We start from the raw sequence: 115,343 nt of genomic DNA on the forward strand, positions 1-115,343 counted from the left end.
CGGCTGCCACCCGCTACCGCACCGCCCCCGATCTCCTCGCCGCCACGGACGAGCAAACCAACACACCGACAAGTTGATTCTTTACGGCTTCTGTGGACCCAGCAGCGCTGGTGGCGGGCGGCGGGGAACACCTCGGCCACTGCGCTCCACAGTCCCATCGCGCCGTCGCCGACGACCAGTTCGGGGTCGCGCATGCCGCGTCGGCGGCAGTCGCGCAGCAGGTCTGCCCACGACTCGGTGGACTCGCGCAGGCCCTCGGCCAGGGCGATCAGCTCCTTGGTGCCGTCCAGGCGGACGCCGAGCAAGACCAGGACACAGGAGTGAGCCTGTCCGAGCCGGACCTTGGGGTGCACGCCGTCGGCCCACACGTAGACGTAGTCGGTCTGGGACAGGTCGCGGTCCTGGAAGGCGGCGTGGTCGTCCTGCCACTGCCTGGTCAGCCGGGTCACCGTGGCCGGTGACAGGCCGGCCGCGGAACCGAGGAACTGCTCCAGCGCGGGCACGAAGTCCCCGGAGGACAATCCGTGCAGGTAGAGAAGGGGAAGCACCTCGGAGACCTTCGGGGACTTGCGGCACCACGGCGGCAGAATCTTCGAAGAGAACCGCTTGCGCTCGCCGGTGGCCTCGTCGACACAGCGGTCGTCCACGCGCGGGGCCCGGACCTCGACCGGCCCGGCCGCGGTGACCACGGTCCGGGGCAGACGGTGGCCGTTGCGGACCACCAGCCGCCGCCCGTGATCGTCGGTCTCCGCCGCCAACTCGGCTATGTACTGGTTGACTTCCGCCTCCAAAGCGGCGGCCAGCATGCGACGGGCGCCCTCACGCACGATTTCGTCGATCAAGGAGCCGGACTGGGTGGAACCGTCGTCGGTGACTACGCTGAGCACGGGGCGTGCCTTCCCGACCCGCGCTGCGAACGCGGGCCCACTCGGTGACCATCACAGGATCATTCGGGAAGGTACGCCTTCCACGTGCCCTCCTGGAACCGATCCTCAGGTCCTGAGCATTGCTCCTCTTCCACGCCGGCCGTGCGGCCGCGCCGTTTCAGGAGCTGGTCGTAGTGGGCAACCGATGGCAGCGGCCCGGTGTCGGGCGGGAGGTGGGAGAGGTTCCAGTCGGACAGGAGGGTGACCGTGGCGCCAGCCTGTGGCTGGACGGGACGGGGTGGCCTGACGGGCTCCGTGAAGGTCTCAATCCTGCAGCAGACCACACCACCCACCACACAGCACTCCGAGCACCCGCAGGTTCGGCGGTGAAACCCCCTACCCTCAAGACCCCAACCTCCAGCCACCCAGCCCAGCAGAACCGACACCGCCAAGAACCCACCCCCACCGCCGAACACGCGCCCACCCCACAGCACCTCCCCGGCCGGACAGCACCTCTCACGACCAACACTGCCGAAGGACTCCGTGGACCGAGTGGACACCTCACCGCGCTACTACGTCTTCAGCGACGTCGACGAGACACTCATCAGCCTCAAGAGCATGCTCGACTTCCTCTCCTTCTACTTCACCCGCCACCACGGCCCCGAAGGAGCCCGCAAAGCCGCCGCGGTCCAGGAAGACCTCGCCGCCCAGGCCGCCGCAGGCATCCCCCGCGAAACGGCCAGCCTCACCTACTACCGCGCATGGACCGGGCAACCCGCCCCCGAGGTCACCCGCGCCGGCCGGCAGTGGCACCGCGAACGCTCAGCAGACAACGGCTTCTACCTGCCCCACACCCGAGCAGCGCTCGCACACCACCACGCACAAGGCGCCGCCATCGTCCTCGTCTCCGGAGCCTTCCCCGCCGTCCTCACGCCCATCGCACAGGACATCAACGCCACCCACATCCTCTGCACCCGACCCGAACAGCACAACAACACACTCACCGGAAACATCACCGGCACACCCATGATCGGAACACACAAGCGCACCGCCATACGCACCCTCCTGCACAACAACCCCCGCATCGACCCCGCCCACTGCTACGCCTACGCAGACCACATCACCGACCTCCCCATGCTCACCGAAGTCGGCCACCCCGTCGTCATCGGCACCGACACACAACTCACCACCGCACTCCCCGCCGCCCCACAGCTACCAACCCACTGACAGTGCATTGCGTAGCCGTTGGGGAAGGTGGCGATGACCGTGTTCTCGGTGCGGCCCTTGACCCTCGCCCAGCGGCTGCGGCCCTTCTCGGTGCTGTCGGTGCCGCCGCCGGAGACGTAGACGAACGTCAGGGCCGGGTTGACTTCGGCGAGCGTGCGCGCCGCGGCCACGGTGAACTCGTAGGTGATGCGTTCGTAGTCCTGCGGGCTCAGACCGGCGGAGGAGACTCCGAGGCCCCAGAAGCAGGCGTCGGCTCCGCGCAGCTCGTCGGTGATCGCGGTGAAGTCGAGGAAGTCTGCGTGCTCGACCTGGCGCAGTTTAGGGTGCGTCAGGTTCGACGGCGTCCGCCCGACGGTGACGACCTCGGTGACGTCGGGGGCCCGCAGGCTCTCGTGGAGGAAGCCGTCGCCGATGAGGCCGCTCCCGCCGAAGACCACGGCCTTCATGCGGTACTGCTCCCTTCCGCGAGTCGGCTGCCGGCTCTGCGGTGGGCCCGGTGGCGGCTCGCGGTGAACACGGCGATGCCGATGAGGAGTTCGGCGGCCATGATCGTGTAGACCGAGGTGCGTTCGGCGACCGCGACACCCGTGATGATGCCCGAGGAGACGACGATTGCCGCCCAGGCGAACATGACCACCACGCTGACCGTCCCGGCGGTGCCCAGGGCGACGAGCGCGGTGCCCAGGCGCCGGTGTGCCCGGCGGCGCAGGCCGGCGCCCGCGGTGATCGCGGTGAGGTTGCCTCCGAAGATCGCGAGTGCGGCACCGGCGGTGTGCAGGGCGATGGTGCCGTCGGCGACCGCCTCGGGAGAGCCGGGGAAGGTGCCGACCAGCAGGAGGCCGAGGCCGGTGACGATGCCGAGGACGAGCACCCGGCGGCCCGGCCGCTGCGGCAGCAGTGGGGCCAGGAGGAACACGGCGAGGGCGAACAGGGCCCCGTGGGTGATGAAGGCGGTGTTCATGACGGCGTGCAGCGGCGAGCAGACCCGGTGTCCGGCGAGGTCGCCGCAGCTGGGCACGCCGAGGTCACTGATCGCGTTGAAGCCGTAGCGGTAGGCGGGCCGGTGCCAGGCTGCCGCGCTCACCCCTTCGGCAGTGACGTACAGGAGCGGGTTGAGTATGAGCAGGAGGCTCCCGGTGAGAGCTCTCGCGCGATCCGCGCCGATCCGAACGGGCATGACTGCGTCCTGTCGAGGGGGGCCGTGGGCTGACGGGTACGGGTGCGGTGGGCCGAGGCGGGTGAGGTTCAGAGGCCGGCGGGCACGCAGACCCCGGTGAGCTTCTCGGCCTCCGTCCACAGCCGGGCCGCGACCTGCTTGTCGGCCGCCGTACGCGGCAGTTTCGCCACGACGGGCTCGCCCACCATGGACCAGCGGGGCCCGTAGTAGGCGGCCTGCTGCGCGTCCGGGTCGGTGGCGGCGCGCAGCAGCGGCTGGGCTCCGCCGGTGGCGTCCTGGGAGGGCACGATGCGGCCGAGGATCTGCAGGAGCAGCGGCGGGCGGCCGCCCATGGTCGGGCCGCTCGCGGCGATGTTGGTGCGGGCGCTGCCCGGGTGCGCGCCGACGGACAGCAGCGGCCACGCGTTCCGCACCGCCAGGTCGGCCAGGTGCTGGCTCATCAGCAGGTCGGCGAGCTTGGACTGCGCGTAGGCCGGGATCGGCCGGTAGTCGCTGGTCGCGTTCGGGTCGTCGAAGTCGATGGTGCCGCGGGCGGCCTGGCCGCTGCTCATCGTCGCCACGCGCGGCGCGGGGGCCTTGAGCAGCAGCGGGAGCAGGCGCACGGTCAGGGCGAAGGGGCCCAGGAAGTTGCTGCCGAACTGCAGCTCGAAGCCGTCCTTGGTCTGGTGGCGCACCGGGGGCATCATCACGCCGGCGTTGTTCAGCAGCAGGTCCAGCGGCCTGCCGTCGGCGAGCAGTCCGTCGGCGAAGGCGCGCACGGAGTCCAGGTCGGCCAGGTCGAGGTGCCGTACCTCGGTCCGGGCGCCGGGGTGGGCGGCGAGGATGTCGCGCTGGGCCTGCTCACCCTTGGCCGGGGTGCGTACGGCGAGGATCACCGTGGCGCCTGCGGCGGCGAGGGCGGTGGCGGCGGCCTTGCCGGTGCCGCTGTTCGCGCCGGTGACGACGGCGAGCTTTCCGTGCTGGTCGGGGACCTGGTACATGCCTGACTCCATTACGTACTGCCGGTATCTTGTCTCCGTTCCACGGTAACGTACCACCGGTCACTTAGCAAAGTACCGACGGTCTGTAACATGTGCCCATGGCCTTCCAGCGAGCACGTACCGACGAGCAGCGCGCCCAGCGGCGCCGGCAGATCCTCGAGGCCGCCGCCGGGATGCTCACCGAGATGCCGGTCGCCCAGCTGAGCCTGAACGAGCTGAGCCGCCGCGTCGGACTGGCCAAGGCGAATGTGCTGCGCTACTTCGAGTCGCGGGAGGCCGTCCTGCTCGTCCTGCTGGACGCCGAAGTGAAGGACTGGATCCGCGCACTGGAGCACACCGAGCCGCCCGGCGAAGGCACGCCGCGTGAGCGCGGGGACCGCCTCGCCGAGCTGCTGGCCGTCTCGATGGCTGAGCGGCCGGTGCTGTGTGACCTGCTCAGCGCGCAGGCCACGGTGCTGGAGCACAACATCTCCGCGGAGGTCGCCATCGGCCACAAGCTCGCCGCACGCCAGTCGGTCCAGACGCTGGTCCTGCTGGTGGCGCGGCACCTTCCCGAACTCGGTGTGGACGGCTCGGTGGCCCTGGTGGAGACCACCTTGCTGATGGCGATGACGGCCTGGCCCTGCAGCCGCCCCTCGGAGGCGGTGCAGAGCGCCTACGCCTCCGACCCGGCGCTGGCCGGCATGCGCATCGACTTCATCGACCTGGTGCGCCGCACCGCAGCGGTAACCGCCTCCGGCCTCCTCGCCCGCCAGGAGACGGCAAAGATCGCCCCGATCACCTGAGCGCCACCCACGGACGACATCCCGGAACGAGTTGCCGAGCGGCTGTCAGCACGGTCACGGCCCGGCTCCCGTTGCGGGGAGTCAGGACCTCCGACTCCACGGCGGTGTCGGACACTTGCGGCCGGTTCCGGTGGTCGCGATCGAGGCTGAGCGCATGGCATGGTGTGCACCCGCGCCCCCCGCCCCCCGGCCGGCGTCACACCGAGAACTCGCGTACCACCGTGTTGCGGAACACCGCGCTGCCACCGATGGTGAACAGGGCGAGCCGGGTGTCCAGCAGGTACGGGAACACCTGGCTGGTGTGCACGTAGCGGCCGTCGTCGACGAACATCTCCACCGAGGTGCGGTCCACCAGGATGCGCAGCTTCACCGTGCCGGCGGACGGGTCGAACGGGGTGTGGCTCTCCTGCCACCTGCCGGACGTGTCGGCGTTCACCGTGTTGCGCCGGTTGAGGAAGGCGTAGTCGGCGTAGATCCCGGCGTCGACGTGTCGGCCGCCGTCCGGTGAGCGCCTCAACTGAAGTCCGGCGCCGGTCAGTTCGGACCAGGTGATCTCGGTCGTCACCTCGTAGGAGATGCCGGTGTAGTCGAGCACCGTCGTGCCGTCCACGGTCACGTCGCCCAGGTTCACGGTACGGGAGACGTGCGCGTCGAGGCCGGCGACGGGCTGGGAGGCGAGGTGGTAGGTGCCGTCGGACGCCCGCTTCAGGGTGACCTCGCGGACGATGGAGTCGGTGCCGTTGAAGCCGTCGCAGTCGATGGTCGGGGTGGTGTTGGCGTAGTCCCAGTCGTTGACCCAGCCGATCGCGTACCGGGCGGCCGCGTCGACCGCGCCGCTCGTGTCGCGCTTCTCGAAGGTGACGGCCGCGTACCAGTCCCAGCCGTGGTCGAGCCACTGCGGGTCGCTCGCGTCAGCGGTGAACGCGCTGCCGTCGAAGGAACCCGTCCAGTAGGCGTACGTGTTGGGCAGCCCCGCGCTCTTCCCGTTGGCGCTCACGCCGAGCACCCACTTGACGGTGCCGTCATCGGCCGTGATGTGGAACAGGTCGGGGCACTCCAGGACGCCGATGCCGTCGTGGACGAAACCGTCGGCGTACGTCCAGGACTTGAGGTCGCCGGAGTGGTAGAAGCCGATCTTGTCGTTCTCGGCGAGGGCCATCACCCAGCGGCCCCGGTCCTCGTCACGGATCACCTTGGGGTCGCGGAAGTCGGCGACGCCCGGGTTGGGCAGGACGGGGTCGGTCCCGTAGTTGCTGAAGGTGAGACCGCCGTCGGTCGAGTAGTACAGGAACTGCTCCTGGTGGTCGGTGCCGCCGCCGGGGGACATGGTGACGATGACGACGACCGCGCCCGCGCCGAACCCGGCCGTGTTGCCGGTGTCGACCACCGCCGAGCCCGACCAGAGGTCACCGTTCACCGTGGTGTCCTTGGGTACGGCGACTCCGCGGTCGGTGAAGGAGACCAGGTCCTCGGTGGTGGCCAGGCGCCACGCGGTGCCGACGACGCCGTCGAAGTAGTCGGCGTTGTAGAGGTAGTAGTAGCGGTACTCGCCGTCGATCCAGACGGGCCGCTGCGGGTCGTTCTTCCACTGGTCGGGGACCGTGAAGTGGTAGGCGGCGCGGTAACTCGCGCAGCCTGTAGTGGCCTTGGCTTTGGCCTTCGGTGCGGCCGCGGCCGTTCCCGTCGGCAGCAGCGCGGCGGCTCCACCCGCGGCCGACCCCGCGAACAACGCCCTCCGGGAGATCCCCGAGGTTCCGGGCATGACGCATCGCCCCTTTCATGAAGCACCACGCACATGGCGTGAAACTGCGGCTCGTGTGAACGAGGACTGTAGACCTAACTCGTTAAAGGTCAAGCGTTCCCGACCCTTGACAGGCCCCCGGCCCGGTTCCCATCATCTGGGACATCACCCCTGAACTAACACGAGTTAGGCCCGTTTGATGACTGACTCGCACATCCCCCGCCGCACGCTGCTGCGGTACGGCGCGTACGGGGCGGGGGCAGCCGCCCTGGCCGGTACCGCCGCGAGCTGGGACCGGCTCACCGGCGCCGACATCCCCGGCCGCGACGACGGCTCCCTCGTCGTCGCCACCCTGGGCTCCGCCTTCGACCCGGCCACCGTCGACGCCCTCGCCAAGGGCTTCCGCCGGCTCCACCCCGACATCCCGCTGCGGGTGAACGCGGTGCAGGCCGTCGACTGGTCGGACTTCTTCGCGAAGATCCTCACCCAGATCGCCGCGGGCACCGCGCCCGACCTGGTCTATGTGGCCACCGAGGGCGTCCAGTTGTTCGCCCGGCAGCTCGGCGTGCCGTTGGACCACTGGGTACGCCGGGACGCGGCCGAGCTGCGCGAGTACTTCGCCGACGTCCACCCCTCGCTGGTCGAGTCGATGATGTACGAGGGGAACCTCTACCAACTCCCCATGGAGTTCAACGCCGCCGACATGTACCTCAACAACCAGGTGCTGAAGCGGGCGGGCGCGGGTTTCCCGGCGGCCGACTGGAGCCGCGACGACTTCACCGCGCTGCTGCGGGAGATGAAGCGGGCGAGCGACACGCACTTCACGCCGTACTTCTGGACCAACCGGCTGTGGGGCGGCGTGGTGCCCTGGCTCTTCGCGAACGGCACGAACCTGCTGAAGGAGTCCAAGGCGCCCGGCGGCTCCTGGCTGTGGGACGCCTTCTACCCGGCCGCCGACCGGCAGGGGCGCGGCGGGGGCTTCCGCTGGACGACCCCGCAGGCCACCGACGGCCGGGTCGAGGAGGCGTACGACTATCTCGCCACCCTCGTCCAGGAGAACCTGTGCACCCGCCCCGAGGGTGGCAACGGCAGCAACCTGGTCGGCGTGTTCTCCACCGGCCGCGTCGGCGTCACCCCGGCGGGCGGCTTCTGGGCGGGCGGCCTGCAGCTGGCCGGCATGCGGGCCGCCGACTACGACGTGCAGTACTTCCCGCGTTGGCGTACCCAGCGCCACCAGTTTGGCGCGGCCGGCTACGCGCTGCTGCGCACCTCGAAGAAGCAGGAAGCCGCCTGGGAGTTCATCAAGTACACCGCCCGCAAGGACACCATGACCCGGCTGTTCCAGGGCAACCAGACCACCCCGGCCCGCCGTTCGATGCTGACCGCCGCCCGCTACGCCGAGAGCGGCCCGGCGCACTGGCAGGTCTTCTACGACACCCTCGACCGGTTCCCCGACACCGGCCCGATCCCCGCGCCGCCGCAGGTCGCCGAGGTGACCGACGTCCTCCTCAAGTACACCGGCACCGCACTGGCCGCACCGCGCTCGGTGGGTCCCGCGCTGCGCCGGATGCAGGGCGACCTGGAGCAGGCCATGGAGCGTGAGATATGACGAACACCCAGGCGCGGGAAGTGAGTTCACGGCCCGCCCCGCCACCCGCCGCCCCCGCCCGGCCATCCGTCCGCGACCGCGGCGCCCGGCTGCTGGCCGCGCTGTTCCTGGCGCCCACGGTCGTCGGCATCGTCGTCTTCACGGTCGTCCCGATCATCGGGTCGATCGTGCTGAGCCTGTTCCACTGGAACGTGATCGACCCGCCCCGCTTCGCCGGCGGCGCCAACTACCGCACGATGTTCGCGGATTCGACCGTCCTGGTCTCCTTCCGCAACACGCTCCTCTTCATGGTCGTCGCGGTCGCGCTGCAACTGGTGATCGCGCTGGCGCTGGCGATCACACTGAACGGGCGGATGCCGGGGTGGCTGCGGTCGGTGTTCCGTTCGGCGTTCTTCTTTCCGCTGGTGCTGTCCGCCGCGTCGATCTCGGTGGTGATGAAGTACCTGTTCAACCAGGACTTCGGGGTGGTGAACTGCCTGATCGGCCTGGTCGGCATCGCGCCCGTGCCCTGGCTGACCTCGGAGCACGCGGCCATGGCCACGGTGATCCTGGTCTACGTCTGGCAGCAGTTCGGCTTCTCGTTCCTGCTGTTCGTCGGCGGTCTGAACAACATCCCCAAGGAGATCCACGAGGCCGCCGCCCTGGACGGCGCGACCGGTCTGCGCAAGCACCTCGGCATCACGCTGCCGCTGCTGTCGCCGACGTTGCTCGTCGCGTCGGTGGTCGGCATCATCAACGCCCTGCAGGTCTTCGAGCAGCCGTACGTCCTCACCGACGGCGGCCCCGGCGACTCCACCCGCACCGTGGTCATGGTGATCTACGAGCGGGCCTTCGAGCAGCTCGACTTCGGTGAGGCATCCGCGGTGGGCGTGCTGCTCTTCGCGCTGATCATGGCGGTCACCGCCGTCCAGTTCCGGCTCAGCCGGCGTTTCGTCCACTACCAGTGAGCCGGTGAGCCTCATGAGCGCCACGAGCCCCGCAATCCCCACCAGCCCCACCAGCCCTACGAGCCGAGCAACCCCGCCGGTGAGCCGCGTACGCCTACGTCACTCACTCGCCCCCTGGGCCCGGATCGCCGGACTGACCTTGTGCGCCCTGGTGACGCTGGGCCCGGTCATCTGGACCGTCTCCACCTCCCTGCGCACCCCGGCCCAGTCCTTCGACCTGCCCCCGCGGATCATCCCGACGCACCCGACGACCGCGGCCTACCACGGGGTCTTCCAGCAGATCGACGTGTGGCTGCAAGCCCTGAACTCCACGCTGGTGACGGCGCTGATCGCCATCGGCCAGATGATCACGGCGGGGCTGGCCGGATACGCCTTCGCGCGCCTGGAGTTCCGCTTCAAGAAACCCCTGTTCGGCCTGGTCCTGGCGACCATGATGGTGCCGTTGCAGGTCACCATCGTGCCCGTGTTCCTGGTGCTGAAGTCGATGGGCCTCACCGACACGCTCCTCGGCCTGATCATCCCGGCCTTCCCGACCGCCTTCGGCACCTTCCTGATGCGCCAGTACTTCCTCGGCATGCCGAAGGACCTGGGCGAGGCGGCCATGCTGGACGGCGCTGGGCCCTGGCGGATCTTCCGCTCGGTGTACGCGCCGCTGGCCGCACCCGGCCTGGCGATCGTCGGCGTGCTGGCCTTCAACTACCACTGGAACGAGTTCTTCCGCCCGCTGATCCTGGAGACCTCCAGCCAGAACTACACGCTTCCGCTGGGCCTGGTCTCGCTCCAGGGCAACCTCGGCACCGGGTCGATCTCGGTGGTCCTGGCCGGGGTCGTGCTGTCGATGCTCCCCGCCCTCGCCGTGTTCGTCGTGGGCCAGCGCCCGCTGCGCGAGGGCATCACCTCGGCAGGAGTCAACCGTTGAGCCACACCCCCCGTTTCCGGGTCCGTCCGCCCGCCGGCTGGATCAACGACCCCAACGGCCCGTTCCGTTGGCGCGGTCGCCACCACCTCTTCTTCCAGTACAACCCGAACGCCCCGGTCCACGCCGACATCCACTGGGGTCACGCCTCCAGCCGTGACCTCGTCCACTGGGACCACCACCCGGTCGCCCTCACGCCGGCGCCCGGCGGCCCGGACGCGGCCGGCTGCTGGTCGGGCTGCGTGGTCGACGACGCCGGCACACCGACCGCCGTGTACACGGGAATCGACCGCGACCACACCGGTCTCGGCACCATCTGCCTGGCACGGGCGGCGGACCCGGACGACGAACGGCTGACCGGGTGGACACCGCTGCCGACGCCGGTGGTGGCAGGGCCGCCGCCGGGGCTGGACGTCGTGATGTTCCGCGACCCCTTCGTCTTCCGCCACGCGGACCGGCGCTGGGCCCTCGTCGGGGCCGGGCACGCCGACGGCACGCCGTCGGTCCTGCTGTACGACTGCGACGACCTGACCGACTGGCGGTTCGCCGGTGTGCTGCTGGACGGCAGGGACCCGGTGGCCGCGGACGTGTTCGGCGACAAGGCGGTGGGCTGGGAGTGCCCGCAGCTGTACGGGACACCGGGCGGCGACCACGTACTCCTCTTGTCTCTGTGGGACGGAGACCCTTGCTCGACCGGATACCTGACCGGCCGTCTGGAAGCGTCTGCCGAGGGCGGGTTGAGGCTCCTGACGCGGGTCGGCGGTCGGCTCGACCAGGGGCGGGACTTCTACGCCCCCGCCGTGCTCCAGGAGCCGCACCGCGCACTGCTGTGGGGCTGGTCGTGGGAGGCCCGCCCGCAGGAGGAGGTGCACCGGGCCGGGTGGGCGGGCGTGCTCACCGCGCCACGGGTCGTCGGTGTGCATCCCGACGGTTCGCTGCGCGTCCGCCCGGCTCCGGAGCTCGACCTGCTGCGCCCGGCCGAGCCGTTCGTCACCGCGCCGGACCGGGTTCCGCTCCCGGAGACGTACGACCTGACGATCACCGCATACGGACCGACCACGGTGAGCCTGCTCCGGGACGCGTCGGGCCGGGAGCTGACCCTCCGGGCGGACCCTGCCGGCGGAACCGTCCTCCTCGACCGCGGTGCCTGGCCCCGCACCGGCAGGGAGGGCTCCGCCCCGATCACCGTGCACGTGCCGAAGGCGCCGGAACTCGCGCTCCGGCTGCTCGTCGACGGCTCGCTCCTCGAACTCTTCGTCGCGGAACGGGCGACGGCCACCGAGCGCGTCTACCGGCGCCCCGGCGACATCGCGGAGCTGGTGGTCGACGGGCCGGGTGCCCGGGTCACCGGGTGGGCGCCGGACCCACAGAGGCTCGGCCGACCACGGGGCAGGTGAGGCGCCGGACGGTCGCGGGCGGCGTCCGGCCGGTGTCAATGGCGTCCAGGAGCAGCCGGGCCGCCGCCTCGCCCATCGCCCGGTGCGGCAGCGCGACCGAGGTGAGGGGCGGGGTGAGGAACGCGGCCATGTGTTCCTGGTCGTCGTAACCGACCACCGACAGCTCGACTGGGACGTCGATCCCGAGCCGGCTCGCGGCATGCAGGACACCCGCCGCGACCCGGTCGTTGTAGCACAGGACGCCGGTCGGGCGCCGGTCCGGCTCGGCCCCGTCGAGCAGGTGCAGCGCCCCTGCGTATCCCGCGGAGATCTCCCCGCCGCCGCGCACGATCCACTTCTCGGGCACGGTGACGCCCTCGGCGCGCAGCGCGTCCCGGAAACCGCGGGTACGTTCGGCCGAGGCGATGTCGTCCAGGCCGCCGATCACGGCGAGCCGGCGGTGGCCCGCGTCGAGCAGCAGGCGGGCAGCGGTACGGCCACCGGCACGCTCGGCAGGCACCACGGCGGGCAGGGAGCCGTCCTCGGGCAGGCAGTTGGCCAGCACGGAGTGGGTGCGGTGCAGTCCCTCGGGGACCCGGACCCGGCGCAGCGACATGGCCGCGTAGATGATGCCGTCCACGCGCCGGTCGAGGAGTTCGGCGACGGCCGCGTCCTCCTTCGCCGGGTCGCCGCCGGAGTCGACGGTGAGGACGAGATGGTCGCTGCTCCAGGCCGTCTCCATGGCGCCGCGCAGCAGCCGGCCGGCGAACGGTGAGGACGCGATCTCGTCGGTGACCAGCCCGATCACGGCCGTACGGCGACGGCGCAGACCGCGGGCCACCGGGTCGGGGCGGTAGCCCAGCCGGGCCGCGGCCTGCCGGATGCGCTCCTGGGTGGCGGGCGAGAGATTGCCCTCGGCCCGGCCGTTGAACACGAAGGACACCGCGGTGTGCGACACACCGGCGAGCCGGGCGACGTCCCGGGACGTGGGGCGCCCGGTGCCCCTGCTGCTGCTCTCCTCGGCACCGCCCACGCCGTCCGCCACCCTCGCCCAGCCCGTCCCTGTCGATCACCGTCCAGCCTATCCGCGGGGAGCGCCACGGCACACGGGAGATCCTCAGGCGCCGCGGCGTGGGCGTCCGATGCGATCACCGGATTGCCGGGGGCGGGGACCGTTTCGGACCGGGCGCAAGCATGTCGTCCACCGGCGAGGCTGCCGCCCCGGCCCGGTGGACGGCGGCGCGGGCCGGACCGCGCAAGCCGCTCACGACGACCGGCTGTGGCGGCGGACCGGACTGGCGCCCTCGCCGAAGGTGGCGTCCTCGGTCCGGCGGGCGGTGTTCTCGATGCCCCGGTGCGCGCGGGCCCTGACCGCGATCTTCTTCGCGGCTGCCTGCTCGGCGCGCGGACCGGTGACAGCGTGGGCGGCCTCGGCCTGCCGCCCCTTCTCGCCGATGCGGCGGCGCTGGCGGCGGATGCGCACCGCCTGGCGGACATGCAAGAAGCACGGTCTGCCGACGGTGACGATCTTGACTTCGTGGATCTCTTCCCGGTCGGCGATGAACTCCCCGTCATCGACGTGGGCAGGACCACCAGACAACCCGAAAGCATCACCGACCGCGATCAGCTCAGAGGCGGAACACGACCTCAGAGCGGTACGGCCAGCCCAGCCTCGCGCAATCGAAGCAGCGCGCCGCCCATGCACTCGGCGACCGAGGCCCCGTCGGCCCTCATCCCACCGTCCAGCGGCCCACCGGAAGCGGCGAACGTCCACGCCGGCCGGCCGTCACGCATACGCTCCGCGTCGACCCGGATCATGGCACCGCCCCCTGCTCGCCAAGCCACTCCAGGATGAACAGCGTCACGTCCTCGACGCCTCTGTCCAGGTCCGCCTCGGGCCGCCGCCCCATCCCCTTGGCCATGGCAACAACCCTACCCAGCCGCTGATCGAGTCGCGTCACGCGCTCTCAGGGCGACTCGGACCATGAAGAGCAGGCTCAGTACCTGTTTCTGAGCCGGTCATGACGTCGGATGGCCGGTCATTTCCCGCTTTGGCCTCTGAGCGCGCCGGGCCGCCGCCGTAGAGTTCTCGCTGTGACAGTTCACCGGATGCCTGCCGCGGAGGTGTCAGTCTCTGTCGACTTGGTGCGCCGTCTACTCGGCGAACAGCACCCCGACCTGACGGGCCTGCCGGTCGAGGTGCTGGCCAACGGCTGGGACAACCTTGTGTGTCGGCTTGGCGAGGAGTTCCTCGTCCGGTTGCCGCGGCGTGCCGTGGCCGCCAGTCTCGTCGCGCACGAGCAGCGGTGGTTGCCGGAGTTGGCCGGCCGTCTGCCGTTGCCTGTGCCGGCGCCGGTGCGTGTCGGGCAGCCGACGGCTCAGTATCCGTGGTCGTGGAGCGTCGTACCGTTTTTCCCCGGCCGGATCGCGGCGCGATCGGAGCCCGACGACCTCTGGTCGGCCGCGGCGACGCTCGGCGGTTTTCTGGATGCGCTGCACGCCCCGGCTCCTTCGGCCGCGCCCGTCAACCCAGCTCGTGGTATTCCGCTGGCCGGACGTGCCAAGGGTGTCCTGACCGGGTTGGCACATGTTGACCTGAACGATCGCAACACAGCACTGCAGATCTGGGAGACGGCCGCTGCTGCACCGGTTTGGGACGGACCACCGATGTGGCTGCATGGCGACCTGCACCCGGCCAACGTCCTGGTCCACCGCGGCCGAATCAGCGCCGTGATCGACTTCGGTGACATTACCTCCGGTGATCCCGCCACCGACCTGTCCGTGGCCTGGATGCTGTTCACCGCGGAGCAGCGTGCTGCCCTTCGACAGGCGTATGGCCGCGCGGACGACGCAACCTGGGAGCGGGCCCGCGGGTGGGCGCTTGCCCTGTCCCTGGTCTTCCTGTCGCACTCGGCGGACAACCCACTGATGCGCGGCATCGGCGAACGCACCTTCCGTGCGGTGCTGGAGTAGCGGACGGTCTCCGGGGTCTGTCTAGTGCTGTGACCGGATGGGTTTACCGGGTTGGCCGTGCTGATGGCTTCTGCCGTTTCAGATGGGATCCGGGGAACACCGGGTGATATGTCGACTGCCGGATGCGCACTTGGGTAGCACGCCAGTACAGTCAGCGAACTGAAAGTAGAGGAGCTGCGGTGCGTGCAAGAGACGACGATGTTGATGGCCATGGCCAGAGGAAGGCCGTGGCCATCAGGTGGGTACAGGTGGCGATACTTGGGGTCGTTTTCCTGTTGGCCGGATTCCGTGTCTGGGAGCGAGAGCCCGCCGGGCCGATTTATCTTGGTCTGATGGCTACTTCAGTAGTGGCCATCGGGACGCTGGAACGCTATCGGGCAAACGCTGTCAGGCGATCTCGATGACTCACCGTTCAGCCGGGTCAGGCCGCCGCCGACAGAGGCCGACCGCCCCAGCGGATGCCTTTCTCGCTGCGGATGCGGGCGCGTTCACATCGTTCGGCGGCCAGGACATCGCGGTGACGGGCATTGTCTTTGCGCCAGCGCAGGTAGGCGTGCAGGGTCCAGGTCTGCACAGGGTGGTTGCAGTTGGCGAGGGTTAACTGCCGCAGCGGTCCGAAGTGCGCCTCGACCGGGTTCGCCCACGAGGCGCAGGTCGGGGTGAAACACAGTTCGACGTTGTTCTTCTTCGCCCACCGGCGGATGCCGGGGCCTTTGCGGGCGGACAGGTTGTCCAGGATCACGTAGATCGGTGCACCGTCCGGGCGGGCGCCACGGATCGACTTCAGCGCGGCCAACGTGTTGGCGGCACCCTTTCTGCGGCGATTGACGCCGCGCGGAGTGTCATCGCCGACCGAGTAGCAGCCGTGGAGTAGCGCACTCCGCGGGTGCGGTGACAGGTGGCGGGCAGCCTGTCGGGACGCCCCTCTTCGGCCCAGCCGGAGCCCGCGGTGGGACGGATACCGAGCGGGCCGAACACGTCGAAGGCGAAGACTCGGTCCGGGAAGCGGTCCAGCACGTGCTCGATCCGGTCGAGTTTGGTCTCGCGTTCTGGGTCCGGGGATTCCTTCCAGGTCTTCGTGCGCTGGAAGGTGATGCCGTGGCGGGCGAGCAGGCAGCGCAATGCCTCGCGGCCGATGCGGATGATCCGGCCGTGGACTTCGCACAGGTAGGCGACCAGCTTGCGCAGTGACCAGCCAGTGAAGGGCTGGCCGAGGTTGACCGGTCGGGTGGCGGCCGTCGCCACGACGAAGTCCTCCCGTGCAGCGGGCTCCCTGCTGAAGGGGACCCGGTCGGCGCGCAGCATCTCGACGAACGGGCCGAAGTCCGCGGGTGAAAGGCGTACCGCCAGATGGGGCACACCCGGCACCGCAGGCGGGGGTGTGCGGACCTCCACGAGATGCAACTGCAGCCAGGCACCGGCGGCGGGAAAGTCCGGGCGCGGGAGTTCCTTCAGCGCGAAATGCCGGCCGTACGTGTGCCGGATGCCGGGTTCATTGACATCTGCTTCCCTCGGAGTGCCGTTGCGTCACCATGAAGGAGACGGACAGGCCGCACAAAACGCACACCGATGTTCGTGAGCGGAGGGTGGATCGACAGGGCGGCACGAGACGGCCGGGGCACACGGACCGGAACCCGAACACGTGTGAAGGCGGTACCCGGGCCGTGCGCGCACGGGGGCGACGAGGACGCCGATTTCATCCGGGAGGTTCTGGATCTCGTCGGCGACAAATGGAGCGTGCTGGTCATGGGCACGCTTTCGGAGGGCCCGAAGCGCTATTCCGATCTCGCGGACGCCGTCCCCGCCGTCTCGCAGCGCATGCTCACCCTCACGCTCAAGCAGCTGTGCCGCAACGGGCTGGTCGTCAGGGTCTCGCACCCCGAGGTGCCGCCCCGGGTGGAGTACGGCCTGACCGCGCTCGGCCGTTCCCTGCTGTCGTCGGTGCTGGCGTTGGCCGGCTGGTCGGCGGACCATCGCGAGGAGGTCCGCCGGCACCGGGTTCTGTTCGATGCCGCACGGCGAACCGACGGCCGCCCCTGACGGGTCTTCGCACACCCGTGTGCCTTTTGTGGGCGTCTCCGTTCCCCTGCACGATGTGAACTCCGAAGAACCGTCGAGGGGAAGAAGGCGCCGAATGAGTTCCGAGAAGAACAAGCGACTGGTCCTTGATTTCCTGGCGTATCACCTGGCTGACCCGCAGTGGGTGGAGGAGTACGTCCACGACGAATTCGCGATGGCCTACGAAGCCGATCCGCAGACGTTTCCGCGGGCCGCCATGCCTCCGCTGTCCAAGGAGAACCTGCTGGCTTTCGGAGAGACGGCACGCCGGATCTGGGGCACGGGAGAGGGAGCTGTACGGCAGACGCCCTACAACGGCCTCGTCGCCGAGGGAGACCGGGTCGCCGTCCAGGTCCTGGTCACCGGAACGGACTCCGACGGGAAGGAACTGCGCAACAGGACGTCCTACTTCCTGCAGATCAAGGACGGCAGGATCTACCGGATCTGGCTGCACGAGGACACGGCCTACATCATGGCGACCTGGAGCAGCGAGGTCGAGGACCTCGACTGCAACCGCGTCGAGTGAACGAGGCCTGGGAACGTGCACGCCGGCGGTTCGGGGAGGGCGGCAGGACGCGCCGTACAGGCCGCGTCCCGGTCGCGATGCGCCGTAGAGGCGGCGGTCACTTCTTGGTCAGGATGTCCTTCGTCTTGGCCTGCATGTCGGCGAAGACGCTGTCGTCCTTCTGGCCGCCGAAGTAGGCCTCGATCATGGGCTCTATCGCGTCCTGCAGCTCCGCGCCGTTGTTGAAGTCCGGAGAGGGGTAGAGCTCCTTGTTCTTGAGCATGTCGGTGAAGACCGACAGGTCGACGCCCTGCGCCTTGAGCGCCTTGGCCGAGGCGTCCATCGAGGCGGGAATGGACGGGAAGAAGGTGCCGGTCGCCGACGCCTTGGTCTGGCAGGCCTCGGAACCCATGTAGGAGACCCACTTCCAGGCCAGGTCGGGGTTCTTCGTGCCGGCCCAGATGGTGTTCCCGTTGGAGTTGCTGAAGACGGCACGGGTCTTGCCGTCGGGGCCGAGGACCGTGGGACCGATGCCGACCTTGATGTTGGGGATCTTCGCGAAGGTGGACGCCGACCACGATCCGCCCGTCTCCATGGCGACCTTGCCCGAGGAGAGCAGATCGACGTCGGAGACCGTGTTGGTGAACGTACCGATCTTGGGTGCGTAGCCCTTCGCGACCAGGGTGCGGATCCAGTCCATGGTCTTCACCAGGCGCGGGTCGTTGTAGTTCAGCTCGGTCGGCCAGTTGGCCTTGTTGCCGAGCCGCCAGCCCGTGGTGGAGACGAAGGAGCTCCAGGTGGACTGGCCCAGGAAGTCCTTGGCGGCCAGCTGGCCGAAGCCGTAGGTCTTGATGTGTGCCTTGTCGAAGCCCGGCTGGTCACCGCGCCGGCCCTTGGTGTCGAGGGTCAGATGGGCGATCATCTTGCCGATCGTGCCGCCGTCGTCGGGGTTCCAGTTCAGGTTCTGGACGTCCTTGGCGCTGTATCCGGCCTTGGTGAGCATGTCGCTGTTGTAGTAGAGGCCGGTGGCCGCCCAGTCCAGGGGCAGGCCGTACTGCTTGCCGTCGGTGTACTTCCAGGAGTCGACGCCGACGGAGAAGCGGGACAGGTCGAAGCCGTCCTTCTTGATGTAGTCGTCCAGCGGGAGCAGTTGGTGCTGGTCGGCGTACTGCGGGAAGAACTGGACGCTGTTCTGGAACGCGTCGGGAGCCTTGCCGGCGACGAAGCCGGCGGTGAGCTTGGTGAAGTAGTCCGTGACGTTGTACTGGGTGATCTTCACCGTGACGCCCGGGTTGGCCTTCTCGAAGTCCTTGGCACAGACCTGGTAGGCGGCCGCCTGCTTGTCGTCCCACGTCCACCAGTTCAGGGTTCCGGAGCCGGAGCCGCTGCCGGAGTCGGAGGAGCAGGCGGAGAGGAGGGCCGCCAGGGAGAGCGAGGCTCCCAGGGCCACAGCCTTGCGTACTCTCATGGTTCCTTCTTTCACTGGTTACTTGAGGCCGGAGAAGCCGATGGAGTTGACGATGCGTTTACCGAAGGCGACGAAGAGCAGCAGCATCGGGAGTGCCGCGATGAGGGCGGCGGCCATCAGGCCCGCCCAGTCGGGGGCGGCCTGCGGCGAGGACTGCTTGAAGACGCCGAGCGCGAGGGTGAGCGGTTGGACGTTCTGGTCGTTGGCGATCAGCAGCGGCCAGAAGTAGTCGTTCCAGGCGTTGACGAACATCAGGAGCGACACGGTCGCGATGGGGGCGGAGGACATCGGCAGGATGATCCGGAGGAAGATCCGCAGCGGGCCTGCGCCGTCGATGATGGCGGCCTCCTCGACCTCGGTGCTCAGGCCGAGCATGAACTGCCGCAGGAAGAACAGGGTGAAGGCCTGGAAGAGGCCGCCGGGCAGGATGAGTCCGGCGAAGGTGTCGGTGAGTCCCAGGTCCTTCACCAGGACGAAGTTGGGCAGCAGCGTGAACACACTGGGCACCATCAGGGCACTGATCAGGATGTTGAACACCAGGTCGCGGCCACGCCAGTGCAGCCGGGAGAACGCGTAGGCGGCGGCCGCGGAGACCAGCACGACCAGCGCCGTCTGCACCGATGCGTAGATCACCGAGTTGCGCAGATAGAGCGCGATGTCGAGGGTGGCGCCGGAGCCGCCCTGGGCCTGGGCCTCCGCGGTGGAGGCGAGACCCAGGACCCGCTCGAAGGCGCCCCAGGTGAAGCCCACCGGCAGCGGCGAGGACGGGTTGGTCGCCAGCTTGTAGTTGTTCGAGAGCGCGGTGCGCAGGATCCAGTAGAACGGGAAGAGCGTGACGAGGACGATGAGGCCGAGGTAGATCCAGGCCACGGCCCGGCCGGGTGAGAGCCTGCGGGTGCTGGTGCGGGGCGAGCGCTTGGGGAGGGCCGCCCGGCCGGGTGCGATGGTGACAGCCATGGCGGTCTCCTTCAGTTCAGGTCGGATTCGTTGGCGCGGGCGAGCCGCAGCTGGGTGAAGGTGACCGCGATGAGCAGGGCGAACAGGGCCAGCGACATGGTGGCGGCGTAACCGAAGTCGAACTGCCGGAATGCCTTGTCGAAGATGTACATCTGCAGCACGTTCGAGGCGTTGGCCGGGCCACCCCTGGTGGTGACCTGCACGATGTCGAACACCTGGAAGGAGTTGATCACCGTCAGGACGACCACCATGACGAGGATCGGCCGCAGCAGGGGCACGGTGAGCCGGCGGAACATCTGGATCTCGCTCGCGCCGTCGACGCGGCCGGCCTCGTAGATGGTCGGCGGGATGGTCTGTAGGCCGGCGAAGATCAGCAGGGCGTAGTAGCCCATCCACTTCCAGACGCTGATCGCGGCGAGCGAGGGGATCGCCCATCCCCCGCTGCCGAAGAACAGGATGGAGTGGCCGGTCACGTGCTTGAGGGCGATGTTGACGATGCCGAGGGTCGGATCGAGCATCCACTGCCACACCAGGGCGGCGATGACGTTGGAGATCAGGAACGGCAGCAGGATCACTCCGCGCAGCACCGAGGACTTGGTCACCCGGTCCAGCACCACCGCGGTCACCAGGGAGATCAAGGTGCCGAAGACCACGGACAGCAGGACGAAGTAGACGGTGACGAGCAGCGCGTGCCAGAAGACGTCGTCCCCGATCAGCTCCCGGAAATTGGCCAGTCCCACCCAGCTCGGCGGGGACAGGACGTGGAAGTCGGTGAAGCTGAGGTAGATGCCGCGCAGGGTCGGATAGGCGTAGAAGGTCGCGAAGCCGACCACGACGGGCAGGATGAGCAGCAGGGCGACCGGCAGGTCCCGGCGGCGGGCCGCCGCCGACCTGGTGGCGCGGGGCCGCCGCCCCTTCCCGGGTGTGGTCCTCTTCCGGACCGGCGAGCCGGCCGTGGTGGCCACCGCGCCCGGTTCACCGGAGCGCGATTGCACCGGCGTTGCGTGGTTGCCCTGTGATGTGACCACCACAGCACCCTCCTTCGTGCGATACGTGCGATACGTGCGATACGTGCGACACCTGCGATACGGACGAGACGGTCAATACCGGTGACTCGACGGCGATGTGCTCGGCGCCGGCGAGGTGGCGCCGGCCGTCGTCGTGGTGGTCGGTACGGCGAGGGACACCGCCGGGGCGCGGGCGGCCGCCGGGACGGGCAGGCGGCAACCGCGCGCACCGCCCGTACGGAGTCCGTGGCGCACGGATGCCCCCGGTCCTGCTGGACGAGCCATGTGACTGCTCCATCTCGGCGCGAAAGGCACGGCGAGGCCCCCGGAAGGCCCGGAAGTGCCCAAGCACGGTCAGCCGCACGGGAATTGGTCGAGTGGGCGTCAGGCGTCGCCCAAGTGGCCGTAAGGCGACGCCCGTTCGGGAGCGCAGCCCGCGATGAATCACGCGGCCGGTCGAGGAGGAGACCGGCCGCCACCTGCGTCGGTGGACGTCCCATCCACTTGTCGCGAGGTGCCGCGAATGTAGCCACGCTTTTCTTCCAGCGTCAACATATTGCGCGGCCCGAATCATCGACATTCGCGGAAAGAATGGAGCGGGATTCGCGCGATGAGCGGGGAAAACGGGGCGCAGTCCAGCGGCTCGCTTCTTCTTTCTTATTTTCCAATGGAAATGTATGGTCGCCGCATGACGCTCGCCGATCAGCCACCCGCGGCCGCTCTGCTGTTCCAGACCCTGCTCGCGCACGGCCCGCTCACCCGCGCCGAGATCGGGCGCCGCACCGGCCTGTCACCCGGCGCGATCACCAAGGTCGCCACTCCGCTGCTGACCGACGGGTGGATCACCGAGCTGGGCCGCCCTGCCGAGCGCACCGCCGGCCGGCCGGCCACGCTGATCGCGGTGCGGGCCGACCGCGCCCGCTTCGTGGGCGTGAAGGTCACCGGTGACGAACTCATCGGTGTGCTGGCCGACCTGACCGCACGCACCCTGGCCACCGCGCGCGCCGCTCTCACCTCCCGCGACGTGGGTACGGTCGTGCTGGCCGTCGCCCGGCTCGTCGACCGGCTGGGGGTGCAGGCACCGCCCCGTGCGAACGGTGCCCCGCACGGCATCGGCGTCACGATCTCCGGGGACGTCGACGGCCACACGGGCACCGTCCAGTACTCCCCGTTCCTGAACTGGCGCCGCGTTCCCCTCGCCCGGCTCGTGCAGACGGCCACGGGCATACCGGCCGTGATCGAGAACGACGTACGGGCCCTGACCGTCGCGGAACAGTGGTTCGGCGTCGGGGTCGGGCTGTCGTCCTTCGCCCTGGTCACCGTCGGCACGGGCATCGGCTGCGGGATCTCCATCGGCGGCCGGGTCGTCTCCGGGGCCCACGGCGTCTCGGGGGAAGTGGGCCACCTTCCCGTGGGCGGTACCGACCGGGTGTGCACCTGCGGCAACACCGGTTGCGTCGAGGCCGTCGCCTCCACCCAGGCCATCACCGAGCAGGCCCGCCGGGCGACGGGCGATCCGGTGCTGACGATGGGCCAGGCGGTCCGCCTGGCCCATGCCGGCAACGCCGACGTCCGCGCCGTCTTCGCGCGCGCCGGCCATGCCCTGGGCCTGGCGCTGGCTTCCGTGGCCAATCTCATCGGGCCCGAACGCATCATCATCTCGGGCGAGGGCGTGGCCACCTACGACCTGTACGAGGAGCAGATCCGCACCACCTTCGCGGCCCGTGCCTTCGGTGCCGCGGCCGACTGCGACCTCGTCGTCAGACCCCTGCCGTTCGAGGAATGGGCCCGCGGGGGCGCCGCCGTCGCCGCGCAGCGCATCTTCGCCCCGGCCAAGTGACCCGCGAGCACCGCGAGACCCCGTGACCACCTCCCCGGCCTCCGTACCAGCGCGGTCTTCGTACCAGCACGGCCTCCGTCCTACCGCGGCCTCCGTACCGCGCGACCGCGGCCGCCGCGAGCCGTCCTCCGTCCGTCACTCCGCCCGTCACGCCGCCCTCCACTCCTCCCTTCACTCCTCCCTTCACTCCTCCCTTCACTCCTCCCTTCACTCCGTCCCGAAAGCGCACCCCATGCTCAAAGCCGTCTCCGCCCAGGACTTCCACGATGTCCGCCGCCCGCCCGGAACGCTCTGGTACGACCGTCCCGCCACCCGCTGGCTCGAAGCGCTGCCCCTCGGCAACGGCCGCCTGGGCGGCATGGTCCACGGAGGCACCGACCGCGAACGGATCCAGCTCTCCGAGTCCACCGCGTGGTCGGGCGGTCCGTCGGCGAAGGACCTGAGTCCGACCGCCCGGGCGCAGCTGCCCCGCATCCGCGAGCTCCTCTTCGCCGGGGAACACGCCGAGGCGCAGCGGCTCGCGGCTGAGCATCTTCCGGGCAGGCCGGAGTCGTTCGGGACGAACCTGCCGCTGCCCGAGGTCCATCTCGCGTTCCCAGACGGGCCTTCGGCCCGGGGCTACCGGCGGGCCCTGGACCTGGACACGGGCCTCGCCACGGTCGCCTACGAGCAGGACGGCGTCCGCGTCACCCGCGAGGCGTTCGCCACGAACCCGCACGGCCTGATCGTGGTCCGCCTCAGTACGGACCGTCCCGGCTCGCTCTCCTTCACCCTGTCCGTCCACGACGGCGTGCTTCCCGGGACCACGACCACCAGGGGCTCGTCCGTCGTCTTCAGCGGCCACGCCTACGAGAGCCTGCACAGCGACGGGCACCACGGAGTCGCCCTGGAGATCCACGCCCGCCTCGACGCCGACGGCGGCACCGTGCACCGGGCGGGCGACGCGCTCCGCCTGGAGGGCGCCGACAGCGCGGTCGTCCACATCGCCGTCGGCACCGACTGGGCGGGCGCGGACCCGCGTGCGCGGGCCGAATCGCTGCTGGCCGCCGCGCTGGAGGCCGGATACGAAGCCGTCCGGGCGGCGCACATCGCGGACCACCGGGCGCTGATGCGGCGGGTCTCCCTGGATCTGGGATCGGCACCGCCCGACGTCGCGGCCCTGCCCACCGGGGCCCGCCGTGACCGGCTCGCCTCCGGGAAGGCCGACGACGCCCTGGTGGCGCTGTACTTCCAGTACGGCCGCTACCTGACCGTGGCCGGCTCCCGCCGCGACTCCCCGCTGCCCCTGGCGTTGCAGGGGCTGTGGAACGACGGCCTCGCCAGCAGCGCGTCCTGGACCAACGACTTCCACCTCGACATGAACACCCAGCAGAACTACTGGGCCGCCGAGCCGACCAACCTCGCCGAGTGCCAGGAACCGCTGTTCGGTCTCCTGGAGTTGCTGGCGGACCATGGCCGGGCGACCGCCGAGCAGATGTACGGCGCGCCGGGCTGGGTCGCGCACACGGTGACCAACGCGTGGGGGTACACGGCGCCGGGTTCCGGCATCGGCTGGGGCATGAACGTGACCGGCGGGGCCTGGCTCGCCCTCCAGTTGTGGGAGCACTTCGAGTACGGCCGTGACGAGACGTTCCTCCGGGAGCGCGCGTACCCGGTCCTGCGCGGGGCCGCCGAGTTCCTGCTGGGCTACGCGGTCGAGGAGCCGGAGCACCGGCTGCTCGTCACCGGGCCGTCGGAGTCGCCGGAGAACTGGTACCTCGCGCCCGACGGCACCCGGTGTTCGGTGTCCATGGGCGCCACCGCGGACCGGGTGTTCATGGAGGCCGTGCTGCGCATCTGTGCGGAGAGTGCCGAGTTGCTGGGTGTCGACGACGGCCTGCGGACCAGGATCGCCGCCGCGCGCCGCCGGCTGCCGCCGTTCCGGATCGGGCGGCACGGGCAGCTGCAGGAGTGGCTGCACGACCACGAGGAGGCCGAGCCGAGCCACCGGCACACGTCCCACCTCAGCGCCCTCTTCCCGGAGCGCCAGATCACCCCGCGCGGCACGCCGGAGCTGGCCCGCGCCGCCGAGGTCACCATCGAGCGCAGGCAGCTGGCGCCGGGCTGGGAGCAGACCGAGTGGGTGGAGGCCAACTTCACGGTCTACTTCGCCCGCCTCCTCGACGGCGACTCGGCCCTCAAGCACCTCACCAGCCTCATCACGGACGCCAGCGAGGCGAACCTGATGACGTTCTCCGCGGGCGGGGTGGCGGGCGCGGCGCAGAACATCTACTCCTTCGACGGCAACGCCGGCGGTACCGCGGGAGTCGCCGAGATGCTCCTGCAGTCCGACGGCCGCGAGGTCGAACTGCTGCCCGCGCTGCCGTCCGGCTGGCCCGGGGGAAGCGTGTGCGGACTGCGCGCCCGGGGCGGCCTCACCGTGGACGTCCGGTGGCGGGAGGGCCGGCTGGAGGCCGCCCGCATCCGGGCGTCCCGGGCCGCGGACGTCCGGGTACGGTACGGCGCCGATCTCCTCGGCATACGGCTCGTCGAGGGAGAGACGCTCGCCCTCGGCCTCGGCTGAGGGCGGGCGCCGGTGACGTCGTCACTGGGCGATCTGGCCGCCGTCGACGAGGAGGGTCTGCCCGGTCATCGCGGTGCCGTCGAGCGCGACGAACGCGACGGCCGTCGCGATCTCCTCGGCCTCCAGCAGCCGGCCCATCGGGATCTGCCCGATCCACTGCGTCATCCGCAGCGGATCGTCCATCCCGACGGTGTCGAGGATGGGGGTGCGGGTCCGGCCCGGCGCGACCGCGTTGACCCGCACCCCGTACGGCGCCCACTCGACCGCCAGGGACCGCGCCAGCTGGGCCACGCCTGCCTTCGCGACGTCGTAGGCGACGTGGTACTCGGGATTGGAGCCGATGAAGGCGGCGATGGAGGAGATGTTCACGATCGACCCGGAGCGGCGGCTCACGAAGTGCCGGCCGAACTCGCGGCAGGCCACGAAGGTGCCGGTCAGGTCGACGGCGAGGATGCCGTTCCAGACGTCGTCCGACACGTCGAGGGCCGCGTCCTCGTGGGCGATGCCGGCGTTGTTGACGAGGACGTCCACGCGGCCGAAGCGCCGTACGACCTCGTCCGCCGTCCCGGCGACGGCCCGTGGGTCGGAGACGTCCAGGGGCAGGAAGTCGCCGCCCACCTCCTTGGCGACGGCGGTGCCGGTCTCCGTGTTGCGGTCGGTCACGACGACGCGCACGCCGCGGGCGGCGAGCGCCACGGCGGTGGCGCGGCCGATTCCCTGGCCCGCGCCGGTGACGACGGCAACTCGCTCGTCGGTGTGCCCGAAGGGCGACTCGGTCATCTCGTTCCTTCCGTCGGTGGATGCGCGGGGCGGCTTCACAGGGCCTTGGCCGACCCCGCTCCGGGTATCTGCCAGCGGACGCGCGCGGCCGGATCGATCGCGGTCGAGGCGCCCGGCTCCTGCGGGCGTTCCATGAGGCCTTCGCGTACGACGCTGCGCTCGACGAAGGCCTCCTGCGTCCAGGGGATGAACTCCACGAGCGCCGGCACCTCGGACAGGACCGTCCCCACGAGGTGCTGGTGGACCTGCATCATGTCGCCGGCGTGCGGCGCGAACCGCAGTCCCCGCGCCGCCGCGTGGGAGGCGATCTGCAGGAACTCGGTCACCCCGCCGACGCGGGTGACGTCGGCCTGGACGACCCGGATGGCGTCGGCGGCCATGAAGGAGGCGAACTGGTGGTAGGAGTAGATGCTTTCGCCGGCCGCCACGTCCAGTCGCGTCGAGGCCTGGAGGCGGGCGTGGGACCGGAGGTCGTCGGCGTGGAAGGGTTCCTCGACCCAGTCCATCGCCGCCTCCTCCAGGGCGGGCATGATCTGGTTCGCCGTCGACAGGTCCCAGCGCTGGTTGGCGTCGCACATCAGGGTCACGTCGTCGCCGAGGGCCCGGCGGACCGCGCGCACCCGGCGGGCGTCCTCCCGCCAGTCGGGGCGGCCCACCTTGATCTTCACCCGGGACCAGCCGTGGTCGACGAGCGCGGTGAGGTCCCGGACGAGTTCGCTGTCGGAGAGGTTGAGCCAGCCTCCGTCCGTGTTGTAGGCCTCGACGCTCTCCTGCGTGCCGCCGAGCAGGCGCCACAGGGGCATGCCGGCCCGCTGCGCGGCGAGGTCCCACAGGGCGATGTCGACCATGGCGAGTGCCATGTGGACGACGCCCGCCCGGCCCATCCAGTGCGTGGGCAGCCAGTACAGGCGCTTCCAGGTGCCCAGGATGTCTTCCGACGAGGTGTCCAGAAGGGCATCGGCATAATACGAAAGGATCACGTCGGAGAGGAGTTCGGGAGCGCAGTGCACGCCGGAGACACCCGTGCCGATACGGCCGTCGGCGGTGCGGATCTCGACCACGGGTACCGTCCAGTGCGCCATGGCGGCGGTGGAGTCGGCGATGGGTCGCTTCAGGGGCACGGCGAGGGCGTAGGTCTCCACAGAAGTGATCACCGCACCGTCGTCGCCGCGCAGGAGGTCCGCTCCGTGCGCGGACAGCAGGCCGCGGGCGGTGCCGAAGGAAGTCTGATCGGTCATTGTCCCAGTCGGCCATGGCCGCGGGAACTCGTCAACGGCGAATTGCGAATACACATGATCTGCCGCGCAGATGCCCTGCCGCCGGAAGTAATTCCGCACCGGCGGTGGTACGGCCGCGCGGTGAGGAGGTTCGGTCAATGAGTCTCGAACTGGCCTGGTTGCGCACGTGGGTCGAGGTCGTGGATACGGGTGGCTTTACCAGAGCGGCGGAAAAGCTGCATTTGTCGCAGCCGCGAGTGTCGGCGCACATCGCGAATCTGGAACGTGAACTCGGCTGTCTGCTCGTCGAGCGCCGTATCCGGCCGCTCACCCTCACCGACGACGGGCGGGCTCTGCTGGCCCGGGCGCGGGCGGTGCTCGCGGCGGCGGACGAACTGGTCACCGCCCGCCAGACCGACCGGGGAGACATCACGGGAACCGTCACCGTCGCGAGTTTCGCCAGCGGGAGTTCGGAGTTCCTCCCGGGGGTCATCACGGCGTTGCAGGAGGAGCATCCGGGGATCCGGGTGGCGGTCCTGGACGGAGACGTGGACTTCATCGAGGCGGCGCTGTCCGAGCGCCGGGTCTCGGTGGCGCTGCGCACGGTCCGGCCCGAACCGCACGACCACGCGTTCACCATGCGTCCGCTGTGGCGGGAGCCGTTCGTCATGCTCGCCCCGACCGGGCATCCCCTGCTGGAGAAGAGCGAGGTCGATCTCGTGGACTTCACGGACCAGCGGGTCATCACGATCGGCGACCCGCTCGCGAACACGGTGGTCGGTTACGAGGCCGAGGTCGAGTTGAGCATCAAGGACCTGGTGTCGCCGACCGGAATCGTCTCGCATCAGCCGACCACGCTCGGTGCCATGGTGCGGGCCGGGCACGGAATCGGCATCATCAACTACCTGGGTGGGGTGATGATCCTGCGCGAGGGAATGGAAATGCGGCCCATTCGCCATCTCAACCGGTATCGGGACGTGGGAATCTGGTGGCATTCGCAGCGGCCGCTCGGTGCGGCCGCACGGGCTTTCATCCACGCGGCGACAAAGGCGCCGCGGCCCGACGGCACGACCGCCATTCCACCACTGTGACAGGACGGGGAGTCATTTGCGGTCCGAATGCCCGTCATTCGTGGATCGCGGTTGACGATCACGGGGTGGCCGGGGTGAGGTTGCATCGAAAGCCGCAAGGATCGGAGTCGCGATGACCGGTGTCCGTACGTACTCGAATCTCGATGTGGCGGTACGCAGCGATACGTCGGACGTGGGTGAGGGGCCGGTGTTCGACCCGCGGACCGGGCATCTCCTCTGGGTCGACATCTACGGCTGCAGGGTGTACGAGGACGATCTGTCCACCGGGCGGCAGACCGTCACGGAGGTCGGCACGATGGTCGGCGCGGTCGCGCCCCGCGCCGAGCAGGAGGGCTTCGCCGCCGCCGTGGCGGACGGGTTCGGTTTCGTCACCGGCAGCGGGCTGACGCTGGTGGACCCGGTGCTGCCCGAGCCGAACCTGCGCATGAACGACGGCAAGGTGGACTCCCACGGCCGGTTCTGGGCCGGCAGCAACGACATGGAGTTCGCTCCGGGCCGGGGCCGGCTGCACCGGTGGGACGGCGACGGGCCGAGCGTCGTCGTCGCGGACGGACTCGTCCTGCCCAACGGCCTGGGCTGGAACGCCGAGGACACCGTCCTGTACCTCGCCGACAGCTACGCCAACCTCCTCTACCGGGCCGACTTCCGCGCCGGGCCGGGACTGCTCGGGCGCCTGGAGGTGCTGGCCGAGACGGACGGGGCCGGTGTCCCCGACGGCCTCGCCGTCGACGTGGAGGGGTGCTTCTGGGTGGCCATGCACGGGGGCCGCGAGGTGCGGCGGTACGACCCGGCCGGGCGGGTGGTCGGGGTCGTCCCGGTGCCTGTCCTCCAGCCGACCAGTTGCGCCTTCGGCCCGGACGGCCGCCTGTACATCACTTCCGCCCGCAACGGCCTGTCCGCCGAGGAGTTGGCGAGGTCCCCGCTGTCCGGTTCCGTCTTCGTTCTCGACACCGGCACGCAGGGGGTCTCCGTCCGGCCGTTCGGCGCCTGACGGAACCGTCCCGGAGGACCGGGCAGCCGCCGTCCGGACGCGTCACATGCACCTTGGGTCACACCCGTCCGGTGCGGGGCGCTACGGCACCGGCACCGGCAGCCGGGGCCCGCTGCGGGAAGGCCGCGAAGCCCTGCCGCCGGGCGGCTCAGGGCGTCCAGCGTTCCGTGCAGGCCAGGCAGATCCTCGTGTTCTCCCACTTGCTCCGTGCCCGCTCCACCTCCTGATTGAGGCGGTGAGCCACGAGTCCCCACACCGCGCCCGCCCCGAGGAAGAGGACGCCGGCCAGGATCTCACCGCTCACCAGCAGCAGCACGCCCAGGACGACCAGGCCGAGGGCGGGCAGCAGGTTCCTGGCCGAAGGCGCAGGCCGGGCGAAGCGCTCCCGGTTCGGCGCACCCACGGGCAGGCCGTCCACGTACAGCGACAGCAGTTGCACGTTCGACGAACCGCAGTTGGAGCTCGGGCAGTTCACGGTCAACCTCCATGCGGGTGAGGGAGTTGACCCGAGATTGCTCAGGGTGGGGATCCGCGGCAAGACGGACGGCGGCCGGTGTGGCGCAGGGCACAGCACGGAGGCAACAGGGGGCGCGGCAGTCCCACAGATCCGCTGCACCGCCCCCGCCCAGCCGCCGGAACCCGCTGACCGCCAAGGGCCGGGCGAGCGCCCGCCCGGCGATCCGTGAGGGGGTTCTCGCGAAGGACCCGCACGGGAGAGGCATCGAAGGGCCCTGCGCACGGGGTCCGGTCGCGGTCGGGGAGGGTCCGTCTGCCTCACGGCCGTCGGGTCCCGGACCCTCCCGAAAACCCCGCGCCTGCGCCATCCGGGCGGTGTACCGTGGCCCGCGGCCCGAGGGAAAGCGGTTGCTGCAGGTCGGGGACAGGGACAGGGGAGGATCACCGCCGATGGCGTCGACGTCGGAACGGCCGCTCGATCACCGCTACCGGGGCGAACACCCCGTCCGGACACTCGCCTATCTGCTGCGCGTGGACCGCCGCAAGCTGGCGGCGGCGGTCGTCGTGTTCACCGTCAAGCACAGCCCCATCTGGCTCCTGCCCCTGATCACCGCGTCCGTCGTGGACACGGTCGTCCAGCACGGGCCGGTCTCCCGGCTGTGGACGTCCGTCGCGGTCATCATGGCGATCCTGCTGGTCAACTACCCGCTGCACGTGCTGTACGTACGGCTCCTCTACGGCAGCGTCCGCCGGATGGGCACCACGCTGCGCTCCGCGCTGTGCACGCGGATGCAGCAGCTGTCCATCGGCTACCACTCCCGGGTCAGCGCGGGCGTGCTCCAGGCCAAGGTCGTACGGGACGTCGAGACCGTCGAGCAGATGGTCCAGCAGACCGCCGAGCAGGGGCTGGGCGCGCTGACCGTGCTGACCGGCGGGCTGGTCATCATCGGGGTCCGCACGCCGGAGTTCCTGCCGGTCTTCCTGGTCGTGGTGCCGGCGGCGACCCTGCTCGTGGCGCGGTTGCGGGCGCGGCTGCGGACCCACAACGAACACTTCCGCCACGAGGTGGAGACGCTGTCCTCGCGGGTGACGGAGATGACGCGGCTCATCCCGGTCACCCGGGCGCACGGTTTGGAGGGCAAGGCGCTGCGCCGGATGGACGGCACCCTGAGCCGGCTGCTCACCTCGGGGATGCGCCTGGACCTGGTCAACGGCCGCTTCGGCTCGCTGGCCTGGGTGGTCCTGAACGTGATCGGCGTCGCCGTCCTGGCCGCCGCCGCGCTGGTGTCGTACTACGGAGCGTGGGGTGTCACGCCCGGCGACGTCGTCATGCTCAGCGCCTTCCTCACCACGCTCACCAACTCCACGACGACGCTGACGAGTCTGGCGCCGGTCATCACCAAGGGCCTGGAGTCGGTGCGTTCGGTGGGCGAGGTGCTCCAGGCGCCCGAACTGGAGGACAACGAGGGCCGGGAGGAGGTCGCCGCCGTGCGCGGGGCGGTCACGTTCGAGCGGGTCGGCTTCGCCTACGAGGACGCCGGGCGTCCGGCCGTCGCGGAGTTCAGCCTCGATGTCGTACCGGGCGAGACGGTCGCCCTGGTGGGCGCCTCAGGTGCCGGCAAGTCCACCGTGCTCAACCTCGTCATCGGGTTCATCCGGCCCACCTCCGGCCGGCTGCTCCTGGACGGCGCCGACATGAGCGGCCTCGACCTGCGCACCTACCGGCGGTTCGTCTCGGTCGTGCCGCAGGAGTCGATCCTCTTCGACGGCACGGTCCGGGAGAACGTCGCCTACGGCATGGAGGACGAGGCCGACGAGGGGGCGGTGCGCGCCGCGCTGCGGGACGCCAACGCCCTGGAGTTCGTGGACCGGTTGCCGCACGGCCTGGACACCATGGTCGGCGAGCGCGGCGCCCGGCTCTCCGGCGGCCAGCGGCAACGCCTCGCGATCGCGCGGGCGTTGATCCGGGACCCACGGGTCCTGGTACTGGACGAGGCCACCTCGGCGCTGGACACCCGCTCCGAGGCGCTGGTCCAGGAGGCACTGGCCCGACTGCTGCGCGGCCGGACGACGTTCGTGGTGGCCCACCGGCTGTCCACCGTCCGCGGCGCCGACCGCATCGTGGTGATGGACGACGGCCGTATCCGCGAGATCGGCACCCACGAGGAACTGCTGCACCGGGGCGGCGCCTACACCGCGCTGCACGGCAGCCAGGTGGCCTGACGCGCGTCGGCGCCGGGCCGCAGCACGGAGCGGGTCGGCAACTCCCGGCGGGCGGCCGCCGGTTCCTCCCCCGCCGTGGCCGGCGCCGCGCGGCGGACGTCGGCGTGGCTCAGGTGGCGTCCGTGGACAGGCGTGGATCGGCGGCGACGATCGCGCGGACCGTTTCGGTGACCAGCCTGCGGTCCAGGGGTGCGTCGGCGAAGGCCCGGTGCATCGGCCAGCCCTCGATCAGCGCGTCGAGGGCGCGGGACACTCCGGGCGCGAAGTGCAGGGCGAGGCTGTCCCTGCTGCGTTCGAGCCAGGTGCGGGTCGTGGCGGAGACCGCCTCGTTGTGGTTGGCGTAGGCGTACATCTCGAAGATGAGGGTCATGTCGCGTTCCGTGGCGTAGGCCGGGCCGCAGATCAGCTCGACTACGGCCGCCTCGGCCTCGGCCGTGGAGGAGGCGGACTGCAGCGTCCGCCGGTACAGACCGGACATCGTGTCCGACAGCCGGGCGAAGGCCTGGGCGAGCAGGTCCGCCATGCCGTCGAAGTAGTAGGTGAGCGAGCCCAGCGGGACGTCGGCGCGCGCCGCGATCTTCCGGTGGGTGGTGCTGTGCACGCCGCTCTCGGAGATCACGTCCAGGGCTGCATCGAGGATCCGCTCCTTGCGTCCGGGATCGTTCGGGATCTCGCGTCGTGTACCGCTCACGCCCTCAATGTGTCATGGGTCGCCCCCTCCGGAGTGTGTACAGACGTACAGATAGTGTGTACGGTCGTACAGACTCGTGTACGGATCCAGCTGGAGCCACCGCCCATGACCTCTGACCTCGCCCGGCGTCGCACCGCCGTCTTCGTCCTGTTCTTCGCACCCGGGCTGACCATCTCCTCCTGGGTCACCCGCACCCCGGACGTGCGCGACCTGCTCGGCGCCTCCACGGCGCAGATGGGCCTGATCCTGTTCGGGCTCTCGGTCGGCTCGATGCTCGGCATCCTGTGCTCGGGCACGGTGGTGGCGCGCTGGGGTGCCCGGCTCGTGATCATGGCCGGCACGTCGGCCGTCGCCGCCGGTGCCGTGGTGGTCGGGGTGGGGGCCGCCGTCGGTTCGGGGGCCTGCGTCGCGGTGGGCCTCGGGCTGTTCGGACTCGGCATGGGCGGCGGCGAGGTGGCCCTCAACGTCGAGGGCGCCGAGGTGGAGCGGCTGCTCGGCCGCTCCACGCTGCCCGCCATGCACGGCTTCTTCAGTCTGGGCACCGTGCTCGGGGCGGTCGCGGGCATGTGCCTGACGGCGGTCGGCTTCCCGGTCCTGGTCCATCTGCTCGTCGTGGCCGCGGTGGTGCTGGGCGCGCTCACCCTGGTCATCCGGCGGGTCCCGGCCGAGGTCGGCCGGCAGACCGCCACCGCACGCCGTGCGACGGGCGCGCCGCGCGCCGCGGTGTGGAAGGATCCCGCGCTGCTGCTCATCGGCTGTGTCATCCTCGCGCTCGCCATGGCCGAAGGCACCGCGAACGACTGGCTGCCGCTGGTCATGGTGGACGGTCACGGCTTCGACGCCGCGCTGGGCTCGGCCGTGTACACGGTCTTCGCCGCAGCGATGACCGTGGGGCGCTTCGTCGGCGGACGGTTCGTGGACCGGTTCGGGCGGGCGGCCGCGCTGTGCGGGAGCGCGCTCGTCGGGGCCGCCGGACTGGCCCTCGTGATCTTCGTCGACAACCAGGCGGTGGCTGCTGCCGCCGCCGTCCTGTGGGGCCTCGGGGCGTCACTCGGGTTTCCCGTGGCGCTCTCCGCGGCGGGCGATTCCGGTGCCGACTCCGCCGCCCGCGTCGCGCTCGCCGCGACCGTCGGCTACGTCGCCTTCCTGGTGGGCCCGCCCTCCCTCGGCTACCTCGGCGAGCACTTCGGGCTGCGGCACGCCCTGATCCCGGTGCTCGTCCTGGTGATCGCGGCCGTCTTCGCCACACCGGCCGCCCGCTCGCCCAGGGAGGCGGACGAGCCGGCAGCGGCGGGTACCCGCGTGGGCGGTTCGTGAATCCGTGAGTCGTTTCCGTGGCCGCCTGCCGGGGCGGGGTGGGACGGGACGGGGGCGGCATCCGCAGGTTCGCGGTGCGGGGCCTGCGGGGGACGACGGGCGAGTGAACGCAGGCCGCATCACAGCGGTTTGCCGGCCGATCAGTGGTCGTCGATCGCGCCGGCGTTCACCGCGTGAGGCAACGGCACCCGCACCGCTCGGCCGGCGGTGACCGGGGCGCCGGCGACATGCGCGAGACCGTGAACGCGATCCTCTCCCAGGGGCCCTCCCTGCCTGCCCGGGTCGGTCGCATTCTTGCGCTGCCTGGCCGCCGGTCGCTCAGGCGTGGATAGTGGCGTGGCGGCTGTCGGCTCTCCGGCCGGACGCCTGCGCACCGAGCCGGTCCCGCCCGCCAGGCGGGCGGCCGCAGCACCCCACGAGGACAGAGCCACGCCCGCGTCGGCAACGCCCTGCGTCCAGCACCCGCCAGCACGACAGGGCACCACCTGCCCCAGGCCCACCGGAGACCGGCGCCTCCAAGCCCGGATCTCGCTCCCTTCGGCCCTGGAGTCCTGGCTCAGACACCAGCCGCAAACCAAAGGTTGTCCCGTAAGCGCGAGCTGGGCCTAGCCTGGGCCCAGCTACCTGGGTACCGATCTTCTGGAGAGTAGGACTGCGCCTATGGGCATATCCCTGCGTGAGCTTGAGGACAGCGACCTGCCGATCTTCTGGCAGCAGCTGACGGATTCCGAGTTGCAGCAGATGGCGGCTGTGACCAGGAAGTATCACTACGATCGTGGCCACTTCGACCAGCACTGGATCAAGGTGCGTTCGGACCCGTCCGTGATCGTGCGAACCGTTCTCGCTGACGGCGTTGTAGCAGGGCACGCCGCTGTCTTCGGTCCGCCGACGGAGCGCGAGGTCACGTACGTCATCGGGCGAGCCCATTGGGGCCAGGGCATTGCCACCGAGGCCCTTGCCGAACTGATCAAGCTGGAGCCCGCGCGGCCGCTGCACGCCGATGCCGCCGCTGATAATGCCGGCTCCATCCGCGTGCTGGAGAAGTGCGGGTTCATCGTCACCGGGAAGAGCCGGTGCTTCGCCCGGGCCCGTGATCAGGAGATCGACCTGGTGCACTTGACGCTGCGTTGAGTACGCCGCCGCCGTCAGAGCTACTCAGCCGGCCCATGCGAGGTTGTGCAGGCGGGCGATGCCGAGCATGGCCTGGTGAACGCCGTTGCTCTTGAGTCGGCAGTCCCGCAGGATTTTCCAGTTCTTCAAACGGGACAGGGCATGTTCCACCCGGGCTCGCGCGCGGCGATGGACGGCGTTCTCCGCCTCCTGTTGCGGGCTGAGCTGTGCCTGACCTCGTCGTTTGCGATGTGGGATGAGCAGACCGGTGCCCTGGTATCCGCCATCGGCAATGGTTGGTGTGCCGCGGCAGCCCCGGTCGACGCCTGACTGAGTGAACGCCCGGCAGTCGTTGCGGCTGCCGGGCAGCGGCAGGCCGATCGTGACCACCAGGCGGCTGTTGGCGTCGATCACGACCTGCAGGTTCGTCGAGTACCGGTAGTTCTTGCTGGACGCGGCCACGTTGCGATCACGTGTGGGCACCAGGGTGCCGTCGACGATGTAGACGGTGTCCTTGCGGGGCGGCGGGCCGGCGAGATGGCCAGCAGGGGCGCGAGGTGATCGAGGATGCGGTCGGCCGCAGACTTGGAGACCCCGAACAGCGGCGCCGCCTGCCGCAACGTCAGGTTCGTGCGCCAGTACGTCGCCACCGGCAACACCCGGTCCTCCAGCGACAGCCGCCAGGGACGACCGCGCTGAACGTCACCACCACGACGCCGTACCGTGGGTCGTTTGCGCAGGATTGTCGCCCAGGACAGACCCGCCTGGAAGCCTTCGAGGCTGACGCGTTCGTAGACGCCGTGTTCGTCGGTGGCCGGCATACCCCATTCGGAGTCGTAGGAGTCGCGCAGCAGGGGGTCGACGGCCGCCCACGCGGGGCGGGCGAGTCCGTCGTCTCCGACGACGACGCCGGGGTCGGCGGTGGTGCTGACTTGCTGTGTCATGCGCTCACCCGTCGAGCCCTGTCACGCGCATCGTGATGTTGATCCGGCCGCCGCTGATGCCGCATCCCGCGGGGGCGGTGTCCTGGTGCACTTTGGTGACACCGTGGTAGGCGAGGCGGGCGGGTCCTCCGAAGACGAAGAGGTCGCCGGAGGCCAGCAGCAGGTCCGTGTACTGTTTTCCGCGGCCTTCGGTGTTGCCGAAGCGGAAGGTACAGGCGTCGCCGATGGACAGCGACACGACCGGGGCGCGGGATTCCTCGTCCTTGTCCTGGTGCATTCCCAGGCGGGCCTGCGCGTCGTAGTGGTTCACCAGCGCGGTGTCGGGCGTGTAGGAGGCGGTCGTGGCCGTGTCGTACCCGGTGGCCCGAAGGGCGCTGCGTCCCAGACGGACCATCCAGTCGGGGAACGCAAGGACACGGGCGCCGTTCACGTCGGTGGCCTGCCGCCTGTACTGGTACGGCTGCCAGTGCCAGCCCAGACATACGGTGCGCACGGACATCTGGTGGCCGCGGACCGTCGCGGCGCGCAGGGGGACGGGGCCTCGCACCCACTCGTGGAACCGGTCCGTGATCCACTTCTGCTGTCCCAGGGACAGCCAGTTGGGGATGTGGGTGGCGCCCTGGGCGATGTCTCCCGCGTCGCGGTCGGGCAGTTGTGGCGTGAACAGCGCGGTCATGGCCCGTCCTGTGTGTGGGTGGGGTGCTGGAGGGAGTCGTCCTCGACGAGCCAGGTGGTGCCGTGGGCAGTCGCGCCGGCCAGGCCGTTGAGGTTGATCAGGCCGACGAGTCCGAGGGTGCGCGGATCACCGACCGCAGCGGTCGCCAGGGTGCGTTCGGGGCGCCACGGGGTCGACCACAGCAGGCGCCGGGTCATCTGCGCCCAGCCGTTCGCCGGGCCGGTCATCACCCACAGGTCAGGATCGGCGGCGGCGAACCGTGACGCGTGGCGCAGCCAGGAGGCGCCGGTCTCGGGCCAGGTGATCGTGCCGAGGGCCACGCCTCCCGCGCGGTCCCAGGCCGATTCGACCAGGCGTGCGGTCTCACGTGCGTGGGGGGTGCGGCCGGAGCCGAGCATGATGGTGTGGGCCCGGCGGTCGCGTGCCAGCCGCACGAGGGCCGTGACCTCGGCGTCCGTCGCCGTCAGGTCCGCGTCGTACCTCGCCGGCCTCTTCAGCAGGGGGCTGGTCAGGGGGTCCATGGTCGGCCGTTCTCCCGGGCGGTCTTCCACCGCTGGTAGCGGTCCTTGCAGCAGGCTCCGCAGGGGCGGAACCCGGCGGCGGCTGCCGTGGTCTCGTCGGCGAAGAAGACCCGGTGCTTCGCATAGCTGCCGCGGGCGATGGCGCGCAGCGCGCTCGGGCAGTCGAGGCGTCCGTAGATCTTCGAGCCACGGTGGCCGCCCCACAGCCCCCTGACCGGCGACCGGTAGGGGCGGCCGTCGGTCCCGAGAAGGGTGCAGGTGTTCAACGCGTCGTTCATGCGGCGTCGTGGAAGACGAGGGCGAGGGTGTGGCGTTCGCCGGACCGGATGGCGGACACGCCGTGCCGGACCGGCGCGGCGGACCATCCGCGGGCGGACCTGACCGGCCGGTCACGGGTGGTGAACACGTACCCGTGGCCGTGCGGCAGCAGCGTGGCGGTGCCCCGGGACTGGGCGCGCGGGCGCTGTTCCAGCAGCAGGAACTCGCCGCCCGTGTGATCCACTCCCGGCTCGTTGAGGTTGATCACGACCTGCAGCGGGAACACGAGGTCGCCGTACAGGTCGCGGTGCAGGGCGTTCCAGTCCTTCTCGCCGTAGCGGAGCAGGATCGCCGTGGACTTCGTCTGGCCGGCGTCGTGACACATCCGCAGCCACTCGTCGAGCGAGTCCGGCCACGGCGCGGGCCGGCCGAGCCTGGCCCACCAGTTGCGGGCGATGGGCAGCAGCCGCGGGTACAGCGCCTGCTTGAGCCGCTCGACCGGTTCCGGGTAGGGCGTGTCGAGATACCGGTACTGGCCCTGGCCGAAGCGGTGCCGGCCCATGTCGACGGTGCTGCGGAACAGCTCGTCCTGCCCGTACAGCTGCCTGATCCGGACGGTCTCCTCGGGGGTCAGCAGCCGCGGCAGCAGCGCCCCGCCGTACTCGTCGACCTCCGCGGTGATCGCCTGCCAGTCGCCGGACTCGACACGGCCGGACCACGCGTCCGTCCTCGCCCCGGGCCCCTTCACGGTGCTCATGCCGCGGCCTCCAGGTCCAGCAGCGCGGTCTTGGCCTCGACTCCGCCGACGTAGCCGCCGAGCGAGCCGTCGGCACGCAGCACGCGATGGCACGGGACGACGATCGGCAGCGGGTTGGTCGCACAGGCCGTGCCCACCGCCCGGACGGCCCTGGGGTTGCCGACGAGCTCGGCCATCTCCCGGTAACTGCGGGTCTGCCCGTAGCCGATCTCGGGCAGATGCGTCTGCACCAGCCGCCGGAACCCGCGCGACAGGGACAGGTCCAGCGGCACGTCGAAGACCCGGCGGCTGCGGGCGAAGTACTCGTCGAGCTCACGGGCCGCCGCGTCCAGCCGCTGCGGGGCGCGCAGGATCCGCGGGCTGAGCCTCTGGCCGAGGACTTCCAGCACCCGGTCGTGGTCCTCGCCGTCGAACGCCACGCGGACCAGCCCGGCGGGGGTGGCGGCGAGCAGCAGCCTGCCCACGGGCGAGTCGACGGTCGTGTAGGCGACATCGATCAGGTCGGCTCGCTCGGCCGCCTGCTCCAGCCTGCGGTGGAGCAGGCCGAGGGTGCCGGCGTCCACGGGCGTCGACAGCAGGGCGGTCATGTCGTCGTCGTTGCGAATGTCGCTCATGATGATGCTCCTTTCGTGATCGCGCCCGGATACTTCTTCCGGAGATTCTTCAGCCCGTCCGCGGCGGCCCTGCGGGCCGCCTCGACGGTGCCGCCGAGGACCTCCGCGATCTCGGCGTACGCCAGCCCCGCCACATACCGGTAGGCGACGGCCTGACGCTGCTTGTGCGGGAGATCCGTCACCGCGGCCCACAGGTCGACGTCCCCGGCGTCCGGGACGCCCTGACCTGCCGGAATCTCCGGCATCTCGTCGACCGGCAGCGGGTTCCGTTTCGCGGCACGCAGCACGTCGACCGCCTTGCGGTGCGCGATCGTCACGAGCCACGCCTCCACGTTCGCCGTCTCCGGCAGATCGGGATAGGCACGCATGGCGGCCAGGAAGGTCTCCGACCACGCGTCCTCCGCATCGTGCGGGCCAAGGACGACCCGGCAGACGCGCAGCACGGTCGTACCGTGCCGCACGACCACGCTCTCGAACGGTTGTTTCATGTCCATCCCATAGAAGACGTACGTGCGGTGATCAACGTGAGATTCCGCATCAGAACAATCCTCCGGCGTCGCCCGCGGGCGGCTCTTCGAGTTCCAGCAGCGCCTGCTTGCGCTTCAGCCCGCCGGCGTACCCGGTCAGAGCCCCGGCGGAGCCGACGACGCGGTGGCACGGGACGAAGATGCACAGCGGGTTCGCGCCCACGGCCTGTCCGACCTGTTGCGCGAGACCACGGCCTCCGACCTGCTCGGCGATACGGCCGTAGGTGGTCGTGTCGCCGCACTGGATGCTCTTCACGATGTCCCAGACGGCGTGCTGGAACGAGTCGCCCTCGGCCGCGAACGGGAGATCGAACTGCCTGCGGCGCCCCGCCAGGTAGTCGCACAGCTGACGGACCGCTTCGTTCAGCAACGGGTCCGTCGCGTCGCCGGCCTCGGGGCCGAACGTCTCCTGCCGGGGCCGGCGGACATGCTGTCCGAAGTACAGGCCGGTGATCGCCTCGTCCCTGGCGACGATCGTGATCGGCCCAAGGTGCGTCTCGATCACGACGTGTCGAGTGTTCATCTGCCTCTCCCCTTCTCCTGACCGGTAGACGCACGGCACCCGCAGAACGTGAGATCGCATCCGGATCCGTCATCGGCCACCGCGCCGGGGCGGGCGGCATGGCGCTGCGGGAGGCGAGCGCGGGGCGGAGCAGCCGACGCGTGATCGACCAGTCGGGCGGGAAGCCGCAGTCCGGCCGCACTGCGCCGGGCCACGGCTCGGCTCAGCGACCGAGTCCCGCGAGCAAACACGCAGAACGGCCATCCGTGAGACATCCGCCCCTTCGCCCGGCCCCGGCCACCGCCCGCCCGTATACGCGAGGGAAAATTCAGTTCATCGGTCCGCAAACCGGTCGCTGGATCGGTGTAATCGGCACAGATGCCGCACCGCTCGGCGATCTAGCGTCGGAAGTGCACGGGGGCCACACGGACCAGAAAGCACCGAGGCACACATGCCCATCCCGGATACCGACGTCATCTCCGCGACCGACTTCCACACCGACATCCGCACTCACAGCCACACCCTCGTCCCGCCCGCCGCCACCCAGCTCCCCGGGCCCGCCGACGAACTCCCGCCGTCGGCGTCCCCGCCCGACCTCGTGCTGCAGCAGGTGCGCGACGAACTCGCGCTCGACGGCGACGCGCAGCGCAACCTCGCCACCTTCGTGACCACGTGGATGGAACCGCAGGCACGGCAACTGATGGCCGACACCGCGGAGAAGAACCTCGCGGACCGCGCCGAGTACCCGCAGATCACCGCGATGGAAGAACGCTGCGTGCGGATGCTGGCCCGGCTGTGGCACGCACCGCACCCGGAGCAGGTCCGGGGCTGCTCCACCACCGGCTCCAGCGAGGCGGCGATGCTGGGCGGCCTCGCGCTCAAGCGCCGTTGGCAGCAGCGCCGACGCGGGCAGGGGAAGGACACCGCCCGGCCCAACCTGGTGATGGGTGCGAACGTCCAGGTGTGCTGGAAGAAGTTCGCCAACTACTTCGAGGTCGAGCCGCGTTACGTCCCGATGGAGCCCGGCCGCTACCACCTCACACCGGACACCCTCACCGCCTACTGCGACGACAACACCATCGGCGTCGCCACCGTCCTCGGCTCCACCTACGACGGCTCCTACGAGCCCGTCGCCGACATCTGTATGGCCCTGGACGGTTACCAGGCCGCGACCGGCACCGACATCCCCGTACACGTCGACGGTGCCTCCGGCGCGATGGTGGCCCCGTTCCTCGACCCGGGTCTGATGTGGGACTTCCAGCTCGAACGCGTCGCGTCCATCAACACCTCGGGGCACAAGTACGGGCACGTCTTCCCCGGTCTCGGCTGGGCCCTGTGGCGCGACGCCGAGGCCCTTCCGGAGGACCTGGTCTTCGAGATCGACTACCTCGGCGGCCGCTCCCCCAGCTTCACCCTCAACTTCTCCCGTCCGGGCGCCCACGTCGTCGCGCAGTACTACAGCTTCCTGCGGTACGGCTTCGAGGGGCTGCGCCACCTCGCGGTCCAGAGCCGTACGACGGCCCGGGCCCTCGCCACCCGCATCCGGGCCGTCGGGCCCTACGAGCTGGTCACCGACGGATCCGAACTCCCGGCGCTCGCCTTCCGTCTCACGCACGGCACCCACGGCTTCACCGTCTTCGACGTCTCCCGCGCCATGCACGCACGCGGCTGGCAGCTGCCCGCCTACGCCTTCCCCGCTCCCTGCCAGGACGTCTCCGTCCTGCGCCTCGTCGTCCGCACCGGGTTCACCGCCGAGCTCGCGGGCAGGTTCATCGCGGACCTGACGGAGGTCACGCGGCAGCTCCGGCTCCGCCGGTCGATGCCCGCGCCGGCCGTCCAGCCCCTGGTCGTCGCGGCCGAGCCGGCGCACGCCAACACCTCGGCGTAGGCCCGGGACTTCCGCATCCGCGGATCTGCACGGCGTTCTCAGGCAGTCCCGGGCTTCTGCGGCACGGCCGGTACGCACAGCCATGCCAGGCCCGCGGCGGTCAGGTAGGCGAGCGCGCCGACGGCCATGCTGATGCGCAGGCCGGTGGTGTAGTCGGTGGCGGTGGCCAGCAGGCTGCCGCCCAGCGCGACGCCGGTGGCGCTGCCGATCTGCCGGGTGGTGTTGAACAGGGCGGAGGCGGCGCCCGCGTAGGCGGCGGGCGCGGCCCCCATCACGGTGGCCGTGGAGCCGGTGAGGGCGAAGGAGGTGCCGAATCCCGCGGCCATCATCGGGGCGACGAGCAGCGGGTAGGCGGGGTCGGCGCCCGCCGCGGCCCAGCCGGTCAGTCCGAGCGCGGCCAGGAGCATGCCGGAGATCACCAGTGGACGATCGCCGGTGCGGCGGGTCAGCCGCCCGGACAGGACGGAGGCGAACATGGTCATCGCCACCGCCGGGAACAGCGCCACCCCGGTGCCCAGGGCGCTGAAGTGGCGCTGGTGCTGGAATTCGAGGCTGGCGGTGAACACCATGCCGTAGAAGCCGAAGTTGAACAGCAGGCCGATGACGGCTCCCCCGCTCATCGCCCGGGAGCGCAGCAGGCTGGGCGGCAGGACCGGGGCGCGGGCGAGCCGCTCACGTACCGCGAACGCCGCGGCGGCCAGGACGGCCAGGCCGAGCCCGGCGAGTACGGCCGGGTCGGACCAGCCCCGGCGTCCGGCCTCGTTGAGCGCTGCGGTCAGCAGGGCGGCCGTCGCCATCACCGCGCACTGCGCAGGCCAGTCCAGGGCGCGGTCGGCGCGCCGGGGCGAGCGTGCCACGTGCCGCAGCGTCAGTACCAGGCAGGCCGCTCCGACGGGCACGTTGATGAGGAACACCCAGCGCCAGCCGAGGGTGGAGACGAGCAGGCCGCCCAGCAGCGGACCGGCGGCGGCCGCGATGCCCGCCATCGAACCCCACAGGCCGAAGGCCCGGGAGCGTGCGGCCGTCCCCGGGTAGGCCTGCTGGAGCAGGGCCAGGGAGCCGGGCACGATCAGGGCCGCGCCGAGCCCCTCCACCAGCCGGGCCGCGACCAGGAAGGGGGCGCTCTGCGCGAGCGCGCACGCTGCCGACGCGAGCGTGAACACCGCCACGCCCGCGCAGAAGACCCGCCGGTTGCCCAGCCGGTCGCCCAACGCGCCGCCGGTGAGCAGGAGTCCGGCGAAGACCAGGGTGTATCCGTCGGTGATCCACTGGATGCCGGTGAGGGAGGCCGACAGTTCCCGGCCGATCACCGGCACGGCGACGTTGATGGCCGTCACGTCCAGGATCACCATGAAGTACCCGGCGCACACGGCCAGCAGCGGTGCCCGGGACCGCTGTCCGGGCTCCGGGACCGTACCGGGACGGGGCTTCGCCCCATCGTCACCGGCCGACGACTCCGCGAACGCCACGGCCCCAACTCCATCCCATCGACCGAGACACGACACAGAAAGCCACAATAATGGACATATTGCGGGTCGTGAGATCGCCCGGCCGCAGGTGCGCGCAGCGTCTCGCAGTCTCTGCACCTCGTCGCGGGGCGTCAACGGGGGTTGGCGGACGGTCTGCTTCCTCGCGGGCATCGTGCGGACCGGGGTGTGCCGGGTGGCCGGCAAGCGGGTCCGCCGTGCGATCTACCGCGGGACGAGGACGGTGAGCCACTCCGCTTCGCGCGGCCGGTAGCCGTAACGGTTCCACAGCCCGGACACGATCGCCGGGACGTGGCCGGCTCCGTAGACGACGGCCACCCGGATCGGCTCGGCGGCGCGTTGCGTGTGGATCTCGCCGAGTGCGTCGAGCAACCGCTGGTCGCGCCGGTCGCTCATCGCGTGCTCGACCGGGTTGTCGGCCATCATCTCCGCTCGCAGTGTCGACGGCAGGTCCTCGACCTCCTGGTCCTCGTCGAGGAAGGCGCGCGGACCGCGCAGCGCGAACACCAGGCCCATCACCGGGGCCGCGAGCATGAGCAGTACGTACATCCACCGCGGCAGTGTCTTCAGGTCCGCGATCGCCTCGGCCGCGGTGACGTCCGGATTGACCACCGGCACACCTTCCGGAAGCACCAGATCGTCGCGCTGCTCCTGAAGGCCGTTGCGCCGCCGGCGCGGGGCGAACCGGTAGGCGAGCGTGAGGGCGCTCACCCCGGCCGATCTCCCCCGGATTCCCTCGACGACTATGAGATCGCATTCCCTGAGTCTGAGGCGGACCTGGGAGTAGAACGTCGGCGATGCCACATGCAGCATCGGGAAGATCACGAATTCGAGCGGCGTCTGCCTCCGTCTCATGGTGATCACAGCAGACCGGACGGCATACCCGGTCACCTCGATGATCTGCATGATCCCCTCCTTCGTGCGGCCCGGGTTCGCCGCACGCCCGCAACAGGACACGAACCCGCCCCGGTCCGCGGTTCCCCGTCGGCGGTGGTCGAGCTGCTGTTACGGATGACGCCCCCTCCGGGTCGGCTCGGTCGGTGGCAGCCCCCGAGCCGAGGAGGAGACGGCCACCTGAACTGCTGCCGACGTACGGGGTATTGACGCACAGCTGGTCTAGTCCATACCGTCTTCAACCATCGACGGTTCAGTATTGAAGTCATTGTTCAGCCATGTGAACGTCGACCCTCAGCTCCCGCCCGTTCCGCCCCGACACCCCCCACCTCGCGCTTGTCGCGCCCATGACAGGAGTCGTTCTGTGATCAGATCCGCTGTCAGAGCCCTCACCGCCGTGCCCGCGCTCCTCGCGACGGCTGCCACCGTCGTCGTCGCCACCGGCGGTTCCGCGAGCGCCGCGGCCAATCCCGGCCCCGGCTTCCCCGCCCGCTACGCGGCGCCGTACGTCGAGACGTGGAACTCGCCGTCGGCCATGACCAACGCCCGCAACGCCACCGGCCTGAAGTACTTCACGCTCGCCTTCGTCATCGACGGCGGCGGCTGCAACGCCATGTTCAACGGCGACACGCCCGTGACCGACGCCGGCTGGACCTCGGCGATCAACTCCCTGCGCGCCGCGGGCGGCGACGTCATCGCCTCCTTCGGCGGCGCCTCCGGCACCGAGGAGGCCCAGGCCTGTACCACCGTGGCCTCGCTCAAGGCCCAGTACAAGAAGGTCATCGACACCCTCAACCTCACCCGGGTCGACTTCGACGTCGAGGGCAGCGCGATCGCCGACACCGCCGCCAACGACCGCCGGAACAAGGCCCTCGCCCAGCTCCAGCAGGAGTACGCCGCCGCCGGGCGCAAGCTGGACGTCCAGTACACCCTGCCGTCCATGCCGAACGGCCTGGACGGCAACGGCACGAAGCTGCTGTCCAACGCCAAGAGCAACGGACTCACCGTCAATCTCGTCAACATCATGACGATGGACTACTACGACGGAACCCGGGACATGGGCAAGGCGGCCACCGACGCCGCCACCGCGCTGCGCACCCAGCTCGGCAGCATCTGGCCGGAGAAGTCCGACGCTCAGCTGTGGGCGATGGAGGGCAACACCCCGATGATCGGGGTCAACGACGACACCAGCGAGATCTTCACCACCGGCAACGCCACCACGCTCGCCGGCTTCGCCAAGTCCAAGGGCATCCAGGAGCTCGCCTTCTGGGCACTCGGCCGCGACAAGGCGTGCGCCACCAACGGCCAGCTCTCCGACTCCTGCAGCGGGACGCCGCAGAGCGCCTGGCAGTTCTCCAGTACCTTCAACACCGTGACCGGCGGTACGACCACCCCGCCGCCCACCGGTTCCACCGGCCAGATCACCGGCCTCGGCGGCAAGTGCGTGGACGTCGCGGCGGCGAGCAGCGCCAACGGCACCGCCGTTCAGATGTATGACTGCAACGGCACCACGGCTCAGCAGTGGACCGTGGGTTCGGACAGCACCGTCCGCAGTCTCGGCAAGTGCATGGATCTCACCGCCGCCGGCACCGCCAACGGCACGAAGGTGCAGTTGTACGACTGCAACGGCACCGGTGCCCAGGTCTGGCAGCCGGGCAGCGGCAACACCCTGGTGAACCCCACGTCCGGCAAGTGCCTCGATGTCACGGACAAGTCGACGGCCAACGGAGCCCGGCTGCAGATCTGGACCTGCGCCGGCGGCACCAACCAGCAGTTCCGCCTGCCGGCCTGACAGGAAAGTCCGGTCCCCTGCGGCCCGGCGCAACGAGGACGCGCCGGGCCGCAGGGGTGGTGTCGTGCCTCACCAGGATGCCGGGGCCGGTGGCTGGACCACCGGGGGCCGGTCGTCGCAGGTGATGGTGTTCGGCAGTTCCCAGGACGCCAGCCAGGGGCCGGTCGTGCCGCCTCCGTCGTTGCCGCCGAGGTCGCCGACCGCGAACTCGGAGCCGGAGGCGGGAAAGTTGAAGGATCCGCAGTTGTTGATGCCGACCGCGCCGACGTTGCGGGCGTCCACGTTCTCGAAGGACGCCGATCCGGCGGAACGGGCGCTGAGCACGGAGGTGCCGGTGCCGTCCACGCGGATGTCCTTGAAACGGACGCCTCGGATCGCGTACTTGTCCTTCACCGGGAAGTCCGAGACCAGCATGATCGCGTTGTAGGTGTTGTCGAGGAAGTGGTCGCCGGTGACCTCGATGTCGGCGTCGATGTCCCGTTCCAGGGCGTAGAACCAGATCGCGCCCAGGCCGATCTTCCAGTTGAGCTCGAACGGCCCCGAGCGGACGGTGGTGTTGTCCGAGATCGCCAGACGGCCGGTGAACGGCTCCGCGCCGAACCGGGAGCCCACCTGGATGGCACTGCCCTCCCTGATGGGGTCGGCTATGAGGTTGCCGGTGACCGTGTTGTCGGTGCCGCCGTACAGGGCGATGCCGTTGGCGAGGACCGGGGTCTGCACGGTGTTGTGGGCAAAGACGTTGCGCGCGTCGCCCGTCTTCTCCGACCACATGGCCAGCCCGTCGTCGCCGGTGTTGCGGACGAAGGTGTCGGACACAGTCGAATCAGTGACGCCGGTGTGGAAGTTGAGCCCGTCGGCGATCTGGTCGGCGATCTGGGTGCGGGTGACGCGCAGACGGGTCATCGGGCCGTCGAACCACATGCCGACCTTGGTGTGGTGGAGGTAGAGACCGTCGATCGTCGAGTCGCTGAGCGCCCCGCCGATGGCGTTGACCTGGTCGGTGTCGATGCGTTCGCGTACGTCCCCCTCGACGGCGAAGCCCGACAGGTGGACGTCGTGGCTGCCGCCGTCCGCGGCGTCCCTGCCGTAGAAGCCCACCCCGGTGTGGACCGAACCGTCGGGGGCGGGGCTGTCGAGGGTGACCTGGTGGCCCTTGACGATCGTGTACCAGCTGCCGGCCCCGACGATCGTCACGTCGTCCACGACGATGTGCCGGTTCACCTGGTACGTGCCCGGCGGCAGGTACACCTTGAGGTGCCGCTTCTTCGCGTAGGCGACGGCCCGGTCGAAGGCGTCGCCCGCGTCCCGCCGGCCGGTGGGGTCGGCTCCGAAGGCGATCACGTTCACGGCATGCGTCTCGACGTGCGGCGCGCCGACGAGTTGCGTGTCGAGCAGGTCGATGACCGTCCAGGCGGCCGTGCTGTTCCTGGGTGCGGTGAGGCGGACGGTGTCGCCGGCCGCGTACCGCTTGCCGAGCAGCAGTCTCTGCTCGTCGTAGAAGTGGCTCGGCCGGAACGGCTTGTCGATGGTGGGCGCCGGGGTGGTGGCGGCGGGAACACAGCCGCATTCGGTGATCCACCAGTCGGGGTGGAGCAGGTCGCCCTGGGGGTCGTTGCTGAACGGGTACTGGTTGTACAGCCAGGAGTACTGCGAGGTCAGGGTCATCGTGGTGCGGTGCCGGCCGCCCACGGAGACGTCGAGGGGTGCGGTGATGCCGCCGCCTCCGGGAGCGTCGGGGATGCTGTACCGCACGGTAAGAGCGTTCGCCGCGTGCGGCAGGGTGAACTCGACGTACTGGCCTGGCTTCAGGCGTACCGCCGTACGGCCGGACGCCTCCGAGGGCAGCGTGTAGGCGGTGCGGTCGGGGCCGATGACGGTGCCGTCCGTCGCCGCGTTCTCCGCCTCCTGTTCGTCGAAGTCCACCGCGGCGCCCCGCCCCGCGACAAGGGCGGGGTCGAGTCCGGCCCGGGTCACCGCCGGGGAGCCCGCACGGCCGCTGTGCCACGGCGCCGCCGGGGCCGGAGCGCCGAGGCCGAGCACGAGTCCGGCGGTGACCGCGGTCAGCGCCACCAGGGTCCGAGCCGGTCTTCGCGCACGGCCTCTCAGCCGCTCCGGGGCCACGTGGTTGGTGTACCGCGCCATCGGATTCTCGTTTCTCTGGGAGCGGAGGTCACCGAGGGCAGCTCGGTGCGCGGCAGCACGGCGGGAACGGGCCGTGCCGCTGCGTACCGGGACATTAGGGCGGGACAGGACGGCCGGACAAGACAGCGGACACTTCTTTCCATGACCTAGTAGGATTTCTGCAAGAGATTGTCGATTACTTGCGAGCTGCAGGCGTGGGCGAGCGGACCGGGATCAGGGCGTTCCGCTCTCGGTCCCGGGGTCGCGGCGCTGAGCGGGGATCAGGCAGCGGCCGCCTGCGGGGCGTTGAGTGTGTAGGTGGTTCCGACGCTGGTCTGGACCCATGCGTCCGGGAGGGCTGCGGCGAGGGTGTGCTGGGCGCGCCATCCGGTGCAGTGACCGGGGACGATCAGTTCGGGTGCGAGCCGGGTGAGCGCGGCCACCGTCGGGCCGATGACCGGCTCGAAGGCGGGCCCGCTCAGGTGGAAGCCGCCGATGAGGGCCAGCAGTCTGCCGACGCCGGTGAGTCTCATGGCGTGCCGGACGATGTTGACCACTCCGGCGTGGCCGCACCCGGTGACGACGACGAGGCCCCGGCCGCGCACGTTGATGACGAGTGCCTGGTCGTCGATGACCGCGGGGTCGTGCCGCCAGCCGTGCCCGTCCCAGGCCTGGTGGGCCCGCGGCATGCCGTGCTCGAACTCGGTGACACGGTCCACCTCGCCGCTGATCAGGACGCCGCCGGCCAGCAGCGACGGCTGCCGCCGCTCGATCACCTCGAACCCTTCGCGTTCCAGGGCACGCCGTGACAGCGTGGGCATCTCCAGAGTCCCGCCCGCGGGCAGTTGCAGGCGACGGCGGGTCCAGACCGCGGGATGGACGGTCAACGGCAGGCCGGAGCGCCCGCGCAGCCGGGCCAGGCCGTCGAAGCCGCCCGCGTGGTCGAAGTGACCGTGGCTGAGCACGACGCCCTGCAGATCGCCGACAACGATGCCAAGACGCTCGGCGTTCACCGCCAGCGCGTCCGGGGACGCGCCGGTGTCGAACAGCAGCGTGCTGCTCGCGTTCCCGCTGCGGACGGTGACCAGGGCGGAGAAGCCGTGCTCGGCACGCAGCCCCGCGACGGCCTCGCCACCGGCGAACTGCCGCGCGGCGGTCCGCCCGGTACCGGCCGGTGCCCGGGTGACGCCCTCGGCGGAGGGCAGCAGGGCGTCGAAGGTGTTGTCGACCATCGTCGTGACCGTGACCTCGTCGACCTCCGGGAGCAGCACCGGGTCGACGGCCGGTCCCGCCGCGACGCGTGGCGCCGACCAGGCCGCCTCGGCCGCCGACTGCCCGTGATCGTCACACATGCCGGAAAGCGCCTCCCCGCCGGTACGACCGGCCGGGAACGCAGGTCCCGGCACCGGCCACAGGCCCTCGGCGATCGCGCCGGCCGGACCGGCCGCGGGAGCCGCACGCTGTCATACTCCCACTCGCGTGGGCGGCACGACGACTTCGATGAGCCCGGTGGCCACGTCGTACACGAGCCCCGAGACGAAGACTCCGGCCGGAAGCTTCTGCCTGAGGATGCCGACGTCGACGCGGACGGCGGCGACCGGGTCGGTGACCGCCTTGGTGTCGAGGTCTCCGGCCGGAACTTCGAAGTAGTCGGCCAGCAGTTCGGGGAACGCGGCCAGATCTGTGATCCCGCAGTCGGTGTGGTGCAGGACCGCGTAGTGGACACCGCCCGGCCGAGGGCCGCCCGTGCGGGCCTGGACGACCTTCGAGAGCATCCCCAGCGTCCGGAGGGTCGCGGGCGTGACCCGCCCTCCGACGTTGCGGATCGCCGCCGCCTCGCCGAGCTCCAGCCCGAGCACGTCGGACGGGTCGACACGAGGATCGACGCATCCGATGACCGTCAGACTGCCGCGGGGCATGAGCCCCAGGCCGGCGAATGATCCGCCGTCGGCGAACCCGGCGTTCCGCCGGACCAGCTCATCCGTGTCGATCACTGTGACGACAGCCCCTCTGCACTGCGGCCTCGGCCCCCGGCGACGCCGACGGCGCCATCGGACACCACCCACCCTGGACCGCCACCGCCCCTCGTGCCACCCGACCGTCCACTGCCGGCACCGCGGTCGGCGCAGGCGCCGCGGTGGTGCGTTCCTGGAGTGCGGGCGACGGTGACCGGTGGGATTCTGTACTTCCCGGAAGCCAGGGGGACGACAGCGCGACCCTAGGCACCGGCAGGTGCCCGAGGTGGTTGAAGTGATGGGCATCATGACAACAGGCCGTCCACGCCGACGGCCCCTCACGCCGCTGGCCGCGGTCGTCGACGGCGTCCTCGCCGGCGTCGCGGGGACGGTCTGCATGGACGCCACGCGCTATCTGCGCTATCGCCGCACAGGAGGCACCGAAAGTCCCAGGGAGTGGGAGTTCGCGCCGGTCGAGGACTGGGAACAGGCCCCGGATCCGGGCAAGGTGGCGAAGCGGCTGCTGGAGGGGTTCACCCAGCGCGAGGTCCCCGACCGGTGGGCGTGGCTCCTGAGCACCGCAATGCACTGGTCCTACGGCTCCGCCTGGGGTGCGCTGTACGGGATCGCCGCCGGATCGGTCCGGCGCCCGAACCCGATGCTCGGCGTCCCCTTCGGCGCGGCTGTGTGTGCCGGCTCGTATCTGGTCCTGCCGCAGTCCGGGCTCTACCAGCCGATCTGGAAGTACAGCCCGAAGACACTGGCTGACGACCTCGGCGCACACCTCGCGTTCGGGCTGGGCGCCAGCAGCTGCTTCTGGCTCATCAGCAGACGGTGGTGAGGTGGCGCTCTGCGCGCGTCCCGGCGCACCGAGCCGACCCGCCGGGGAGGCTGCACACGTCCAACCGGCGTGCCGCGCGCCCCTTCCGGCCGGAAGCCTCCGCAGCGGACCGCCTTCACGGTTCGGTCCACCGTTTTCAGCGCAGTTGCTCGGCCAGCCCGACGATGACGCCCTCCGGGCCACGGAGGTAGCAGAGCAGGAAGCTGTCCTCGAACCGGGCGATCTCGCCGACCAGTTCGGCGCCGTGCGGGCGCAGACGGGCGACGGTGTCCTCGATGTCGTCCACGGCGAACATGACGCGGTGCGTGCCCAGAGTGTTGTGCGGCCGGTTGCGCGGTCCGGCGCTGATCGCCGCGGGGCTGCGGTACTTCGCCAGCTCGAGCCGGCTGTGACCGTCCGGGGTCCGGACCATCGCGATGTCACAGCGGACGCCGTCGAGTCCGGTGCACTGGTCGGCGAAGCGGCCCTCGACCTCCGCCCTGCCCTCCAGCTCCATGCCGAGTTCCACGAAGAACGCGATGGCGGCGTCCAGGTCCTCGACCACGATGCCGACGTTGTCCATCCGCTGAATCGCCATGCCGGTTCTCTCCCTCTCCACGTGCGGCCGGTGGCGGCCGCTGTCGTCCCTGGGACGGAGCCGGTGCCACGTTCTCGACATCCGCGGACCGCCGGACTCCGAAGAATCCGGATCGCGCCTCGGGTGACGCACCGTACGAGGTTCGGATCCGTGTCTCCGTGACGGGCCCCGTCCCGAGGGCCGCCGCAGGTCAGGGCGGGTGCGGTGACCCGTGCCGGATTCACTCGTTTGACGGAGCGGCATACCGCCGTGTCACCTCGTCCCGTCCGAAAGCGTTCCGCGCCATGCACCTTCGCCCGCTCAGACGTCCCGTACCCGGTGCCAGGCCGCCGGTCCAGGAGGTCGAGTCCGTCCTCGTCGAACAGTACGGGGGTCTGGTCCGCCTGGCGCATCTCGTCCTGCCCGCCGCTCTCGGCCGCCGTCGCCGGGTGGTCGTCGCCCACTCCCTGGTGCAGCGCGCGCTGACGGGAGCACGGCCGGGGGCCGGCGCGGCGGTCCCGCCCCCGCGCGGGGAACGGCCGGGCGGCGCGCCCGTGGGGCAGGCGTTGCTCGTGGCGGTGGTGCGCGGTGCGCTCTCGTACGACCGCGGTCCGCGCCGGCGCCTGGCACCGCTGCTGCCCAGGCTGCCGCTGGTGGTGGGCCTGAGGCTGTTCCCCCGGTCCGGTGGCGCCGACGAACTCGCCCTCGCCCTGCGGTTGTCGGGGGTGACCGCGGCCGACCGTGCGGCGTTCCTGCTGCGCACGGTGCACGGCCTGTCCGACGGTTCCGTGTGCGAGGTCCTGACGGCGGCCGGGGCGCGGCATCCCGACGCCGCCCTGTGCACGGCGGACGCGCTCGGCGCGAGCGTCGGACCGTCGGCCGCCGGGCTGCTGGCATCGCCGGAGTTCAACGCCTGCGCGCTCCAGGCGAGCCCCACCGATCTGCTGCGGCGCAGGCGCCGGGTACGGCTGGGCCTGGCCGCCGCGGCCATCTGCTCGGTGACGGGCACGGTGCTGGCCGCGACCCTGTCCGGTGGCCCGGCCCCCTCCGACGGGACGCCGACGGCCGCTGCGCGGGCCGCCTACGGCGCGGCGGACCTGCTGCGCACCGCGGACACGGTGTGGGACAACACCTCGCGCGTCGACTTCACGGCCTGGCCGGCCCGCGGCTCCCGGCTGCAGGACGAGGCGCTGCTCGGCCGGGCCCTGTCCGCGTGGACCCGCCCGGCCGGCGCCGGCATCCGGCCGGTCCTCGCCCCCGGCACGAGCGCCGACGCCCCGAACACCGCGCCCCGGTTGCTGTACGCGGGCGATGTCGGCGGCACCGCCGTGGTGGTGCTGTACGACGGTGAGCGCCTCGCCCGCTACGCCGAGTCCGCTCCTGGCCGGGCCGAACTGAGCGTGGCCCGGGTCGACGAGGCGGATGTGACGACCGCGGCGGCCGTGACCCTGACCGCCGCACAGGGGTCGGCGCGGTACCTGCTGGCGCCGTGGGTCGCCGAGGCGCAGACCCGCGACCTGCTGCGCCCCGACGTCCTCGCCCGGCCGCTGCGGGTGGCGAAGGACGGGGTCACCGCCCCGGTCCCGGCGGTACCGGCCGGCGACGGCTGCGCGAGCCGTCCGGTGCTCCAACTGCGGTCCGCGGAGCGCATCGCCGAGCACCACGCCTTCCTGCTCGCCCCGCTCGGCGGCCTCTCCCCCGTGCACCTGACCTACACGCCGCTGCCCGGGCACGGGAATCCGCCCCGGCAGCCCCGGGAGGCCACCGGCGGCGCCGCCCTGGTGGCCTGGGCTCACCAGGCCTGCGTGCTGACGTCGCTGCGCGGGGCGGGCGTACGGGCGGTGAACGCCTGGGACTTCGCCGGGCAGTACCTGCCCGACGGCGGCGGGCGGGCCGTGTGGACCTGCGCCCGCGCCGACTCCTGGAGCGGCCCCGGCGATGTCACGGTGGGCCTGCGCACGAGCCGGGACGCCCCGGCCGACCCGGTGCGCACGGTGGCTCGCGCCCGCTCCACCGCCGCGTGCAGCCGGTTCGGCCGGCAGGTGGTGGCCGCCACCGGCCGGCGGTCGCCGCGGGGCCACTGGTTCGTGCTGGCGGCGGGGAGCCGGGCGGTGACGGCCCTGCTCGTGACCGGGGACGTCGCCGCCGCCCGGGACGGCCGTACGCTGGCGCTGCCCGCGCCCGAGCGCCCCCACGTCGCGGTACGGGCCCGGCTCGCCACCGGAGAGAACCTGGACGGCCTGGACCAGCCCGGCTGACGGCCGTCGAAGGCCCCGCTGCACGAGAGCGGTGCCTTCGCCCGCTGACGCTGTCCCGATACCGCGGCGGTCCGGGGTGCCTGCTCCGGCAGGATTCCGGGCCGGAGCCGGCTGTGGGGCGCCGCCGACTCCGTACCCTGGCGGCATGCGCATGCGCCCCACCCTGAGCTGGACCCCCGCCGCGGATCTGCCGCCGGGCACCACCGACCTGGAACCGGTCGTCCACGCGCTGAGCACCGGCGGTGTGCTGGTGCTCAGCGGCGCGGGAATCTCCACGGAATCCGGCATCCCGGACTACCGGGGCAAGGGCGGCAGCCTGACTCGGCACACCCCGATGACCTACCAGGACTTCACCGGCAGCGCGCAGGCACGGCGCCGCTACTGGGCGCGCAGCCACCTGGGCTGGCGTACCTTCGGCCGCGCCGTCCCCAATGCCGGGCACCGGGCCGTGGCCGCCTACGCCCGGCACGCCCGTGTCTCGGGTGTGATCACCCAGAACGTCGACGGCCTGCACCAGGCCGCCGGCAGCGAGGGTGTCGTGGAGCTCCACGGCAGCCTGGACCGGGTCGTCTGCCTCTCCTGCGGCGTCTTCAGCCCGCGCGGCGAACTCGCCCGGCGGCTGGAGGCCGAGAACCCGGGCTTCGACCCGGTGGCCGCCGGAATCAACCCGGACGGTGACGCCGACCTGACCGACGCGCAGGTCGGGGATTTCCGCATCGTGCCCTGTACCGGCTGCGGCGGCGTACTCAAACCGGACGTGGTGTTCTTCGGCGAGGCCGTTCCGCCGCAGCGCGTCGAGCACTGCCGGCGGCTGGTCCGCGAGGCGTCCGCGCTGCTGGTCCTGGGCTCCTCGCTGACGGTGATGTCGGGGCTCCGGTTCGTCCGCCAGGCGCACCAGGAGGGAAAGCCGGTGCTGATCGTGAACCAGGACCCGACCCGGGGCGACCCGCTCGCCCTCACCCGGGTCGCACTCCCCCTCGGTCCGGCCCTGACCACCGTGGCCGACCGGTTGGGCATCCCGGTCGGCGAAGGGTCCGCAGGCTGAGGCGGCGCCCAGCCGGTGGGCGGTCACAGCCGGTGCCGGTGTCCGGACGGACGCACCGCCCGCAGGTCCGGGCCGCCCCGGTCTCCGGCGGTGGTGGAAAGCGGCGCATGCGAACACAATTGTGACCCGTGGGACCGTCCTCTCACAGCCGCACGCCGCAAGGCCGGTGTCCCGCCGACGAAAGGTGGCAGACATGCGGCACTACGATCTCGTCGTCGTGGGGGCGGGCAGCGGCAACATGCTGCTGTCCGAGGAGTTCGATCATCTGCGGGTCGCCATCGTCGAGCCGGACCGTTTCGGCGGCACGTGTCTGAACCGGGGGTGCATACCGAGCAAGATGTTCGTCGTGGCCGCGGACGCCGCCGAGGGAGCGCGGGAGGCGCGGCGCCTCGGTGTCCACGCCACTGTCTCGCACGTCGACTGGAAGTCCGTCAGGGACCGCGTGTTCGACCGCATCGATCCGCTGCCCGAGAGTGCGGTGGCGTACCGCAGAAGCCAGGGTGTCGACGTGTTCACCGAGGCGGCCCGCTTCGTGGCCCCGAAGGTGCTGGAGGTCGGGGCGGAGCGGATCACCGCCGAGACGTTCGTCGTCGCGGTCGGGTCGCGGCCGGTCGTGCCGGACATCCCTGGGCTCGGCACCGTGCCCTTCCACACCTCGGACACGATCATGCGGATCGACGACCTGCCCGCCTCCATGCTGGTGCTCGGTGGCGGCTTCATCGCGGCCGAGTTCGGCCACGTGTTCACTTCGTTCGGCGTGGCCGTCACCATCGTGCAGCGCGGGCCGCGCCTGCTCATGGCGGAGGACGAGCAGGTGTCGCGGCGCTTCACCGAACTCGCCGCACAGCGCCACCGTGTGCTGCTCGGTTCCGAGGCCGTCTCCGTCGCACCGAAGGGGGACCGTGTGGCGGCGCGGGTGGCGGGCCCGGACGGTGAGCACGCCGTCGAGGCCGACATGCTGCTGGTGGCCGTCGGCCGCAGGCCCAACACCGACCGGCTGCGGGCCGTCGACGGCGGGCTGAAGCTGGACGAGCACGGCCACGTCGTCACCGACGGCGCCTACCGCACGTCCGTGCCCGGGGTGTGGGCACTCGGCGACGCGGTGAACCACTTCCAGCTCAAGCACGTGGCGAACGCCGAGTCCCGGGTGGTGCGGCACAACATCCTCCATCCGCAGGACGTGCGGACGCTGCCGAACAAGGTGGCGCCGCACGCGGTGTTCACCCATCCGCAGATCGCCGGTGTCGGCCTCACGGAACAGGAGGCACGGCGGCACGGCATCGACTGCCTGGTGAGCGTCCGCGACTACGCCCAGACCGCGTACGGCTGGGCCCTGGAGGACACCACCAGTTTCGTCAAACTCCTCGCGAGCCCCGCCGACCGCCTGCTCCTGGGCGCGCACGTCATCGGGCCCCAGGCCGCCACGCTCATCCAGCCCCTGATCCAGGCCATGTCCTTGGGACTGACGGTGGACCGGATCGCGCACGACGTCATGTACATCCACCCGGCTCTGACGGAGGCCGTCGAGCAGGCGCTGCTGGAGCTGTAGCCGGGCGCGGCGGGCGGTGACGGACCGGACGCCCGGGAGGTGACGATCAGGCGCTGACGTCGAGGACGACGCGGAACCGCGCCTTGCCGGAGAGCATCCGCTCGTAGGCGTCCATGGCCCGCTCGAAGGGCATCGTCTCGATGGCGGGGTGGATGCCGTGGGCCACGCTGAAGCCGAGGTTGTCCTCGTTCTCGATCGACGAGCCGGTCAGGCTGCCGACGATGCTCCGGGTGCCGAAGATCAGGTCGGCGGTGGACACCGACAGCGGGTCGGGCGCGGCACCCACGACGACGAGCTTGCCGCCCGGCGCCAGGCCGCGCAGCAGCGGGTTCATGGACGCGCCGCTCGACGCCGTGGCGACGACGAGTGAGGCGCCGCCCAGGCCGGCCAGCGCCTCGCCGGGGTCGGTCTCCGAGCTGTCGATGTACTCGTGGGCGCCCAGCTCACGGGCGAGCGGCTCCTTGTCCTTGCCGCGGGCGACGGCGGCGACCCGGAATCCGAGGCTGCGGGCGTACTGGAGGGCGAGGTGCCCCAGCCCGCCGATGCCCTGCACGGCCACCAGGCTGCCCGCCCTGACGGAGTCCTGCTGGAGGGCGGAGAAGGTGGTCAGTCCGGCACACAGCAGCGGGGCCGCCTCGGCCGCGGACATGCCGTCGGGGATGCGGACCAGTCCGCTGGCCCGCGCGTGGGTCACCTCGGCGTAGCCGCCGTCGACGTTCGTGCCGGTCTGCGCCTGGTCGAGGCAGTTGACGAAGTCGCCCCGGCGGCACGGCTCGCACTCCCCGCAGTGCCCGTTGAGGAAGCCGACGCCGACGCGGTCGCCGGGGTGCCAGGCGGTGACGCCCGGCCCCACCGCGTCGATGACGCCGACGATCTCGTGGCCGGGCACGATCGGACTCGACGGGTCGGCGCGCAGCCCCTCCACGGCGAGGACGTCGGAGTGGCAGACGCCGCAGGTCTCCACCCGGAGACGGACGTGTCCGGGTGCCGGATCGGTCAGCTCGCGCTCGACCAGCCGCAGGTTGTGGACTCCGGTGGCCTCGAAGGCTCGGTAGGTGGTGGACATGGAGGCTCCTTCGTACCGCCCGCCGGGTGTGGTCCGGCGGAGCTCGGTGTGCGATGCCCTTCCAATATGACCGGTCGTCTTAGACGGCGTCAAGCCGCACCGCCGAGGAGCCTGCGGGCCCGCAGGCCGGGCTTGACAGCAGTCAAGACGACCGGCCATATTGATGGTGAGGTGATCCGAATGGCACGTCCATCGAAGCGCGAGGAGATCGCGCAGGCGGCACTGGAGCAGTTCCGCACCCGGGGCTTCAACGCCACCGGTATCAGCGACATCACCTCGGCCGCGGGCGCCCCGAAGGGTTCTTTCTACAACCACTTCGCCAGCAAGGAGGAGAGCGCCCTGGAGGCGCTCGACCGCTATGCCGCGGGTCTGCGCTTCGACATGCTCGACACGGCCGGGCGCCCCCCGCTGGAACGCCTCCGGGCGCACTTCGAGTTCATGGGCTCGGACACGGTGGACAGCGGCTTCGTCCGCGGCTGCCTGGTCGGCAATTTCGGCGCCGAGGTGGCCGACCACTCCGAGGAGATACGCTCGGCGGTCCAGCGCGGCTTCCGGCAGTGGGCCTCGCACATCGAGCGCGTACTCGCCGAGGCCCAGGAATCGGGCGAGGTGAGCGCCTCGCTCGACGTGCCGGCGACGGCGCTGTTCGTCCTCAGCGCCTGGGAGGGCGCCCTGATCGCGGCCCGCGCCGACAAGTCCGCCGCCCCCGTCGACGCGTTCTTCCACATGGTGTTCGACGTCGTCCTGCGCTGAGCCGCACGCAGCGCCGAGGGCGGCGTTGAAACATGCCGTCACGCTTACGAGTTGCACGGTCACGCGCCGATGGACAGTACCCCTGGCAGTGTCGCGGCTGTCCCCCGGCGAGATCTGCCGGGCCCCGCGCAGCTGGGCGTCCCGCGCTCACCACGGCATCTTCTGCCACCACCGTGCCCGCAGCGGGGGCCACTTCGCGGCCCGGGAAGTCCCGGGCATCTTCACGGACGAACTCCGGGCCGCGTTCTCACCGCTGCACAGCGCCCGGCAGTGCGCGGGCAAGCAGGTACTCCCCCGGCAGGTGCCGGGGCTTTGATGCTCGCGGCCGGCGGAAAGTTCGGCCGGAGCCGAGAGTTGGCGGGAGGTTCGCGCAACGGGCGGAGAGCCCACCGGGATGGTCATCTGACACACCCGGAACGGATACCTGCGGTCTGCCGGGCAGGTGTGCGGTGGTCGTTGCGCGCCGGGAGCACCGGCGCGTACGACTGCAAGGACAGAATCCACATGACACTTCGCGAGAAGAGACCCTCGCCCGCCGGCCACCGCCGCGCGGCGGTGGCCGCGGTGACTCTGGCGCTCATCGGCTCCGTGACCGGAGCGGGTATCGCCTTCGGTTCCGACGCCGTCACGGCCGGCGGCGGCCACGGGCACGGGCACACGGCACCGGGCGACTGGCTTCCGGACACCCCGGAGAACTGGCCGCTGGTGGTGGACCGCACCCGTACCCCGGCCGAGACCGTCACCCGCGGCCTGAAGCACTACAGCGAGACCTACGACACGGTCGGCGGCCGGCAGCACATCCAGGTGCTCCAGGCCGACCTGACCGACCCGAACCTGCGGGTGGGCATGGTCGAGGCCGGCGACACCCTCACCGACCCGGCGGACGAGACGCCGTCGTCGATGGCCCACCGGACCCACGCGGTGGCCGGTGTCAACGGCGACTACTTCGAGATCCACGCCAGCGGACGCCCCGTCGGCGGCATCATGACCGACGGCCGGCTGCTGAAGAGCCCCAAGGCGGGCTTCGCCTCCCAGCTCGCCGTCAAGGCCGACGGCACCCTGGTCATGGGCCCCGAGACCTTCTCGGGCACCGTCACCGCCGGGACCGAGACCCGCGCGCTCACCTCGGTGAACACCGTCAACGACGTGGCCGGCGGCGGGATCACGGAGGTCACCTCCGACCTCGGCGAGACCCCCGGCCTGACGAAGGCGTCCACCCTGGTCTCCGGTCACGGCACCGACGGCGGCTTCGTCGTCGACCGGGTGCAGACCGGCCTCACGACGGTGCCCCGCCTGGACACGGACGAGACCGGCCTGCTCGGCGCGGGTGACGGCGGGCAGTGGCTCACCGACACGCTGCACACCGGCGACACCGTCCAGCTCGCCACCCGGCTGTCCCCCGATAACGATGTCACCCAGCTGATCAGCGGTGTCGACACGCTCGTCAAGGACGGCAAGGTCTACCAGGACCCGACCGGCACCCCGCCGAGCGGCGCCAACCCGGAGACCGCCGTCGGCATCACCCGGGACGGCAAGCACGCCGTCGTCGTCGCCATCGACGGCCACGGCGGCGCCGACACCGCCTTCGGCGTGACCCCGGAGCAGGCCGCGGGCTACCTGGTCGCGCACGGCGCGTACACCGGCATGCTCTTCGACGGCGGCGGCTCCACCGGCATGGTCAGCCGCGCCCCCGGCGCCGACCGGGCCGAGGTCGTCAACACGCCCTCCGACCTGCCCGGCAACACCGAACGCCCGGTCGCGAACGGCATCTTCTTCTACTCGACGGCCCAGCAGGCGCAGGCCGCCCGCAAGGTGGTCGTGAACGACGGGAAGACGGTCACCACCGTCACCGGCGGTTCCATCCCGCTGCCGGTGCACGCCGTCGACCGGTTCGCCAACCCGGCGGCCGGCGAGACCCACGTCCGCGTGGAGCCCGCGAGTCTCGCCACCTACGAGGACGGCAGGCTGACCCCGCACCGCTCGGGCACCGGCCGGATCATCGCCTGGAACGGCGGCGCGTCCACGTCCGAGAAGCTGGAGGTCGTCAGCGGGCTGAAGACCCTCACCGTCTCCCCGGACCAGGCCGACCTCGACAACGGCGCCACCCAGCAGCTGACCCTGTCCGGCACCGACCAGGACGGCGACAAGGTACAGATCCCCGCCGAGGCGGCCACCTGGAAGACGGACCCGGCGAACCTCGGCAGCGTGGACGCCCACGGCCTGTTCACCGCGGGCGCCGACGACGGCGGCCTCGCCGACGTGACCGCGAGCGTCGCGGGCGCCACCGGCACCGCGTCGATCGCGGTCGGCAGCGTCAGCAAGGTCATCGACCCGATGAACAGCCTCGACCACTGGCGCCTCAGCAACAACACGACCGGCAAGCCGGCCACGCTGTCCGCCGACGCCGGGGTCGTACCGCCCGGCTCCACCGAGTCCGGATCGCTGAAGCTCGCCTACTCGATGCCGGCCGGCTCCGGCGTCAAGCAGCTCGTCCTCACCCCGAACGTCACCCTCAAGACAGACACCGCGGGCGGCCGCGTCCCCACCGCGATCGGCATGTGGATCAAGGGCGACGGCAACGGCATCGAGCTGGCCGAGCGGTATATCGGCGTCAACGGTTCGGCGACCACGCTGTATCCGACGTACGTCACCTGGAAGGACTGGCACCTCGCCGTCGCGCAGCTGCCGGCGGGCATGCAGTTCCCGCTGACCATCAGCTTCGTCGACTTCCTGGCCATCAGCCCGAGCACCGCCTACAGCGGCTCGCTCGACGTGGCGGGCCTGCAGGCGCTGTACTCGCCCCGGCCGGTGACCGAGCCCGAGTACCACGCCGTACCGGACAACCCGAAGTGGCTGTCCTACGAGGAGGACTCGGCGGACTTCGCGCGGCACGGCAGCACGCTGCTCGCCGGTGACGACGCCCACCTGCTCGCCTCCGACCCCGGGTCGGTGAGCAGCAACGTGATGGACTCCGTCGCCGGGCGGCTGCCCACGCTGAGCCCGCAGGGCCGGCCGGACGCCGCGCAGTTCCTCGGCGACATGGCCGACGACGGCAAGCTCGCCGACCTGCAGTTCGCCAAGTCGAAGATGGAGGCGCTCGGTGTCCCCGAGCGGGACATCGTCGGCAACCACGAGATCACCCAGGGCGCGGACGCCGAGAACGGCAACTACAGCGACACCTTCGGCGACACCCACTACGCCTACGGCCAGGGTGCGGCGCGGCTGATCGTCACCGACAACTCGCACGGCAGCCTGCAGTCCTCGGACCCCTTCCAGGACCCCGCGGGCGCCCAGTACCCGTGGCTGGTCCAGCAGCTGACGGAGACCACCGCCAAGGACGTCCTGGTCATCACGCACATGCCCGCCTACGACCCGCACCCGGCCGCGAACAGCCAGTTCACGGACCGCTGGGAGGCGCGCATGTACCTGCGGCTGGTGCAGCGCTTCCAGCAGACGCACCCGAAGCAGCACGTGATCATGATGTACGGCCACGCCCGCGGCTTCGCCGAGCAGATCCTCGACCCCGAGGGCCACGCCACCACGGTGGCGAAGGGCGGCATCCCGCAGTTCACCTTCGCCGACCTGGGCATGCCCGCGTACGCGCCCGCGGACCAGGGCGGCTTCTACCACTTCGGGCTGATCCGCATCGGTGACGACGGCGACCTCCAGTACACCGTCGAGCCCGCGCTCGCCTCGATCACGGTGCAGGGCCCGAAGGACCCGATCACCAAGGGCGACCACGTCACCCTGACCGCGAACGGCGACCAGGTCGCCGGCGACAACATCGCACCGCTCACCGTCCCGATCGCGGACCCCGCGTCGCACGTGTGGTCCTCGGCCGACCCGAGGACCGCCTCGGTGGACCCGTCCACCGGAACCCTCACCGCCCACCGCCCCGGCACCGTCACCGTCTCGGTGACCTCGGGCGGCGTCACGGGCAGCACGCAGGTCGTCGTACAGTGACCCGCTGACCGGTGAAGGGGTGCCCGGCACGACCGGGCACCCCTTCACCCGGCGGGACCGCCCCGGCCTACGATGACGCGGTGAAGTTCCTCATGGTGCCGGGTGGTTGGCAAGGCGGGTGGGTGTTCGACTCGGTGGCCGCCGAGTTGCACCGGGGCGGTCACGAGGCCGAGGCGGTGACCCTGTCGGGTCTGGAGCCGGACGCCCCGGCCGACGTGGACCGTCCGCCGAATCTCGACGTCCACATCGCCCAGGTGGCCGAGCTGGTCGAGCGGAACGACGGACCGCCCCTCGCCCTGTGCGGGCACAGTTACGCCGGGATGGTGATCGCCGGTGTCGCGGACCGGCTCGGGGACCGGCTCGCCCAGCTCGTCTTCATCGACGCCTACGTTCCCGACGACGGGGATTCGTGCTGGTCGCTGACCAGCGACGGTTTCCGGGAGCTGTTCATCGCCGGCGCGCGGGGCGACGGTCGCTGGGTCGCCGTCCCGGGCGGCCTCGACCCCCGCGCGCGCCCGCACCCGATGGCGAGCTTCGTCCAGTCGATCAGGCTGGAAGGCGGCCGCGGCGGCACGTTCGGCCGGACGTACATCAGCGGTGGCGCGTGGGCGGGCAGCCCGTTCGTCGCCCTGGCCGAACGGCTGCGCGCCGACCCGGGATGGCGGGTCCACGAGATTCCGGTCGGCCACAACATCGCCCGCCGCGACCCGCACGGCCTCGCGGCCGTTCTCGGCGCACTGCCTCCGGGTCCCGCCTGAACAGCGGGCGTTCAGTCCAGGGTCCGCATGCGCAGACGCGTCGCCGTCGTGTCCTCCGGGATCACCGGCCGACGGTGAAACGCCCGCCGATGTGCCGGGGCCGTTCGACCTCGGCGAGCGGGGCGACCGCGCAGCCCTCGGCGGGGATGCGGCTGCTGCCGTCCTCGGCCACGATCGGTTCCGGCCGTGCCCGGCTACGGGCGAGTGCTCCAGACGACGGTGCGGTCCCCGGGTCCGGCGCCGGATCCGAAGAGGTCTTCGCCGCCGCGCTCGGCGGTCACGCGCAGGCACACCACGAACCCGGATCCGCTTGCGGACCGAAGGACCACGGGCAGGTGGCGCTCCCTGCGGGACGGACTGATCCCTGCGAAATCGAGGATCTCCCCGGCCTCGGTCCCGGTCGCGGAGCAGAGTTCGATCGCCTTGTAGTGCTGGACCAGCTGGACGGCACTCACGCCCTCGAAGCGCAGGTCCAGGCATACGGTGTGCACGCTGTCCGGAACGGCCCGGAGGAGCAGCTGGGAGTGTCCGATGCCATAACGCCAGACCCGGAAGGACCGATCGGATGCGAACAGGACAGCAGAACCTGCGTCATTACGTGAACGGATCAGCACGGATTCTGTCCCCCTTGCGTCAGCTGATGCTATCCGCCTCTCCGCCCCGGACTTGCGGGCAGCAGATGACCGCCGTCGGTGCCGGTGCACGGACGGGACTTGTGTACGCGACGGCCGTGGCAGCGTGGATGCTCCGCGGGGGCATGGTGATCGTCAGCGCGCGGGTGCCGGCGTCCCAGTGCCAGGCCGAGGTCGCCAACCGGGCGCCGTCCGCGGTCACTCGGCTCGGTGGCGTGTCGACACCGAGGAAGGACACGGTCCAGGTGCGGCGGCTGACCTGTCCGGGGAAGGCGCCCCTGGCGGGCGCGATCTGCAGCAGGTGGGTGCCCCTGTGTTCGGTGTAGCGGAGCCGGGTGGTTGCCGTACGGGCCGGTTGCGCGGTGGTGCCGTCGTCCTCGTAGAGGGAGGAGGCGCCCGATGATCCCGGGGCCACCGTGACGCTGACCTTGTCGAGCGGGCTCCGGCTGTCGTTCGGCACGTTGTCGGAGCGGGTGGTGACGATGCCGCCGGCCCGGACGAAGACCGGCATCGTGTCCAGGGTGGTCGTGATGTCGTGGGTGGCTCCGCCGGTGGGTGCGGTGTAGGTGCGGCCGGTGAAGTAGTCCGTCCACCGGCCCGGCGGGAACCAGACCGGAGTGGTCGTGTCGGTGCCGGGGGTGGTCACGGGGGCGACCAGCAGGTCGGGGCCGTAGAGGTACTCGCTCGCCGCCTCGGTGTAGGCGTTCTCCTCCTCCGGGTACTGGAGGTAGAGCGGGCGGACGATCGGGGTGCCGGTGGTGGCGGCCTCGTGCGCCTGGGTGTACGTGTACGGCACGAGGGCCTCGCGCAGCCGGAGGAACTTCTCGGCGGACTTCTGCGCTTCGGGGCCGTACTGCCACGGCAGGCGGTCGCTGTGGTTGCTGTGCAGCCGGTCGACGGGCTGGAAGGTGCCGAACTGCACCCAGCGCGCGTACAGGTCGTCGGGCAGTCTGGTGGTGCGGTGGGTCTGGCCGTCCGTGGTGTACGTCTCGGCTCCGGGGATGCCGTACCCGTCGTTGTGGCCGCCGATGTCGTGGCTGACGGCGGCGAGGCCGGTGGCGGCCGACTCCCCCGGCGTGTAGCCGACCTCGGCGCGCAGGGTGCCCCAGTTCGAGGTGGTGTCACCGGTGAAGTGGAGGGTGCTGCGCTTGTCGGCCCAGGGCCCGGTGGGCAGGCCGACGCCGCCGCTGTAGCCGCCGGCCTGGAGGGAGCCGTAGGCACGGGACAGGACGAAGCCCCGGTCGCCGGTCTCCGCGGCGGTGAGGCCGGCGTACTGCTGGTTGATCCATGCGTCGGGGGTGGTGCCGGACCGGGAGGAGCGGGAGGCGTCGCAGCACCAGTCGAGCCACCAGAAGTCGTTGCCTGCCTGGTCCATCGGCCGGTGCAGGTCGAGGTAGGCCGTGAGCTGGTCGGGGTCGCCGAAGTCGAAGGTGTAGCAGTCCGGGCCCGCGCCGCCCGCGCAACCGCCCTTGCGGAGCTTGCCCTTGGCCGTGCTCTGGGTCTGCGCGAACTGCGGGTCGGTGCCGAGGATGCTCGGGTGCACGTTCAGGGTGTTGTGCAGTCCTTGGCCGGTGGACCAGTCGAAGAAGGCCTTGGGGTCGGGGAACTTGGCCGGGTCGAAGTTCCAGCCGCTCCAGGTGTTGGGCGACTTGAAGTCGGTGTCCGTGACCAGCACGTCCAGGGGGACGTCCGCGGCGCGGAACGCGGGCAGGATCGTGTTCTCGTAGTCGCTCGCGGTGCGGTCGATGTATTCGGAGTACCAGACGCCGTAGGCCCAGCGGGGCAGCAGTTGTGACGGGCCGGTCAGGGTGGCGAGGTCGGACAGGCCCTGCCGGTAGTCGTGGCCGAAGGCGAACAGGTAGCCGTCCTGGTAGGGCCGGCCGCCGTGGGCGGGGCGTGCGGTGGCCTCCTCGGTGCCGGTGTCGTAGACGGCGGAGGGGGTGTCGTCGAGGAGGTACCAGCCGTCGCGGTGCAGGAGTCCGGGCGTGGTCCAGGGGGTGGGGTCGGTGTCGCCGTTGAGTCCGTCGAGGCTGCGGCGGTAGCCGCCCAGGGCGAGGTGGGGTGCGGGGGCGGGCTCGCCCGGCCGGCTCAGGGCCAGGGTGTCCAGGTTGACATGGCAGCTGGCGGACTTCGGGCAGCTCAGGGTGACCTGGTCGGTGCCCGCCTTCAACTCGACGGGAACGGATGCCGTCTGCCAGGTGTCCCAGTTGTCGGTGGCCGGGAGCGTGAGGGTGGTGGGGGAGGTCCCGTCGCCGGTGCCGACGTCGATCGTGCGGGGCTGGTGCAGGCCGTCGCCGCCGGTGCCGTTGGCGTAGCGCAGGTCGAGCAGGTAGGTGCCGTCGGCGGGCACGCCGGTGATCCGGTCCGAGACGCCGGACCCCTGGTCGAGTTCGGCGGTGAAGCCGTAGCCGGCATGGCCCCGGTGATCCATGGCGATGACGGCGGAGCCCGACAGCACGGTGTCCTCGGCCTCGCAACTGGTCCCGAAACGGCAGCCGTTGACCATGGTCCCGGCCCGGTCGGGATATGTGGCACCGGAGTCGAGGAGGGCGAGGCTGTCGATGTTGACGCTGCCGGAGTCGGCGGCGGCACGGTGCAGCCGGACGGTGTGGGGGCCGGCGCCGAATGTCAGTGGCAGGCGGGCCACGCCCCAGGTGTTCCAGTCCGGGGTCGTGGGAAGCGTGAACGTCCTGTCGGCGCCGCCGTCCACGCCGAGGCTGAGGGTGCGTGCCTCGTGGCGGCCGTCGCTGCCCACCGCGTTGGAGTAGCGCACGGCGAGGTCGTAGGTGCCGGCGGACGGGGCCCGTACGTCCGCGGTGAGGGAGTTGCCGTCCACCTCGAAACCGGCGAGGAAGCCCTTGCCGGTGAAGCCGCCGTGGTCCGTGGCCAGACCGGGGCCGTCGTACTGCTGGTCCTCCGCCTCGCACAGGGCACCGACGGTGCACACGTCGTGGCGCCAGGGTGCCGCGAGCACCGGTGTGGGCCCGGCTTTGAAGGAGGTCGTCAGGTTGTCGGCGTCGAAGGGGCCGGAGCCGACGCGGTAGCGCAGGGTCATGGCGCTGGTGGTGATGGTCAGTTCGCCGCCGCTGACGGACGAGGTGTAGGGGGGTGGGGTGAAGGAGTCCCGGCCCACGGCGTTGAAGGTGGGGCTGTCCTCGAAGTGGCCGTCTCCCGCGTATTCCGTCCGGATCAACGTCGGTGACAGGACTTCGAAGCGGGCGTCCCGCACGGTCACGGCCAAGGGGTGGGGCGACCGGCCACCCGTGTCCGCCGCCCCGGCTCCGGGGGTGCCCAGGCAGAGTCCCAGTACCGCCATGTGGGCCACGGCGAGGATGCCCAGTCCACGGCGGGCTCTCGGCAGGGAAGGTCTCACAGCACACTCCGTCTCCGGCCCAGCCAGGTCTGGGCGACCACCACCACGGCCAGGAACGCCCCGCTGACGACCTGCTGGTAGGCGGAGTCGAGCGAGCCGATCTGGTTGATCACGTTCTGGATGACCTTGAGCAGCAGCACTCCGACGAGGGAGCCGCTGACGAAGCCGGAACCGCCGCTGAGCAGGGTGCCCCCGATGACCACGGCCGAGATGGCGTCCAGTTCCATGCCGTTGCCGAGGATGGTCACGCCGGACAGCAGCCAGGCCGCGTTGAGCGCGCCGGCCAGCCCGGCGCACAGGCCGGAAAGCGTGTAGACGGAGATCTTCGTACGGGCCACCGGCACGCCCATCAGGGCTCCCGCGTCCTCGTTGCCGCCGACCGCGTACACGTACTGCCCGAATCTGGTCCGGCGCATCACGACGGCGCCGAGCACGAACAGCGCCACGGTGATCCACACGGGCACTCCGACGCCGGCCGGGGAACCCTGTCCGAGGGTGGCGAGGAAGGAGTCCTTGTCGACGAGATACGTCGTCGAGCCCTCGTCGGTGACGGCCAGCAGGATGCCCCGGGCGCCCAGCATCGCGGCCAGGGTGACGATGAACGGTGCGAGCCGGACCCGTGCGATCAGCACGCCGTTGACCAGGCCGATCAGTCCGCAGACGGCGAGCGGCAGCAGCAGGGCCACCGCCGTGCCGTACCGCGAGCCCCAGGCGGCGAGGACACCGCCGAGGGCGAACAGCGAGCCCACCGACAGGTCGATGCCGCCGGTGACGATCACGAACGTCATGCCGAGGGCGACCACGGCGAGGAACGCCGAGGACAGCGCCATGTTCGCGAGGTTGTCGCCCGTCAGGAAGGTGTCGAAACCCAGCGACGCCACGGCCATGGCGATCACGAGGGTGACCAGGGCGCCGTGCTGCTGCGCGAGCCCGCTCAGCCGCTCGGCGCGGTTGGTGCGCCCGGCACCGGCACCCCTGCGGCTCGTGGTGTCGGCCGGCATTCCGGCCTCCTCGGTCTGCGCGGTCATCGCCTGCCTCGTTCCCGGGCCGCGTAGACGGCGAGGACGATCACCACGGCCTGGGCGATCTGGGTCCACGACGGCGGCAGATCGTGCTTGATGAGGGTGGTGGTGAGCAGCTGGATGAGCACGGCACCGGCGACGGTGCCGCCGATGCGCACCCGGCCGCCGCTGAGCGGGGTGCCGCCGACGACCACGGCGGTGATGGCGGACAGCTCCATCAGGGTGCCGAGGGAGGTGGGGTCGCTCGCGGCGAGCCGGGCGGTGGCGAGCACGCCCGCGACCGCGGCGAGAGCGCCGGAGCAGACGTAGACCACGACCAGGACCCGGCGCACCGGGAGTCCGGCGAGCCGGGCCGCGGCCCGGCTGTCGCCGGTGGCCAGGACCTGGCGTCCGAAGGTGGTGCGGCGCATCACGAACGCGACCAGCAGGGCGAGCACCGCGGCGATGAGGACCAGGTAGGGCACGCCCAGCACGTCGCCGGAGCCGAGTGCCGCCAGGCCGGGGTCGTGTACGTCCTTCAGCTGGGGCAGCAGGACCAGCGCCAGGCCGCGGCCGGCGACCATCAGGGCGAGGGTGGCGACGATGGGCTGGACGCCGACGAACGCGATGAGGGCGCCGTTCGCGGCGCCGACCACGGCACCCGCGATCACCGCGATCAGGGTGGCGATCCACGGCCCGTAGCCGAGGTAGAGCGAGAGCAGGGAGGTGGCCAGGGCCATCACCGAACCCACCGACAGGTCGACGCCCTCGGTGCCGATGGCCAGCGCCATGCCCAGGGCGACGATCAAAACGGGGGCGACCTGGACGGCCTGGGTGCGGAAGTTCTCCGCGGACGCGAAGTGCGGGGTGAAGGCGAAGTTGAACAGCAGCAGCACCAGGACGCCGGTGTACACGCCGTAGTCCTGGAGCAGGCGCAGCAGCCGGGCGCGGTCCGGCGTGCCGCGGGCCAGGGTGAGTTCAGTCATCGCTCCCTCCAGCGGGTACGGCGGCGATGGCGCGCATCAGCTCGCCCTCGGTGACGGCGTCGCCGGTCAGTTCGCGGACCACGGCGCCGTCCTTGAGGACGACCACCCGGTCGCTGCCCTCGATCAGTTCCTCGGTGTCGGAGGAGATCAGCAGTACGGCCAGGCCGTCGTCGGCGAGTTCGTCGATGAGTGCCTGCACCTCGGCCTTGGCGCCGACGTCGATGCCGCGGGTCGGCTCGTCCAGGAGCAGCACCTTGGGGTGCAGGGCGAGCCAGCGGGCCAGCAGGACCTTCTGCTGGTTGCCGCCGGACAGTTCGCCGACCTTCTGGTGCGGGCCCGCGGCCTTGATGCGGAGCCGTTTCATGAACGCCGCCACGATCCGGTCGACGCGGGCGTCGTCGACCAGGCCGAAGCGGGACAGGCCCGGCAGGGCGGCGAGCGCGATGTTCTCGCGGACCGACAGACCCGGCAGGATGCCCTCGCTCTTGCGGTCCTCCGGCAGCAGGCTGATGCCGGCGCGGATCGCGGCGGTGGTCGAGCCCGGCCGTACCGGGACGCCGGCGACTGCGACCCGGCCGGTGTCGGTGGGCAGGGCGCCGGCGATGGCCTTCGCGGTCTCGCTGCGGCCGGAGCCGAGCAGTCCGCCCAGGCCGACGACCTCACCCGGGCGGAGAGACAGCGACACCTCGCGCAGTCGATGACGAACTGTCAGATCGGTGGCGGTCAGCACCGGTTCGGCGTCGGTCTCGTGCGAGCCGGAGAACTTGGTCAGGCCCTCGGCGCGTATCTCGCCGGTCTCCCGGCCGAGCATCATGGCCACCAGCCGCAGCCGGCCGAGCTCGGCGAGCGGGCCGGTGTGCACGACACGGCCGTCGCGCAGGACGGTGATGGTGTCGCAGAGTTCGTACAGCTCGTCCAGGCGGTGGCTGACGTAGACGACCGCGACGCCGCGTTCGCGGAGCATGCGGATCACCTCGAACAGGGTCTGCACCTCGCGTGGTTCGAGAGAGGAGGTCGGTTCGTCCATGATGACGACGCGGGCGTCGACGGCGACGGCGCGGGCGAGTGCGACCATCTGCTGGGCGCCGACGCCGAGTTCGCGCAACGGCCGGTGGACGTCGACCCGGATGCCGAGTCCGCGCAGCGCCTGGTCGGCCTCGCGGTGCATGCGCCGGAAGTCGATCAGGCCCAGTCGGCTCAGCGGTTCGCGGCCGAGGAACAGGTTGCGGGCCACGCTCATCAGCGGGACGAGGTTGACCTCCTGGTAGATGGTGGAGATACCGGCCCGCTGGGCCTGCAGCGGTGTGGTGAAGCGGACCGGCTCGCCGTCGTAGGCCACCTCGCCGTGGTCGGGCCGGTACACGCCGGTGAGCACCTTGATGAGCGTCGACTTGCCCGCGCCGTTCTCGCCGACGAGCGCGTGCACGTGTCCGGCGCGCGCGGTGAAGTCCACGTCGGACAGCGCACGCACACCGGGGAAGGTCTTGGACAGCCGGGTGACCGAGAGCACGTCAGTAGGCCTTGCCGAGGTCCGACCGGGCGTTGCTGCTGTCGTAGGCGCTGTCCTTGATAACGATGTCCTGGCCGACCTTCCCGCCCTTGGTGAAGGTGTCGAGGGTCTGGAAGGCGAGCGGCCCGAAGCGCGGGTTGGACTCGATGACCGCGTAGATCCAGCCGTCCACGATGCCCTGTACGGCGTTGCGGGTGCCGTCGATGGTGACGATCTTGACGTCGCCGGGCTTCTTGCCCGCACCCTTGAGTGCGTTGACGGCGCCGAGGCCCATCTCGTCGTTCTCGGCGTAGATCCCGGTGATGCCGGGCTTGGACTGGATGAGGTTCTCGGTGACCGACTGGCCCTTCTCGCGGGCGAATTCGCCGGTCTGGCGGAACACGATCTTCAGGCCGGGTGCCTTCTCCTTGATGCGGTCCTCGAACCCCTTGGTGCGCTCGGTGGTCACGTTGTTGCCGGCCGAGCCGAGGAGGACGGCGATCTCGCCCTTGCCGCCGGTCGCCGCGATCATCTGGTCCGCGGCCCGTCTGCCCTGCTCGGTGAAGTCGGAGCCGATGAAGCTCACGTAGTCCTTGCAGGCCGTCGCGTTGATCTTGCGGTCGATGGTCACGATCGGGATGTGCCGGGCGGCCGCGGCGCGCAGCACCGGCTCCCAGCCGTCGGAGTTGAGCGGGGCGATGACCAGCAGGTTCGCGCCCTTGGCGATGAGGTCCTGGACGTCGCTGATCTGCTTGGAGAACTGTGACTGGGCGTTGGCGGTGAGCAGTTCGACGCCCTGTGCTGCGGCTTCGGCCTTGATGGAGGCGGTCTCCGCGATCCGGAAGGGGTTGGCCTCCTTCTCGGACTGGGAGAAGCCGACGGTGGCGCTCTTCAGATCGAGTTTCTGTCCGCCGTAGGCGTCGATGGTGCAGGTCGGGCCGGAGGCGGTGCCGGGCGAGGCGACCACCTGGCCGGCGTCGTCCTGCTTCGAGGTGGCGGGCTTCGTGTCCGAGTCGTCCTCGGACTTGGTGCATCCGGTCGCGAGCGCGAGGCTCGTCACGAGGCCGGCGGCGAGAAGTGTGCGAGCGGAGGTGCGACGGGCAAGTGCGGTGGGCTTCATGAGTGTCCCCAAACGGCACGGCCCCGGAGCTGAGAGCGCTCTCGGGGAGGCTTGCTCTTGCGTCAACTCGGCGTGCTCGTCGTTCAGGGGAGGTTTTTACATCGTTGGAAGGGTCGTGTAAAGCCTTCCGTCCGAAATCTCGTCAGCGTCGGCCCACGGTGCTCTCGCGCTCCACCAGCTCGAATTTCGCGGTCAGTTCGCGGCCGCCCGGCTCCGCGCGGCCCGACAGGCTGCGCAGCAGCGAGGCCACGGCCATCTTCGCGATGGCCTGCTTGTCCGGTGACACCGTCGTCAGGGTGACGGCGCCGAAGCGCCCCTCCGCGATGTCGTCGAAGCCCACCACCGCCACGTCCCAGGGCACCCGCAGTCCCCGCTCGTGCAGCACCCGCATCGCGCCGATCGCGATCAGGTCGTTGAAGGCGAAGACGGCGTCCGGGCGCACGCCGGAGTCCAGCAGCTCGGCCATGGCCCCCGCGCCGTCGTCCCGGTCCCAGCCGCCGACCGGCACCACCAGGCTGTCCGGCGCGGGCACCCCGGCGGCCGCCAGCTCCGCGCGCCAGCCGTCCAGACGCAGGTGGGCGGGCCGGTTCACGGAGTCGGTGCGCACGCCGAGGTAGGCGATCCGGGTCCGGCCGCGGCCCAGCAGATGGCGTACCGCGCACCGGGCCGCCGCCACGTTGTCGATCGCGATGTGGTCGAAGGGCAGGCCGTACTCGCGCTCCCCGAGCAGCACCAGCGGCACGTCGCCCGGCCGCCCCCGCAGGTCCTCGGCCTCCAGGGTCAGCGGGCTGAGGATCAGCCCGTCGATCACCCCGCCCCGGAAGCCCTGGCTGACCAGGATCTCCTGTTCGCGCTCGCCCCGCGTGTGGTCGAGCAGGACGGTGAACTCGTGCTCCGCGGCCGCGTCGATCACCGCGCCGGCCAGCTCCGCGAAGTACGGGTTGCCGAGCTCGGGAACGGCGAGCGCGATGATCCCCGTCCGGCCCTTGCGCAGATGACGCGCGGTCAGATTGGGCCGGTAGCCGAGCTCGTCGATCGCCGCCTGCACCCGGGCGCGCATGGCAGGGGTGACGTGCGGATAGTTGTTCACCACGTTGGACACGGTCTTGATCGAAACGCCCGCGCGTTCCGCCACGTCCCTCAGGCTGACCCGCAAGGGATCTCCTCAGCGTCGATGAGTGCCCCGCGCCCCCGGGATTGTCATGTCCCTGGACACAGGCCGAGAGCCGTGCTCTCATGCCAACTGCCGTTCCTTCCAACGTTGTACAGACAGAAGCAACGAGCCGCCACCCTTCCTCACCCAAGGAGGATTCGTGCGCATCAGACCTCTCGGGCAACGCCTCGCCCTGCTGCTCGCCGCGGCACTGGGCCTGGCCGGCCTCACCGCGCCACCCGCCGCCACCGCCGCCTCCGCGGCCGGCGACCCCGTCGAAGTCCACGGACTCAGGGGCGACTACTACACCCAGTCCGCCCCCGGCGCCTTCGACTTCCACGAGCTCAAGGCCACCGGGTTCGACCCGAACCTCGACTTCGACACCCTGGAGCCGCGCCTGAACTTCGCCACCGGCCAGTCGGACGACGTCAGCGTCCGCTGGACCGGGAAGATCGTCCCGGAGCGGACCGGCCCCACCACCTTCTCGATCATCGGCGACAACGGCTTCCGCCTGTGGGTGGACGGCCGACTGGTCATCGACCACTGGGTGGACGACTGGGACATCGAACAGACCGGCCAGCCGATCGAGTTGACGGCGAACCAGGCCTACGACATCAAGGTCGAGTACTTCGAGCACTACGGCGGCTCCAACCTCCACCTGCGCTGGACCCCGCCCGGCGGGACCAAGACAGCCGTACCGCAGTCCGCGTTCCGGCTGCCCGACGGCTTCGACTACGATGGCGCCGTCTCGACCGCCGTCCTGGCGAGCGGCCGTACCCTCGCCCTCGACTTCGCCCAGCCGCTCGGCGCGCCGCCGGCCGGTCTCGGCGAGCACCTCGACGCGGTGATCGGCGGCGCCGCCTGGCCCCTGGGCGATGCCCGGCTGGACTCCGCCGACCCCCGGAAGCTGCTGATCACGCTGAAGGAGCCCGTGGTCGGCAACAAGACCGGTACCGCGTCCGGTCTCGCCGACGTGCGCTACGACGGTCAAGGCGGCCTGACCGGCACGGATGGCAACGTTGTCAGCTCCTTCTGGAGCAGCGGTGCCAACAGGTCGACGTACGAGTTGCGCACCAGGTGGGCCGACCAGGTCGGGCCGGGCAACGCCCATCCGGAGTACCCGAGGCCCCAACTCACGCGCGATGCCTGGCAGAACCTGAACGGCACCTGGCAGTTCGCGGCGGCCACGGCGGGAGAACAACCGCCGGTGGGCAAGCGGCTCGGCGAGAAGATCCTCGTCCCGTACCCCGTCGAGTCGCAGCTGTCCGGGCTCGAACGGCACGAGGACCGCATGTGGTATCGGCGCACCTTCACCGTCCCGGCCGGCTGGAAGATCGGCTCCGGCAAGCGGCTGCAACTGAACTTCGGCGCGGTCGACTGGCGCGCCGAGGTGTACGTGAACGGCACCAAGGTCGCCGAACACCAGGGCGGATACGACAAGTTCGGCGCTGACATCACCGACGCGCTGAAGCCCGGCCGCACGCAGGAGCTGATCGTCGGCGTCTACGACCCCACCGACGCCGCCGACGGCGAGAACCCACCGGTCGGCAAGCAGCGCCTGGACCCCAGCGGCATCTGGTACACGCCGACCTCCGGCATCTGGCAGACGGTGTGGATGGAACCGGTGGCCGCCGACCACGTCGACCAGCTCAAGCTCACCCCGGACGTCGACGCCGGCACGCTCACCGTCGAGCCGCAGGGCGTCCGCGACGGCCTGCCGGTCACGGCGACCGCCTACGCGGGCAAACGCAAGGTGGCCACGGTCACCGGGCGCAGCGGCGAGCCTCTGACCCTGCGCATCCGCAACCCGCGCCTGTGGTCGCCCGACGACCCGTACCTCTACGACCTGAGGGTGAGCGTCGGAGCCGACCGCGTCGGCAGCTACTTCGGGATGCGGTCGGTGAAGGTGGAGAAGGTGAACGGCGTTCCGCGCACCCTCCTCAACGGCAAGCCGGTCTTCATGATGGCCACCCTGGACCAGGGCTTCTGGCCGGACGGCCTCTACACCGCCCCGACGGACGAGGCACTCGCCTACGACCTGAAGATGCACAAGAGCATGGGCTTCAACGCGGTGCGCAAGCACATCAAGGTCGAGCCCGACCGCTGGTTCTACTGGGCCGACCGGCTCGGACTGATGGTGTGGCAGGACATGCCCGCGATGACGGCCGGGGTGAACCCGTCCGCGCAGGCGCGCGCCGAGTACGAGCGCGAGATGAAACAGATGATCGACGAGCACTACAGCAGCCCGTCGGTCGTCATGTGGGTCACCTTCAACGAGGGCTGGGGCCAGTACGACATGGCCCGCATCGCCGACCAGGCCAAGTCCTGGGACCCGACCCGGCTGGTCGATTCCATGTCCGGGCTCAACCTCGGCGGGGACGGCGGCACCGGCGACATCATGGACGAGCACGGCTATCCCAGTCCGGCCCTGCCGCCCCACCCCGACGGCCGACGTGCCCTGGTCAGCGGTGAGTACGGCGGCCTCGGCCTCGCGGTACCCGGACATGCCTGGTCCGTGCAGCAGTCGTACGTCGACGTCGACCCGGCGGCCTACACCGACGACTACCTGGCCAAGCTCGCCGAGGTCCACGCGCTGGCCTGCCAGGGCGGCAACGGCGCGGTGTACACCCAGATCTCGGACGTCGAGGGTGAGCTCAACGGCCTGCTGACGTACGACCGCAGGGTCGTCAAACCCGACGTCCAGCGGCTCAGGACGGCCCAGCGGGCGCTGATCTCCGACGCCTCACGGGCCACCCCGGCCGGGTGCACCGCCTGACGCCCGCCCGGAGTCGGCGAACGCCTCCCCGCGCCACGCCGAGTCTCCTGCGCCATCCATGAAGGAGTGCGGTCCGCCGCCGCCCGAACGGCGGCGGACCGCCCCGGTGCTCCTGCGCACCCCCTGGACACGGTCTCCGGTCCGTGCTGTCATGCCGATTGGTCTCTACCTTCCAACGTTGAAATGCCCCAGGTGCCTCGGCGATCGACTCGCGGCCCCTGGTCCCCACACGTCCGGATCGTGCCAGGAGGCTCCCCCGTGCCCCTGAACCGCAGACACTTCGTCGTCGGCGCGCTCACCGCGGCCGGGGCGAGCAGTCTTCCGCTCGTCATGTCCGGCCCCGCCCAGGCGGCACGCGGTACCGGCACCGCGCACACCGCAGCGTCGTCGCGGGTAGCGCCTGCTCCCGGCGGGCTCTACCCGCCCAACGCGGCGCCCCTCTCCCCCACCGCCTTTCTGCGCCTGCCGCCGGGCGCGGTCACCGCGCGCGGCTGGCTCGACAACCGGCTGCGGCAGCAACTCGCCGGTCTGTGCGGCCAGTACGCCGCGATCTCGCACTTCCTGGTGATGTCCGACTCGGGCTGGGTGCACCCCGAGCGCACCGGCTGGGAGGAGGTCCCGTACTGGCTGCGCGGTTACGTCGACCTGGCGATCCTCACGAAGGACGCCGCCGCACTGGCCGCCGTCCGCCAGTGGATCGACGCGATCGTGGCCACCCGGCAGTCCGACGGCTGGTTCGGTCCGGCCGCCCTGCGCACGTCGCTCGGCGGCGGCCCCGACTTCTGGCCCTTCCTGCCGCTCACCTGGGCTCTGCGCAACTGGCAGGAGTACAGCGGGGACAGCAGGATCATCCCCCTGCTCACCGGCTTCTTCCGCTTCATGGACGCGCAGGGTCCCTCGGCGTTCGACCAGAGCTGGGTGTCGGTGCGCTGGGGTGACGGCCTGGACAGCGTCTTCTGGCTCTACAACCGCACGGGCGACTCGTTCCTGCTCGACCTCGCCGACAAGATCCATGCCAACGGCGCCGACTGGGTCGACAACCTGCCCTCGCTGCACAACGTCAACATCGCGCAGGGGTTCCGCGAGCCCGCCCAGTACGCGCTGCGTTCGCCGTCCGCCGCGCTCACCCAGGCCGCATACCGGAACTACACCTCGGTGATGACCTCGTACGGCCGGTTCCCGGGCGGCGGGTTCGCGGGCGACGAGAACGCGCGGCCCGGCTTCGGCGACCCCCGGCAGGGCTTCGAGACCTGCGGCATCGTCGAGTTCATGGCCAGCCATCAGCTGCTGACCCGGATCACCGGCGACGCGGTGTGGGCCGACCGCTGCGAGGACCTGGCCTTCAACTCGCTTCCCGCGGCGCTCGATCCGTCCGGAAAGGCCATCCACTACATCACCGGCGCGAACAGCGTCGATCTCGACGACAGCGCGAAGACCCAGGGGCAGTTCCAGAACGGCTTCGCCATGCAGGCGTTCATGCCGGGGGTCGACCAGTACCGCTGCTGCCCGCACAACTACGGAATGGGCTGGCCCTACTTCACCGAGGAGCTGTGGCTCGCCACCCCCGACCAGGGGCTGGCGGCCGCTATGTACGCGCCCAGCCAGGTCACCGCGAAGGTCGCCGACGGCACGGCGGTGACCGTCACCGAGACCACCGACTACCCCTTCGGCGACACGGTCACCCTGACCGTGTCCGCGCCGAAACCGCTCGCCTTCCCGCTGTACCTGCGGATACCCGGCTGGTGCGGATCTCCGCAGGTCACCGTCGCCGGCGCGGCGGTCTCCGCGGCGGCCGGCCCGTCCTGGACCGTGGTCCGGCGCACCTGGCACGACGGCGACACCGTCACGCTGCGCTTCCCGCAGTCGACGGTGCTGCGCACCTGGACCGGCAACCACGCGGTCACCGCGGTCGACCGCGGACCGCTCACGTACTCGCTGGGCATCGGCGAGAACTACGTGCGGTACGGCGGCACTTCCGAGTTCCCCGAATACGAGGTGCACGCCACCACGGCGTGGAACTACGGACTCGCGCCGGACGACGGTCCCTGGACGTTCAGTCGCAGCGACGGCCCGCTGCCGGACGACCCGTTCAGCCGCGACACGGCGCCCGTTCGGATCACCGCGCCCGCGCGGCGGATCGCCGAATGGCAGGCGGACGACCAGCACGTGGTGTCCCCGGTACAGGACGCGCCGGCACGCAGCACGGCTGCCGTGGAGACCGTGACGCTGATCCCGATGGGCGCCGCCCGGCTGCGGATCTCCGCGTTCCCCACCGCCTCACCGACCGGCCACCCGTGGCAGCCGGTCGCCGTGTACCGGCTGATCCGCAACAAGAACTCCGGCAAGGTCCTCGGCGTCGACCTCATGTCCACCGCCAACAGCGCACACGCCGTCCAATTCGACGACAACGGCACCGCCGACCACCTCTGGCAACTCATCGACAACGGCGACGGCTGGTACCGCATCCGCAACAAGAACTCCGGCAAGGTCCTCGGCATCGACCTCATGTCCACCGCCAACAGCGCACACGCCGTCCAATTCGACGACAACGGCACCGCCGACCACCTCTGGCAACTCATCGACAACGGCGACGGCTGGTACCGCATCCGCAACAAGAACTCCGGCAAGGTCCTCGGCATCGACCTCATGTCCACCGCCAACAGCGCACACGCCGTCCAGTACGACGACAACGGGACCGCCGACCACCTGTGGCAGTTCGGGTAGGGCCGAGTGTCCGCCGCCCTGCTTCGCTGCCGTCATTTCACCTACTCGGAGGTCAGGTACATGTCATTGCGTTCCGCACGACCGCTGCGCGGCAGATGGAGAAGAACCCTCAGTCTGATTCCCGTGGTCGCGCTGACGGTGGCGGCCACCGTCACCGCGTCGCTCACCGCCCAGGCGGCCGTTCCGCCGACGCCGGCGGGCTTCTCGCTCACCTGGAGCGACGACTTCAACGGCGCGTCCGGTACCGGCATCGACCAGAGCCTGTGGAAGTACGACACCGGGCCGGGCAGCGGTTTCGGCACCGGTGAGATCGAGACCATGACCAGCAACACCTCGAACGTCTACTACGACGGACAGGGCCATCTCGTGCTCCAGGCCCTGCACTCCGGTTCCGACCCGCGCAGCGGGTGGACCTCGGGGCGGGTGGAGACCCAGTCGGCGTCCTTCGGCGCCCCGGCCGGCGGAGTCGTCCGCATCGAGTCCGTCCTGCAGCAGCCCGACGTCACCACCGCCAACGGCGCCGGCTACTGGCCGGCGTTCTGGATGCTCGGCGCACCGCTGCGCTCCGGTGTGACCTGGCCGAAGTCCGGCGAGGTCGACGTCATGGAGGACATCAACGGCCGCGGCTCCGTCTTCAGCACCATCCACTGCGGGGTGAACCCGGGCGGGCCGTGCAACGAGTCGACCGGCATAGGTTCGGGTGAACGCGCCTGCGCCGGCTGCCAGACCGGCTTCCACGACTACGCGGTGGAGATCGACCGTTCGGTGTCGCCGGAACAGATCCGGTTCTACCTCGACGGGAACAACTTCTTCACCGTCAACGCCGGCCAGGTGGACGCGACGACCTGGTCCGACGCGATCGACCACCCCTTCTTCATCATCTACGACCTGGCGATCGGCGGCGGGTTCCCGGACGCGTTCGGCGGGGGCCCGAACGCGGCCACTGTCTCCGGCGGCAAGCTGGTGATCGACTCGGTGGCTGTGTACAACAAGGGTCCCGGCTCCGGCGGTGGCGGCGGTTCGGTGACCGGCCAGACGATCACCGGCCCTGGCGGCAAGTGCGTGGACGTGTCCGGTGACGACACCGGCGGCGACGGCACCGCGGTCCAGCTGTGGGACTGCCAGTCCGCGGCCGTCGACCAGCACTGGACCTGGAGCGGCCAGACCCTGCAGACCCTCGGCAAGTGCCTGGACATCGCCGGCGGCAACAGTGCCGTGGGGACCAAGCTGCAGCTCGCCACGTGCAACAGCGGCGGCTACCAGTCATGGGTGCGGCAGACCGACGGTACGCTGCGGAACCCGGCCACCGGCCGGTGCATCGACTCGCCGTCGGGTGCCACGGCCAACGGCACCCGGCTGCAGATCTGGGACTGCAACGGCTCCGGCGCCCAGCAGTTCGCCATCGGTACCCCCATCTACGGTCCGGGCGGCAAGTGCGTGGACGTGGCGGGCGACGACACCGGCGGCGACGGCACCGCGGTCCAGCTGTGGGACTGCCAGCAGGCGACGTCGCTCGACCAGAAGTGGACCTGGAACGGCCAGACCCTGCGCACGCTGGGCAGGTGCCTGGACATAGCGGGCGGGGTCAGCGCGGCCGGCACGAAGCTGCAACTCGCCACGTGCAACGGCGGGGGCTACCAGAACTGGGTCGCCAACGCCGACGGCTCGCTGTACAACCCGACCACCGGCCGCTGCGTCGACTCGCCCTCGGGCGCGACCGCCAACGGCACCCGCCTGCAGATCTGGGACTGCAACGGCTCCGGCGCCCAGCAGTTCGCCCTGGCCTGATCCGTGGGTGCGTGATCCCCGCGGTCGCCGGGGATCACGCATCCGTCCGCCCGGTCCTGTGTCCTGCGCGGCGCCGGTCGCGGCGCTGCCGCCGGCCGCACGCGCGGTGTCACGGAGCGATCCGCAGGCTCGCGATCAGCCCGTCGCGCAGCCGGAAGGTCATCGGGCCGGTGCCGTTGTAACCGTTCCCGGTCACCGTCAGGGTCGCGACGTAGGTGCCGGCCGACGGGCCGGGCTCGATCGCGTCCAGCGTGAAATGCGCCTGCACCCCGATGTTGTCGGTCCGGTCCCAGGCGCGCACACCGTCGCGGCCGCGGAATTCGCGTCCCCAGTCGTCGAGTTCGGCGTCGTCGGTGAACGCGGCGGCGAACGCCTCGGCGTCGCCGCGGTTGGTCGCCTCGACGAAGGTCCGGATGGCTGCGGGGACTTCGATGGCACTCATGGCGGCCTCCTCAGCTCTGGACGGTGAGCAGGTCGCCGAGGCCGATGCGGGTGAGGAAGCCGCGGCGGATGCGGTCTGCGGTCACCGAGACCTCCTCGGATCCGTCGTCGACGGGGTCGACGTGCACGCGGTAGGGGCGCTTCCCGGCGGGCAGGGCGACGATGCGGGCGATCTCCTCGGAGACGAGCGACGCGGGTGTGTCCTCGGGGGCGAGCGCGGCGAGCTTGGTCGCCATCTGCTTCACCAGGCCGGGGTACCGGCTCTCGTACTCGGCCTCGACGGCGGTGTCGTCGGGGTGGCCGGAGTGGGCGAAGTGGTTGGTGCCGCTGGTGAACGAGCCGGGCACGACGATCGAGGTCTCCACGCCCCAGCGGGCGAGTTCGCCGGCGTAGGACACCGCGAGGGAGTCCATGGCGGCCTTGGCCGCGAAGTAGGGGGCGAGGTAGGGCGGGGTGCCGCCCTTGACGCTGCTGCTGGACACCCAGAGCACCAGTCCTCGCCGGCGCCGGCGCATGCCCGGCAGCACGGCGCGGTTCACGCGCTGGGTGGACAGGACGTTCACGTTGTAGAGCTCGGCCAGCTGGTCGGGGGTGAAGGCCTCGGCCGGCCCGGTCACCATGTGCCCGGCGTTGTGGACCAGCACGTCGACGCGGCCGTGCTCGGCCTCGATCCGTGCGACGGCGGTGTCGACCGAGGGCTGGGAGTTCACGTCGAGTTCGACGGACCGCAGGTCGACGTGGTGCTCGTCGGCGTACCGGGCGGCGGCCCTGACCTGGGGCGCGTTGCGGTCGGCGGTCTGGCGCATGCCGGCGTAGACGATGTGGCCGGCGTCCGCCAGCGCACGGGCGGTGAGTGCTCCGAAACCGCTGGAGGCGCCGGTGATGACGACGACGTTGCCGGTGGTGGACATGGACGTGGTTCCTTTCCGGGATGACGGTGCTGGGGCGGGGCGGTGCAGTGCGTGTGCGGCGGGGTCAGGCGAGTCCGCCGTTGGCGTAGAGGACCTGTCCGTTGACCCAGCGGGCGGGACCGGCCAGGAACGAGACGACCTCGGCGATGTCCCCGGGCTCGCCGAGCCGCTCCAGCGGGGTCACCTTGGCGAAGTTCGCGATGGTGGCGTCGTCCTTGCCGTCCAGGAACAGCGGTGTGGCGGTGGGGCCGGGCGCGACGGCGTTGACGGTGATGTCCCGCCCGCGCAGCTCACGGGCGAGGATGAGGGTCAGGCCCTCGACCGCGGCCTTGCTGGCGACGTAGGCGCCGTAGCCCGGCAGCTGGGTGCGGACCACCGAGGTCGAGACGTTGACGATGGCGCCACCCGGGCGGACCCTGCGTGCCGCCTGCTGGGAGACGACGAAGGTGCCGCGGATGTTCGTGCGGTGCATCCGGTCCAGGTCGGCGAGGTCGAACGTCGCGATCGGGGCCAGGATCATGATGCCGGCGGTGTTCACGACCACGTCGATGCCGCCGAAGGCCGACTCGACCGTGTCGAAGGCCGCGCTCATCGCGCTCTCGTCGGCGACGTCGCCGCCCACTGCCAGGGCCCTGCCGCCGGCGGCGGTGATCGCGGCCACGGTGTCCTCGGCACGGGCCTTGTTGCCCGCGTACTGCACGGCGACCGCGAAACCGTCCCGGGCGAGCCGTTCGGCCGCGACGCGGCCGATGCCGCCCGACCCTCCGGTGACCAGTGCGACACGGTCGGTGGTGGGGGTGCTCATGGGGGTCTCCTCTTCAGATGCGTCGATATGAACGACACGTTCATATAACCATGAAATGAACTGCGCGTCCATATCTCGGGCCAAGTCTCGGCCCGAGTCCCGGTCCGGATGTCGTACAGGCTTCTCCACCAGGTGTCCGCCGCTTCACGCAGGGGTCTTGGCGTCGGCCTGGGATGGCGGGGCGGTGCGGGTGGGACGGGTGGCGCCGCGCACGCCGAGTCGTACGTCAGGAGAGACATGTCCGTCAGAGCCGGGACGTTCGGGTACGCGGTACGGGGTGGGCGCCGGAGGGCGGGACGGGGGTTCGTGCTGGGGACCGTGCTGGCCCTGGTCGCGTTCGTTCCGCCGGCGGGCGCGAGCACGTGGACCGGGGACGCAGCGGCGGATGCCGTCGCGTGGACCACCCGGTACGTGGCGCCCGGGGTCGAGGTCCGTACCGGGGTGCTCGCCGACCCGCGGGCCGCCGGTGTGTGGACGGTCACCGTCCAGGCTCCGGCCGTCAACCGCCTCACGGGTGCCGCCACCTGGGCCCCGCTGGGTGACCGTGACTGGGCCGACGCCACCGCCGGGCAGTTGCGGGCCGCCGGGTTCGCGCCGCGCGTGGAGCGGGTGGCCTGGGACCGGTACGCGGACACGCCGCACGGCACGATGGGCTGGCAGGTCAGGGCCGGCGAGTACGCCACGCAGGCCGAGGCGGGGACGCTGGGCTCGGCGATGTCGGCCGCCGGGTTCCGTACCTCAGTCGAGTGGACGGGCTACGACGGACGCCGGCCCGCCGACGCGGAACGCATCCACGTCGCCGTCGTCGACCCGGCCCGGCTGCACGGCACGGTCGAGGTGAGCGACGGCGGGGACGCCGCCGACCGCGAGAAGACCTCGACGGTGGCCGCCCGCCTGGGCTCCCTGGTCGGCGTCAACGGGGGATTCTTCGTCACCTCCGACGCGGACGGCGTCCAGGGCACCTCGGCCGGACTGTCCGTGGTGCGCGGCGAGTTGCAGTCCATGGCGGCCGGATCCCGGGCCGCGCTGATCCTCGCCGACGGCGGACGGCACGTCCGGGTCGCGGACCTGTCCACCACCGTGACCGTCCGTTCCGGTTCCTCCGTGCACGCGGTGCAGGGCGTCAACCGGGTCCCGGGCAAGGTGCGCAACTGCGGCCGCCCCGGCACCGTACCCACCGAACTCCCCCGCCAGGACCTCACCTGCTCGCTCGCGGACGACCTGGTGAAGTTCGCCTCCGAGTTCGGGGCGCCCCTGCCGACCGGCCCCGGTGTCCAGGTGGTCCTCGACCGGCACGGTGCCGTCGTCTCCCAGGGCGACCGCGGCGGCTCCGTGCCCGCCGGCGGCTCGGTCCTCCAGGGCACCGGAGCCGCAGCCGCCTGGCTCACCGGACACGCCGCGACGGGCAGCCGGCTGGAGTTGCGGGAGACGGTCCGGGACGCCTCGGGCAGGCAGGTCCGGCTCGGCCCCGACGACAGCGTCGTCAGCGCGGCCCCCACCCTGGTCGAGGACGGCCGCGTCCACATCGACGCCACCGCCGAGGGCACGCTCGACCCGCTCGACCTCTCCTTCGGGTTCGCCTGGTCCAACGTGCGCCAGCCGCGCACCCTGGCCGGCGTCGACGGTCACGGGCGGCTGCTCCTCGTCACCGTCGACGGCCGGCAGCCCGGTGTCAGCGAGGGCTTCACGCTCGCCGAGGCCGCCCGGTTCATGCGTTCACTGGGCGCGGTCCAGGCGCTCAACCTCGACGGCGGCGGCTCCACCGCCATGGCCGTCGACGGCAGCCTCGTCAACGTCACATCCGACGCCACCGGCGAGCGGGCCGTCGGCGACACGGTCCAGGTCCTGCCGCACGCCGGACGGGACTGACCACCCGCGCACGGCGCCCCGGCAATCCGGTGCCGGCGCGCCGTGCACCCGCGTTCTCCCGGGGGCTCACACGCCGTCCTGACCAGTTCGGCAGGGTCCTGGCATGCGGCCTCCGGGAAGGCAATGCCATCCTGATCACGAAACCGTACTGGTGTCCGGGGCTACGGGTCGGGCGTCGTGTCCCCGGCCGGCGGCAGCCGGAGGGCGAACACGGCGCCGCCCTCCGGGCCCCGGGCCCGGACGGTCAGGGTGCCATTGAGCCGGACGGCCAGACGGTGTGCGATGGCGAGGCCGAGGCCGGTGCCGACCGGGCGCAGCCCCCGGTACCGCTCGTGGAGCGCGCCGCGTTCGAACGCGACCGCCAGGTCGTCCTCCGTCAGGCCGGGGCCTCCGTCGCGCACCTCGACCTCCACCGCACCGTCGTCCCCGGGCCGTACGGCAAGCACGACGGGAGCACCCGCCGGGGTGAGCCGCAGGGCGTTGCCGAGCAGGCAGTCCGTCAGCTGCCGGACCCGGAAGCCGTCGGTGCGCACCGGCACGGGGCGGCCGGGGTGCTCCAGCCGGAAGTCGACGCCGTGCCGGGCGCACCGCTCCCGCCAGGCCGTCGCGGCCTCGCGGACGAGCGCGTCGAGGTCGGTGTCCGCCACGTCGAGCCGGAAGTCGTCGGTTTCGAGGGCTGCCAGGTCGAGGAGGTCGGCGAGGAAGCGGTCGAGGCGCCGGGCCTCGGCGTGCAGGATGCGGCCCACCTCGGGCAGCCGCTCGGCCGGTACGACATCGTCGGCGAGGGCTTCCGCGTAGCCGAGGACGCTGGTCAGCGGAGTGCGGATCTCGTGGGAGACGGACAGCAGGAAGTCCCGCTGCCGGCGTTCGCCGTCCGCCAGTGCGGTGTCGAGGACGCCGAGGGCCTGGCCCAGTTCGACCGCCTCGGCCGGGCCGCACGCGGCGGCCGGACCTGGGTCGGCCACGCCCCGTTCCCCCGCGGCGAGCCGGGCGGCGACGTCCACGGCGTGCCCGAGCGGACGGGCGAGCCGCCGGGCCAGCAGTACGCCGGCCGCGACCGCGCCGGCCAGCCCGGCGCCGAGTGGAAGCAGCAGGTCACGGCGCATCCGGGCGGCCGCGGAGTCCACGTCGGTGAGTGGTCGGGTGAGGACGACGGCTCCGCCCTTGCGGGCCGGGATGCCCTCGACGAGCACTTCGGTGCCCCGGAGCTGCCCGGTCGACGACAGGGTCCTGCCGGAGAGCAGGACGTCACGCTGCGCGGTGTCCAGCGCCGGGGCCGCCGGGCCGCGGACGACACCCGCCGCGTCCAGGACGGCGATCTCGACGCCGTTCGCGCCGGCGATCCGCTGCTCCCCCTCGTACAGGAGTGCCGACAGGGCGGGCACCCGGCTGAGCACCTTGGCCTGCCGGGCGAGCTGGTCGCGTTCCTGGGCCTCGGCGGTACCCCGCACCGTGTGCCAGGCGACCAGTCCGGTCAGCAGGACGGCCACCGTGGTCACGGCACCGGCCAGCAGCACGAGTTCGCCGGCGAGCCCGGTGCGCCGGCGCGGCCGGCCGGTGGCACGGGACCCGGTCATCCGGCCGGGTCCGTGGCGCCGTACCCGACCCCGCGCACGGTGCGGATGGGGCTCGCGTCGCCGAGTTTGCCGCGCAGCTGGGACACGTAGACGTCGACCACGCGCGGATCGCGGTACGACGACTCCTCGCCCCACACCTGGGCCAGCAGCTCGCGCCGGGTGAAGACGCGACCGCGCCGGTCGAGGAGGTGGACGAGCAGGTTGAACTCGGTCGCGGTCAGCTCGATCTCCGCGCCGTCCCGGTGCACGGTGCGCCGGGCCGTGTCGACGCGCAGGCCGCCGACCGCGTGGATACGGCCGCCGGGTGCCCAACGGCTGCGGCGCAGCACGGTGTTGACCCTGGCGACGAGTTCGCCCGGGGAGAAGGGCTTCGTGATGTAGTCGTCGGCGCCGAGTTCCAGGCCGAGGATGCGGTCGGACTCGTCGGCGCGCGCGGTGACCATCAGGACGGGGGTCCAGTCGTCGCGTTCCCGCAGCCGCCGGCAGAAGCTCACGCCGTCCAGTCCGGGCAGCGCCACGTCCAGCACGATCGCCACCGGGCGAAGGCGGGCGACGGCGTCCAGGCCGCGCAGGCCGTCGGTCTCGACGTGGGTGCCGAAGCCGTTGCGGGCCAGGTACAGCTCCTGGAGGGAGGCGATGTTCCGGTCGTCCTCGACGATCAGCACCAGTCCGTTCCCGGTGTTCACGCCCGCCTCCGTCCGCCGCTCGGATGTCCGGCCCCCGCGTGCCGGTGGGCCTGCGGTGATCCTAAGCAGCGCGGACGGCATGTCCGCGTCCCGGCCCTGTCCGACGGGGCGGCCTAACAGTCCCCTAACACAACACCGATGGTCCCCTCGTGCCCTCCGGGACATGATCGGGGCCGGACTCCGGGGCGGCCTGCCCGCGCCGGGTGCGGGGGCGTCGTGCGCCGTCCTGCGCCCGGTCGCGGGTGGCCCTCCCCTTCCTCGACCTCGGGAAGAAGGCATGCGACTCTCCGGCCGGCCCAGCGTGGCACCCCTGAAGGACACCGGCCCACCCTGGCGCGGACTGCTGTACGGCGTGGGCCGTGCCTGCGCGTCCCGCCCCTGGCGGGTGATCTGCGTGTGGCTCCTCGTGCTGCTCGCCGCAGTGGCCGCCGACCATGCCTGGGGCGGCTCGTACGCCGACGACTTCGACCTGTCCGGCACCCCGTCCCGGACCGGTTCCGACCTGCTGAACACCCATGGCGCGGTGGCCTCGCGGGGAGTCGCCGCGCAGATCGTCGTCCGCTCGGACGACGGACCGCTCACCGCACACCGCGACGCCCTCACGGCGACCGGGGAACGGCTGACCGCGCTGCCCGAGGTGATCTCGGTGGCGAACCCGCTCGACACGGCGGGCGCGGTCGCGGCCGACGGCCGTACCGGCTACTACACCCTCAGGTTCCGGGAGAATCCCGCCCAGTTCGAGAAATCGTACGTCGACCGGGTGGACGGCGCCGTGCGCGCGCTGCGCGCCGACGACGTCACCGTGGAGTACGGCGGGCCGCTCGGCCAGCTGGCCCGCCCGGCGGCGGCCGACCGCGCGTCGGAGGCCATCGGCATCGGCACGGCCGTGCTGGTGCTGCTGCTGGGTTTCGGCAGTCTGGCGGCGGCCGGTTTCCCGCTGCTCACCGCGGTCATCGGGCTGCTGGCCGGGCTGAGCGCCCTCGGGCTGCTCGCGGCCCGGTACTCGTTCGCGGCGGCCTCTCCGACGCTGGCGACGATGATGGGCCTGGGTGTCGGCCTTGACTACTCGCTGTTCCTCGTCACCCGGCACCGCAAGCTGCTGCACTCCGCCGGGGATCCCGTGGCGGCGGCCGCGCGGACCGTGGCCACCAGCGGGCGGGCCGTGCTGGTGGCCGCACTCACCGTGACCGCGGCGCTCGCCGGGCTGTTCGCCTCCGGGGTCGACTTCATCGGCATGCTCGGTGTGGCCGCCGGCACCACCGTGCTGGTCGGCGCCCTGGCCGCGCTCACCCTGACCCCCGCGCTGCTGGGACTGGCCGGGCGTCGCATCGACCGCTGGCACGTCCGCACCCCGGTGGACGAGCCCGACGACCGTGGTGACATCTGGCACCGCTGGGCCGCGACGGTCCGTCGGCGCCCCTGGACGTTCCTGCTGCTGGGCCTCGTGCTGCTCGGTGTGCTGGGGGTACCCGCGGCGTCGCTGCGGCTCGGACACGTCGACGCGGGTGCCTCACCGGCGTCGTACACGGAGCGCCGCGCCTACGACCTGGTCGCCAAGGGGTTCGGGCCGGGCACGAACGGGCCGCTGACCGTCGTCGTCACCCTCGACAAGGACCACGCCACGACGGGCGCGGAGCGGGACGCGCTCGCCGACAGCCTGCGCGACGCGCTCACCGGTACCCCCGGGGTCGCCTCCGCCACGCGGCCGACGCCCACCCGGGACGGCGCGCTGCTCGTCTCGACGGTCACGCCGGTCAGCGGGCCGCAGGAGCGGGCGACCACCGGCCTGGTGCACCGGCTGCAGGACGACGTGCTGCCCGGTGTCCTCTCCGCCAAGGGCGCGACCGGCTATCTGACCGGCACCACCGCCGCCCAGCAGGACTTCCGGGACATCCTGGCCGACCGGCTGCCGGTGGTCGTCGGCGTGGTGGTCGCGGCGGCGTTCGTGCTGCTGCTGGCGGTGTTCCGCAGTCCGCTGGTGGCGCTCAAGGCCGCGGTGCTGAACCTGCTGTCGATCACCGCGTCGTTCGGGGTGGTGGTCGCGGTCTTCCAATGGGGCTGGGGCGCGAAGCTGTTCGGCATCGACGAGACCGTGCCGGTGGAGTCGTACGTGCCGATGATGATGTTCGCGATCGTCTTCGGGCTCTCGATGGACTACGAGATCTTCCTGCTGTCCCGGGTGCGGGAGACCTGGCTGGAGACGCGCGACAACCACCGCAGTGTGGCCGTCGGGCTGGCCGGCACGGCGCGGGTCATCACCTGCGCCGCCCTGATCATGACCAGTGTGTTCCTCGCCTTCCTGCTGTCGACCAGCGTCGTCATCAAGATGCTGGCGCTGGGGCTGGGCGTCAGCGTGGTCCTGGACGCCACGGTGGTACGGCTGTTGCTGGTGCCCGCCGCCATGTACCTGCTCGGCGAGGCCAACTGGTGGATCCCGCGGTGGCTTGACCGGATGCTGCCGCGCCTGGACCCGGAGGGCTCCGGGATTGCGCACGGGCCGGCGGACCCCGCGGAGCCGGCCGTGTCCTCGCGCCCGGTGGGCCGGTGAGGGCCCGACCGGCCGGAGCGGCCTCGCCGACCGTCCGTGGCACGCCGGCCGGACGGACCTCCGTGCCCGCGCCACGTCGGCGTCGGCGCGCCCGACGGGTGACAGCGGCCGCCGTGGTCCTGGTGGTGCTGCTCGCCGGAACCGCCGAACTCGTCGTGCGCGGACTGGTCGGCGAGCGGCTCTCCGGCCGGTTGCGGGCCCGGATCGGCGTCAACCAGGTGCATCTCGGCGGGTCCGCGCTGCTGGGTCTGGCCCGGGGCCGGTTCGACCGGATGACGGTCACGGGCGAGGACGCGCGGCTCGGCCGGCTCACCGGGGCCGCGGTGGACCTCCGGCTGACGGACGTGGACGTGCGCGGCACGCCGCGCGTCGGACGGCTGCGCGGCCGGATCACGGTGTCTGCCGACGCCCTCGCGCGGTCCCTGGGACAGGGCGCGCAGGGGCTGGCCGTCTCGGGGGTGAGCACCGATCCGGCGCACGGCACCCTCGTCCTCTCGGTGCACGGCGGCCTGGGAACGGTCACGGTCCGGCCGCTTCTCCGGGACGGGTGGGCGGCGTTCGGGCTCGTGGACGCCCGTGTCCTGGGGCAGCCGGCGCCCGCCGGAGTCGTCGGCGCGATCGAGGAGGCGTTGCGCGAGCAGTCCGCGCGGCAGCCCGCCCCGGGGCCGGTGAAGGTGACGGCACTGGACGTCACCTCGGCGGGGCTGGTGGGCACGGTCCGGGCCGACGACGTGAGGTTCGGCCGGACCGCGAACTGACGTGACGTGAAGTTCGGACGGGAGACCAGCTCGGCGGAAAAGGCCGATCGCCCGCCTCGGGCGTCGCCGCCGCGATCGGTGTCCGGACGCCCCGGGACGTCGAACGGAGTCCGCCGCTCAGCGCAGGCCCGCTTCCTCGCCCGGTCCGCCGGGCTCGGAGCGCTGCCGTCCCGGGCCGGGCAGGACCCGCTGCCCGGGGCCGGCGCCGCCGGGCCGGCCCGGTCCCGCCGTGAGCACCAGCACCTCGTCCTCGGCCTGCCACACCCGCCGTTCGGACTTTGCCGGAGACAGCCGGACGGCTCCGTACCGGCGGGCCGCCCGCGGTGTGTGCGCGTGATAGCCGATCGCGCACTCGCCGCGTGCCAGTGCCGCCGCGGCCACCGTGGCGAACGCGGCCTCGCGGCCCGGCAGTACGTAGTGGTCGGCGCTGTACAGGGCGAGCGCTCCGCCGCGCACCGTGAAGATCTCCTCGAACACGGCCGCGAGTTCGGGGGCGTGCGCGATCTGGGCCATGACCAGGGCGGTGAGTTCCCCTCGGACGACGATGTCGGAGGTATGGCCGAGCGGGGCGACCCTGCCGCTGCGGCGGTCGTGCAACTCCGCCACCACCGGCAGCACCCGGCCCGTCCGTTCCTCCCATGAGCGCAGGGTCAGCAGGGCGAGGAGGGTCGGGGAGTCGGAGCCATCGGGCGAGGTCCCGTGGTCCTCGCCGAGGGCGATCACGCTGTCGTAGGCGGAGAGTTCGAGGCCGTGCAGGGCCTCGGGGGCGGCCAGGTCGAGGGTGTGGTGCGTGACGGCGAGCGCCGGGGCGGCGGCTCCGGGTCCGGGGCCGGGGGCTTCCTGTCGCGGGAGGGCGCGTCCGAGGTCGGTACCCGGGTCCGTGACGATGTCGAGCGAGGAGCCCGGCCCGGCGGTTCGCGACAGGGTGTCCACGATCATCGGCGCGCGCCGGTTCCAGCCCAGCAGCAGGAGCCGGGAGGGCGGTTCGGGCACGGTTCCGGGCGGGGCGACGGCCGTCGTGTCGACCGCCGCCCAGCGGTCCGGCAGCGGGGTGGCCCGGTCGTCGTGGGCGACGGTGACGAGCCGGTCGCCCGGTTCCAGAACGGTTCGGGCCGCCGGGGTGAGCAAGGGCCGGCCGTCCCGCAGCAGCCCGACGGCGCAGGACGCCTCAAGGCGGAGGGCCACCTCCTCGAAGGTCAGTCCGACCGCCTCCGGCATGTCGGTCACATGGAACTCGGCCCCGGAGAAGTCGAGGAGGTCGCGCAGGACCGCGGGCATCCCCGGGCGTCGCGCCGACTGGACGAGCAGCCGTGCGGCGGTCCGGTCGGTTTCCAGGACGGTGCCGCGCGGCCCGACGGCCAGCCGTGCGGCGGGCAGACAGCGGCCGTCGTGCACCGCTGCCACCACCCGCGGCCCGGGTCCGTCGGCCAGCAGGGTGCGCAGCGCCAGCAGTGTCCGTACGGTCGTCGGGTCGCCGTGGGCGTCCTCGGCGGGCAGCACCACCACCGCCCTGGCCGCGGCCGGTGTGACCAGTGCCAGGTCGTCGGGGTCGGTGAGGTTGCCGCTGCGGCAGACCAGCCGGGCGCCGTGGGCGGCACCCAGGGCGGCCGTGAGCGCCGTCTCCGTCTGGGCCGGGTCCCGGTCGGCGAGCACGGTGATCACATGCCGTCCGCCGCCGGCCCGTCCGGCGATCAGTTCGCGGATCACGGTGACGATCTGGTCGTTCCAGCCGAGGACCACGTCGTGGTCGCGCTCCAGCACCCGGGAACGGCCGCGCCGCAGCTCGGTGAGCTGTTCGCCGAGGCCCGTGGTGACGACTCCGACGACGGTCGACACGCACAGCAGGGCGATCAGGCCGAGCAGGACGGACAGCAGCATCCGCGTCGGCGCGCCCGTCACCGCCCCGAGCCGCAGGGTCTCCGCGCTGGTGCGCCACACCTGGGCGAGGCGGCCGGAGAAGGAGTGCGGCGCATCGGGATCGGTCCACACCAGCAGGGTGCTGACGGGGACGACGACGGCCAGACAGCATGCGGCGAGCCAGCCGAGCAGCGTTCCCGTGCTGCGGGCGAGTGTCCTGTCGAACAGGTACCGCACCCGGTGCCGTAACGGAGTCCGCTCCTGCCCTCGGCCCACATCTGCCCCCTGGTCTCCTGCGCTCCGCGCACGCCTCCGAGAGTCGAAGCGTGCCGGGCGGGGACACCGTGACACGCCGTCCGACCGGGACCTTCACACTTTCGGGCAGCGTGGGGCGGCTCAAACCCGGGGCGGGTGCGGTCGGGGTCGTCCTCGGCCGGGGCGACGCGCATCCCGGAGCCGAGGGCGAGCGCCCATCCGCCGAGCGCCTGTGCGTCGAGGGATACGCGGAGGAGCAAGTCCGCATGGCACTGCGGCAGTTGGGAGAACAGGTCAAGGGAGCGGCAGCAATGCTTAGTTCATGACTTGATTTAACTAATGAGTTCCAACGTTCGGCAAGCCTCCGGGAGTTGAAATCTTTCCGGACCCGCTTCTGCCGGATCCCTTGACACCTCGATGACATGCCCTCAACACTCCTCGGCGGGAGAGCGCTCTCCCGAACGTTTCCCGGCGCCCCTCGCGTCAGCCCGTCTGACGTCTCGTCATGGGGACGCCCGGCGACGGCCCCTGTCACCCCCACCGTTCAGGAGGAGGTCTCCATGCCACGGAGATCGAAAGGCCTGTCAGCCACGCTGATCACCGGCGCGCTCCTGCTCACCTCGCTCGGCCTCGGCGGCATCGCCGTCAGCGCCGGGCTGCCCGCACCGCACAGCGCCGCCGCGCGGTCGTTCGCGGCCACCCACTCCGGTCACGCGATGGCCGCGTCCACGGTCACCTCCCCGGAGGATCCGGACGGCGACGGCTACATCCCGGCTAACCCGCCGGTCACCGGCGTGACGCCGTCCACCCAGGACCCGCCGCACCGCTATTTCCACGAGTTCCAGGCCAACTGCTCGGTCACCCACACCCGGCCGGACGACCCCATCGTCTACCCGCAGCAGCCGGGCAAGTCCCACGACCACACCTTCCTGGGCAACACGACGACCGACGCGTACAGCACGACCGCCTCGCTGTCGGCCGGCGGCACCACGTGCAAGGCTCCCGGCGACCTGTCCGGCTACTGGATGCCCACCCTGTACAACGGCGACCAGCAGATCCTGCCCGTCGGCCCGCAGGTCGTCTACTACAAGGCCGGCGTCACCGACTACACCAGCGTCCGGCCCTTCCCCAAGGGCCTGCGCTTCGTCGTCGGCAACCCCGTGCAGAGCGCCGACGAGTTCCGCAACCACCCCGGCTTTGTCGAGGGCTGGGAGTGCGGTGACAGCTACTTCAACACCGAGTTCCCCGCGACCTGCCCCAGCCGTGCGGACGTCCAGCTCAACATCCGCTTCCAGGCGCCCAGTTGCTGGGACGGCATGTACCTCGACACCCCCGACCACAAGAGCCACATGGCCTATCCCGTGGTCAAGCCCGGCACGAACGACAACATCTGCCCGGCCGACCACCCGGTGGCCCTGCCGATGATCGAGTTCAAGATGGCCTTCCCCGTCAACGGCGACATGTCGAAGGTGCGGCTCTCCAGCGGGACGGGCCACAGCTTCCACTACGACTTCTTCAACGCCTGGGACGACCGCACCCTCAAGGCGCTGGTCGACCACTGCATCGTGGGCGGGCTCCAGTGCGACGCGCGCGGCTACGACGAGACCCACCCGGAAGCGGGCGCAGCGCTCGACGTGAACTACCGACTGCCGTGAGGAGTTCGCGCATGACCCCACGCCCCCGCACCCGTAGCCGTTCCCGCACCCGCCGCGTCGCGGCACCCCTGGCCGCAGGCGTGCTGGCCGCCGGAATCCTCGCCGCGCTGCCCGCGGCCCAGGCGCACGCCGCGGGCAGCGTCGTCAAGGTCACCGGCAGCCAGGGCGCCTGGCAACTGACGGTGGACGGGCAGCCGTACCAGATCAAGGGCCTGACCTGGGGCCCGAGCGTCGCGGACGCCGAGAGGTACCTGCCGGACCTCGCGTCCATGGGCGTCAACACGATCCGCACCTGGGGCACCGACGCCACCAGCAAACCGCTGTTCGACTCGGCGGCCGCGCACGGCGTCAAGGTGATCGCGGGCTTCTGGCTCCAGCCGGGCGGCGGTCCGGGCAGCGGCGGCTGCGTCAACTACCTGACGGACACCGCCTACAAGAACCAGGTGCTCGACGAGTTCCCCCAGTGGGTCCAGACCTACAAGGACAACCCCGGTGTCCTCATGTGGGACGTCGGCAACGAGTCCGTCCTCGGCCTCCAGAACTGCTACAGCGGTGACGAGTTGGAGAGGCAGCGCGACGCCTACACCACCCTCGTCAACGACATCACCAAGAAGATCCACGCCATCGACCCGAACCACCCGGTCACGTCCACCGACGCCTGGGTCGGCGCCTGGCCGTACTTCAGGAAGAACGCACCCGACCTCGACCTGTACGCCGTCAACTCCTACAACGCGGTCTGCGACGTCAAGGCCGCCTGGCAGCAAGGGGGTTACACCAAGCCCTACATCGTCACCGAGACCGGGCCGGCCGGCGAGTGGGAGGTTCCCGACGACGCCAACGGCGTCCCGCTGGAGCCCTCCGACCAGGCCAAGGCCGACGGCTACAGCCGGGCCTGGGGCTGCGTCACCGGGCACCAGGGGGTCGCCCTGGGCGCCACGATGTTCCACTACGGCACCGAGTACGACTTCGGCGGCATCTGGTTCAACCTGCTGCCCGCAGGACAGAAGCGCCTGTCGTACTACGCCGTGAAGAGGGCCTACGGCGGTGACACCAGCCACGACAACACCCCGCCCGTCATCTCCGGCCTGACCGTGGAGGGCGGCGCGGGCCAGGTGCAGGCCGGACGGGACCTCGTCCTGGGCGTGCAGGCGACCGACCCCGACGGCGACCGGATCTCCTACGAGGTCCTCGACAACAGCATGTACATCGACCAGAGCAAGAACCTGGCCTCGCTGCCCTTCACCGACCTCGGCGGCGGCCGCCTGAGGCTCACCGCGCCCGACCGTCCTGGCGTCTGGAAGGTCTACGTCAAGGCGACGGACGGGCACGGCAACGTCGGTGTCGAGACCCGTTCGATCCGGGTCGTCCCGCCGGTGCCGTCCGGCACCGACGTGGCACGCGGCAAACCCGCCACCGCCTCGTCGTACCAGGCGAGTTACGGTGACTGCCCGTGCACGGCGGCCAACGCGGTCGACGGCAACCAGGCCACGCGCTGGGCCAGTGACTGGAGCGACCCGCAGTGGCTCCAGGTCGACCTCGGCACCCGTACCGCGTTCCGGCACGTGCAGCTGTCCTGGGAGGCCTCGTACGCGAAGGCGTACACCATCCAGACCTCCGACGACGGCCAGAACTGGCAGACCGTGCACACCGTGACCGACGGCAACGGCGGGATCGACGACTTCGACGTCACCGGGACCGGCCGCTACGTCCGCGTCAACGGCACGGCGCGGGGCACCGGTTGGGGCTACTCGCTGTACGAGTTCGGCGTCTACGCCTGACGGACGCGTCTCTCCCGGAGCGGCGGACCCCGCTCCGGGAGAGCGCTCTACTGCCGGATTCGCAGGTCCGTTAGGGTGCCTGCATGAGCAGACGGGCCCCGACGCTGGAGGACGTCGCCCGGGAGGCCGGTGTCTCCCGGGCGACCGTGTCCCGGGTCGTCAACGGCATCCGCAACGTGGATCCCGAGATACAGGAGCTGGTCCGCGGAGCCATCGAGCGGACGGGTTACGCGCCGAACCGGGCCGCCCGTTCCCTGGTGATCCGGCGGGCCGAGACCGTCGCCCTGGTGGTGTCCGGGGCCGGAGACACCACGGACGCCGGCCAGAACGCCTTCGCCACGTCGGTGTTCGCGGATCCCTTCTTCGGACGGGTCGTCAGCGGGATCGTCGGGTTCCTGCGCCCGCGTTCGATGCACCCCGTCCTGATGTTCGCCGAGTCCGCCGCGGCGCGCGAGGAGGTGGTGACCTATCTGCGTCAGGGCCGCGCCGACGGCGCCCTCGTGGTCTCCACCCACGCGGACGACCCGCTGCCGGCCCTGCTCGCCGACGCCCGGCTTCCCGCGGTGCTCTTCGCCCGCCCCTCCCGTCCGGTCCCGCTCAGCTACGTGGACCTGGCGCACCGGGACGGCGGGCGCCTCGCGGCGGAGCACCTCCTCGCGCGCGGCTGCCGCCGTCCCGCCACGGTCTGCGGGCCGCTGGACGTGGAGGCGAGCCAGGAGCGGCTCGCGGGCTTCCGTGACACTCTCGCCCGCCACGGCCACCCCTACGTCCCGGTCGCCGAGGGCGGGTTCACCCTGGACAGCGGTCTCGCGGCCATGTCGGACCTGCTGGCCCGGCACCCGGACACGGACGGCGTGTTCGCCGCGAACGACCTCATGGCGCAGGGCGCCTGCCAGGTCGTACGGGAGCAGGGACGCCGGGTGCCCGAGGACGTCGCGGTCGTCGGCTTCGACGACTCCCCCATCGCCGAGACCTGCCGGCCCCGGCTGACCACGGTCCGCCAGCCGGTCGAGGAGATGGCGGCCGAGATGGCCCGCCTGCTCGACGAGCACATCCACGGCGCACGCACCGCCGCGACGTCGGTCGTCTTCGACCCGGAACTCGTGGTGCGCGACTCGGCCTGACGACCTCGCGCACGGTTGGCCGTGGCCCGGCGTCCGGGTCGCTCGTCGAACTGTGCATGGTGCGGGCCGGGGCGCGTGCGTTGGCCGTGGCGGAGTACCGGGTCACCGGGCTGTCGCCGCCGGTGACCGGTGAACTCGTCGCCGGGGTAGGGCCGTTGTGGCACAAACGGCATCTGGCACGACCCGGCGTCCGTCCAACTCGCGCAGTGGGACCTGGCTGACAATCAGGCAGGAGGTCACCGCACCGTCGCTGCCCACCGCGATGTCCGGGAGCAGCACCAAGTGTTGGCATGTCTGAGGTACTCCATGCAGGCGATCGGACCGATACCCAGGGTCCCGTCGACCAGCAGACGGCTCAGCCGGTCCGGAGTGTCCTTGGTCGACTCCATGTCGAGCAAGGTTCGGTGCGGGCCAGTCCCCGGCAGATCGGCAGGCGGTTGAGGGTTCATCGGCACAGGGTTCATCGTCGTCGCGTTCTTCTGCTTCATCGCTGCCCTGACGATCCGGCACACTGCACGCACAGACCAGACCTACCCGCGAAAGCCGAAGCACGTTGCGATGCGGAGCGGCATCGGAGTCGTCTGCCTGGGACCCGTGCTCTGCTTCTACTCTCTTTGACCGTGAAACCGTGAGGACTGAAGTGACTGGGTGCCGCAGCGGTTCTCCCGTTGCTCCACTGAACCCACCTGCTCCATGCGCCGGATCTCGCGCTCGGCCGCTTCCATGTGCCCGAGGTCGAGGGCCATCGCGGCGCGTCCGGCCACATAGAAGATGTCCTGTCGGGTCCGGCAGTCCAACCCCGGTTGACGGCACAAGGCCAGGAACCGCACTTCGAGACTGAGTTCGATGCCGCCCATCTCGTCCCGGACGCCGACGGGGAGTGCGGCGTGCCGGAGATCCTTGGCGTAGTCACGCGTCTGCCGGTCGGCCTCGTCCGGCCGGGCTTCGACGGGACGGTAGGGGTGATCAGCCCACTCCGTGTCAGCCCACCGGACGAGTTCGTCCAGGTGCTCCCAGGCGACCACCAAATCCGGCGGCAAGGCGGACAGGGCCGCGTCCGCGTCCGCAACCAGCTGGGCGAGACGGCTCCGCCCGCCGTCGTCCCCCGCCACGCACATCGCGATGAAGCCCGACAACACATCGAGCCGGCGCGACACCTCCGCCCGCTGCCAGATCTCGTACAGTCTCGCCATCCGCTGTTCCCCCTCCGCCGACCGCACCTCCGCGCCCCGAACCCTATGACGCACCCCCCGGTGCGGTGGACGGTCGCCACTCCCAGCTCGTGTGTCCGCGAACGGGGCTCTTGATCATTACGGGACGGCCCTTGGCCAGCCGATTTCACCTGCGGCATCGGCCCCGGCATGCGCCTTCCTGAGCATCCGTGCAAAAGTGCCGTCCTTGGCCCAGCGGCGGAAACGTGTGTGCAAGGTGCCCGTCGTTTGACGACACCCCCTCGCGCCGACGCCTGCACACGGACCCGGCGCCCTATTCGTCCAGGAAGCCGTACGCCCCGCTCACGGCCTGGATCACCACGGTGCCGTCGCGGACCTGCCACTCGCTCATGCCGTCGACCTCGTGGCCGACGATGAACAGGCCGCGGACCAGGTCGTTGTCCTCGTCGGAGGCCGGAATGCACGCCAGGCTCCGCAGCCGCTCCAGGAACCAGTCGACGGACTGGGCGCGCATACGGGCCCCGAAGAAGGCCCAGTTGGCGGCGTTGTACTGCCGCGGCGGAAAGGTCCAGCCGCCGCTGTACGTGCGGTCGGGATCGTCCGCTTCGACGATCCTTCCGACCTGGGCGAGCTGCCGGTCATCGCACTCCAGCCAACCCCTGACGGACACGAAGACACCCACGGCGATCCCTCCCCCTGCGGGCGCCGTACGTGAACGCCCGCGCTGACCACCGGCACGGTAGACGTGACCGGATCGTCCGGGCAAAGCATTTCGGGATTGCAGACCGTTCCTAATCAGTGGGCAGAAGTGAGTCTTGGAACCATTTCTGGTCACTGCGGACATCCCGAACGGTTTTGGATGTCCGATGCAGACCCCCTAGGCGTACCGACCAGTCGGTACTACCCTCTGGCCACGCTGTCGGAGCCGGGCCGACGCAGGGCCCAGCCGTGCCGACGCGCAGCGCCCGGAATCCGGGTATCCCTGGGAGGAGCCGTATGTCCGCCGCCACGACACCGTCCGACGCCCACAGACCCGCGCCCGATCGGCCCGCCGCGGCCGTCCGCGGACCGCTTGCCCGGCTGTACCGCCGTGAACTGGCGGACTACCCGCCCACCGGCCGCCGCATGGCGTACCTCGCGATCGTGGTCGTCACCACTGTCGTCCTGTACTACATGCTGTACATCCAGTACGCGGTGGCGACGTCGATCATCACGCACTTCGGCATGACGTACCGCTACTTCATCTGGGTCTCGGTGATCGGCAACGCGGTCGGGGCCTTCGCCTCGCTCGTGGCGGGTCTGGCGGACCGCTGGGGCCGGGCGAATCTGGTGGTGTACGGGCTGCTGGTCGCGGCGCTGCTGGTCTGCTTCGGGTTGCCGAACTCGGCGAACAAGACGACCTACCTGGTGCTCTTCGCGCTCGTCAGCTTCATCGAGGGCATCGTGCTGGTCGCCACCCCCGCGCTGATCAGGGACTTCTCCCCGCAGCTCGGCCGGGCCACCGCGATGGGGTACTGGACGATGGGTCCGGTCATCGGCTCCCTGGTGGTCACCACCGTCACCAGCAACACCCTCGACAGCGCGACCTGGCAGGACGAACTGCGCTACTCGGCGATCGCCGGCTTCGTCGTCTTCGTCGTCGCGATCGTCGCGCTGCGCGAGCTGTCCCCGGCGCTGCGGGACCAGATCATGGTGACGCTGCGGGACCGGGCCCTGGTCGAGGCACGCGCCAAGGGGCTGGACACCGAGGCGCTGCGGCGTGGCGAGTGGCGGCAGATGATGCGCCTGGACGTGCTGGGCTCGGCCTTCGCCATCGCCGTGTTCCTGCTGCTCTACTACGCGGCGGTCGGCAACTTCGTCGTCTACTTCTCGACCGTCTTCGGCTACAGCGAGCAGCGCACCAACGCGCTGGCGAACTGGTACTGGGCGGCGAACGCCGTCGCCCTGGTCCTGGTGGGCCTGGTCTCGGACCGGCTGAAGGTGCGCAAACCCTTCATGATCGTCGGCGCGGTCGGGTCCATCGTGGTGACCGCGGTCTTCGCCACCCGCGCCACCCACCTCACGACCGACTACTACACGTTCGCCTGGCTGTTCGTCGGCATCGGCGTCTTCAGCGGCATCGCCTACGCGCCCTGGATGGCGAGCTTCACCGAGACGGTGGAGAAGCACAACCCGGCGGCCACCGCGGCGGGTCTGGCGGTGTGGGGCTGGACGGTGCGCATCGTGGTCGCCGTCTCCGCGGCCTTCATCCCGGTACTGGTCACCTCGGTGACCCCGCTCGTGGAGCACGGCGCCGAGGTCAAGGCCGCCTCGGCGCAGGCGGCGCCCGCGCTGGCGATCGTCGATGCGCATCCGGATCTCTTCGCCGAGCTCGACAAGTACACCCCGGCCACCACCCCTCCCGCGCTGAGCGCCCGCGCCGTCAAGGAGGTCGGCGCGCAGGACCTCGCCGTCGTACAGAAGGCGGGGCCGCAGCTGAAGCTGCTCAAGGAGTACGGCGCCAAGGTCCAGAAGGCGTCGAAGGACGGGCCCGGCGAGTGGCGCACCTGGTGGTGGATCTGCGTCGGCGGCCAAGTGGTCTTCCTGCCCTTCGTCTTCGTGATGGCGGGCCGGTGGAGCCCGAAGCGGGCGCGCATGGACGCCGAGGCACACGAACTCGCCGTCAACCGCGAGCTGACCGCCCTGGCCGCCGCCAAGGAGTGATCGGACGCGGACACCGGGACGGCGGGCGGGAATCCCCTGCCCGCCGTCCCTGGTGACGTGGCGAGTCTCAGATGTGGACGTGCGGCCTCACATCCGGGACCTCAGGACGTCGACCTCGCAGCCCGGCGCGGACGGGTCGAAGCCGTGCTCGACCAGCCAGCGGACTCCCAGCAGGCTTCGCAACGACCACCACGCGCGGATGACGTCGAGGTCGACGTCGGTGCCGTAACCGGTGACGACGTCGTCGAGGTGCTCCTCGTGTCCGAGCGTCAGGGTGGCGAGGTCGAACAGGGCATCGCCCCGGCCCGCCTCGGACCAGTCGATGATGCCGGTGACTCTGTCGTCGTCGACGAAGACGTGCTCGACCTGCAGATCGCCGTGCGTGAACACCGGAGTCCACGGCCGGATCGCGGCCTCGGCGACCCGGTGGTTGCGGGTGACCAGGTCCGCGGGCAGGACGCCGTTCGCCACGAGCAACTCGCACTCGCCGTCGAGTTCCGCCGCCAACTCGCCGGGACCCCGGCGGCGGCGGCCGGACCAGGGCGGCAGCGGCGCCTCGTGCAACTGCCGGACGGCGGCGCCCGCCGCGGCCCAGGCCGCCGGCGAAGCGGTCGACGGCCGGCCGAGATGGCCGAGCACCGTCCCCGGGACGGCGGCGATCGCGAGCACGGGCGGCCTGCGCCACAGGATCTCCGGAGTCGGGACCGGCGCCAGGGCCATCGCCTCGACCTCGACGTCGATGCGTGCCTGATCGGCGTCCACCTTGAGGAACACATCGCCGACGCGCAGGGTCGCACGCTCGCTGTGAGCGACGACGACTTCGACCTCGTCCATGGGCGACGAGTATCCCGGGGACGATCGCCCGTGTCGCGGGAATTGTGGCGTGCGACGACGCGGCGGGCCGCGAACCGGGCCGTAGGGGCGGGGCGCAAGGGCGGAATTCATGTGTGCGGCGCGACGCCCGCCGGCCTGGGACGCCGGCGGGGGCCGGACGGCGGCTGCGACGCCGTGGGAGCGCGTCAGTCACGGCGGTGGGGCCGGGTACGGCAGGAAGGGGCGGCCCTTGCGGGGCGCCCCTTCCCTTCACCGCCGTTCGGGAGCTACTCGATGTTGATCTTGAAGGTGCTGGTGGTGTTCTTGATGTCCTGGGCGTTGCCGGTCATCCGCAGGTTGCGGAAGGTGGCCTCGCCGACGGCGGGACCCTGGCCGGGTTCGGGCAGTTCGTTGGCCCAGATGCCGAAGCCGGACTTGGCGTCGAAGGCGTCTCCGCTCTTCTTGGAGTTGGTGATGGAGATGTCGGTGAAGATGGTGTCCTTCACCGGGAACTGCGGCTGGCCGCCGACGTAGTTGGTCTGGAACATGACGCCCCCGTAGGTGGAGTCGTCGATGTCGACGTCGTTGACCCGGATGCCCTGGAAGACCTTCGAGGCGGAGAACGCCCAGATGGCGGGGAAGACCTGGGAGCCCCAGAAGTGGCCGCCGGTTCTGTCCAGGGAGACGTTCTCGATCGTCGTGGGATCGGTGCCGAAGCCGTTCATCGGGTAGCCGAAGTCCAGCGAGGAGATCGTGATGCCGGAGTAGACGAGAGTGTCGGCGACGCGGATGTTGCGGAAGGTGTTGTCGTAGCCGCCGTAGACGGCGATGCCGGCCGCGCGCCAGGTGAGGGTGGAGGTCAGGTTCTCGTAGAGGTTGTTCTTCTCGTCGGCGCCGCCGGCGTCGATGGCCGAGAAGAGCGCGAAGCTGTCGTCGCCCGTGGCGCGGGCGTCGTTGTTGACGACGTGGTTGTCCGTGGAGCCGTTCGTCATGTTGATGCCGTCGGCGAACGTGTCACGGATGCGGGAGTTCGAGATGGTCATGTTGTCGGTGTTGGCGCCCCAGTAGAGGCACACCATGTGCTCGGCCCAGATGTTGTCGATGGTGATGTTCGAGACGTTGGAGAAGTCGAACACCTTGCCCGGGCCGTCGATCCGGGACGTGTAGTTGCCGAAGTAGGCGAAGCCGGCGAACGTCGAGCCGTTGGCCGTGGACTCGGCGCGGAAGCCGATGTCGGTGTTCTCCTGCGAGGCGGGCGCGTGGAAGCGGGTGAACCAGGGGCCCGCTCCGACGACCTTGACCGCCTTGCCGTAGACCTGGAACTTGCTGGAGGTGTCGTAGTCACCGGCGGGCAGGTAGACGCCGACGAGCTTGCCCGTGGTGTCCATGCGGACCTTGTCGAGGGCGTTCTGCACGTCCTGCTGGGTGAAGCCGGCCGGGACCGTGTAGGCGGCCGGGTCGGGGTTCGCGATCGCGGTGGCCTGTTCGGTGTTGATGAAGTCGATGGCGTAGTAACTGGCGGTGTTCGCCGCGTCCTTCTGGAGGCGGATCTTGGAACCGGCGGGCACGGTCGTGCCGAGCAGCAGGTTCGCCTCGTCGTAGATGTGGCGCGGGGCGCCGGAGCCGGGCGAGTTGCCGGGCGCGGTCTCGCTGCCGTAGAGCCAGGCGTACTTCGAGGTCAGGTCGATCGCCTTGAGGAACTGGCCGTCGACGTAGACGTCGAGGGTGGTGTTGGTGCCGTCGGGGATCGCGAAGCGGGTGACCAGGGTGTTGGTCGCGGCGCGGGTGGTCCACTCGACGTACTCGCCGGTGGCGTCGAGGGTGACCGCCTTGCGGCCGCTCGCCTCGCCCGCGAAGTCGCCGATGGTGCGGTTGGGTCCGACGACCTTGGCGCCGCCGCCGACCGTGCCGTCCTCGGCCTCGTACATGTCGTACGGCATGTCGGCGCCGCGGCCGACGAACAGGTTCTGTGTGGTGGTGTTGTTGGTGCGCTTGACCGGCAGTTCGTTGGTGTCGTCGGCGATGACCGTCTTGACGGTGTACTTGCCGTTGACGGCCGTCCAGGAGCCGAGGCTGATCGGTGCGGTCGTCTGTCCGGAGGCGATGGTGCCGTTGTAGGAGCCGGTCAGGGTCTTGACGGTGGCGCCGTTCGCGTCCTGGACGGTCAGCGTGACGCCGTGGGCGCCGGAGGCGGAGTCCACGGTCCCCTGGTTCTTCAGGGCGACGGTGAAGGCGACGGTGTCGCCGGCCGAGGCGCTGGAGGGCGTCCAGGCGACCGGTGCGGCGACCAGGTCGGAGCTGGAGACGGGCTTGACGACCAGGGCGTCGGAGCGGGTGAAGGTGTTGTTGCCCTCGTTCTGCTCGATGACCTTGTTGGACGGGTCCACCTCGGCGCCGACCGGGTAACTGCCCGCGTCCCGGGTGCCGATGCTCGCGGTGACCGTCGCCGAGGCGCCCGCCGCGAGGGCCGGGACGTCGGCCGTGGCGGCCTTGGTGCCGCCGAGCGTGAAGTTCAGGTCGGTGGCCTTGGCCGCCTTGCTGCCGCTGTTGGTGACGGTCGCGGAGAGGCTGATGGCGTCCGACTCCACGGGAGCCGCGGGTGAGTTGGTGATGCCGGTGACCTTGAGGTCCGGGTTGGCGGCCGGGGTGCCGATCACCTGGAGCTCGCCGACCTGTCCGCCGGGTGCGCCGGTGTTGGAGGCGAACTTGAGCTGGATGTCGGCGGCGGCGCCGGAGACCGGGATGGTCACGGTGTTGCCGGTGGCGGGGTCGAACGTGTAGTCCTTCGCCGCGACGAGGCTGGTGAAGGTGGTCGCGTCCTGGTCTCGGCCGAGCACCTGGATGTTCTGGGTGCGGGTGGACCAGGCCGGGTCCGGGTTGAGTTTGACGACGACCTGGCTGAGGTCGGCGTTGCCGCCCAGCTTGGTGGTGAGGGTGGCCGGGTAGGCGCCGCCCGCACTCTCCCAGTAGGTGCCGATCTGGCCGTCGTTGGCGTTCGCGGCGACATAGGTGAAGGTGTAGGAGGAGGCCTCGATGGGCTTGCCCTGGGCGAGGTCGGAGCCGCCGCCGGATCCGGGCCGGGTGACGCTGTTGCTCGCCACGGACACGTTCCCGGCGGCGTCCTTCGCCTTCACGGAGTAGGTGACGGTGGCCGTCGCCGACGGGGTGTCGGTGTACGTCGTCACGTCGCCCGCCACGCTCTTGACGAGCTGGTCGTTGGCGTAGACGTCGTAGCCGGTGACCGCCACGTTGTCGCTGGACGCCTGCCAGGTGAGCTTCACGTCGCTGCCGGACTGCGTGTAGGCGAGGTTGCCGGGCGCGGTGGGGGCCTGGGTGTCGCCGGTCGCTCCCTTGCGGGTGACGCTGTTGCTGTTGGCGGAGACGTTGCCCGCGGCGTCCTTGGCCCGCACGAAGTACGTGACGTCGGTGCCGGCCGGCTGGGTGTCGGTGTAGGTCAGGACGTTGCCCGCGACGCTCGCCCGCAGCTGGCCGTTGGCGTAGACGTCGTAGCCGGTCACGCCCGTGTCGTCGGTGGCCGCGCTCCAGGTCAGCTTGATCTGCCCGGAGGCCGGCTCGGTGTAGGCCAGGTTGGCCGGTGCGGTGGGTGCCTGGGTGTCGCCGGTGGCCGGTCCGTAGACCTCCAGCTCGGACGCCTGCCCGGCGGGCCAGCCGTCGTTGGCGGTGAACAGCGCCCGCACGTACCGCGTGGTGGTCGCGTCGAAGGAGATCGTCGCCGTCTGGTCGTTGGAGCTGTTGAAGGCGTACGCCTGGGACGCCGTCAGGTCGGTGAAGTTCTGGTTGTCCGTGGAGCCCTGGATCTTGAGGGTCTGGTTGCGGCTCGGCCAGCCGCTGGGCAGCCGCAGCGTCACCTGGTTCACCTGGACCGAGGAGCCGAGGTCGACCTTGAGCCACTGCGGGAAGGCGTTGTTGGTGCTCTCCCAGTAGGTGTTGCGGTTGCCGTCACCGGCGTTGGCCGCACCGTAGACGTCGGCGTGCCCGCTCTCGCTGAAGGGCTTGCCCAGGGCGAGGTTCGGCGTCGAGGCGGCGGCCGTGAGGACCTGCAGCTCGGCGAGCTGGGCGGTGCCGGCGACCGAGTTGGCGCTGAAGTCGGCCCGCACGTACCGGGCGAGGGTCGCGGGGAAGGAGACCTTCACCGTGTTGTCGTTGCCCGGACTGAAGACGTACTGCGCCGTCGACTTGAGCGTGGCGAAGCTCTTGCCGTCGGCGCTGCCCTGGAGCGCCAGCGTCTGCTTGCGGGTCTGCCACTGCTCGGGCAGCCGCAGCACGACCTCGCGGACGCGCTTGGTCCGCCCGAGGTCGGTCTGGACCCACTGGGCCGACTTCTTCCCGGCCTGCCAGTAGGTGTCGGTGTCGCCGTCGGTGACGTTGACGGCCGCGTGTGCGGTGCGGGCGCTGCCTGCCGCGGTCTTGGCGTCCGCGGCGGCGTTCGGGCCGCCGGCCGCGTGTGCGCCGACGGCCGGCAGGCCCAGAACCATGACGGTGGAGGCGAGCACAGCGGTCGCTGCGCGGCGTCTCCAGGATCTCGGCTTGTGTCGAGTCATGCGGGGTCACTTCCTGCGGAGGCTCGCGCGCCGGTGGGGCGGCGAGGGCGGCTCGTTCCTGGCGGAGTGGTGCGGCGACTCAATACGCAGACTTTTGCATTGTTTCATCGAAATATTGCAGAGCGATGTGAACCCGTCTACTGCCAGGACTGCACAAATTTCACCAGAAGCGCCCACGCATCAGCGAGGACTCGAAGGGCGGGCTGGAAAGTCGCACGCCGCACTTGCGGGCCTCCGCGCAAGTGGACGCAAGGAGCGCAAATTATTGCGCTCTGGTGTGCCGTGGCCCGATGGTCAAGAGCGGCTCAGAGTGAACGGCGCGGCGCCGCTGACACCGCGTCATCCGACGGGCAAAGTGCCGGCACGCTCGCGTTCCTGTCGGTGCGGGCCGGGTGGTCGGCGGCGGCCACGGGCCTGGACGATCATCACGTCGTCTTTCGGCCGCTTGCGGGAGGACGGCGAACGCCCCCGGACCTCGGCGGGTCCGGGGGCGTTCGGTCTGCTGCCGGCTGCGTCGCGATCAGCCGCGCGGGCGCTCGAAGGTCAGGAGCAGGCCCTCGACGGCTCCGGGACCTATGCGGCCCTTGACGTCGGCGGAGGTGATGGCCTTGAGGGCCCAGCCGTCCTCGGCGTGCTTGTTGAGGACCTTCTCCAGCTTGTCGCTGTCCAGCGCGTCGCCGATCAGCGACTCCCGGAACGTGACGACCTTGTACTCGTAGGCGTAGGCACTGCTCATGACTGCGGGGTCCTCCTGCCGGCAGAGCCGGGTCGGGGTTGGAATCGGCCAGGGTCAGCCAATCATCCCCGGGTGGCGTGGCGCAGCTCAGGGCCCAGGATTCTCGCCTTCAGGGGCGGTCCACGCGGAAGTGGTAGCAGCCGTACTCGACGGCGCGCACGTGCACTTGGGCGGTCCCGGGGTCGGCGAAGGCCTCGGCCAGCGCACGGGCGAACGCCGCCTGGGCGTCGTCGGGAAGCTCCAGGAGGCGACCGCCCGTGATGTGCCCCCGGCTGTCGTAGCGGCGCAGGACGCGCAGTGCGCCGGGGCGGGCCCACGGGTAGCCGGGGTGCTCGCCGGCCGGGCCGCCCCAGTCCTCGGCGTGGACGAAGACCGGCCCCTGCTCGTCGTAGGCCCCGGGGTCGGCGCCGGTCCGTGCCGCCCAACGGCGCAGCGGGGCGTAGGAGAGCAGGGCGATCCGGTCTCCCACGCTGCTGGACTGCAGGCAACAGCGCAATGGCGCACCGCCTTCGCCGTCCGCGTACGGGCTCGGCGGCCGCCCGGCGTCGTCACGGACGCGGAGTTCCTCAAGGGTCGCGGAGGGGATGGGGACGGGCGGGAAGGTCGTGGTCATGCCCTTCAGCGTGGCGCGCGCCGACACGGGCCGCTGGCGGGAATCGGACTCGGATGTCCGTCCGGCGCGGCCGCCCGTTGCAGGTCACCGCGGAGGCGGGCCGGAGCGGGCCGGCCCGCCTCCGCGAGGGAGAACTTCACGCTTCGGGATCGGTGCTCGTCAGAGCAGCTTGACCAGCGAGTAGTCGTCGCAGTAACCGGCCGCCGAACCGGAGTTCTTGTAGCAGTAGACACCGGCGGAGGTGGTGGAGACACCCGTGGTGAAGGAGAGGGGCTGCTGGGCGTAGGACGTGGTCGAGGCCCGCAGGTACGTCTCCGTACCGCCGAAGCTCTTCACGCCCACCGCGACCTCCTCACCGGCCGTGGCCACCTTGGCCCAGCCGACCAGCAGATAGGTGCCGCTGGAGGTGAGACCGCTGACGGTCTGGATGGCGCCGCTGGCACTGGCCGCGGTCTGGAGCGCGTAGGTGCCGGAGCAGGCGTTGGAGGCGACCACGCCGGCCGCCGTACCGGTGGACTGGACCCACGGGGTCAGCGCGCCGGTCTCGTAGCCGGGGTTGGTGACGGCGTTGGTGGCGGAGGACAGGGGTTCCACCGCGAGGTCGTCGCAGTAACCGGCCCCGCTGCCGCCGGCGTTCTTCCAGCAGTAGACCGTGGCCGTGGTGCTCGCGGCCGTGGTCAGCGCGTCGCTGCCGGTACGGGCGTTGGCCGCGGTCACCGACGAGGAGTTGCCGCTCGCCTGGGTCCAGGGGCTCAGCGCACCCGTCTCGAAGCCCGCGTTGGAGAGCAGGTTGCCGCCGGTGCCGTTGTACGCGCCGATGTTGGGGGCGGCCGTCGCGGAGACGGCGTTGCCGAAGGCGTCCTGGCCGCCGTTGGAGCTGATCACCGTGCCGGCCCGGATCGCCGGGGAGGAGGCGTGCACCTGGTAGGCGTTCTTGCCGGTGCACGAGGACGAGGTGCTGGCGTTGCCCGGGTTGCGGAACTCGGGGTCGGCGGTCACTTCGCGGCGTCGGCGGGCTCGCGGGACGGGTGGTTGCCGTAGAAGAGGTTGTTGGAGTACGTCGACGTGCCGGTGGTGGTGAAGTCGTTGCCGGAGCCGTAGTTGAAGACGGCGTTGTTCTGGAAGGACAGGGCGCCGCTGATGGAGGTGCCGGAGCGGGAGTACAGGATCGGGGTGCTCAGGCCGTCCCGGACGGAGAAGGTGTTGTTGTAGAACAGCGGCACGGCGCTGGAGCTGCCGCTCTGGTTCGGGACGCCGCCCACGAAGTGCAGGACGCCGCCGCCGTGGGTCTGGGTGCCGGAGGTGGGGCAGCCGGAGTTGCTGCCGTCGTTCTCGCTGATGTTGTAGCGGACCACCGTGCCGTCGCTGGGCACCGTGGAGGTGGGCTCGTTGTCGATGGTGAACGGGGGCATCACCAGCAGGAAGCCGCCGAGGTTCTGGTGGCTGTAGTTGTACTGGAACGTGGTGTTGTGGTTGCCCCGGTCCACGTCGAAGCCGGTGCCGTCGGCGCCGTTGACGTGGCAGTAGACCTCGTTGTTCTGGACGACGGTGTTGCTGCTGCCGGACGTCCCTCCGGCAGGAGGTGGACAGGTACGCGGCGGCCGGGCCGGCGCTTCATGCCTGCAGGCGCCGGTGGATATCCCCCTGCGGAGGAGGCGGGGGATACGAAAGTCGGGGGTCGGGTTCGCCGTGCAGGGCGACGATCGGCGCGAGCTGCCGGAACAGACTGCTTGGGCGACGTCAAGGGACGTCGATAGCCCCGTCACCAAGGAGTCCTGCCATGGGCGTTGTCGGAAAGATCCTGATCGGAATCGTGGGAGTCGTCGTGCTCGCCGGAGTCGGTCTCTGGTTCGGCATCAGGCACGTCGCGAGCGACATCGGCTCACACATGATCACCTCGGCCCAGTTCGAGAGCGTTCACGTGGGCGAGAGCCGGGACGCCGTACGCGACCGCCTCGGTGCGCCCGGTGGTCTTCAGCCGGGCGACAAGCCCAAGCCGCCGGCCGGCACCACCTGTGACTACTACCTGCAGAAGGACGTGTCCCTGGAGAAGAAGCAGACGTTTCAGATCTGCTACCGGGACGAAAAGGTCGCGGCCACCAAGGCCCTGCCGTCCGCCGCGGACGAAGCCGCCCACGACAAGGGCAGCAGCACTGCGAGCGCCAAGCCCTGAGCCGCCCGCAGGCCGGCGGCGGATTCCGGAACGATCACCGAAGGGCCCCCTATCTTGGAACGCATGTCCGTTTCCTCTGTGCCGGCCTCGGCGGCGGCCCGCCTTGCCCTGGTCCGGTGGCCCTCCGAGCCGGTCGTCTGGGTGCTGGCAGGGCTGATCGCCTCCGGAGGGCTGCTGTCGACCGGTGCCTCGCGGTCCCTGCTGCCGCTGCCGTTCGGCGTGTCGAACGTCCTGGGTTGCGCCACCGGGCTCCTGCTGGCCTGGCGGCGCGACCGCCCCACCCTGGTGGCGGGCGTGATCGCCGGGGTGAGCCTGCTGATCGTTCAGCCTGCCCTGCCGTTCTCGATGTACTCGCTGGCCAGGCGGCGAGCGGCGAGCCCCCTGCGGTACGGCGTCTACGCCGTCGCGGTGCTCAGCCAGTTCACCACGGGCGCCCCGGTGGCGGGCGCCCTGACGGCGGCCCTGCTGGTGGGGGCGCCCGCCTGGCGCGGCACGGTTCTCCGCTACCGGCACACCAGGCTGGAACAGCTGGCCGAGCGTGCCGAGCAGGCCGAGCGGGAGGCCCTGCTGATCGCCCGCCGGGTCCGTGCGGAGGAACGGGCCGCGCTGGCACGGGAGATGCACGACGTGGTGGCGCACGAGGTCAGCCTGATCACGCTGCACGCGGGCGCACTGAGCGTGGACCCGCAGGAGTCCGAGCGGGCCCGCGAGACCGGCGAGCTGGTCAGGGTCACGGGCAGGCGTGCGCTGGCCCAACTGCGCCAGATCCTCGACGTGCTGCGCGACCCGGAGACCGTCGAGAACTCCTTCCGGCCCGGCCCGGCGCTGCGGGAGCTGCCGCAACTGCTGGCCGACTCGGCGGCGGCCGGCGTACCCGTGGACTGGGCGCCGTGGTCCGCGACGGTGGCGGAACTCCGGGCGGGCGCACACCCGTTGCCGCCGGCGGTGGAACACACCGTCTACCGTGTCGTCCAGGAGGCGCTGACCAACATCCGCAAACACGCGCACGGCGCCCGCGCCACGCTGGGGATGGGGGTGGACGGGGAGTTCGTCGAGTGCGAGGTGACCAATCCGGTGACCGGCCGTCCCGGCGAGGCGGCCCGCGAGGGTGCGGGCCTGGGCCTGCGCGGACTGCGGGAGCGGGCCACGCTCCTCGACGGCACCCTGGAGACCGGGCACCGGGACGGCGTCTTCCGCCTCCTGCTCCGGCTGCCCGTCGCGCCGCCCGCGCCGGACCAGGAGCAGGCGATGACAGGAGCGGAACCCGCCGGGGAGGGCCGGTGATCCGGATCCTGCTCGTCGACGACGAGGCCCTGGTCCGCACCGGGTTGCGGCTGCTGCTGCAGACCGCCCCGGACATCGCGGTGGTCGCCGAGGCCGACGACGGGCGGGCCGCGGTCGAGGTGTGTGCCCGGCTCACCCCCGACGTGGTCCTGCTGGACGTGCAGATGCCCGGCCTGGACGGGGTGGACGCGGCCCGGGAGCTGTCCGCGCTGCCCGTGCCGCCGCGGATTCTGATGCTGACCACGTTCGACGCCGAGACCTATCTGCTACCGGCGCTCCGGGCCGGGGCCCATGGCTTCCTGCTCAAGGACGCCCAGCCGGGCCAGGTCCTCGACGCGGTACGGGACACCGCGGCCGGCCGCCACGCCCTCGCCCCCGAGGCGGTGGACCACCTCGTGGCCCGCGCTGCCGCCGAGCCACCGCCGGCCGTACCGCCCCGGCTGTCCTCACTCACCCCCCGGGAGCGGGAGGTGCTGGCCGCGATGGCGGACGGGCTGAGCAACGCCCAGATCGGTCGGCGGCTGGACCTGCGCGTGCCGACCGTGAAGGCCCATGTCTCGCGGATCATGGAGAAACTGCACTGCGCGAGCCGGGTCCAGGCCGGGCTGCTCGCCCAGCGCGCGGGACTGGGCGAAGGGGCGGGTCGCCGACAGACGGATGCATGCTGACCACAGTGCCGCCAGTGAGATCGGCTTGTGGCGGCAGTCGTCGTTCCGCGCGGGTGGGCGCGCATCAGGCACGGGTGGTCAGGGCCCTCTGACGCAGGTGGCCGACGACGGAGAGCCCCAGGGCCGGACCGCCGGTGAAGTACGGCTGCACACGGGTGTCGCCCTGGCGTTCCATGAGGGCCAGCATGGCCACCACTCCGGCCGACGCCACCCGGTCAGGGCCGGGGAGGCCCGCCTCGGGGGCAGGTCGTGAGGCCCGCTTCCTCAGTCCGCCGGCCCGACGGCGGTGGACGTCGGACGCGCGGGCCGGAGTGTCCCGGAGGGCAGTACCCACACCAGGCCGAGCAGTGCGCCCACGGTGGCGATCCACAGGGTGGGGCGCAGACCGATCGCCGAACCGAGCCAGCCGCCTGCCAGTGCGCCGACTGGGCGGATGCCGTAGCCGAAGAGGCGGGCGGCTCCCGCGGTGCGGGATCGCAGGGTGTCGGGGATCAGTGACGCGGTCAGGGATCCGCCGGCGATGTCCAGGAGCATGACGCCGAATCCGGAGCCGAACTCCGCCAGCAGCAGGCATGCCGCCGTGACGGGAACGGGGCCCTGCGCCAGCGGGACCAGCGCGAGTGGCGCCGGGAAGGCGAAGAGGCCGAGGAGAGCCGCCCGCCCGGTTCCGAGCCTGCGTACGATCCCGCCCGTCAGCACGGCTCCGAGCAGCGAGCCGACGGCACCGCAGCCGAGCACGGCGCCCAGGAGGCCGGGGCCGAGACCGAGTTCGGTGGTGGCGTAGAGGACGAAGACGGCCTGGAAGGCGAAGTTGAACAGGTTGAGCGTGGTCACCGCCGCGTAGTAGCCGCGCAGGATCCGGGACCGGCCGAGGTGGCGGAAACCGGCCGTGAGGCCGCCTTCGGCGTGGGTGGCGGCCGGTGGTTCGGTGGGGTGGATCCGGGACAGCTGCCAGGCAGATGCCAGGTAGGAGGCGGTGTCGGCGAGCAGTGCGACCGGGGCGGACAGGAGTTGCACCAGCAGCCCTGCGGCGCTGGTGCCGCCCACGTAGGACATGGCCCGGCTGCCGTTGAGCAGGGAGTTTCCCTCGACGTAGCGGTCGGCGGGCACCAGGGAGACGAACAGCGCGGCATTGCACACGTCGAACAGCATGCTCAGGGTGCCGGTGGTGAACGCGACCGCGTAGAGCTGGCCCAGGCCGAGCAGGCTCAGCGCCCAGGCGGCCGGGACCGAGGCCAGTGTCAGCGCCCGCCCGAGGTCGGCGGCGATCATCATGTGCCGCCGTCGCCCGCTGCGGTCCGCCCGGACTCCGGCGTGCACCGAGAAGAGCAGGTTCGGCAGGAGCCCGGCGGCTGTCAGCCAGCCCATCTGGGCCGGGCCCGCGTCCAGGGTCAGGACGGCGAGCAGGGGCAGGGCGATCTGGGTGATCTGGTCGCCGAAGAGCGAGACGGTCTGCCCGGTCCAGTAACGGCGGAAGGCCGGTTCGCGCAGCAGGGCGGGTAACCGCCCGGCCGCGTTCACGTGTGCGGTTCTTCCGCCTCGCGCTGGGCCGGCGTGTCGAACTCCCGTGCCGGGTGCCCGAAGTGGACGTACGACACGCGGCGGGCCGCGGCGGGGCGCCGGCCCGGGTCCTCGGTGCGGCGGATGTAGGGACGGAGCAGTTCCCACACCTTCTCGTCGAGTTCCCTGAGCTCGGCGGCGGTGACGAAGATCGTGGCGTCCCCCAGCGGCGCCGCCTCCTGCCAGTCCGCGGGCTCGGTGTGCCGGTTCTCCAGCCAGCGGGTCGCCTCGGTGAAGTACCGCTCGACGAGTGCGAGGCTGAGAGCGGTGGCGGCCTCCCGCACCTCGGGGTCCGCCGAGTGGCCGGGCCAGGAGGTGGACGACGCCGTCGCCCGCCAGGGTTTCTCCCGGCCCTGGCCCTGCCCTGTCTCCTCCGCGAGCCCGTACTTGGCCAGCATCCGCAGGTGATAGGAGCAGCCGGCCACCGACTCCCCCGTCAGCTCGGCCGCCCGGGTGGCGGTCATCGCGCCTTCCCTGCGCAGCAGCCCGATGAGTGTCAGGCGGAACGGATGGGCGTACGCGCGGAGGGCGCGCGGGTCGGTGAGCTGTCGTCGGTCCATGATGTAAAGATATCTTTCTAAAGAAACCCTTACAACAGCTCCCCAGCGGCGTTACACGCCTCCTGTGTTGTTTTGATCACTTTTATCCCTTCGATGAGCAGGGTATTTGTGCTACCCATGAGATGTGCGGGAGAGGGTTGTCCGGACCTGCCCGCATGGACTCGGGAAGATCTGCCGGTACGCGCCGGAGTCAGCGAGCTGTGTGAGCTGCATGGACCCCACACCCTCCTCTGCTTCGCCGTTCGACACGGTCAGCGGCGCCCTGGCGGATTACATCCCGAAGGGCGGAGCGAAGGCGGTGTACGAGGAGCGCGCCTCAGGGGCCGGCGGTGAGACCGACGGCGGGGAACGGATCCTCGGGGTGGTCGGTCTCGGCCGGGATCTGCGGATCAGCGGTTCCAACCTGGACGCCGCCCCGTTCGCGGGGGTGAGCGCCACACCGGGGGCCGCCTTCGCCGATCTGCTCCCGCCGGGGGACGTACCGACGGTCACCAAACGGCTGCTGCGCGTCCTCGAGACGGGTGAGGCGCATGTCGCCCGGGTGCAGCGCCTGCGGCGGGCCGACGGGTCGGAGCTGGTGGTCTCGATGAGCATCCTGCCGGCCGCACCGCCGCAGGAGGGCCTGACGGTCTCGCTGATCGCCATGGCCAAACGGCTGCACCTGTACGCCTCGGCCACCGCGATCGGCACCTCCCTGGACATCGGGGAGACCGCACAGTCCCTGGCCCAGTCCCTGCTGGCCTGGGGGGACGTGGCCGCCGTCAACCTCGACTACGCCGTGTGGACCGGCGAGGCCGTCACCGAGCAGGCGCAGGACCGCATCCGGCTGCGGCGGGCGGCCCTGGTGCCGGACCGGGCCTGGCCCGAGGGATACCTGACGCCCGGGGACAACCTCCCCCGTGAGGCGAGCCGCCTGCTGGCCGGTGCGGTCATGCGCGACGACGTTCCGCACGCCGTCGTCATCCCGGACCGTGCGGCGATCGAGCAGGCGCTGGACGATCCGCAGCTGGTGCGCGCCCTGGTGCCCGGCAACCGGCCGGTGAGTGTCGCCTGCATCCCGCTGGTCGTGGAGGGACCGGAGGGCACGCCGGGGCCCATCGTGCTGGGCGTGACGGAGGTCTGGCGGCGGCCGGAGTGCCTCTTCGGCGACGGTGAACTGCTCGACCTTCAGGAGCTCGTGGCGAAGACAGCCCGGCACGTGGACCTGGCCCGCCAGCACCAGCGTGAGCACGCCCAGGTCCTAGCGTTGCAGCGCCGGCTGCTGCCGCGGGCGGGCAGCGACACCATCGAGGTCGCCAGTGTCTACGAACCCACCACCCCGGACAGCGCGGGCGTCGGCGGTGACTGGGTGAACAGCTTTCCGCTGCCTGGTGACCGCACCGCGCTGGTGGTCGGCGACGTCGTGGGCCACGGTCTGGGGGCCGCGGCGGCCATGGGCCAGCTGAGCATGGAGGCACGGGCGCTGCTGTCGGCGGGGCTGGGTCCCGGGGAGGTACTGGAGCGGCTGGACGAGACCGTCACGCTGCTGGACGACACCGACGCGGGCCTGGCGGCCGGCTACAGCGCGCTGGGTTCGACGTGCTGCATCGCGGTCTACGATCCGGTCGACCACCGGGTGCTGATCTCCAACGCCGGTCACCTGCCCCCGGTCCTCGTGCTTCCCGACGGCTCCGCCGATACCGTCGCGGCGCAGCCGCACCCGGCCCTCGGCGCGGAGTTCGTCGTACGGGAGCCGTTCGAGGTGCACGAGTTCGCCGCGCCGCCCGGCTCGCTTCTCGTCCTCTACACCGACGGTCTGGTGGAGGATCCGGCGGCCTCGATCGACGACGGCATCGGCCGGCTGACGGACGTGGTGCGCGAGGTGCATCCCTGGGACGACCTGCAGCGGGCCGCGCGTCGGGTGGTCGCCCGGCTGGGCCCGCAGGAGCCGCTGCGCGACGACGTCACCCTGCTGCTGGCCCGGATGGCCGGGCGGCGCAGCCGGGACACCGCCACCTGGCGGCTGCCCGCCCGTGACGACACCGCCGCCCGCGCCCGCGCCCTGGCCGCTCCCCTGCTGCGGCGTTGGCACCTGGGCGAACCGGCCCGGGACGGTGCGCTGCTGGTGCTGAGCGAACTGGTCACCAACGCCGTCCGGTTCGGCACCGGGCCCGTCACGGTCCGGCTGGTGCGGGCCGGAAGCCGGCTGACCTGCGAGGTCGGCGACACCGGCAACGGCCGGCCGCGGCTGCGCCGCGGTGACCTGCTCGACGACGGCGGGCGGGGTCTGCACGTCGTCCACAAGCTGACCACGCGCTGGGGGGTGCGGTGGACCGACACCGGCAAGGCCGTCTGGGCGGAACTGGAGGGATAGCGCCGGTGCCGCGATGAGGGCGGCGGGCCTCCGCTACAGCCACTCGCCTTCCAGTGCCGTGGCCGTCAGCCCGGGGGCGGCCGCGTACAGCACCGTACGGCTGCCCGGCTTCTGTCCCGCGTCGTGTGCACGGCACAGGATGTCGAGTACGGCGGCACCTCCGCGGTTGCCCGAGGTGTAGCTGTCCCGGCTGTAGGCGAGCAGCCCCTCCGGCCAGCTGTCGGGCATCGTCTGTTCCATGTAC

92 protein-coding genes and 3 pseudogenes (1 of these 95 running past the window's edge) are annotated in these 115,343 nt (G+C 71.2%); 40 read left to right on the top strand and 55 right to left on the bottom strand.

The features are described from left to right. The coding region (locus tag ACIQVL_RS45435; protein WP_403478460.1) for an IS256 family transposase at positions 1-887 on the bottom strand (887 nt) is incomplete at its 3' end. Between the two features lie 522 nt (positions 888-1,409). On the opposite strand from ACIQVL_RS45435, the gene ACIQVL_RS45440 reads away from it, so the two are divergent. After that, positions 1,410-2,093, top strand: a complete 684-nt coding sequence (locus ACIQVL_RS45440) for an HAD-IB family hydrolase (protein ID WP_403444913.1) — start codon at positions 1,410-1,412, stop codon at positions 2,091-2,093. A gap of 442 nt (positions 2,094-2,535) precedes the next feature. Here ACIQVL_RS45440 and ACIQVL_RS45445 read toward each other — a convergent pair whose 3' ends face one another. Beyond that, on the bottom strand, positions 2,536-3,270 hold the full coding sequence (locus tag ACIQVL_RS45445; RefSeq protein WP_403478461.1) for a DUF998 domain-containing protein: 735 nt from the start codon (positions 3,268-3,270) through the stop codon (positions 2,536-2,538). Positions 3,271-3,338: 68 nt separating this feature from the next. Beyond that, complete coding sequence (locus tag ACIQVL_RS45450) at positions 3,339-4,250, bottom strand: SDR family oxidoreductase (protein WP_403444917.1); 912 nt, start codon at positions 4,248-4,250, stop codon at positions 3,339-3,341. Between the two features lie 98 nt (positions 4,251-4,348). Here ACIQVL_RS45450 and ACIQVL_RS45455 point away from each other — a divergent pair, with 98 nt between their 5' ends. Further along, entirely contained in the window at positions 4,349-5,035 is a 687-nt protein-coding gene (locus ACIQVL_RS45455; RefSeq protein ID WP_403444919.1) for a TetR/AcrR family transcriptional regulator, read from the top strand. A 196-nt stretch (positions 5,036-5,231) separates the two neighbouring features. On the opposite strand, the gene ACIQVL_RS45460 is transcribed toward ACIQVL_RS45455, so the two are convergent. Further along, positions 5,232-6,797 (bottom strand): glycoside hydrolase family 32 protein, encoded by a 1,566-nt coding sequence (locus ACIQVL_RS45460; RefSeq protein ID WP_403478462.1) that lies wholly within the window; start codon positions 6,795-6,797, stop codon positions 5,232-5,234. Positions 6,798-6,975: 178 nt separating this feature from the next. Here ACIQVL_RS45460 and ACIQVL_RS45465 point away from each other — a divergent pair, with 178 nt between their 5' ends. The 4 genes from ACIQVL_RS45465 to ACIQVL_RS45480 are packed head-to-tail and all read left to right on the top strand — an operon-like array spanning position 6,976 to position 11,645. After that, positions 6,976-8,385 carry an extracellular solute-binding protein gene (locus ACIQVL_RS45465; protein ID WP_403478463.1) on the top strand — a complete coding sequence of 470 codons (1,410 nt, stop codon included), beginning with the start codon at positions 6,976-6,978 and terminating at the stop codon, positions 8,383-8,385. Further along, on the top strand, positions 8,382-9,332 hold the full coding sequence (locus ACIQVL_RS45470) for a carbohydrate ABC transporter permease (RefSeq protein ID WP_403478464.1): 951 nt from the start codon (positions 8,382-8,384) through the stop codon (positions 9,330-9,332). Before ACIQVL_RS45465 ends, ACIQVL_RS45470 begins: the two co-directional genes overlap by 4 nt. Positions 9,333-9,345: 13 nt before the next feature. Beyond that, positions 9,346-10,251 carry a carbohydrate ABC transporter permease gene (locus tag ACIQVL_RS45475; protein WP_403478465.1) on the top strand — a complete coding sequence of 302 codons (906 nt, stop codon included), beginning with the start codon at positions 9,346-9,348 and terminating at the stop codon, positions 10,249-10,251. After that, entirely contained in the window at positions 10,248-11,645 is a 1,398-nt protein-coding gene (locus tag ACIQVL_RS45480; RefSeq protein WP_403478466.1) for a glycoside hydrolase family 32 protein, read from the top strand. Before ACIQVL_RS45475 ends, ACIQVL_RS45480 begins: the two co-directional genes overlap by 4 nt. Here the strand turns inward: ACIQVL_RS45480 and ACIQVL_RS45485 are convergent. Together ACIQVL_RS45485 and ACIQVL_RS45490 are read right to left on the bottom strand one after the other, a co-directional pair. Further along, entirely contained in the window at positions 11,593-12,657 is a 1,065-nt protein-coding gene (locus tag ACIQVL_RS45485) for a LacI family DNA-binding transcriptional regulator (protein WP_403478467.1), read from the bottom strand. The two genes, ACIQVL_RS45480 and ACIQVL_RS45485, sit on opposite strands and share 53 nt — an antisense overlap. A gap of 231 nt (positions 12,658-12,888) precedes the next feature. After that, on the bottom strand, positions 12,889-13,224 hold the full coding sequence (locus ACIQVL_RS45490; RefSeq protein ID WP_403478468.1) for a hypothetical protein: 336 nt from the start codon (positions 13,222-13,224) through the stop codon (positions 12,889-12,891). A gap of 509 nt (positions 13,225-13,733) precedes the next feature. Between ACIQVL_RS45490 and ACIQVL_RS45495 the strand changes: the two genes are divergently transcribed. Next, positions 13,734-14,597, top strand: a complete 864-nt coding sequence (locus tag ACIQVL_RS45495; protein ID WP_403478469.1) for an aminoglycoside phosphotransferase family protein — start codon at positions 13,734-13,736, stop codon at positions 14,595-14,597. 421 nt (positions 14,598-15,018) lie between these two features. Here ACIQVL_RS45495 and ACIQVL_RS45500 read toward each other — a convergent pair. After that, positions 15,019-15,854, bottom strand: a pseudogene (locus ACIQVL_RS45500) (transposase); the annotation flags it as partial. A gap of 489 nt (positions 15,855-16,343) precedes the next feature. Between ACIQVL_RS45500 and ACIQVL_RS45505 the strand changes: the two are divergent. Then, complete coding sequence (locus tag ACIQVL_RS45505; protein ID WP_403444946.1) at positions 16,344-16,637, top strand: winged helix-turn-helix transcriptional regulator; 294 nt, start codon at positions 16,344-16,346, stop codon at positions 16,635-16,637. 94 nt (positions 16,638-16,731) lie between these two features. After that, positions 16,732-17,181: a nuclear transport factor 2 family protein gene (locus tag ACIQVL_RS45510; protein WP_403444949.1), complete on the top strand. Its 450-nt coding sequence runs from the start codon at positions 16,732-16,734 to the stop codon at positions 17,179-17,181. A gap of 97 nt (positions 17,182-17,278) precedes the next feature. On the opposite strand, the gene ACIQVL_RS45515 is transcribed toward ACIQVL_RS45510, so the two are convergent. From ACIQVL_RS45515 to ACIQVL_RS45525, 3 genes are read right to left on the bottom strand one after another with little or no spacing between them, the layout of a single operon-like run. Next, the gene (locus ACIQVL_RS45515; protein WP_403478470.1) at positions 17,279-18,628 is read right to left on the bottom strand and encodes an ABC transporter substrate-binding protein; all 1,350 of its coding nucleotides are present in this window, start codon (positions 18,626-18,628) and stop codon (positions 17,279-17,281) included. A gap of 18 nt (positions 18,629-18,646) precedes the next feature. Further along, complete coding sequence (locus ACIQVL_RS45520; RefSeq protein ID WP_403478471.1) at positions 18,647-19,585, bottom strand: carbohydrate ABC transporter permease; 939 nt, start codon at positions 19,583-19,585, stop codon at positions 18,647-18,649. Between the two features lie 11 nt (positions 19,586-19,596). Next, the gene (locus tag ACIQVL_RS45525) at positions 19,597-20,616 is read right to left on the bottom strand and encodes a carbohydrate ABC transporter permease (RefSeq protein WP_403478472.1); all 1,020 of its coding nucleotides are present in this window, start codon (positions 20,614-20,616) and stop codon (positions 19,597-19,599) included. Between the two features lie 664 nt (positions 20,617-21,280). On the opposite strand from ACIQVL_RS45525, the gene ACIQVL_RS45530 reads away from it, so the two are divergent. Beyond that, a complete protein-coding gene (locus tag ACIQVL_RS45530) occupies positions 21,281-22,432 on the top strand; it encodes an ROK family protein (RefSeq protein WP_403444959.1) in 1,152 nt (383 codons plus the stop codon). A 232-nt stretch (positions 22,433-22,664) separates the two neighbouring features. After that, positions 22,665-24,995, top strand: a complete 2,331-nt coding sequence (locus tag ACIQVL_RS45535; protein WP_403478473.1) for a glycosyl hydrolase family 95 catalytic domain-containing protein — start codon at positions 22,665-22,667, stop codon at positions 24,993-24,995. Positions 24,996-25,016: 21 nt separating this feature from the next. Here ACIQVL_RS45535 and ACIQVL_RS45540 read toward each other — a convergent pair whose 3' ends face one another. Then, on the bottom strand, positions 25,017-25,775 hold the full coding sequence (locus ACIQVL_RS45540; RefSeq protein ID WP_403444965.1) for an SDR family NAD(P)-dependent oxidoreductase: 759 nt from the start codon (positions 25,773-25,775) through the stop codon (positions 25,017-25,019). A 35-nt stretch (positions 25,776-25,810) separates the two neighbouring features. After that, positions 25,811-27,013 carry a mandelate racemase/muconate lactonizing enzyme family protein gene (locus tag ACIQVL_RS45545; RefSeq protein WP_403478474.1) on the bottom strand — a complete coding sequence of 401 codons (1,203 nt, stop codon included), beginning with the start codon at positions 27,011-27,013 and terminating at the stop codon, positions 25,811-25,813. A 137-nt stretch (positions 27,014-27,150) separates the two neighbouring features. Here ACIQVL_RS45545 and ACIQVL_RS45550 point away from each other — a divergent pair, with 137 nt between their 5' ends. Beyond that, complete coding sequence (locus ACIQVL_RS45550) at positions 27,151-28,083, top strand: LysR family transcriptional regulator (protein ID WP_403478475.1); 933 nt, start codon at positions 27,151-27,153, stop codon at positions 28,081-28,083. A gap of 112 nt (positions 28,084-28,195) precedes the next feature. Then, positions 28,196-29,074, top strand: a complete 879-nt coding sequence (locus tag ACIQVL_RS45555) for an SMP-30/gluconolactonase/LRE family protein (RefSeq protein WP_403478476.1) — start codon at positions 28,196-28,198, stop codon at positions 29,072-29,074. 148 nt (positions 29,075-29,222) lie between these two features. Here the strand turns inward: ACIQVL_RS45555 and ACIQVL_RS45560 are convergent, their stop codons facing one another. Beyond that, positions 29,223-29,549, bottom strand: a complete 327-nt coding sequence (locus ACIQVL_RS45560; protein WP_403444977.1) for a hypothetical protein — start codon at positions 29,547-29,549, stop codon at positions 29,223-29,225. A 431-nt stretch (positions 29,550-29,980) separates the two neighbouring features. Between ACIQVL_RS45560 and ACIQVL_RS45565 the strand changes: the two genes are divergently transcribed. Further along, positions 29,981-31,753 carry an ABC transporter ATP-binding protein gene (locus ACIQVL_RS45565; protein ID WP_403478477.1) on the top strand — a complete coding sequence of 591 codons (1,773 nt, stop codon included), beginning with the start codon at positions 29,981-29,983 and terminating at the stop codon, positions 31,751-31,753. Positions 31,754-31,862: 109 nt separating this feature from the next. On the opposite strand, the gene ACIQVL_RS45570 is transcribed toward ACIQVL_RS45565, so the two are convergent. Beyond that, complete coding sequence (locus ACIQVL_RS45570) at positions 31,863-32,444, bottom strand: TetR family transcriptional regulator (protein ID WP_391371676.1); 582 nt, start codon at positions 32,442-32,444, stop codon at positions 31,863-31,865. Positions 32,445-32,549: 105 nt separating this feature from the next. Between ACIQVL_RS45570 and ACIQVL_RS45575 the strand changes: the two genes are divergently transcribed. Together ACIQVL_RS45575 and ACIQVL_RS45580 are read left to right on the top strand one after the other, a co-directional pair. Then, on the top strand, positions 32,550-33,761 hold the full coding sequence (locus tag ACIQVL_RS45575; RefSeq protein WP_403478478.1) for an MFS transporter: 1,212 nt from the start codon (positions 32,550-32,552) through the stop codon (positions 33,759-33,761). Between the two features lie 660 nt (positions 33,762-34,421). After that, the gene (locus tag ACIQVL_RS45580) at positions 34,422-34,892 is read left to right on the top strand and encodes a GNAT family N-acetyltransferase (protein WP_403478479.1); all 471 of its coding nucleotides are present in this window, start codon (positions 34,422-34,424) and stop codon (positions 34,890-34,892) included. Between the two features lie 24 nt (positions 34,893-34,916). Here the strand turns inward: ACIQVL_RS45580 and ACIQVL_RS45585 are convergent. The 8 genes and pseudogenes from ACIQVL_RS45585 to ACIQVL_RS45620 all read right to left on the bottom strand — a co-directional run bounded on the left by ACIQVL_RS45585 (position 34,917) and on the right by ACIQVL_RS45620 (position 39,691). Beyond that, positions 34,917-35,692: pseudogene (locus tag ACIQVL_RS45585) on the bottom strand (transposase). A gap of 127 nt (positions 35,693-35,819) precedes the next feature. Next, positions 35,820-36,491, bottom strand: coding sequence for an alpha-ketoglutarate-dependent dioxygenase AlkB (locus tag ACIQVL_RS45590; protein ID WP_403478480.1), 672 nt, complete (start codon positions 36,489-36,491; stop codon positions 35,820-35,822). Further along, the gene (locus ACIQVL_RS45595) at positions 36,488-37,012 is read right to left on the bottom strand and encodes a hypothetical protein (RefSeq protein ID WP_403478481.1); all 525 of its coding nucleotides are present in this window, start codon (positions 37,010-37,012) and stop codon (positions 36,488-36,490) included. The genes ACIQVL_RS45590 and ACIQVL_RS45595 overlap by 4 nt, the downstream gene beginning before the upstream one ends. Continuing rightward, complete coding sequence (locus ACIQVL_RS45600) at positions 37,000-37,290, bottom strand: Ada metal-binding domain-containing protein (protein ID WP_403478482.1); 291 nt, start codon at positions 37,288-37,290, stop codon at positions 37,000-37,002. The genes ACIQVL_RS45595 and ACIQVL_RS45600 overlap by 13 nt, the downstream gene beginning before the upstream one ends. Next, on the bottom strand, positions 37,287-38,027 hold the full coding sequence (locus ACIQVL_RS45605) for a 2OG-Fe(II) oxygenase (protein WP_403478483.1): 741 nt from the start codon (positions 38,025-38,027) through the stop codon (positions 37,287-37,289). The genes ACIQVL_RS45600 and ACIQVL_RS45605 overlap by 4 nt, the downstream gene beginning before the upstream one ends. Then, positions 38,024-38,641, bottom strand: coding sequence for a methylated-DNA--[protein]-cysteine S-methyltransferase (locus ACIQVL_RS45610; protein WP_403425245.1), 618 nt, complete (start codon positions 38,639-38,641; stop codon positions 38,024-38,026). Before ACIQVL_RS45610 ends, ACIQVL_RS45605 begins: the two co-directional genes overlap by 4 nt. Further along, on the bottom strand, positions 38,638-39,129 hold the full coding sequence (locus ACIQVL_RS45615; protein ID WP_403478484.1) for an RNA polymerase sigma factor: 492 nt from the start codon (positions 39,127-39,129) through the stop codon (positions 38,638-38,640). Before ACIQVL_RS45615 ends, ACIQVL_RS45610 begins: the two co-directional genes overlap by 4 nt. Before the next feature lie 49 nt (positions 39,130-39,178). After that, entirely contained in the window at positions 39,179-39,691 is a 513-nt protein-coding gene (locus tag ACIQVL_RS45620; protein ID WP_403478485.1) for a methylated-DNA--[protein]-cysteine S-methyltransferase, read from the bottom strand. 430 nt (positions 39,692-40,121) lie between these two features. Between ACIQVL_RS45620 and ACIQVL_RS45625 the strand changes: the two genes are divergently transcribed. Next, entirely contained in the window at positions 40,122-41,558 is a 1,437-nt protein-coding gene (locus tag ACIQVL_RS45625; RefSeq protein WP_403425249.1) for a glutamate decarboxylase, read from the top strand. 38 nt (positions 41,559-41,596) lie between these two features. Here ACIQVL_RS45625 and ACIQVL_RS45630 read toward each other — a convergent pair whose 3' ends face one another. Together ACIQVL_RS45630 and ACIQVL_RS45635 are read right to left on the bottom strand one after the other, a co-directional pair. Next, positions 41,597-43,027 (bottom strand): MFS transporter, encoded by a 1,431-nt coding sequence (locus ACIQVL_RS45630; protein ID WP_403425251.1) that lies wholly within the window; start codon positions 43,025-43,027, stop codon positions 41,597-41,599. A gap of 222 nt (positions 43,028-43,249) precedes the next feature. Then, positions 43,250-43,951, bottom strand: coding sequence for a hypothetical protein (locus ACIQVL_RS45635; protein ID WP_403478486.1), 702 nt, complete (start codon positions 43,949-43,951; stop codon positions 43,250-43,252). A gap of 352 nt (positions 43,952-44,303) precedes the next feature. Between ACIQVL_RS45635 and ACIQVL_RS45640 the strand changes: the two genes are divergently transcribed. Then, positions 44,304-45,731, top strand: a complete 1,428-nt coding sequence (locus ACIQVL_RS45640; protein ID WP_403478487.1) for an RICIN domain-containing protein — start codon at positions 44,304-44,306, stop codon at positions 45,729-45,731. Positions 45,732-45,800: 69 nt separating this feature from the next. Here the strand turns inward: ACIQVL_RS45640 and ACIQVL_RS45645 are convergent, their stop codons facing one another. The 3 genes from ACIQVL_RS45645 to ACIQVL_RS45655 form a co-directional block, all read right to left on the bottom strand. Continuing rightward, positions 45,801-47,873, bottom strand: a complete 2,073-nt coding sequence (locus ACIQVL_RS45645) for a glycosyl hydrolase family 28-related protein (RefSeq protein ID WP_403478488.1) — start codon at positions 47,871-47,873, stop codon at positions 45,801-45,803. Between the two features lie 260 nt (positions 47,874-48,133). Continuing rightward, a complete protein-coding gene (locus ACIQVL_RS45650) occupies positions 48,134-49,204 on the bottom strand; it encodes an MBL fold metallo-hydrolase (RefSeq protein ID WP_403478489.1) in 1,071 nt (356 codons plus the stop codon). 111 nt (positions 49,205-49,315) lie between these two features. Continuing rightward, positions 49,316-49,846: a carbonic anhydrase gene (locus tag ACIQVL_RS45655; RefSeq protein WP_403478490.1), complete on the bottom strand. Its 531-nt coding sequence runs from the start codon at positions 49,844-49,846 to the stop codon at positions 49,316-49,318. Between the two features lie 238 nt (positions 49,847-50,084). Here ACIQVL_RS45655 and ACIQVL_RS45660 point away from each other — a divergent pair, with 238 nt between their 5' ends. Further along, positions 50,085-50,648 (top strand): hypothetical protein, encoded by a 564-nt coding sequence (locus ACIQVL_RS45660; protein WP_403425261.1) that lies wholly within the window; start codon positions 50,085-50,087, stop codon positions 50,646-50,648. 136 nt (positions 50,649-50,784) lie between these two features. Here ACIQVL_RS45660 and ACIQVL_RS45665 read toward each other — a convergent pair whose 3' ends face one another. Further along, positions 50,785-51,225: a VOC family protein gene (locus ACIQVL_RS45665; RefSeq protein WP_403425262.1), complete on the bottom strand. Its 441-nt coding sequence runs from the start codon at positions 51,223-51,225 to the stop codon at positions 50,785-50,787. A 284-nt stretch (positions 51,226-51,509) separates the two neighbouring features. Here ACIQVL_RS45665 and ACIQVL_RS45670 point away from each other — a divergent pair, with 284 nt between their 5' ends. The 3 genes from ACIQVL_RS45670 to ACIQVL_RS45680 all read left to right on the top strand — a co-directional run bounded on the left by ACIQVL_RS45670 (position 51,510) and on the right by ACIQVL_RS45680 (position 56,056). Next, positions 51,510-53,462 carry a hypothetical protein gene (locus ACIQVL_RS45670; protein WP_403478491.1) on the top strand — a complete coding sequence of 651 codons (1,953 nt, stop codon included), beginning with the start codon at positions 51,510-51,512 and terminating at the stop codon, positions 53,460-53,462. Positions 53,463-53,607: 145 nt separating this feature from the next. Continuing rightward, the gene (locus ACIQVL_RS45675; RefSeq protein ID WP_403425265.1) at positions 53,608-54,507 is read left to right on the top strand and encodes an NAD-dependent protein deacetylase; all 900 of its coding nucleotides are present in this window, start codon (positions 53,608-53,610) and stop codon (positions 54,505-54,507) included. Positions 54,508-54,700: 193 nt separating this feature from the next. Next, positions 54,701-56,056, top strand: a complete 1,356-nt coding sequence (locus ACIQVL_RS45680; RefSeq protein WP_403478492.1) for a mycothione reductase — start codon at positions 54,701-54,703, stop codon at positions 56,054-56,056. A gap of 46 nt (positions 56,057-56,102) precedes the next feature. On the opposite strand, the gene ACIQVL_RS45685 is transcribed toward ACIQVL_RS45680, so the two are convergent. Continuing rightward, positions 56,103-57,122: an alcohol dehydrogenase catalytic domain-containing protein gene (locus ACIQVL_RS45685; protein WP_403478493.1), complete on the bottom strand. Its 1,020-nt coding sequence runs from the start codon at positions 57,120-57,122 to the stop codon at positions 56,103-56,105. Between the two features lie 180 nt (positions 57,123-57,302). Between ACIQVL_RS45685 and ACIQVL_RS45690 the strand changes: the two genes are divergently transcribed. The 4 genes from ACIQVL_RS45690 (at position 57,303) to ACIQVL_RS45705 (ending at position 62,596) form a co-directional block, all read left to right on the top strand. Next, entirely contained in the window at positions 57,303-57,875 is a 573-nt protein-coding gene (locus ACIQVL_RS45690; protein WP_403425269.1) for a TetR family transcriptional regulator C-terminal domain-containing protein, read from the top strand. An 88-nt stretch (positions 57,876-57,963) separates the two neighbouring features. Next, positions 57,964-58,191 carry a hypothetical protein gene (locus ACIQVL_RS45695; RefSeq protein WP_403478494.1) on the top strand — a complete coding sequence of 76 codons (228 nt, stop codon included), beginning with the start codon at positions 57,964-57,966 and terminating at the stop codon, positions 58,189-58,191. Positions 58,192-58,379: 188 nt separating this feature from the next. Further along, on the top strand, positions 58,380-61,838 hold the full coding sequence (locus ACIQVL_RS45700) for a phosphodiester glycosidase family protein (protein WP_403478495.1): 3,459 nt from the start codon (positions 58,380-58,382) through the stop codon (positions 61,836-61,838). Between the two features lie 80 nt (positions 61,839-61,918). After that, positions 61,919-62,596, top strand: a complete 678-nt coding sequence (locus tag ACIQVL_RS45705) for an alpha/beta fold hydrolase (RefSeq protein ID WP_403478496.1) — start codon at positions 61,919-61,921, stop codon at positions 62,594-62,596. A 194-nt stretch (positions 62,597-62,790) separates the two neighbouring features. Here ACIQVL_RS45705 and ACIQVL_RS45710 read toward each other — a convergent pair whose 3' ends face one another. The 7 genes from ACIQVL_RS45710 to ACIQVL_RS45740 all read right to left on the bottom strand — a co-directional run bounded on the left by ACIQVL_RS45710 (position 62,791) and on the right by ACIQVL_RS45740 (position 72,353). Then, positions 62,791-63,087 carry a hypothetical protein gene (locus ACIQVL_RS45710; protein ID WP_403478497.1) on the bottom strand — a complete coding sequence of 99 codons (297 nt, stop codon included), beginning with the start codon at positions 63,085-63,087 and terminating at the stop codon, positions 62,791-62,793. Between the two features lie 142 nt (positions 63,088-63,229). After that, positions 63,230-66,544 carry a TIM-barrel domain-containing protein gene (locus ACIQVL_RS45715; RefSeq protein ID WP_403478526.1) on the bottom strand — a complete coding sequence of 1,105 codons (3,315 nt, stop codon included), beginning with the start codon at positions 66,542-66,544 and terminating at the stop codon, positions 63,230-63,232. 53 nt (positions 66,545-66,597) lie between these two features. Further along, on the bottom strand, positions 66,598-67,602 hold the full coding sequence (locus tag ACIQVL_RS45720) for an ABC transporter permease (RefSeq protein WP_403478527.1): 1,005 nt from the start codon (positions 67,600-67,602) through the stop codon (positions 66,598-66,600). 23 nt (positions 67,603-67,625) lie between these two features. After that, entirely contained in the window at positions 67,626-68,588 is a 963-nt protein-coding gene (locus ACIQVL_RS45725; RefSeq protein ID WP_403478498.1) for an ABC transporter permease, read from the bottom strand. Then, positions 68,581-70,098: a sugar ABC transporter ATP-binding protein gene (locus ACIQVL_RS45730; protein ID WP_403478499.1), complete on the bottom strand. Its 1,518-nt coding sequence runs from the start codon at positions 70,096-70,098 to the stop codon at positions 68,581-68,583. Before ACIQVL_RS45730 ends, ACIQVL_RS45725 begins: the two co-directional genes overlap by 8 nt. A 1-nt stretch (position 70,099) precedes the next feature. Then, entirely contained in the window at positions 70,100-71,197 is a 1,098-nt protein-coding gene (locus ACIQVL_RS45735; RefSeq protein WP_403478500.1) for an ABC transporter substrate-binding protein, read from the bottom strand. A gap of 142 nt (positions 71,198-71,339) precedes the next feature. After that, positions 71,340-72,353, bottom strand: a complete 1,014-nt coding sequence (locus ACIQVL_RS45740; protein ID WP_403478501.1) for a LacI family DNA-binding transcriptional regulator — start codon at positions 72,351-72,353, stop codon at positions 71,340-71,342. A gap of 157 nt (positions 72,354-72,510) precedes the next feature. Here ACIQVL_RS45740 and ACIQVL_RS45745 point away from each other — a divergent pair, with 157 nt between their 5' ends. The 3 genes from ACIQVL_RS45745 (at position 72,511) to ACIQVL_RS45755 (ending at position 79,638) form a co-directional block, all read left to right on the top strand. Next, positions 72,511-75,126 (top strand): PA14 domain-containing protein, encoded by a 2,616-nt coding sequence (locus ACIQVL_RS45745; RefSeq protein ID WP_403478502.1) that lies wholly within the window; start codon positions 72,511-72,513, stop codon positions 75,124-75,126. A gap of 258 nt (positions 75,127-75,384) precedes the next feature. Beyond that, positions 75,385-77,850 carry an RICIN domain-containing protein gene (locus ACIQVL_RS45750; RefSeq protein ID WP_403478503.1) on the top strand — a complete coding sequence of 822 codons (2,466 nt, stop codon included), beginning with the start codon at positions 75,385-75,387 and terminating at the stop codon, positions 77,848-77,850. 123 nt (positions 77,851-77,973) lie between these two features. Further along, positions 77,974-79,638, top strand: coding sequence for a ricin-type beta-trefoil lectin domain protein (locus ACIQVL_RS45755; protein ID WP_403478504.1), 1,665 nt, complete (start codon positions 77,974-77,976; stop codon positions 79,636-79,638). 109 nt (positions 79,639-79,747) lie between these two features. Here the strand turns inward: ACIQVL_RS45755 and ACIQVL_RS45760 are convergent, their stop codons facing one another. From ACIQVL_RS45760 to ACIQVL_RS45770, 3 genes are all read right to left on the bottom strand, one after another. Beyond that, positions 79,748-80,080 (bottom strand): nuclear transport factor 2 family protein, encoded by a 333-nt coding sequence (locus ACIQVL_RS45760; protein WP_403425291.1) that lies wholly within the window; start codon positions 80,078-80,080, stop codon positions 79,748-79,750. A gap of 10 nt (positions 80,081-80,090) precedes the next feature. After that, entirely contained in the window at positions 80,091-80,990 is a 900-nt protein-coding gene (locus ACIQVL_RS45765) for an SDR family oxidoreductase (protein ID WP_403478505.1), read from the bottom strand. Between the two features lie 64 nt (positions 80,991-81,054). Further along, on the bottom strand, positions 81,055-81,795 hold the full coding sequence (locus ACIQVL_RS45770; RefSeq protein ID WP_403425293.1) for an SDR family oxidoreductase: 741 nt from the start codon (positions 81,793-81,795) through the stop codon (positions 81,055-81,057). A gap of 237 nt (positions 81,796-82,032) precedes the next feature. Between ACIQVL_RS45770 and ACIQVL_RS45775 the strand changes: the two genes are divergently transcribed. Then, entirely contained in the window at positions 82,033-83,664 is a 1,632-nt protein-coding gene (locus ACIQVL_RS45775) for a phosphodiester glycosidase family protein (protein ID WP_403478506.1), read from the top strand. 161 nt (positions 83,665-83,825) lie between these two features. Here ACIQVL_RS45775 and ACIQVL_RS45780 read toward each other — a convergent pair whose 3' ends face one another. Then, entirely contained in the window at positions 83,826-85,241 is a 1,416-nt protein-coding gene (locus tag ACIQVL_RS45780; RefSeq protein WP_403425297.1) for a sensor histidine kinase, read from the bottom strand. Beyond that, entirely contained in the window at positions 85,238-85,927 is a 690-nt protein-coding gene (locus ACIQVL_RS45785) for a response regulator transcription factor (protein ID WP_403425299.1), read from the bottom strand. Before ACIQVL_RS45785 ends, ACIQVL_RS45780 begins: the two co-directional genes overlap by 4 nt. 277 nt (positions 85,928-86,204) lie before the next feature. On the opposite strand from ACIQVL_RS45785, the gene ACIQVL_RS45790 reads away from it, so the two are divergent. Together ACIQVL_RS45790 and ACIQVL_RS45795 are read left to right on the top strand one after the other, a co-directional pair. Beyond that, positions 86,205-88,475, top strand: coding sequence for an MMPL family transporter (locus ACIQVL_RS45790; RefSeq protein WP_403478507.1), 2,271 nt, complete (start codon positions 86,205-86,207; stop codon positions 88,473-88,475). A gap of 98 nt (positions 88,476-88,573) precedes the next feature. Continuing rightward, entirely contained in the window at positions 88,574-89,233 is a 660-nt protein-coding gene (locus tag ACIQVL_RS45795) for a DUF2993 domain-containing protein (protein WP_403478508.1), read from the top strand. 117 nt (positions 89,234-89,350) lie between these two features. On the opposite strand, the gene ACIQVL_RS45800 is transcribed toward ACIQVL_RS45795, so the two are convergent. Beyond that, positions 89,351-91,366, bottom strand: a complete 2,016-nt coding sequence (locus tag ACIQVL_RS45800; RefSeq protein ID WP_403478509.1) for an NAD-binding lipoprotein — start codon at positions 91,364-91,366, stop codon at positions 89,351-89,353. A gap of 539 nt (positions 91,367-91,905) precedes the next feature. On the opposite strand from ACIQVL_RS45800, the gene ACIQVL_RS45805 reads away from it, so the two are divergent. The 3 genes from ACIQVL_RS45805 to ACIQVL_RS45815 all read left to right on the top strand — a co-directional run bounded on the left by ACIQVL_RS45805 (position 91,906) and on the right by ACIQVL_RS45815 (position 95,902). Then, a complete protein-coding gene (locus ACIQVL_RS45805; RefSeq protein ID WP_403478510.1) occupies positions 91,906-93,000 on the top strand; it encodes a DUF1996 domain-containing protein in 1,095 nt (364 codons plus the stop codon). 11 nt (positions 93,001-93,011) lie between these two features. After that, positions 93,012-94,778, top strand: coding sequence for a discoidin domain-containing protein (locus ACIQVL_RS45810; RefSeq protein WP_403478511.1), 1,767 nt, complete (start codon positions 93,012-93,014; stop codon positions 94,776-94,778). An 83-nt stretch (positions 94,779-94,861) separates the two neighbouring features. Then, a complete protein-coding gene (locus tag ACIQVL_RS45815; RefSeq protein ID WP_403425311.1) occupies positions 94,862-95,902 on the top strand; it encodes a LacI family DNA-binding transcriptional regulator in 1,041 nt (346 codons plus the stop codon). A gap of 153 nt (positions 95,903-96,055) precedes the next feature. On the opposite strand, the pseudogene ACIQVL_RS45820 reads toward ACIQVL_RS45815, so the two are convergent. The 3 genes and pseudogenes from ACIQVL_RS45820 to ACIQVL_RS45830 all read right to left on the bottom strand — a co-directional run. After that, a pseudogene (locus ACIQVL_RS45820) lies at positions 96,056-96,335 on the bottom strand (MqnA/MqnD/SBP family protein); the annotation flags it as partial. A 172-nt stretch (positions 96,336-96,507) separates the two neighbouring features. Next, positions 96,508-97,095 (bottom strand): hypothetical protein, encoded by a 588-nt coding sequence (locus ACIQVL_RS45825; RefSeq protein WP_403478512.1) that lies wholly within the window; start codon positions 97,093-97,095, stop codon positions 96,508-96,510. 292 nt (positions 97,096-97,387) lie between these two features. Further along, positions 97,388-97,744, bottom strand: coding sequence for a hypothetical protein (locus ACIQVL_RS45830; protein WP_403425315.1), 357 nt, complete (start codon positions 97,742-97,744; stop codon positions 97,388-97,390). A gap of 326 nt (positions 97,745-98,070) precedes the next feature. Between ACIQVL_RS45830 and ACIQVL_RS45835 the strand changes: the two genes are divergently transcribed. Further along, positions 98,071-99,777, top strand: a complete 1,707-nt coding sequence (locus ACIQVL_RS45835; protein WP_403425317.1) for an MFS transporter — start codon at positions 98,071-98,073, stop codon at positions 99,775-99,777. An 87-nt stretch (positions 99,778-99,864) separates the two neighbouring features. On the opposite strand, the gene ACIQVL_RS45840 is transcribed toward ACIQVL_RS45835, so the two are convergent. The 6 genes from ACIQVL_RS45840 to ACIQVL_RS45865 form a co-directional block, all read right to left on the bottom strand. Then, positions 99,865-100,611, bottom strand: coding sequence for a phosphotransferase family protein (locus ACIQVL_RS45840; protein WP_403478513.1), 747 nt, complete (start codon positions 100,609-100,611; stop codon positions 99,865-99,867). 266 nt (positions 100,612-100,877) lie between these two features. Further along, a complete protein-coding gene (locus tag ACIQVL_RS45845; RefSeq protein ID WP_403478514.1) occupies positions 100,878-105,152 on the bottom strand; it encodes a discoidin domain-containing protein in 4,275 nt (1,424 codons plus the stop codon). Between the two features lie 520 nt (positions 105,153-105,672). Next, complete coding sequence (locus ACIQVL_RS45850) at positions 105,673-105,888, bottom strand: DUF4177 domain-containing protein (protein ID WP_089106991.1); 216 nt, start codon at positions 105,886-105,888, stop codon at positions 105,673-105,675. Between the two features lie 109 nt (positions 105,889-105,997). Next, on the bottom strand, positions 105,998-106,501 hold the full coding sequence (locus ACIQVL_RS45855) for a DUF1203 domain-containing protein (protein ID WP_403478515.1): 504 nt from the start codon (positions 106,499-106,501) through the stop codon (positions 105,998-106,000). A 159-nt stretch (positions 106,502-106,660) separates the two neighbouring features. Continuing rightward, positions 106,661-107,500 (bottom strand): hypothetical protein, encoded by an 840-nt coding sequence (locus ACIQVL_RS45860; protein WP_403478516.1) that lies wholly within the window; start codon positions 107,498-107,500, stop codon positions 106,661-106,663. After that, on the bottom strand, positions 107,497-107,988 hold the full coding sequence (locus tag ACIQVL_RS45865; RefSeq protein ID WP_403478517.1) for a hypothetical protein: 492 nt from the start codon (positions 107,986-107,988) through the stop codon (positions 107,497-107,499). The genes ACIQVL_RS45860 and ACIQVL_RS45865 overlap by 4 nt, the downstream gene beginning before the upstream one ends. Positions 107,989-108,281: 293 nt before the next feature. Between ACIQVL_RS45865 and ACIQVL_RS45870 the strand changes: the two genes are divergently transcribed. The 3 genes from ACIQVL_RS45870 (at position 108,282) to ACIQVL_RS45880 (ending at position 110,626) form a co-directional block, all read left to right on the top strand. Next, complete coding sequence (locus ACIQVL_RS45870; RefSeq protein WP_403425327.1) at positions 108,282-108,674, top strand: hypothetical protein; 393 nt, start codon at positions 108,282-108,284, stop codon at positions 108,672-108,674. Positions 108,675-108,737: 63 nt separating this feature from the next. Then, positions 108,738-109,958 carry a sensor histidine kinase gene (locus ACIQVL_RS45875; protein WP_403478518.1) on the top strand — a complete coding sequence of 407 codons (1,221 nt, stop codon included), beginning with the start codon at positions 108,738-108,740 and terminating at the stop codon, positions 109,956-109,958. Continuing rightward, a complete protein-coding gene (locus tag ACIQVL_RS45880) occupies positions 109,955-110,626 on the top strand; it encodes a response regulator (protein WP_403478519.1) in 672 nt (223 codons plus the stop codon). The genes ACIQVL_RS45875 and ACIQVL_RS45880 overlap by 4 nt, the downstream gene beginning before the upstream one ends. A 64-nt stretch (positions 110,627-110,690) precedes the next feature. Here ACIQVL_RS45880 and ACIQVL_RS45885 read toward each other — a convergent pair whose 3' ends face one another. From ACIQVL_RS45885 to ACIQVL_RS45895, 3 genes are read right to left on the bottom strand one after another with little or no spacing between them, the layout of a single operon-like run. Then, positions 110,691-110,837 carry a hypothetical protein gene (locus ACIQVL_RS45885; RefSeq protein WP_403478520.1) on the bottom strand — a complete coding sequence of 49 codons (147 nt, stop codon included), beginning with the start codon at positions 110,835-110,837 and terminating at the stop codon, positions 110,691-110,693. A gap of 53 nt (positions 110,838-110,890) precedes the next feature. Continuing rightward, positions 110,891-112,147, bottom strand: a complete 1,257-nt coding sequence (locus tag ACIQVL_RS45890; protein ID WP_403478521.1) for an MFS transporter — start codon at positions 112,145-112,147, stop codon at positions 110,891-110,893. Next, the gene (locus ACIQVL_RS45895; protein WP_403425334.1) at positions 112,144-112,746 is read right to left on the bottom strand and encodes a winged helix-turn-helix domain-containing protein; all 603 of its coding nucleotides are present in this window, start codon (positions 112,744-112,746) and stop codon (positions 112,144-112,146) included. The genes ACIQVL_RS45890 and ACIQVL_RS45895 overlap by 4 nt, the downstream gene beginning before the upstream one ends. 211 nt (positions 112,747-112,957) lie before the next feature. On the opposite strand from ACIQVL_RS45895, the gene ACIQVL_RS45900 reads away from it, so the two are divergent. Then, positions 112,958-115,099: a SpoIIE family protein phosphatase gene (locus ACIQVL_RS45900; RefSeq protein ID WP_403425335.1), complete on the top strand. Its 2,142-nt coding sequence runs from the start codon at positions 112,958-112,960 to the stop codon at positions 115,097-115,099. Positions 115,100-115,132: 33 nt separating this feature from the next. Here the strand turns inward: ACIQVL_RS45900 and ACIQVL_RS45905 are convergent, their stop codons facing one another. Further along, positions 115,133-115,343 carry the 3' portion of a type III polyketide synthase gene (locus tag ACIQVL_RS45905; protein ID WP_403478522.1) on the bottom strand. The gene runs 974 nt beyond the window's last position, so only the last 211 of its 1,185 coding nucleotides appear in the window; its start codon lies off the right edge, out of view; its stop codon occupies positions 115,133-115,135.

The organism is Streptomyces sp. NPDC090499 (genome assembly GCF_044769305.1).
GTDB lineage: Bacteria > Actinomycetota > Actinomycetes > Streptomycetales > Streptomycetaceae > Streptomyces.

Coding starts and splice junctions, on each gene's coding strand:
- ACIQVL_RS45445 (WP_403478461.1), bottom strand. CDS start 3,270: ATGCCCGTTCGGATCGGCGCGGATCGCGCGAGAGCTCTCACCGGGAGC.
- ACIQVL_RS45450 (WP_403444917.1), bottom strand. CDS start 4,250: ATGTACCAGGTCCCCGACCAGCACGGAAAGCTCGCCGTCGTCACCGGC.
- ACIQVL_RS45455 (WP_403444919.1), top strand. CDS start 4,349: ATGGCCTTCCAGCGAGCACGTACCGACGAGCAGCGCGCCCAGCGGCGC.
- ACIQVL_RS45460 (WP_403478462.1), bottom strand. CDS start 6,797: ATGCCCGGAACCTCGGGGATCTCCCGGAGGGCGTTGTTCGCGGGGTCG.
- ACIQVL_RS45465 (WP_403478463.1), top strand. CDS start 6,976: ATGACTGACTCGCACATCCCCCGCCGCACGCTGCTGCGGTACGGCGCG.
- ACIQVL_RS45470 (WP_403478464.1), top strand. CDS start 8,382: ATGACGAACACCCAGGCGCGGGAAGTGAGTTCACGGCCCGCCCCGCCA.
- ACIQVL_RS45475 (WP_403478465.1), top strand. CDS start 9,346: ATGAGCGCCACGAGCCCCGCAATCCCCACCAGCCCCACCAGCCCTACG.
- ACIQVL_RS45495 (WP_403478469.1), top strand. CDS start 13,734: ATGCCTGCCGCGGAGGTGTCAGTCTCTGTCGACTTGGTGCGCCGTCTA.
- ACIQVL_RS45505 (WP_403444946.1), top strand. CDS start 16,344: ATGGGCACGCTTTCGGAGGGCCCGAAGCGCTATTCCGATCTCGCGGAC.
- ACIQVL_RS45510 (WP_403444949.1), top strand. CDS start 16,732: ATGAGTTCCGAGAAGAACAAGCGACTGGTCCTTGATTTCCTGGCGTAT.
- ACIQVL_RS45515 (WP_403478470.1), bottom strand. CDS start 18,628: ATGAGAGTACGCAAGGCTGTGGCCCTGGGAGCCTCGCTCTCCCTGGCG.
- ACIQVL_RS45520 (WP_403478471.1), bottom strand. CDS start 19,585: ATGGCTGTCACCATCGCACCCGGCCGGGCGGCCCTCCCCAAGCGCTCG.
- ACIQVL_RS45530 (WP_403444959.1), top strand. CDS start 21,281: ATGACGCTCGCCGATCAGCCACCCGCGGCCGCTCTGCTGTTCCAGACC.
- ACIQVL_RS45535 (WP_403478473.1), top strand. CDS start 22,665: ATGCTCAAAGCCGTCTCCGCCCAGGACTTCCACGATGTCCGCCGCCCG.
- ACIQVL_RS45540 (WP_403444965.1), bottom strand. CDS start 25,775: ATGACCGAGTCGCCCTTCGGGCACACCGACGAGCGAGTTGCCGTCGTC.
- ACIQVL_RS45545 (WP_403478474.1), bottom strand. CDS start 27,013: ATGACCGATCAGACTTCCTTCGGCACCGCCCGCGGCCTGCTGTCCGCG.
- ACIQVL_RS45550 (WP_403478475.1), top strand. CDS start 27,151: ATGAGTCTCGAACTGGCCTGGTTGCGCACGTGGGTCGAGGTCGTGGAT.
- ACIQVL_RS45555 (WP_403478476.1), top strand. CDS start 28,196: ATGACCGGTGTCCGTACGTACTCGAATCTCGATGTGGCGGTACGCAGC.
- ACIQVL_RS45565 (WP_403478477.1), top strand. CDS start 29,981: ATGGCGTCGACGTCGGAACGGCCGCTCGATCACCGCTACCGGGGCGAA.
- ACIQVL_RS45575 (WP_403478478.1), top strand. CDS start 32,550: ATGACCTCTGACCTCGCCCGGCGTCGCACCGCCGTCTTCGTCCTGTTC.
- ACIQVL_RS45580 (WP_403478479.1), top strand. CDS start 34,422: ATGGGCATATCCCTGCGTGAGCTTGAGGACAGCGACCTGCCGATCTTC.
- ACIQVL_RS45590 (WP_403478480.1), bottom strand. CDS start 36,491: ATGACCGCGCTGTTCACGCCACAACTGCCCGACCGCGACGCGGGAGAC.
- ACIQVL_RS45595 (WP_403478481.1), bottom strand. CDS start 37,012: ATGGACCCCCTGACCAGCCCCCTGCTGAAGAGGCCGGCGAGGTACGAC.
- ACIQVL_RS45600 (WP_403478482.1), bottom strand. CDS start 37,290: ATGAACGACGCGTTGAACACCTGCACCCTTCTCGGGACCGACGGCCGC.
- ACIQVL_RS45605 (WP_403478483.1), bottom strand. CDS start 38,027: ATGAGCACCGTGAAGGGGCCCGGGGCGAGGACGGACGCGTGGTCCGGC.
- ACIQVL_RS45610 (WP_403425245.1), bottom strand. CDS start 38,641: ATGAGCGACATTCGCAACGACGACGACATGACCGCCCTGCTGTCGACG.
- ACIQVL_RS45615 (WP_403478484.1), bottom strand. CDS start 39,129: ATGAAACAACCGTTCGAGAGCGTGGTCGTGCGGCACGGTACGACCGTG.
- ACIQVL_RS45620 (WP_403478485.1), bottom strand. CDS start 39,691: ATGAACACTCGACACGTCGTGATCGAGACGCACCTTGGGCCGATCACG.
- ACIQVL_RS45625 (WP_403425249.1), top strand. CDS start 40,122: ATGCCCATCCCGGATACCGACGTCATCTCCGCGACCGACTTCCACACC.
- ACIQVL_RS45635 (WP_403478486.1), bottom strand. CDS start 43,951: ATGCAGATCATCGAGGTGACCGGGTATGCCGTCCGGTCTGCTGTGATC.
- ACIQVL_RS45645 (WP_403478488.1), bottom strand. CDS start 47,873: ATGGCGCGGTACACCAACCACGTGGCCCCGGAGCGGCTGAGAGGCCGT.
- ACIQVL_RS45650 (WP_403478489.1), bottom strand. CDS start 49,204: ATGTGTGACGATCACGGGCAGTCGGCGGCCGAGGCGGCCTGGTCGGCG.
- ACIQVL_RS45665 (WP_403425262.1), bottom strand. CDS start 51,225: ATGGCGATTCAGCGGATGGACAACGTCGGCATCGTGGTCGAGGACCTG.
- ACIQVL_RS45670 (WP_403478491.1), top strand. CDS start 51,510: ATGCACCTTCGCCCGCTCAGACGTCCCGTACCCGGTGCCAGGCCGCCG.
- ACIQVL_RS45675 (WP_403425265.1), top strand. CDS start 53,608: ATGCGCATGCGCCCCACCCTGAGCTGGACCCCCGCCGCGGATCTGCCG.
- ACIQVL_RS45680 (WP_403478492.1), top strand. CDS start 54,701: ATGCGGCACTACGATCTCGTCGTCGTGGGGGCGGGCAGCGGCAACATG.
- ACIQVL_RS45685 (WP_403478493.1), bottom strand. CDS start 57,122: ATGTCCACCACCTACCGAGCCTTCGAGGCCACCGGAGTCCACAACCTG.
- ACIQVL_RS45690 (WP_403425269.1), top strand. CDS start 57,303: ATGGCACGTCCATCGAAGCGCGAGGAGATCGCGCAGGCGGCACTGGAG.
- ACIQVL_RS45700 (WP_403478495.1), top strand. CDS start 58,380: ATGACACTTCGCGAGAAGAGACCCTCGCCCGCCGGCCACCGCCGCGCG.
- ACIQVL_RS45715 (WP_403478526.1), bottom strand. CDS start 66,544: ATGGCGGTACTGGGACTCTGCCTGGGCACCCCCGGAGCCGGGGCGGCG.
- ACIQVL_RS45720 (WP_403478527.1), bottom strand. CDS start 67,602: ATGCCGGCCGACACCACGAGCCGCAGGGGTGCCGGTGCCGGGCGCACC.
- ACIQVL_RS45725 (WP_403478498.1), bottom strand. CDS start 68,588: ATGACTGAACTCACCCTGGCCCGCGGCACGCCGGACCGCGCCCGGCTG.
- ACIQVL_RS45735 (WP_403478500.1), bottom strand. CDS start 71,197: ATGAAGCCCACCGCACTTGCCCGTCGCACCTCCGCTCGCACACTTCTC.
- ACIQVL_RS45760 (WP_403425291.1), bottom strand. CDS start 80,080: ATGAGTGCCATCGAAGTCCCCGCAGCCATCCGGACCTTCGTCGAGGCG.
- ACIQVL_RS45765 (WP_403478505.1), bottom strand. CDS start 80,990: ATGTCCACCACCGGCAACGTCGTCGTCATCACCGGCGCCTCCAGCGGT.
- ACIQVL_RS45770 (WP_403425293.1), bottom strand. CDS start 81,795: ATGAGCACCCCCACCACCGACCGTGTCGCACTGGTCACCGGAGGGTCG.
- ACIQVL_RS45775 (WP_403478506.1), top strand. CDS start 82,033: ATGTCCGTCAGAGCCGGGACGTTCGGGTACGCGGTACGGGGTGGGCGC.
- ACIQVL_RS45780 (WP_403425297.1), bottom strand. CDS start 85,241: ATGACCGGGTCCCGTGCCACCGGCCGGCCGCGCCGGCGCACCGGGCTC.
- ACIQVL_RS45790 (WP_403478507.1), top strand. CDS start 86,205: ATGCGACTCTCCGGCCGGCCCAGCGTGGCACCCCTGAAGGACACCGGC.
- ACIQVL_RS45805 (WP_403478510.1), top strand. CDS start 91,906: ATGCCACGGAGATCGAAAGGCCTGTCAGCCACGCTGATCACCGGCGCG.
- ACIQVL_RS45810 (WP_403478511.1), top strand. CDS start 93,012: ATGACCCCACGCCCCCGCACCCGTAGCCGTTCCCGCACCCGCCGCGTC.
- ACIQVL_RS45815 (WP_403425311.1), top strand. CDS start 94,862: ATGAGCAGACGGGCCCCGACGCTGGAGGACGTCGCCCGGGAGGCCGGT.
- ACIQVL_RS45825 (WP_403478512.1), bottom strand. CDS start 97,095: ATGGCGAGACTGTACGAGATCTGGCAGCGGGCGGAGGTGTCGCGCCGG.
- ACIQVL_RS45835 (WP_403425317.1), top strand. CDS start 98,071: ATGTCCGCCGCCACGACACCGTCCGACGCCCACAGACCCGCGCCCGAT.
- ACIQVL_RS45840 (WP_403478513.1), bottom strand. CDS start 100,611: ATGGACGAGGTCGAAGTCGTCGTCGCTCACAGCGAGCGTGCGACCCTG.
- ACIQVL_RS45845 (WP_403478514.1), bottom strand. CDS start 105,152: ATGACTCGACACAAGCCGAGATCCTGGAGACGCCGCGCAGCGACCGCT.
- ACIQVL_RS45850 (WP_089106991.1), bottom strand. CDS start 105,888: ATGAGCAGTGCCTACGCCTACGAGTACAAGGTCGTCACGTTCCGGGAG.
- ACIQVL_RS45855 (WP_403478515.1), bottom strand. CDS start 106,501: ATGACCACGACCTTCCCGCCCGTCCCCATCCCCTCCGCGACCCTTGAG.
- ACIQVL_RS45870 (WP_403425327.1), top strand. CDS start 108,282: ATGGGCGTTGTCGGAAAGATCCTGATCGGAATCGTGGGAGTCGTCGTG.
- ACIQVL_RS45875 (WP_403478518.1), top strand. CDS start 108,738: ATGTCCGTTTCCTCTGTGCCGGCCTCGGCGGCGGCCCGCCTTGCCCTG.
- ACIQVL_RS45895 (WP_403425334.1), bottom strand. CDS start 112,746: ATGGACCGACGACAGCTCACCGACCCGCGCGCCCTCCGCGCGTACGCC.
- ACIQVL_RS45900 (WP_403425335.1), top strand. CDS start 112,958: ATGGACCCCACACCCTCCTCTGCTTCGCCGTTCGACACGGTCAGCGGC.